Genomic DNA, 108,894 nt, shown 5'->3' with positions numbered 1-108,894 from the left:
AGGGTGAAGGGATCGGCGACCGGACGGGAGGCGAGCACCTCCTCTTCCGTCACCGGCGCCTGCATCTGCGCGACCGGGTTGAGCGCGCCGTTGGCGCGATTCTTGACGGCCACGCGGGCGAGCTGCTCGCGCGTGAGCCCGTATTCGTGCATGTAGCGCGCCGCCCTCATCGCGTAGAGCGCGGGCATCGCCATGCCCATGCGCACCTCCCAGTCCTCCTGCTCGAGGGGCAGGACGCCGCCGCCGAACTTCGTGAGCTTCTCGACGCCGATGACGAGCACGGCGTCGTACTTGCCCGCGCGCACCGCGAGGACCGCCTGGTGCAGCGCCGTCGACGACGAGGAGCAGGCGTTCTCGATGTTGGTGACGGGAATGCCGCCCATTCCGATCCGGCCGAGGACCCGCTGCCCCGCCATCATGCCGCCGAGCGAGGAGCCGCAATAGCAGGCCTGGATGCGCCGTGCGTCGATGCCGGCATCCGCGATCGCCGCCTTCACCGCCGGCCAGCCGATGTCCGCGAGCGTGGTGTCGGGATACTTGCCGAAGCGGCCCATGCCGACCCCGACGATGAGCGCCTCGCTCATGAGCGCGCCTCCTGCGGAACGAACACGAAATTGTGGACAGGCGTCCCGTCGGCGTCCTGGCCGACCCGGCCCCAGGACAGCCGCACGGGCCGGCCGATGGCGTGACCCTCGCCGTGCAGCGCGGCGAGCACGCGCACGCCGTTCGCGAGGTCGACATAGCCGAGCGTGAACGGCCTGCCCCACTTGCGCGGGCCGACATGCAGCGTCGTGAGGCTGTAGACGACGCCCTCGGACGGCTGGATCTCGCGCGCGACCGCCTCGCTCCCGCAGCCGGGGCAAACGGCCGCCGGCGGGACCGTCCTCAGCCCGCACGCGCGACATACGGAGCCGACCAGGCGCAGGCCGCCGTCCGCCGCCGTCTCGACCGCTGCCGCGCCGACGAGGTCGGGAATGCCCGTCCGTCCCGCGTCACGGAGCGCCTCGTCCATCGGGTCTTGATTCGTCATGATTCCGCTCAGTGGAATTTGATTTTGTGCAAAGGAATGTGGCAAGTCGCCCGCGTCTTGTCCAGAGGGTTTCGCGCCGCGCCACGACGAGGTGCGTCGTCAGCGGATCGAGGCGGGAGCGTCGAGATGGCCGATGCTCACGGTTTCGAGGCGCATGCCTGGCGCATCCACGACGCCCACGGCTTCATCGGCCACGTCGGCCCGATCCGGGAGGAGGCGGCGGACGGCGGCCCGCTCCCGGCCTTCCAGGCCGCGTCGCATCACGAGAACCCGCGTGGCGCCGTCCAGGGCGGCATGCCGACGACGATGGCGGAGAGGCTGCTCGGCGCCGCCGGCAGCTGCCCCGATTCCGGGCGGCACGGCCGGCCGCGGCGGCGTCGATCCCGTGGCGCAGACGAGACCTCGTGATGCGGTGCTCGTCCTCGTGGACCGCGACGACGCCTTGCCGCGAGGCCGTCGCGCATCTCGAGCCTGAACAGCGCGGGTCCGGGGCGGCGCGTGACGCCGCCGCCGCGGCACGAAGCTTGCCTGCTTCAATCGCTTCTGCTTCGGGGAGCACGATGATGCTGAGCGATCCTGCCGAGCCGATCAAGAAGAACCTCGACCTGAGGCTGCTGCATCAATACGTCGTGATCTGCAGGCAGCCGACCCTCGCCGCGGCAGCGGTGGCGCTCGGCGTGAGCAAGCCGGCGGTGTCGCAGATCGTCGCTCGACTGGAGAGCGAGCTCGCCGTCGCCCTCTTCGAGCGCAGCCGCACCGGCATGCGCCTCCTGCCCGCCGGACGCCGTCTGCTGGACCTCGCACAGACCATCCTCGCGGACGAGCGCGCGACGCTGTCCGAGATGCGCAGCTTCCGCGACCACGTCATTCCCAGGTTGCGCGTCTACGTCATGGAGAGCCTCTCGCCGCTGATCGTCACGGCGCTCTACAACGCGCTCGCCGATCAGGTCGGGGTGATCTCGCTGGAATCCGGCCGCGGTGAGACCTGCGTGCCCGAGTTCCTCCGCGGGGAGATCGATCTGCTCGTCTCGACGGAGCTGTTCGAGGACATGCCGGGCACGATCGACGTACACCCCTTGTGCAGCCAGGAGCTGTGCCTCATCGCGCCGCAATCCGCCGGTCCCACATCGCTCCCCGAGCTGGCGGCATCCCTCCCGCTCGTCCGTGCGCCGAACAATACGAGAATGCACTCGGCCATCGCGCACTACCTCGGCGGCCTCGGCGTCACCCCCATCCGTGAGCTCAGCTGTCGCTCCCTCACGGCGACGCTCGAGATCGTCTCCGCCGGCCGCGGATGGGCCCTGCTGCCGCCGCTCGGCGCCGCCGGCCTTCGCGATCGGCTCGATGCGGTCTCGATCAGCGCGGCACCGGGCCGCCCTCCCGTGCAGAAGGTGGCGCTCGCGGTCGACCGTGATCGCTTCCTCGAGATTCCGTCCGCGGCGGCTGCCGCGTGCCGCGGGGCCCTGCGCGAGCACATGCACCGCTTGCGCGCCGGTCACACGCACGCGGCGCTCGCGTCCGTGCAGGTCTATTGATCGCCGATCCGCGCTCGGAAGGTCGAGAGCGCGCCGTCGAAGCGGGTGGCGGGGCGCGGAACGGCTGCTCCCGCGTCCGCGCTGCGCCGCAGGCCGCGGGCGTAGGCGGCGCCGTCGACGGCCCCGAGCGGAAGGTCGTGCAGCTGCGCGAAGCCTGTCGCGAGCGCCGCCTGCTCCGGGGTGGTCGCCTCCGTCTCGAGGACGATCGGCGGGTAGGACGCGGGATCGCTTCCCGCAGATATCGTCGGCCGGCGATACGGGCGGGCGACGGCCTGCTCGTAGGCGTGCGCGATCCGCAGGACACGCGCCTCGGCGAAATAGGGTCCGACGATCTGCGCGCTCGTCGGCAGCCCCGCCGCGTCGAACCCCGTCGGCAGCGCGTGCGCCGGGTGCCCGGAGAGGCTGAAGACGGAGGTGGTCGACCCCGACATGAAGGCCCGCACGGCGCGAGGGTCGTGGTAGCTCGGAGCCGTGGCGAACGTCGAGGGGAGGACCAGCGCATCGCACTGCGCGAACAGCGCGTCGATCCCGCGCGCGAGCTCGGCGCGACGGCGCAAGGCGGCGAGGTAGTCGACCGCGCGGATCGTCATGCCGGTGGTGAGCGCCTCGCGCACCTCCCGGCCGACGGCGCCGGGTTCGGCCCTGAAGTCGGCTTCGTGCGTTGCGGCGCGCTCCGAGCCGCTGATCAGCACGGTCGCCTCGCGATAGCGCGGCAGGGCCTCCGGCAGGGCCACGTCGACGAGGGTCGCGCCCCCCGCGGCGAGCGTGGCGACGAGTTCCTCGAGGCCCGCCGCGACGGCGGGCGCGAGGGTCGCGCCGGGAATTTCGCGAACGACGCCGATGCGCAGGCCCGCGACGCCCTCCGAGAGCGACGCGCGGTAGTCCGGCACGGGAACTGACACCGTCGCCGGATCGCGCTCGTCGGCGCCGACGAGCGCCTGCAGCACGAGAGCGCAGTCTTCCGCCGAGCGGGCCAGCGGCCCGATCACGTCGAGCGACCAGCTGTTGGGGAGGACCCCGTAGCGGCTGACGAGGCCGTAGGTGGGCTTCAGGCCGTGCAGGCCGCAGGCCGCGGCGGGAACCCGGATCGAGCCGCCCGTGTCCGAGCCGAGCGCGTAGGCCGCCAACCCCGCCGCGACCGCGGCGGCCGAGCCGGTCGAGGAGCCGCCGGGGAAATGGTCGGGCGCCCACGGGTTGCGGGCGTGCGGTCTGGCGGAATCGTGGAACTGCACGCCGAGACCGGTGCCGTACTCCCACGTGTTCAGCTTGCCCGTGAGCACGCCGCCGGCGGCGCGAAGCCGCGCGACCGCGGCCGAATCGAAGCCGGTGACGTGATCGGCGAGGAGGCGCGCATTCGCCGTCGTGGGGATGCCGCGGGTCGCGTAGTTGTCCTTGACGGCGAAAGGGACGCCGGCGAGGGGAGACGCCGTGGCCTCGACGTTCGCCGCGCGGGCGGCGTCCCTGGCGCCGTCGGCGTCCACGTGCAGGTAGGCGCCGATGAGCGGATCCACCTCGGAGATGCGCGCGAGCGTCGCCTCGACGAGGTCGCCCGGCGTGAGAGTGCCGTCGGCGAAGGCGCGATGAGCCTCGGCGACGCCGAGATAGCAGATGTCGTCTCGTGTCATGGGAATGCCTCCTGCACAGGGGCGGCGACCGGATCGAGCGCGCCGCCGCGCGCACACCGAACGAGATGGTTGGGCGACACCGGTGCGAGCGGCGGCATCGCGGCCGTGCAGGGCTCGATGGCGTGCCGGCAGCGCGGGGCGAAGCTGCACCCCGGCGGGAGCGCCGAGAGATCGGGCGGGCTGCCCTTGATGGGCTCGAGCCGCGTGCCCACGAGCTCGGAGGTGACCACGGAGCGCAGCAGCCCGCTCGCGTAGGGATGGCCGGGGCGGCTCAGCACCTGCTCGGTCTCGCCATGCTCGACGATCCGCCCCGCGTACATGACCGCGACCTCGTCGGCGATCTCGCAGGCGACGCCGACGTCGTGCGTGACGAACAGGGTCGCCATGCCGAGCTCCCGCTGCAGCTCGCGCAGGAGCAGCAGCACCTGGATCTGCACCGTGGCGTCGAGCGCCGTGGTCGGCTCGTCGGCGATCAGGACCTTCGGCCGGCACGACAGGGCCAGCGCGATCATCGCGCGCTGGCGCAGGCCACCGGACAGCTCGTGCGGGTAGGCCTGGAGCCGGCGCGCGGCGGAGGGGACCTGCACCAGCTCGAGCAGGTCGAGCGCGCGCCGGCGGGCGGCCTCCCAGCTCACGCCCTCGTGGGCGCGCACCGTCTCGGCGATCTGGTGGCCGATCGTGAAGGTGGGGTCCAGCGCGGTCGCGGGCTCCTGGAAGATCATCGCCACGAGGGAGCCGCGTATGCGGGCGAGCTCCCGCTCGCGCAGGGCGAGGACGTCCACGCCGTCGATCACCACGCGGCCGGTGATCGTGGCGCTCCGCGGCACGAGGCGCATCAGCGCGCGCATGGTCATGCTCTTGCCGGAGCCGGACTCGCCGAGAACGCAGAGGACCTTGCCGGCGTCGAGGGTGAAGTCGATGCCGTCGAGGATGGTGACGGGCCCGTCCGAGCCGCGCACGACGACGCGCAGGTCCGAGACCTCGACGATGGGAGAGGCGGTCGTCATCGTGCGGCTCCTGCGGATGCGAGGGGGGCAGCCGGGGCCATCGGGTGCCCGGAGCGCGGATCGGCGGCGTGGCAGGCGACCGGGTGCGGACCGTCCCCGAGCCGCGGCTCGACGCGTGCGCAGACCTCGTCGGCCAAGGCGCAGCGTGTGCGGAAGCGGCAGCCGCTCGGCGGGTCGATGGGGCTCGGCGGGTCGCCGGAGAGCGGGGCGTGCTCGCGCCTGCGCCTGGGGTCCATGCTCGGCCGCGAGGCCAGCAGAGCCTGCGTGTAGGGATGGCGCGGCGCCTCGTAGATGTCCCGCACGGGGCCGATCTCGACGACCTTGCCGAGATACATCACCAGGACCCGATCGCTGACGTAGCGGACCACGTTCAGGTCGTGGGAGATGAAGACGTAGGTCAGCGCCAGGCGCTCGCGCAGATCCTGGAGGAGGTTGAGGATCTGCGCCTCGATCGACTTGTCCAGCGCCGAGACGGATTCGTCGAGGATCATCAGGCGCGGCGACATCGCGAGCGCGCGCGCGATGTTGACCCGCTGGCGCTGCCCTCCCGAGAGCTCGTGCGGGTAGCGCCCGGCGAAGCCGAGCGGCGCGAGGCCGACGAGGCCCAGCGTCTCGTGGGCGAGCTCGCGCGCCGTCGCTCGGCTCGCGCCCGCGGCGCGCGGCCCGAAGGCGATCGTCTGCTCGAGCGTCAAGCGGGGATTGAGGGAGGCGTGGCTGTCCTGGAACACCATCTGGGCGGCACGCTGCAGCTCGCGCACGCTCATGCCGCCGCGCGTGCCGACCTCCAGGCCGTCGAAGACGAGCGTACCGGCGTCCTGGCGGGTCAGCTGCATCAGGACGCGCGCCATCGTCGACTTGCCGCAGCCCGACTCGCCGACGACGCCGAGCGTCTCGCCCTTGGCGACCCGGAAGCCGACGCCGTCGACGGCGCGGACCACGCCGCCGGCCCCGCCGGGCCCTCTCTCGAGGGCGAAGTGCTTCACCAGGTTCTCGACGATCAGCAACGGCTGGCGCGGACCGCCGACGTCGGGCATCGGCGCGAGCAGCGCCTCGTCGACGGGCGTGCGGCGTGGCTGCGAGAGCATTCGCTGGAGCACGGCTCACTCCTTCACGTTCAGCGCATGCCGCAACCCATCCGTCATGGTGTTGAAGCACAGCGAGGTGAGAAAGATCATCGCGCCGGGAATGACGGCGTTGAGCGGCGCGACGTAGACGCTCTGGCGCAGGCTCGACAGCATGAGCCCCCATTCCGCGTCGGGCGGGCTGACGCCGAGACCCAGGAAGCTCAGCCCCGACGCGATGACGATGGAGATCGAGATCAGGCTCGACGCGTAGACGAGGATCGGTCCCGCGACGTTCTTCAGGACGTGGCCGACGACGATGCGCGTGGCCGAAGCCCCCGTCGCGGCGGCTGCCTCGACATAGGGCTGCGTGCGCACCTGGAGCGTCACGCTCTCCGCGACGCGCGCGATCGGCGGTATGAAGACGAGGGTGAGCGCGATGAGCCCGTTGATCATGCCTCCGCCGAGCGCCCCGGAGATCGCCACCGCGAGCAGGACCGAGGGAAAGGCGTAGAAGACGTCCATCGCCCGCATGATCGCGGAATTGACCCAGCCGCCGGCGAAGCCCGCGAGGATCCCCAGGAAGCCGCCGACGAGGGTCGCGACGACGACGGGGGCGAACCCCATGAACAGGGTCAGCCGCCCGCCCCAGATCACGCGGCTGAGCAGGTCGCGGCCGAGCTCGTCCGTCCCGAGGAGATGCCCCGGCGTGCCCGGCGGCCGCAACCGGTTGACGATGCTCGTCTGGTTGGGGTCCGCCGGCGCGATCCACGGCGCCAGGATCGCCGAGAGCGCGATGGCGACGAGGACGCCGCCGGCGACGAGCGTGACGGGGTCGCGCCTCAGGCGCCGCGCCATGTCGGAGAGGAAGCCGCCCGAGCGGATCGCGGCCGTCGCCGCGGGAAGCGTGTTCGCATCGTGCATCATGGGTCAGCCGCTCCCGCGCCGGGCGCTGTTCATGCGCGGATCGAGCACCATCTGCAGGAGATCGACCGCCAGGTTGGTGAGGACGAAGAAGAGCGCGAGGACGAGGACGGTCCCCTGCATCAAGGGCAGGTCGCGCAGGAAGATCGCCGAGTTCAGCAGGTAGCCGGAGCCCGGCCAGGCGAAGATCGTCTCGACGAGGATCGAGCCGCCGAGCAGGTTCGCGAACTGGAGGCCGATGATGGCGAGGAGCGCGGGCGCCGCGTTCTTGGCGACGTGGGCGACGACCCAGTGGCTCGGCAGGCCCTTGGCTTCGAGCGCCTGGACGTATTCCTGCTGGAGCACCTCCGACACGGCCGAGCGCACCGAGCGAGCGATCACGCCCGCCGGTACGGTCGCGAGCGTGATCGTCGGCAGGATCATGTGCGTCCATCGGGTGGCGAGGCCCGCGTCGGGATCGCCCATTCCCGTCGCCGGAAGCAGCCCCAGCTCGACGGAGAAGACGATCACGAGGACGATGCCGAGCCAATATTGCGGCACGGACATGCCGGAGATTCCGACGGCGCTGATCGCCCGGTCCGACGCGCGCCCCGCGCGGTAGGCGGCGAGGGTGCCCAGCAGCACGCCCGCGACGCAGGCGAGCACGATCGCGCCGAAGGCGAGCCGCAGCGTGTTCGCGACCGCCGGCAGCACCTCCTCGATCACGGGACGGCGCGTCGAGAGCGAGAGCCCGAGATCGCCGCCGGCGACGTTCCCGAGCCAGCGCAGGTACTGGAGCGGCAGAGGCTGGTCGAAGCCGTAGGCCGCCCGGATCTGCGCGGCGACCTCCGGCGGGGTGTCGTCGGGGATCAGCGCGCTGGCCGGATCTCCCGGTGCGAGATGCACCAGGAGAAAGCAGATCAGCGAGACGCCGACGATGATCGGCAGCGCGTAGGCGAGCCGCTGGAGGACGAAGCGCAGCATCGGCTCAGGCCCCGACCGAGACCGAGGTGAGGTCGATGTACCAGTTCTGAGGCGCCACGAAGCCCTGGACGTTCGCCGCGAGCGCGCGCGGGTTCATGTCGTGGACGACCAAGATCCACACCGACTGGTCGACGAGGTACTCGTGCAGCCGGGCGATCGCGGCGTCGCGCTCGGCCGGGTCGAAGGTCATCTGCGCCGCCTTGCCGAGCTCGTCCGCCTTCGGATCGGAGAAGAGGCCCCAATTGTTTCCGTTGGGCGGCGCCCGCTCGCTCATGAAGGCGCTCATGAAGCCGAAGTCCGGGTCTTGGAAGGACCAGGAATTGTTGAGGCCGAACGTGCCCTCGTTCGCGGCGCCGTCGGCGCGGGCCGCGCGGCGGGCCCGGAGGGCCTCCCAGTCGACGACCTCCACCTCGACGTCGAAGCCGACCGCGTTGAGGTTCTCCTGGCAGATCTCCGACATCGGCATCGGCTGCATCTGGCCGGAGCCCGCCTGCGAGGTCAGGAGCTTGATCGGGCAGCGGTTGTCCGGCCCGTAGCCCGCCTCGGCCATCAGCCGCCTCGCCTCCTCCGGGTCGTAGCGCACGTCGAAGGTCGGGCTGCCGAACCAGGGGCTCGTGTCGGCGACGAGGCCCTTGGCCGGGCGGGCGACGCCGCCGAGGAACTGCGCGATGCCCTCGCGATCGATGGCGAGGTTTGCCGCACGGCGCACGTTGATGTCCCGGAAGGGCGAGCTCTCGTGGAAGCTCAGCCAGTAGGGCCAGACGTGCGGGTAGACGTTCATGACGATCCGGGCGCCGGACTGCTCGATGCGCGGGATCGTGTCCGGCGGCGGCGCCTCGACCCAGTCGACCTGGCCGGACAGGAGCGCGGCGACGCGGGTCGTCGGGTCGGGCATCGCGAACAGCGTGAGCCGGTCGACCTTGGGCACGCGGTTGGGGTCCCAGTAGTCGGCGTTCTTGACGAGCTCGGCGCGCTCGCGCGGGACGAGCTCGACGAGCTTGAAGGGACCCGTGCCGGAGGGCTGCGCGGCGAAGGCGGCCCAGTCGCCGCCGAGCGCCTCCCAATGGCGCGGCGAGGACATGCCGACCCGGTCGACCTTGTAGAAGAACATCGAGTCCGGGGCCGTCGTCGTGATCGAGACCGTGAAGTCGTCGATCTTCTCGTAGGCCGCGACGTTGGCGAGGAAGTTGCCGGCCTGGTTGGCCTGGGCCTGGTCGTATTGCGGCGAGTCCCGGTCGATGAGCTTGTCGAGGTTCCAGATCACGTCGTCGGCGCCGAAGGGCGCGCCGTCGTGGAAGGTGACGCCGCGGCGCAGGTTGAACGTCCACACCGTGCCCGATTCGTCGACCTCGTAGCTCTCGGCCAGCGAGGGCACCATCTCGGCCGTGGTCTCGCCCTGCGAGAGGTCCCACCGCAGGAGCCCGTCGTAGATCGTGTTCGTGATGAAGCGGATGCCCTCGGCGCCCTGGGTGGCCATGCCGGTCGTCTGTGGAATGTCGCTCAGCGTCATCGCGAGCCGCAGGACCGACTCGCCCTGCGCCCGAGCCGGCGCCGGCCGGACGCCGGCGAGGACTCCGGCCGCAACGCCGGTCTTGAGGAAGGTGCGTCTGTCCATGTCCGATCTCCCCGCTGGTGCGCCGCGCCGCCCCGATGGGCGACGCCTCGCACCGCGGCCGCAAGCCGCGTGCCACATGCTGACGCAGAGGGATGTACGGTAATTGGGGAGCGATCGAGGTTCGCATGAAGTCCACGTGCCGCATACGGCGGGCAGCGCGATGCAGAAAGCGCCATCGAGGGGTTAAGCGCCAACTTAACGCCAGGTCGAAGACAATCTCACCTGTCGCGATGTCGATCCCGTCGGATTCGACGATGCATCGCCCCATCGCCGAAGACTTGACGGTCGCAGCTCGAAGACGCCGATGCCGTACGCTGCGCGATGATCGCTGGCATGTGCCTTGCTGCGCCGGGCCACCGCCGTCGGCGCGCTCCGGCGCGGCGCGCGCCCGGACGGCATGGCACAGGGGAGATCCATCAGATGGCTCGCAACGTGAACGGACCGCTCTACTACGAGCGCATGGGGCGATCGGGCCCCGTCATCGCCTTCGTGCACCCGAACCCGATGGACCAGTCCTGCTGGATCTTCCAGACGACGCACCTGTCGACGTGGTTCCGATGCATCGCGATCGACATTCCCGGCTACGGCCGCTCGCCGACGGCCGAGCGCGGCCTGACGATGGACGACATGGCGCAGGCGTGCTGGGAGGCGATCGACGACGCGTTCCCGGGTGAGGAGGACGCGATCCTGGTCGGCTGCTCGGTCGGCTCCTCGATCGTGCCCTACATGCACCACCAGAAGCCGGATCGGACGAAGGCGCTCGTCGTCTGCGGCACGGGCTACAATCCCGGCAAGGAGTTCGCCGCGCGGCGGATCAAGCAGTATTCCAAGTACGGCATCGACTTCCGCTGGGACTACACGTTCCAGGACTTCAGCCCGGCGTTTCGTCAGACGCCCATGGCGCACTATTTCGCCAACCTCTTCGCCGAGCGCAACGCGTTCGCCGACGTGACGACGATCCTGCATCAGTTCGAGGCCCTGGCCCAGCCCGATGCGGACGACCACCACGAGAAGATCGCCTGCCCGATGATCGTCCTCACCGGCAGCGAGGACAACTCGCACCAGCGCGCCTTCGACCTGCAGGACCGGGTGCCGGGATGCGAGCTGCGGGTCCTGCACGGCGCCGGGCACGCCTGCCAGATCGAGCAGCCGTGGCTGTTCAACCGGTTCATGATCGAGTTCCTGATGCGCCACGGCCTCTTCCCCGACGGCCCGCGCCCCCTGTCGCCGGCCTTCTGACGCGGCCGATCACGCCTTCGGCGCCGGCGTCGGCCGCGCGCCGAAGGCGAACAGGGCCGCGGCGGCGGCCATCAGGATGGCGTTGATCCACACCGCTCCCTCGTTGCCGAGCGCGGTCGTGTCGTAGACGAGACCGACGAAGAGCGGGGCGACGACGAAGCCGGCATCCCCGACGACCCGCTGCACGCCCATCGCCGGTCCCTGCAGCCCCCGCGGCATCCGATCCGCGAGCGCTGCGGCGACCGACGGTCCGCTGAAGGCGCCGGCGATCCCCATGAGCACCATCGCCGCCCAGAACAGCGCGACGTGCCCGGCGAAGGCGATCATGACGAGCGAGACCGCGGTGGCGACCGTCGACCAGATCGTCACCACCCGCGATCCGACCCGGTCGATGACCGAGCCCACCATCGGCAGCATCAGGAAATTCGAGACGGCGATGAGCGTGAGCGCGCCCCCGATCACGGCGACGGGCATCGCGAAGGTCTGCGCGGCGATGAGCGGGATGGTCACCCATTGCGAGGCGGTGCGCGTGAAGAAGACGCCGAAATTGATCAGGCTGAGATAGAGGAAGGTCGGCTCGATCAAGAGCCCTCGAAGCGTCGGCGCCGGCAGTTGGGCGGGGGCCCCGGCGGACGCCGCCCCGGAGCCGGGGGGCTCCGCCGCCGGCTCCTCGAAGGCGACGAGGGCGACGAGCAGCGCCGCGAGCGCGACGATCCCGAAGGCCCAGAACGGGGCCGCGAAGCCCATCCAGGCGACCAGCAGCCCGCCGATGCCCGGGCCGATGCCGGCGCCGAACAGGAGCCCGCCCTGGTAGAGCGCCATCATCCGGCCGCGCTCCCCGACCCGCGAGATCTGCACGAGGACGGTGGCGGACACGGTCATGTACACGCCCGAGCCGACGCCCTGGACGAAGCGCCAGAACAGGAGGGGCTCGAACGTCTCGGCCAGCGCCGCGCCGAAGGCGCCGACCGCGATGATCGCGGGTCCCAGGCACATGAAGGGCCGCCGTCCGAAGCGCTCCGAGGCCATGCCGGCGGGGATGTTGGCGACGAGCCGGCCGACGCCGAAGAGCGTGATCATCATGCCCACGAGCGTTCCGCTGACGTTGAACTGCTGGGCGTAGAGCGACATCATCGGCACGACCATGCCGTTGCCGGCCATGACGAGGACGATGAGCACGAGGATCGGCCCGATCTGCTTCAAGGGCAGGGGCGGCCGGGACGACGGCGGGGCGATCTGAAGCACGCGAATCTCGCTTAACGGGGCGGAGGGATGCCCCGTCCCTTGCGCAACGGCCGTGCCAGCTTCGGCGCGGCCTCGGCTCAGCGCCCGATCGTGATCCCCGACAGCGCCGTCGCCGCCCCGGCCGCGATCCCGGCGAGCGTGGGCAGGGCCGCGGAGGAGATCAGCCGGATCGCCACGAAGCGCCAGCCCATGATCGGCAGCTCGAACGCCATCAGGCGGTGGAAGGCGAACACGGACCATGCGGTGAGCAGCGCCACCATCTGCGGCGCGCCCGCGCCCGCGTTCCAGAAGACGAGCGCGAGCGGGAACGTCACGGTCGGCCCGCCGGGCAGGAAGCAGCCGACGAGGGACGCGAGCAGGATGCCGCGCAGGCCGGTCTCCTCCCCGAGGCTGCCGGCCACCAGTTCCTGCGGGACGAGAAGCCCCAGGAAGCCCGCCGCGACGAGCGCGACCGGCAGGCGCAGGGCCAGGGGGCCGCCCTGCCGGACGACGAAGCGGGCGGCGGGCCGCACGCTGGACGGCCGTTTCAATCCGGTCACGAGCGCCACGAGCGCGGCGACGGCGAGGAGGCCGAGCACGCCCGCGATCACGACGGCGACCTCGGCAGGGCGATCGCCGGATGCCGGCCGATGCCGCGCGCGAGGAAGCCCGCGAGGATCGGCAGGGGGAGGCTCGCGAGGAAGCGCAACGCGGCGAGATCCGGCCCGAGGAAAGGCAGCTCGAAGACGAAGACCCGGTGGATCCCGACGAGCGACCAGGCCGTGACGTAGGCGACGAGCGCACCGATGTCGGCGCCGGCCACGTAGAGGGCGTAGACGAGCGGGAAGGAGGTGAACGGCCCGCCGGGCGTGACGAGGCCGAGCCCGCAGGCGAGCGCGAGGCCGCGCATGCCGGACTCGCCGCCGAGCCGCCGTGCGACCTTCTCGCGGGGAACGAGCTCCTGCACGAAACCGCCGATCACGAGCCCCGCGAACACCTGCGGGGCGAGGTAGGCGAGGAGCGCCAGCGAGGCGCCCGTCGTCGCCAGGACCACGTCGGCGCCGTCGCGCAGCCAGACGACCGCGCCGCTGATGCCGGCGATCACGACGAACACGAGGGTGATCCGATCAACCCTCGGCTTGCTTCCGCCGGACCCGCTCCCGGCGCCGTTCTTCTCGGCCACGATATCTCTCTCCGCGTTAAGCCGCGCCACTGCGGCTGCATCCGACGGAGGGCACCGAGCAAGCCGTGGGCCAGCTGGAGACCGCGACGGGTTCTCGAGCCGAGCGACCCGGCGGTCCCGAGATCCACGGCTCGAGCCCCGCCGCGACGACGGCCATCGGGCCGCCGTGGCTGTGCATGATGCCGCCGGGTGTGCTGCCGCGTTCGAGCGCGAGCCGATGCCGGAACGCCAGCGGGCCCGCGTCGCGAACGCGAAGGACGAAGGCGCGTATCGGGGCCTCGCGCCGACGGCACGAGCGAAGGCGGGGGACGTGCGCCGGCTCCACGCCGAGGGGATCGACCCCGCCGAGATCGCCCGCCGCGTGGGAATCGGGCGCGCATCGGTCTACCGCCTCCTCGCGGAGGAGGAGGCCGAGGCGTGAGGGGGAGGACCTGAGGGCAGCCGTAGGGGGGGACGAAGGGGGAGCGGCTCTATACCCTGGGCGCGCCGTTCATCGGGCTGCGCAACCGCGGTCACAGTTCAGCTGGCGGAGAGGGGGGGATTCGAACCCCCGATACGGTTGCCCGTATGCCGCATTTCGAGTGCGGTGCATTCAACCACTCTGCCACCTCTCCGAACCGAGGTGGGACGCGGGCGCGAGGCCCTCGTCCCGTGAGCGGCGGCGGACGCGATAGCATGGGCGCGCTGGGGCGGCAAGAGGCGCCTCGCGGGAAACGTGCGCGGGACCCGCCGCCGGCCGCCGGCGCCGACAGGGGCGCGAGGTGGTCAGCGGGTCAGCACCACGAGGTGGCCGGGCACCGGCCGGCCCGCGTCGCGGCGGGTGACGACGGGCTCGAGCCGCAGGACGCGCAGGCCCGCGCCCGTCGCACGCTCGCGCAGGAAGCGCGCGCCGTGGGCGAAGCGGGCGTCCGCGCCGATGGCCCAGCCCTCCCCCGCGATCGCCTCGTCGAGCGCCTGGGCCGTGAAGGCGAAGAGCCCGCCCGGCGCGAGCGCGCCGCGGGCGGCGGCGAGCACGTGGACCGGGTCGCCCACGTAGACGAGCACGTCCGCGGCGAGGATCAGGTCCGCGCCGCCGGCCGGCGCGGCGTCGAGCCAGGCGGTCAGCTCGGCCACCGCGAGCGCGTCGTAGAGGCCCTTCTCGCGCGCCTTCTCCACCATCGCGGGGGCGAGGTCGCAGCCCTCCAGCCGCGCCACCCGGTCGCGGATCGCCGCGCCCATCAGCCCGGTGCCGCAGCCGAGATCGAGCGCGCAGGCGAAGAGACGCCCCGGCGCCTCCCGGTCGAGCGCGTCGCGCAGGCATTGCGGCCCGCGGTAGTCGAGGTCGCCGGTGAGATGCTCGTCGAAGCGCTCGGCATAGGTGTCGAACAGCGCCCGCACATAGCCCTCGCTCATCGCGTCCGCCGCGGGCAGCGCGCCGAGCCGTGCGAGCGTGACGCCGACGCCCAGCGGGTCGTCGGGCTCCAGCGTCCGCGCCCGCTCCAGCGCCGCGATCGCGCCGGTCGCGTCGCCCTGCGCGGCGAGCGCCTCCCCGAGCAGCGCCCAGGCCGGGGCGAAGCCGGGCGCGCGCTCGAGCGCCTGCGCGGCGAGGTCGGCGGCGGCGCCGGCGTCGCCGTCCTCGAGCCAGCCGGCGGCCCAGGCGTAGCGACGGTCCGCCAGGAGATCGCCCGAGGAGCGGTGGACGACGAGGGGCCGGGCCGCGGAGCGCGGCGCCGTCTGCAGGGGGATGGGCGCGCTCATCTCGGAACTCCCGGGATCATGCGCGGCCGCGCGCGGCCTTGGCCGGCACGACGGCGTGGGCGACGAAGCGCGCGATCTCGGCGGTGCGGCGGGCCGGGTCGAGCACCTCGGCGTCGATGCCGTGGCGCCAGGCGAGATCGCCGCGGCCGGGATCGGCGTGGAGCGTACGCAGGTCCGCCGCATAGGCGCGTGCGCCGGCGACGTCGGCGAAGAAGCCCTCCTGCGTCAGCCGCTCGGCGATGCGCTCGACGATCGCGGCGAGCTCGCAGAGCGAGAACTCGGGGTGATATTGCACGCCCCAGAACAGGCCGCCCACGTGGCGGATCTCGGCCGCCTGGATCGGCGCGAGGCGGTTGCCGGCGAGCACGGTCGTCCCCTCGGGCACCGTCTCGACGATGTCGAGATGCACGGCGGGCGCCTCGAAGGCGGCGGGCCTGTCGGCGAGCATGGGATGCTCCCGGCCCGCCCGGGTCGGCACGATGCGCCGGGCGAAGCCGACCTCGCGGCCCGCCGGGTTGCGCACCACCGTTCCGCCCGCGGCGGCGGCGCCGACCTGGAGGCCCCAGCACGACCCGAAGGCGGGCGTCCCCGAGGCGTAGACCGCGCGCATCAGCTCGAGCTGGCGCGCCACCGCCGGCCCGCCGTCGTAGAGGTTGAGCGCCGAGCCGGTGAGGAAGACGCCGTCATAGCCCGCGAGCCCGCCGGAATCGGGCAGGTGCGCGTCCGCGTCCGCCGGGCAGGCGATCTCGCAGGCGGCATCCGCCACGAGCGCCGTCAAGAGCGCCGCGTAGCCTTCGGCATAGGTGGTTCCGAAATGCCGCCTGTGCGTCTCACGCTCGGTGTGCGTGTTGCCCTCGACGACGAGAAACCTTAGAGCCATGGATCGACGAATGCTCCCGTGAGACGCGGTGACATAGCGCAATGGCGGACGCCCGCAAGCGAAATGAGGTGCCGGGTGCCGGGGCGAAGACGGCCCGTCCGGCCGGCGGCGCCTCCGGCAAGGCCTACCTGCTCCTGGCGATCACCGCCCTCTCCTGGGGCGGCAACGCGGTCGCCGGTCGCCTCGCGGTGGGCGAGATCTCGCCGATGGCGCTCACGGCCCTGCGCTGGCTCCTCGTGGTGGCGATCCTCGCCCCGCTGGCGGGGCGCGATCTCGTCTCCCATTGGCCGACGATCCGGGCGCATTGGCGGCGCATCGCGCTGATGGCGGCGATCGGCTTCACGGCGTTCAATTCCCTCATGTACGTCGCGGCGCACTACACCAGCGCCGTGAACCTCACCATCATCCAGGGCGGCATCCCCGTCGTCGTGCTCGTCGGCGCGCTCGTGGTCTACGGCACGCGCATCACGCCGCTGCAGGGGGCGGGCATGGTGGTGACGCTCGCCGGGGTCGCGGTCGTGGCGGCGCAGGGGAGCCTGGCCGCGCTGATGGCGCTCTCCTTCAACCCGGGCGACGTGCTGATGATGATCGCGGGGCTCGCCTATGCCGGCTACACGCTGGCGCTGCGCTCGCGCCCGGCGATGCCGCAGCTCGCCTTCTTCACGGCGATGGCGGCGATCGCCTTCCTCACCTCGCTGCCGCTGCTCGGCTTCGAGATCGCGACCGGCCGCGTCCTCTGGCCGGGGCCGGAGGGCTGGCTCATCCTCGCCTACGTCTCGCTGTTCCCCTCGCTGATCGCGCAGCTGTGCTTCATGCGCGGCGTCGAGCTGATCGGGCCGGGCCGCGCCGGGCTGTTCGTCAACCTCGTGCCGGTGTTCGGCGCGATGCTGGCGGTGGCGATCCTGTCGGAGCCCTTCCGGCTCTACCACGCGGCGGCGCTCGCCCTGGTGCTCGGCGGCATCGCGCTGGCGGAGCGCGGCAAGGGGGGCTGACGGGGATCCGACGGGGAGCAGGTGGTGCCGGGCTCACGCACGGTCGTGCGGGCGCAGGGCCGCCTCGGGATGCTCCGCGAGGAAGTGCCGCAGCGCCCCCATCAATTGCCGGGCGTGGCCGATATCCTTGCGGCGGATGGCGGCGCGCACGTCGTCGAGGATCATGTCGCGGATGCGCTCGGACCCGTGCGACTCGTGCAGCAGGTAGGCGCCCAGCGTCGCGGCGACCATCTCCGGCACGTGCTCGTGCTCGGCGAGCGCGGCGATCTCCTCCTCGCTGAGGTCCGACAGGCCGATGGCGTCGATCAGGCTGATCATGGGTCGTCTCCTCGATTCATCGTTGGTTTTCGAGGAGAGTACACCCGTCCGCGCCCCGGCGCATTGACGAGACGCAAAGCCGGCGAACGATAGGCCCCGCCCCTCACCCGAGCGGGCGCGCCTCCTCGGGGAGCATGATCGGGATGCCCTCGCGGATCGGGTAGGCGAGCTTGGCCTGGCGGGAGACCAGCTCCTGGGCGGCCTTGTCGTACTCGAGCGGGCCCTTGGTCAGCGGGCAGACCAGGATCTCGAGGAGCTTGGGGTCGATGGCGAGCAGTGCTGCGGCGCTCGCGTCCTCCGGCATCGGAGCGGGGGTCTCGTCGGGGGTCTCGTCGGTCATGGCTGCCTCTCGCATGCGGGCGACGTCATTGCAGGGTCGGCTCGCCGTCGTCATCGCCCGAGCGGGCGATCTCGATCTCCGTGAGCGCGATCAGCGCCTCGGCGCGGCTCTTCAGGTCGGGGGCCTCGAGCAGCGCCTGCTTCTCGCGCACGCCGAAGGGGGTCATCATGCACAAGGCGTTGACCAGGGCCTCGTTGGGCGCCTGCTCGACGCCGCGCCAGTCGACCTCGACCTCCATCGCGTCCACGAACTGGCGCAGCGTGCGCAGCACGCCCTCGCGGTCGACCTCGTCCTCGCCGGCACGGGCGGTGAAGTCCTTCGCGAAGGGGCCGAAGTCCGCCTCCACCTTGCGATAGGGCGTCATCGCGGAGAGCTCGCTCACGACGCGGAAGCGCGCGATGCCGGTGAGCGTGATCAGGTAGCGGCCGTCGCCGGTCTCCGCGAGCTGGGTGATCCGGCCCGCGCAGCCGATGCCGTAGAGCCGCGGCGCGCCGCCCTGCCCGCCCGCCTCGGCGTCGGGTTGGACCATGCCGATGATGCGGTCCGTGCGCATCGCGTCGTCGACCATCGCGAGGTAGCGCTGCTCGAAGATGTTGAGCGGCATCTGCCCGCGCGGCAGCAGCAGGGCGCCGGGCAGCGGGAACACGGGGATCGTGTCCGGGCAGTCCTGCGGCCCCCGATAGGTGGCGTTCATCGCCATGTCCGGTTACCCATGTCCGGTTACCCCGCGCTGTGGTGTCCCGCCGGTCGGCGCCGGTCGGCACCGGCCGCTTCCGCCGCGATCGCGAAAGCCCGCGATCTCGGAGCCTGCGATCTCAGCGGAAGAGGACCGAGGAGAGCTTGCGCCGGCCCGCCACGGTCGCCTCGTCCTTGGGACCCCACGCCTCGAAGAACTCCACGAGCTGCTTTCGGGCCCCGTCCTCGTTCCAACTACGGTCGCGGCGCACGATTTCAACCAGGGCCTCCGCGGCGCGAACACGAGCGTTGCGGGCGTTGAGCGCCAGCGCGAGGTCGAAGCGGGCCTGGTGGTCGTCCGGGTTCTCCGCGACGCGGGCCTCGAGCTCGGCGGCGTCGCCGAGCTCCGCAGCCTGGCGCGCGAGCTCGATCGCCTTGCGGGCGGGGGCCAGCGCCGCGTCCTGCGCCTTCTCCGGCGGGGCGAGCGCGAGCACGCGCTCGGCGCCCTCGATGTCGCCCATGTCGACGTGGAGCTTCGCCATGCCGCCGAGCGCGGCCATGTTGTCGGGCTCGCGCTGCAGCACCGCGGCGAACAGCTCCGCGGCGCCCTGCGCGTCCCCGGACGCCGCGCGGGTCGTGGCCTCCTCCAGCGCCTGCTCGACCGGCGAGGGGCCGGCGGCGCCCGAGAGCTTGTCGATGAAGGCCTTGATCTGGCTCTCGGGCTGGGCGCCCATGAAGCCGTCGACCGGCTGACCCTGGACGAAGGCGATCACGGCGGGGATAGACTGCACGCCGAGCGCCTGGCTGATCTGCTGGAAGTAGGCCGGGTGCTCGTCGATGTTCATCTTGACGAGCTTCACCTTGCCCTTGGCGGCGCGCACCACCTTCTCCAGCACGGGAGTCAGCTGCTTGCAGGGGCCGCACCAGGGCGCCCAGAAATCGACGAGCACGGGCGTGCGCATGGACGCGGCGATCACGTCCTCGCGGAAGCTCGCCGTCGTCGCGTCCTTGATCAGGTCCGCCGGGGCGCTCTCGGGCAGGCCGCCGCCCGGGTTCATCGCGTCTGAGAGCATGTGGCTTCGGCTCCGGTTCGGGTCTGCGGGCGCGCGGCCCGCGGGTCTGGGGCTCAAGATGGGGTGCGATGCTCGGGCCCGCCAGAGGAAATTTCCCTAGGGTGCGCCCGTCTGGACGGGCGCTGCGGCGTCCGGCGGCGCCGGCAGGTCGACGAGCGTCGGGGGATGACCGATCGCGGCTAGGAAGGCGACGAGCGCCGGCGTCGGGATCGCCGTCGTCATCGTGTTGACGAGGGGGTGGACGTTGATCGTGTCCATCTCCGCCAGCGTGCGGTCGAGGAAGAAGCGCACCCGGCCCGCCCGGTCGTTGGCGAGCGCCAGCGGCGTCACCGAGCCGGGCTCGACGCCGAGCGTCTCGCGCAGCAGGTCGGCCGAGCCGAAGGATAGCCGGCTCGCCGCGCCGAGCGGCACGTGCAGGCGCTTGAGGTCGACCGCCGCGTGCGCTTCCGCGGTGACGAGGAAGAGGCTGCCCTTCTTGTCCTTGAGGAAGAGGTTCTTGGTGTGCCCGCCGGGCAGGTCGCGCTCGATCGCCTGCGACTGCGAAACCGTGAACACCGCCTCGTGCTCCACGGTGCGGTGGGGCGTGCCGTGGCGGTCGAGGAGCGCGAAGAGCGCCGGCGGGTCGAGCGGCGTCGGCGACGCGGGATCTGCGGGGGAGGGCTCGGCGGTATCGTCCATGGCGCCGGTTCTACGCGATCCGGGGGGACGGGCTCAAGGGTCCCAGCCGGGTCCCGGCCCGCTTGCGTGTGGACCCGTGCGCGCCGCCGGACGCCCTCCCGCACGGCCCGCATTTTTCCGCTTGCATTCCGTTTTCGGGTGGTTCATATCACCGGCCTCGACGGCGGGCGACGCCCCGCTGTCCGGAGCGAGCGGGTGTAGCTCAGGGGTAGAGCACAACCTTGCCAAGGTTGGGGTCGAGGGTTCGAATCCCTTCGCCCGCTCCAGTTCTCCTTCTTCTCGAAGCGATCGCCGCACGAGCGCGAGCAGCGCAGACGCATTCCGCGGCTTTCGTGCGTCCACCTCACGCCAGCCAGCCGAGATACCCGTCCACCCCGCCGTTGCGGGCACGCGCGCGGTCACCCGGGCGCTCGGCGTGCGCGGCGCCCGCGCGCAGCACGGCGGCGAGCGTGTCGGCGACGATCCGGTCCTGGCCCGGCAGGAGGTTGCAGGGGTCGAGCTGGAAATAGCCGAGCTCGATCTCGTGGTCGCGCACGATCAGCGCCGGGTCCTGCTCGGCCAGCGCGCGGGCGAAGGCCGCGGCCGAGGTGCCGGCCCGCGCCGGGTCGACCTCGACCTGCAGGCGCGAGAGCGGGTTGCCCGTCGGGTCGGGGACGATGCGCGACGTGATGCCGGGAAGGCCGGCGATCGCGGAGGCCCACAGCGCCAGCGTCGCCTCCTCGGCGGCGCGCACGGCGGCGTGGTCGCGCACCATCCACGCCTCCATCGCCGCGATCGCGCCGGCGATGCTCTCCTTGCCGATCTTCATGCCTCGCCCGATGCCGACGTTCTGGAGATAGGCGGCGCGCACGAGGTCGCGCCGCCCGGCGACGATGCCGCCGGTGGGGCCGCCCAGGAACTTGTGGGCCGAGTAGACCACGAGATCGGCGCCGGCCTCCAGGAAGCCGGTGAGGTCGTATTCCGACGCGGCGTCGACGATCACCGGCACGCCCCGCTCGCGGGCGATCGCGACGAAGGTCGTGAACGGGATCTGGCCGTAGTGGACGACGTGGTGCGAGACGACGTAGAGCGCCGCCGCCGTCGCCTCGCCGAGCGCGCCGCGCAGCTGGTGGTCCATGGCCAGCGTGGACTGCCCGACGGGGCGGGTGCGCGCGCCCGCGAGCGCGATCGCGGTCTCCACCGGCGCGCCGTAGCCGCACAGGTGGCCGAGCTGCACGGCGACCTCGCGGCGCGGGCCGGCATCGGCGGGAAGGGCCTCGGCCCGCGCGGGGTCGAGCCCGGTGATGCAGCCGGCGATCGCGAGCGAGATGCCGGCGCTGGCGGACGCCGTGAGGAAGCCGGCCTCGGCGCCGGTGAGCCGGGCGATCGTCGCGCTCGCGCGTGCCTGGAGCTCGTGCATGCGCACGAAGCGGCCCATGGCCGCCGCGGTCGCCTCGCGCACCGCGGGCGACGCCACCGAGGCGCCGAGCCCCGTCATCGTGCCCGAGACGTTGACGATGCGCCGGAACCCGTGCCGGTCGTGCCAGGACCAGAGGTCGTCCCGTGCGGACGCTTCGTGCTGTGCCATGACGTCATCCATGACGCGATCCTTGTATCGAGAGACGGTTTTCCATAGTAAGGGAATATAGCCCGATCATCCCCGGGGGACGTCCCGGCCCCGGAGAGCCCAGAGCGACAGCAAGACCCGCAGCATGACCGACGAACCGCGCAAGCGCACGAGCGGCATCGACCGCTCCCTGCAGATCCTCGACGCGCTGACCGAGCGCAAGCGGGCGATGACGGCCTACGAGCTGGCCAAGGCGGCCGGCGCGCCGGTCTCGACGATCTACCGGCTGATCGACGAGCTGGTCGAGCGCGAGATGCTCTCGCGCACGGAGACCGGCGCGATCTGGCTCGGGCCGCGGCTGATGCGCTACGGGCTCGTCTACCGCGCACACATGGATCTCTACGCCGAGGCGCGGCGCGAGATGACCCGGCTCTCGCAGCGCACCGGCGAGACCGTGCAGGTCTGCGGCCGCGACGGCGACATGATGGTGGTGCTCGCGATGGCGGACGGCGGCGGGCACTTCCGCGTGACGTCCGACGTCGGCACCCGCGTGCCGCTGAACTGGACGGCGTCCGGGCGCCTGCTGCTCGGGCACCTGCCGGAGGACGAGCGGCTCGCCGCGTTCGCCGCCGCCGCGCGACCCTCCGAGACCGGCATGGCCGAGACCGACCCGGCGCGGCTCTCCGGGCAGTCGCGGCGGGATTTCGAGGACAATCTCGCCATCCAGATCAGCAATTCCGAGTACTCGGTCGCCTGCATCGCCGCGCCGATCCGCGACGTCTCGGGGGCCTGCGTGCTGACGATGTCGCTCGTGCTCTCCGAGCAGCGCGCGCGCGACCGCCGCGACGTGCTCGTCGCGGAGGTCCGCGCGGCCGCCCGCGCCGTCGAGCGCGCCATGGGGCGCAAGGCGGCCTGAAGCCGTCATCGGGCCTGCGGCGCCAGCTCGAGCACGGCGTCGATCTCCACCGTGATCTGGTTCGGCAGCGAGCCGACACCGTAGGACGTGCGCGCGTGCGTGCCGTGCCGGCCGAAGACCTCGGCGATCAGGGTGGAGGCCGCGTCGATCACGGTGGGGTGGTCGGCGAAGTCCGGCGTGGCGTTGACGAGGCCGGTGAGCTTCACCACCCCGGAGATCCGGTCGAGGCTGCCGAGCTGCGTGCGCACCGCAGCCAGGATGTTGAGCGCGACGAGGCGCGCGTCGGCGCAGGCCGCCTGGAGCGTGACGTCGGCGCCGACCTTGCCGGTGCGCAGCCTCCCGCTCGCCTCGACGGGACCCTGGCCCGAGACCCAGGCGAGCCCGCCCGAGACGCGCACGTTGCAGAACGCCCCTATCGGCGCCGGCGGCCGTTCCGGCAGGCGCAGGCCGAGCCGCTCGAGCCGCTGCTCGGGCGTGCTCGTCTCGGGCGTCGTCGTGCTGGCGTCATACGAGATCATGCGCGGCCTCGATCTTCTTGCAGTAGGCGATGTGGTCGGGGCCGGCGCGGACGGCGGCCGGCGGGTCCTGCGCGCAGACGTCCGCGGCGATCGGGCAGCGGGTGCGGAAGACGCAGCCGGACGGGGGCGACAGCGGGCTCGGGATGTCGCCGCGCAGGATCGTGCGCACACCCCCCGCGCCCGGCTCGGGCACGGGAATGGCGGAGACGAGCGCGCGCGTGTAGGGGTGCGCCGGCGCGGCGTAGAGATCCGCCGAGGGGCCGGCCTCGACGACGCGGCCGAGATACATCACCACGGTCTGGTCGCACAGGTATTCCACGACCGAGAGGTCGTGGGCGATGAACAGCATGGTGAGGTCGCGCCGCGCGCGCAGGTCGAGGAGCAGGTTGAGCACCTGCGCCTGGATCGAGACGTCGAGCGCCGAGACGCTCTCGTCGGCGACGATGAAGTCCGGCTCGAGCGCCAGCGCCCGGGCGATGCCGATGCGCTGGCGCTGGCCGCCGGAGAACTCGTGCGGGAAGCGGCTCATGTGGTCGGGCGAGAGCCCCACCTCCTCGAGCAGCGCCGCCACCCGGTCGCGCCGCTCGCGGGCGGTGCCGATGCCGTGCGCGACGAGGCCCTCGGCGACGATCGCCCCGACGCTCAGGCGCGGGTTGAGCGAGGACACCGGGTCCTGGAAGATGATCTGCATGCGCCGGCGCATGCGGCGCATGCCGGCCGCGTCGAGCGCGTTCAGGTCCGTGCCGTCGAAGATCGTGCGGCCGGAGGTGGGCTCGACGAGGCGCAGCAGCGTGCGCCCGAGCGTGGTCTTGCCCGATCCGCTCTCGCCCACGAGCCCGGTGATCGAGCCGCGCGGGATGTCGAAGCTGACGCGATCGACCGCGCGCACGGTCCCGCGCGGCGTGACGAAGGTCTTGGTGAGGTCGCGGACCTGGAGGAGCGGCTCAGCCATGGGCGCCCACCGTCCCGCGCGCGTGCGCGCCCGCCTCTGTCCCCGCCCCTGTCCCCACCCTGTGGCAGGCGACGCGGTGGTCGCCCTCGAGCGGCGCGAGGGCCACCGGCTCCCGGCAGGCCTCGATCGCGATCGGGCAGCGCGGGGCGAAGGCGCAGCCCGGCGGCATGGCGGCGAGCGAGGGCACGCTGCCGGGGATCGGCACGAGCCGCTCGCCGCGCGGGCGGCCCGGCCTCGGGATCGTGGCGAGGAGCCCGCGCGTGTAGGGGTGGCTCGGGCGCGCGAACAGCGTCGCCACCGGCGCGGCCTCCACGACGGCGCCCGCGTACATCACCGCCACGTCGTCCGCCATCTCGGCGACGACGCCCATGTCGTGGGTGATGAACAGGATCGCCATGCCGAGCTCGCGCTGGAGCCGGCGCATCAGGTCGAGGATCTGCGCCTGGATCGTCACGTCGAGCGCGGTCGTCGGCTCGTCGGCGATCAGCAGCGCGGGATCGCAGACGAGCGCGAGCGCGATCATCACCCGCTGGCGCATGCCGCCGGAGAGCTCGTGCGGATAGGCGTTCATGCGCGCGGCGGCGGCGGGGATCTCGACGAGCTCGAGCATCTCGATCACCCGGCGGCGCCGGGCGCGGGCGTCGAGATCGGTGTGCAGGAGCAGCATCTCGCCGATCTGGTCCCCCACGGTGAAGAGGGGGTTGAGCGAGGACATCGGCTCCTGGAAGATCATCGCGATCTCGCGCCCGCGGATCGCCCGGAAGTCCCGCTCGCCGAGCCGGGCGAGGTCGACCCGCCTCCCGTCGCGGCGCCGGTAGAGGATGCGGCCGGCCTCGACCTCGGCGTTGCTCGCCAGGAGCCCCATCACCGAGAGCGACGTCACGGACTTGCCCGAGCCCGATTCGCCCACGAGCGCGAGGGTGCGGCCCGCGCCGAGCCCCACGCTCACGTCGCGCAGCGCGGTGACCGCGCCGCGCCGGGCGCGGAACGCCACCCGCAGGCCCTCGATCTCGAGGATCGTCCCGCTCATGACGGCGCCGCCGCGTGTCGGCGCGCCGCCGGCGCGAGCGAGGCGCCGATCACGGTCGAGGAGGGGGTGAGCACACGCTCGAGCGCGAGGGTGGCGCCCATGCTGTCCACCGCGACCTCGCCGCTCTCCTCGAGCCCGAAGACGGTGAAGTCGGCGCGCGCGCCCGGCGCCGCCGCGTCGGCCTGCGCGATCTTCAGGATGCCCCGCGGGCGGGTGGTGATCGCGGCGATGCACGCCTCGAAGCCCATGCCGACCGCGAGCAGCTTCGAGGCGGTGAGCGCGAGGTCGTGCACGGGCCCGGCGATGTTGCGCAGGTGCAGGTCGGTCGAGATCGTGTCGGGCAGGAAGCCGCGCTCGATCGCGCGACGCGCGGTGGCGAAGTCGAAGGAGGCGACGCCGTGGCCGACGTCCATGACGACGCCCTCGCCGGCGAGCCGCACCGCCTGGTCGAACAACGCCTGCGTGTCGGAGATCGAGCCCGCCTTCTTGCCGTTGAAGCAATGGGTGACGATGTCGCCGGGCGAGAGGATGTCGAAGACCTCGTCGATGAGGGGAGGCGGCTCGCCGACGTGGACCATCAGCGGCAGCCCGGCGATCTCGGCGACGCGCTTGGCGATCTTGGCCGGCGTGATGCCCCAGGCGCCGACGATGACGCCCGACGCCCGCACCTTGATGCCGCAGATCACGTCGCGGTTGGCCTCGACGACCGCGAGCGTGCGGTCGACGTCGATCGAGCGCATGTCGATGAGCTCGGGCACGCGGTTGCAGGCCACGAGCCCGATCGAGCCGATGTTCAGGAAGGCGCGCACGGTCTCGGCGGCGGGGTCGATCACGTACTCGCGCAGGCCGTGGAAGCTCGCCTCGCCCGCCGATCCGGCGTCCGCCATCGCGGTGACGCCCGTCGCCCGCCCGGCCTCGGCGGCGCGCACCGAGATGTCCGTGCCGCCGTGCCAGACGTGGACGTGCAGGTCGCACCAGCCCGGCGAGAGGAAGCGCCCGCCGCAATCGACGACGCGCGCGCCCGCCGGCGGCTCGGCGACCACGCGCCCGTCGTCGCCGACGTGGATCGTGGCGGGCGCGCTCCCGAGTGCGACGGGGGTGAAGTTGGTCAGCGTCAGAGCCACGTCAGAGGTCCTTTGCGAGGCGTGGGTCCATGGCGTCGCGCAGCCCGTCGCCGATGATCTGCAGCGACAGGACCGAGACCGAGATCGCGATGCCGGGAAACAGGATGAGGAACGCGGCCTGGTCTATGTACTGGCGCCCCTCGGCGATCATCGTCCCCCAGGTCGGCGTCGAGGGGTCGACGCCGACGCCGAGGAAGGACAGCCCCGCCTCCGCCAGCATGGCGTAGGCGAAGATGAAGGTGCTCTGCACCACGATCGGCGAGACGATGTTGCGCAGGACGTGCGTGGTCATGATCGTGCGCGTGGAGGAGCCCAGCGCGCGGGCGGCCTCGACGTAGGGCAGCTCGCGCACGACGAGGGTCGAGGCGCGCACGATGCGCGCGATCCGCGGCGCGTAGACGATCGACAGCGCGACGACCACGTTGACGATCGAGCCGCCCAGGATCGAGACGAGCGCGATGGCGAGCAGGATGTCGGGGAAGGCCATCATCGCGTCGATCAGGCGCGAGAGGGCGCCGTCGAGCCGCCTATAGAAGCCGGCGAGCAGGCCGATCGCGATGCCGATCGCGGAGGAGACCAGCGCCACGCCGAGCCCGATCGTCAGCGACACGCGCCCGGCATGGAGCAGGCGCGAGAGCACGTCGCGCCCGAAGGCGTCGGCGCCGAGCCGGTAGGCCTCGCCCGGCGGCGTGAGCCGGGCGCGCACCGACATCCGCGCCGGATCGGCGGGGGCGACCACGTCGGCGAGGACGCAGGCGACGAGGACCACGACGAACACGACGAGCGCGACGGCGACGGAGCGCCGGGCGAACAGGAGCTCGAGGAAGCGCGGCTCGCGCGCGCGGGCGCCGGCGGCCATGGCGTCAGTACCTCACGCGCTTGTCGACCACGAGATACAGGAGGTCGGTCAGGAGATTGATGAGGACGTAGAGGCTCGCCACCACGATCAGCGTGCCCTGGATCACGGGATAGTCCCGCCGCAGCACGGCCGAGACGACGAGGTTGCCGAGCCCGGGGATGTTGAACACCCGCTCGGTCACGACGGCGCCCGAGACCAGCAGCGCGAAGGTGAGGCCGACGATGGTGATGATCGGGATCGCCGCGTTCTTGAGCGCGTGGCGCAGCACGACGCGGCGCTCCCGCATGCCCTTCGAGCGGGCGGTGCGGATGTAGTCCTCGCCCAGGATGTCGAGCATCGAGGCGCGGGTGAAGCGCAGGATCAGCGCCGAGTTGACGATCCCGAGCACGATCGAGGGCAGGATCAGGTGGCGCATGCGCTCGAGGAAGTCGGCGTCCGGCCCGCCGTAGCCGGCGGCCGGGAACCAGCCGAGCTCGGTGGCGAGCCAGCGCTGGAGCATCAGCCCCGTCCAGAAGCTCGGCACCGAGGCGGCGAGCATCGCCGTGGAGATCGCGCCCTGGTCGAGCCAGGAGCCGCGGCGGTAGGCGGCGAGGATACCGATCGGGGTGGCGATGACGAGGGCGATGGCGAGCGACATCAGGGCGAGGAAGATCGTCGGCTCGGCCCGGCCCGCCAGCACCTCGGTCACGGGGCGGTTGAAGAAGATCGAGGTGCCGAGATCGCCGCGCAGCGCGTTGCCGGCGAAGGTGAGGTACTGCACGAGGATCGGCCGGTCGAGGCCGAGCCGTGCGCGAAGCGCCTCGGCGTCCTGCGGTGTGGCCTCCGGCCCGAGCATGAGCGCCGCCGGGTCGCCCGGCGCGAGCCGCACGATGACGAAGGCGATCGTCAGCACCAGGAGGATGACGACGACCATGCCGACGAGCCGCCGGGCGAGATAGGAGGTCATTTTCGAGCCGCTCGGGTGGGTGGGGCGGCGACGGCCGGCGCGAGGGCCGGCCGTCGCGCGAGACGTTCAGTCGAGCGTCACGTTCCAGAAGAACGGCCACGGCGTGGCGGTGACGCCCTCGAGCCCGGCGGCGTGCCCCATCAGGGCGTTGAAGCCGCCGATCTTGATGAAGCCGACGTCCTCGTAGAGCTTCTCCTGGAGCTGGCCGAAGAGCTCGCGACGGGTCTCCTCGTCGGTCTCGGTGGTGAAGCGCGCGAGGATCGCGTCCTTCTCGGGCTCCGACCAGCCGAGCCGCGAGGTCGGCGCGTAGAGGTCGGTGAGCGCGGGCTCCGGCAGGAAGGGCGAGTGGGTGATGTAGATGTCCCACAGCGCGGGGTCGTTGCGCTGCTGTCCGAGCGTCGCCCAGTCGACCACGTTCATCTCGACGGTGAAGCCCGCCGCCTCGAGCGCCATCTTGGCGACCTCGGCCATCTTGAAGTGGAACTCGTACTGGCGCGAGGTGAGGATGCGCAGCGGCGTGCCGTCGTAGCCCGCCTCGGCGAGGAGGTCCGCCGCCTTGGCCTGGTCGTTCTGGTTGTAGAGCTCGGTACCCGCCTCGCTGCGCCAGGCCCAGCCCTCGGGGTACATCGGGCCGTCCACGACGAAGAAGTTGTCGTCGCCGAAGGCGGCGTAGAGCATGTCGTCCATCGGCAGCGCCGCCTGGAGCGCCTTGCGGATCGTCAGGTCGGTGAGGAGCCCGTCCTTGTGGTTGATGGCGAAGACCGGCCAGCCGAAGGGGCGCAGCAGCATCGGCTCGACGCCCTCGGTCTCGGCGATGCGCGCGTAGGATTCCGCCGGCAGGCCGTCGGCGAAGTGGTACTGGCCCGACAGGAGGCCCTCGACGCGGGTGTTGGCGTCCGGCACGGGCAGGAAGCGGATCTCGTCGGGCGCCTGCGTGCGCGCGCCGGCGCCACCGTCCGACGGCTCGGAGCGCGAGGCGTAGTCCTCGAAGCGGGCGAGCTGGAGGTACTGGTCCGGCACGTGCTCGACGATGCGGTAGGGGCCGGTGCCGACGATGTCGGTCATGGTCTCGGCGATCGTCTCCTGCGGGTAGATCACCGCGGCGGAGTTGGAGAAGGCGAGCAGCGACAGGAGCGGCGCGTAGGCCTCCGTCATGCGGATCTCGACCGTGAGCGGGTCCGTCGCCTCGACCGCCTCGACCTTGTCGGCCACGCCCTTGCCGCGGGAGGCGACGGCGAGCCAGCGCTCGAGCGAGGCGACGACGTCGGCGGAGTCCATCGCCGAGCCGTCGTGGAAGGTCACCCCGTCGCGAAGGCGGATCGTGTAGGTCAGGCCGTCCTCGGAGATCTCCGGCATGTCGGCGGCGAGCAGCGGCGCCACCGCCCAGGAGCCGTCGAACGTGTAGAGCGTCTCGAGGAAGTGCTGCGTGACGATGCTGACCACGTCCTTGGTGGACATCATCGGGTCGAACGTGTCCGCCTCGCCGACGATGGCGACGTTGACCGTGTCGGCGAAGGCGGGGCCGGCGAGCGCGGTCCCCGCCACCAGGGCGGCGAGCAGGCGCGGGGCGGCGAGGCGCAGATGTCCCTTGGATCCGAATCTCATGGCGTTCCTCCCTTATAGTGGAATAGATTTCCTTACAAGGAAGATTGGCCGAGTCCTTCCCTAGTGTCAAGCATTCCGTCGGCGGCGGGCGAGGCCCCACGGCGCGGCGCGGAGCGCCCGACGGCGCTTGTCGCCCCGCGACGTGGTCCCTACGTTGCCCGTGGCTCGGCTCACCACCTCCGCCGAGATGCCGCCGCCTTTCCCGGACCCGGAGACCGCCCGTGCCCTCCTTCACCGATCGCCTGCGTTTCCTCGTCTCGCCGCGCTTCCGCGCCGAGCATCCGCTCGTGCCGGTGGTGCGGCTCGCCGGCGCCATCGGGGTCGGGGTGGGGCTGCGGCAGGGGCTGAGCTTCCAGGGGGTCGCGGCGGCGCTGGAGAAGGCCTTCGGCATGCCGGGCGCGAAGGGAGTGGCGCTCCTCGTCAACTCGCCGGGCGGCTCGCCCACGCAGTCGCACCTGATCCACCGCCGCATCCGGCTGCTCGCGACCGAGAAGAAGCTGCCGGTCTGGGCCTTCTGCGAGGACGCGGCGGCGTCGGGCGGCTACATGATCGCCTGCGCCGCGGACGAGATCTTCGCCGACCCGAACTCGATCGTCGGCTCGATCGGAGTCGTCTCCGGCGGCTTCGGCTTCCACGAGCTGATCGGGCGCTGGGGCATCGAGCGGCGGCTCTACACGACGGGCGAGAACAAGGCGATCCTCGACCCGTTCCGGCCGGAGGACCCGAACGACGTGGCGCGCCTGCGCACGATCCAGGAGCGCATCTTCTCGGGCTTCAAGGATCTCGTGCGCGAGCGCCGCGGCGCGCGGCTCGACGGGACGCAGGAGGCCGAGCTGTTCTCCGGCGCGTTCTGGGCGGGGGAGGACGCGAAGGCGCTCGGGCTCGTGGACGGCATCGGCGAGATCCGCACGACGCTGCGCGAGAAGCTCGGCGACAAGGTGCGCCTGCGCCTCGTCCAGCCGCCGCGCCCGGGCGTGCTCGCGCAGATCCTGCGGCGCGGGCCGCAGCAGGAGGCGCCGCTCGGGGGGATCGAGGGCGCGCTCGGCGGGGCGCTCGGGAGCGCCCTCGTCGATCCCCGCGCGGCGATCGCGGCGCTGGAGGAGCGTGCGCTCTGGGCGAGGCTCGGGCTATGACGGCGGCCGGCGACACCTCGCGCGAGACCGTGAACGGCCACGTCCGGCACTGGTGGAAGGAGGCGGTGTTCTACCAGGTCTGGCCGCGCTCCTTCCAGGACTCGAACGGCGACGGCATCGGCGACATCCCGGGCGTGATCGCGCGCCTCGACCACATCGCCGATCTCGGCGTCGACGCGATCTGGCTCTCGCCGCACTACGACAGCCCGAACGTCGACAACGGCTACGACGTGCGCGACTACCGCGCGGTCGGCGCCGAGTTCGGCACGATGGCGGATTTCGATGCGCTGCTCGCCGCCGTGAAGGCGCGCGGCATGCGGCTCATCGTCGACATGGTGGTCAACCACTCGAGCGACGAGCACGCCTGGTTCGTCGAGAGCCGCGCCTCGAAGGAGAGCGGGAGGCGCGACTGGTACGTCTGGCATCCCGGCCGTGACGGCGGCGCCGCGCCGCCCAACGACTGGCGCTCCTTCTTCGGCGGCTCCGCCTGGGCGCGCGACGACGCGACCGGCGAGTGGTACATGCATCTCTTCCACGAGAAGCAGCCCGACCTGAACTGGGAGAGCGAGCCCGCGCGCGCGGCGATCTTTGATGCGATGCGCTTCTGGCTCGACAAGGGCGTCGACGGCTTCCGACTCGACGTCATCGCCTTCGTCTCCAAGGACCCGGCCTTCCCGGACTACCCGCCTCGGCATCGCGACGCTCCGGAGTACTACCACGCCGACGGCCCGCGCCTGTTCGAGCACCTGTGCGACATGCGCCGGGAGGTCTATCGCGGTGCCGACAAGGTGGCGCTCGGCGAGGCGTTCGGCGTGCCGCTGCCACGCGCGGCACGGCTCGTCGCCGAAGGGTCGGGGCCGCTCGACATGCTCATCCACTTCGACGCGGTGCGCATCGACCGCGCCGGCATGTGGCGCTGGAAGCCCGTGCCGCTGCCCGTGTTCAAGCGCGTCTTCACGGACATGGAGCGGCTCCTCGGCCGCACCGCCTGGCGGGCGGTGTCGCTGTCGAACCACGACAACCCGCGCCTCGTCTCGCATTTCGGCGACGACGGGCCGCGCTGGCGGGTGCGCTCCGCCTGCCTCCTGGCGACGCTGACGCTGACGCTGAAGGGCACGCCCATCGTCTACCAGGGCGACGAGATCGGCATGACGAACTACCCCTTCGCGACGATCGAGGACTACGACGACGTCGAGGGCAAGGGCGCCTGGTCGGACTGGGTCGAGACCGGGAAGGTCGGCGCGCAGGAGTTCCTGGAGAACCTCTGGCGCACCTCGCGCGACCACGCGCGCACGGCGATGCAATGGGACGACGGCCCCAACGCCGGCTTCACCACGGGCACGCCGTGGTTCCACGTCCATCCCGACCACGGCACGGTCAACGCCGCCGCCGCGCGGGCGGACGACGCGTCCGTCTACCACGCCTACCGGCGGCTGATCGCGCTGCGCAAGGCGCGGCCCGAGCTCGTCTACGGCGACTTCCGCGACCACCTGCCGGACGACCCGCGCCTGTTCGTCTACGAGCGGCGGATCGGCGCCGACGCCTGCCTCGTGGCGCTGAACATGTCGGGCGAGGCGGCGTCCTTCGCGACGCCGGAGGGGTTCGCCGGCGCCGCGCTCGTTCTCGTGGACGGCGTCTCGCCGCAGAAGACCGAGCCGCTCGCCGGGAGCGTGGATCTCGAGCCCTGGGACTCGCGGATCTGGCGCCTCCCGGGATCGTGAGGGGCGCGCGCATTCGTCCCGCTTTGCGCGGGACCGATGCCGGCCTAAGCTCCTTGCCGCGGGGGTGACGCGCGCCCGAGCGGCGCGCGCGGGAACGAGGTGCGCATGAGCGACGAGCGCGAGCCGGTCCGGCTCAGCAAGAGGCCCGTCTCGGAGCACGCGGCCGAAGCGCCTCCCCGGCGCGCGCGCGGGTCCGGCGAGGCGCGGCCCAGCGGGGTCCTCGCCGGCCTCCTCTCCCGCGCCAGCGCCGACCGCGATCCCGCCGATCCCCGCGCGCGGCTCGACCGTCTCGTGCGCCGCGCCAGCCTCGCGCTCCTGTGGGAGCGGGCCTGGCCGGCGCTGTGGGCGCCGCTCGCGGTCGCCATCGCCTTCCTCTCCGTGTCCTGGCTCGGCCTGTGGGTCGGCGTGCCGCCGACCTGGCGGATGGCCGGCGCCGGCCTGTTCGCGCTGGCCTTCCTGGTCTCGCTCGTGCCGCTGGCACGGCTCCTCCTGCCCGGCGGGCGGATCGGGCGCGCCGCGGCGCTGGCGCGCCTCGATCGCGAATCGGGCCTTCCCCACCGTCCCGCCTCGACCTTCGAGGACCAGATCGCCGTCGGCGCCGGCGACGCGGGCTCGCGGGCGCTGTGGACGCTGCACCGCGCCCGCGCCGAGCGCGCGCTCGGCGCGCTCAAGGCCGGCGCGCCGCGGCCGGGGATGGCGCGGCGCGACCGCTACGCCCTGCGCGGGGCGGGCGTGCTCGTGCTGGCCGCGAGCGCCTTCGTCGCGGGCCCCGAGATCGGCGCGCGGGTCGGCGCGGCCTTCGACTGGCGCGCGCCCGTGCCCGCGGCGCCGGACTACCGGATCGACGGCTGGATCGACCCGCCGCTCTATACGCGCCGTCCGCCGCTGATGATCGACCTCGCCTCAGGTGGCGCCCATATGCGCGTGCCGGTGGGCTCGCGGGTCGTGGTGCGTGTCGCCGGGCGCGCGGACGCGCAGATCGAGGCGGTGGGCGGACTCGCCTCGATCGAGGACGACACGCCGGCCCGCACGCCCGTGGCCGCCCGCGAGGCGGCCGCCGGCGCCGCGATCGCCGCACCCGCGATCGTCGAGAGCCGCTTCCGGCTCGACGGGGACGGCGAGCTGTCGGTGCGCACGGGCCTCGTGCCCGACGGAATCCTCTCGCTCGAGGCGATCCCCGACACGCCTCCGACGATCCGCCTCGCCGGACCGCCGGAGCCGGGGCAGCGGGGCGTGATGACGCTGCGCTACGAAGGCGCCGACGACTACGGCATCGCCCGCGTCGTCGGCGACGTGCGGCGCGGCGACGGCGTCTCTGGCGGGCGCACGCTGGTGCCGCCGCCGACCCTCGACCTCCCCGTGCCCGCGACGGACGCGGACGACCCGGTGGCCGAGGAGATCGACCTCTCGGAGCACTACTGGGCCGGCGCGCGCATCGACCTCGCCCTCGTCGCCACCGACGACGCCGGCCAGGAGGGGCGCAGCGAGACGCTGTCCGTGACCCTGCCGCAGCGCCCGTTCTTCGACCCGCTGGCGCGGGCCCTCGTCGAGCAGCGCCGCAACCTCGTCTTCGCCCCGGACGATCGCCGCCGGGTCCGGGTCGCGCTCGACGCGCTCCTGATCGAGCCCGCGCGCTTCACGCCGGAATGGGGCGTCTTCCTCGGCCTGCGCGCGGCGGCGAGCCGCCTGCGGGAGGCCGAGGACGACGCCGACCTCGTCGCCCTCGCGGACTGGCTGTGGGAGATGGCGGTCCAGATCGAGGACGGCGACCTGAGCCAGGCCCAGCGCGACGCGCTCGCCGCCGCCGAGCGGCTCGAGGAGGCGATGGAGCGCGGCGCGCCGCAGGACGAGATCGACCAGCTGATGGCGGAGCTGCGCGAGGCGATGGATCGCATGCTGCGCGAGCTCGCCGAGCAGATGATGCGCGAGGAGCAGAACCGCGAGCAGGCGGACCTGCCGCCCGACGCCGACACGCAGACGCTCTCGCGCCAGGACCTCGACCGGATGATGGAGGCGCTCGAGGAAGCCATGCGCGAGGGCGACATGGCGCGCGCGGAGCAGCTGATGAACCAGCTGCGGGACATCATGCGCAACCTCCAGACCGCCCGCCCCGACAGCCGCATGTCGGACCCGATGGCGCGCGAGATGGACCGCCAGATGAACGAGCTCGACGAGCTCATGCGCGGCCAGAGCGAGCTGCGGGACGAGACGTTCCAGGAGGGCCAGGAGGGTCAGCAAGGGCAGCAGGGCCAGCAGGGTCAGCAAGGCCAGCAGGGGCAGCAAGGGCAGCAGGGGCAGCAGGGCGGCTCGCTGTCCGAGCGCCAGCAGGCGCTGCGCGAGCGGCTGCAGGATCTCCAGCGGTCGATGCGCGAGCTCGGCATGGAGGGCGAGCAGGGTCTCTCGGACGCGGAGCAGGCGATGCGCGACGCCGAGGGCGCGCTCGGCGAGGGCGACCAGGGCCAGGCGGTCGAGGACCAGGGCCGGGCGCTCGAGGGGCTCCAGCGCGGCATGCAGGGCATGGCCCAGCAGATGCAGGAGATGATGGGCGAGGGCCAGGGCGAGCAGGCCGGCCAGCCGGGCCGCCCCGGCCAGCGCGGCCGCGCCGACGCCAGGGCGGACGACCCGCTCGGCCGCCCCACCCGCGGTCGCGACTTCTCCGACGGCGACGTGCGCGTCCCCGAGGCCGGCGAGAGCGCCGCCCAGCGTGCCCGGCGCATCATGGAGGAGCTGCGCGACAAGCTCGGCGACCCGACCCGCCCGCGCGAGGAGCTCGACTATTTCGAGCGGCTGCTGCGCTCGAATTGATGTCGGGGCTCGGCGGTGCCGTCGCGGGCTACGCGCACCGCTCCGCCAGCTCCGCGCAGCGGGCGGCGAACCGCGCCTGCGCCTCGCTCGCCGGCCAGGGCTCGAGCCATCCGGCGACGTCCTTCGGCGCGCCCTCGGGCGTGCCGAAGAAGGCGCGGGCCTCCGCGTCGGAGAAGCCGGCGAGCCGCGTCGCCTCGAGGTAGGCGGCGGTGCGGTCGGCGCGCTTGGTGAGCTTGACGAGCGCCTGCGACGGGATCGCCCTCAGGCCGAAGCGCAGGCGGATCGCCGCCAGGAGCCTGGCCTCGACCTCCTTGTAGACGTCGCCGATCACCGCCTTGAAGGGCGAGATCATGTCGCCGATGACGTATTCCGGCGCGTCGTGCAGGAGCACGCCGAGGCGCTCGTCGTCGCGCGCGTCCGGCGCGAGGCGCCGCGCCACGTCCTCGACGAGGAGCGAGTGCTGCGCCACCGAGAAGATGCGGCCGCCGCGGGTCTGCCCGTTCCACCGCGCCACGCGGGCGAGGCCGTGGGCGATGTCGTCGAGCTCGATGTCCAGCGGCGAGGGGTCGAGCAGGTCGAGGCGCCGGCCCGACAGCATGCGCTGCCAGGCGCGCGGGGCGGCCTCCTTGCGTGCCATCGTCTCGGCGCCTCAGCGCGCCTGCGCGAGCGCCGCGCAGGCCGCGTGGCGGCAGCAGCCGACGAGGTGGTCGTTGGTCATGCCGGTCGCCTGCATGAAGGCGTAGACGATGGTGGGGCCGCAGAAGCCGAAGCCTTCGGCCTTGAGCGCCTTCGACATCCGCTCCGCCGCGGGCGTCTGCGTGGGGGCTCCCGAGCGCGTGCGCAGGTTGGGCTGCACGGGGCGCCCGTCGACGAAGTCCCACAGGAAGGTGGAGAAGGAGCCGCGCTCCTGGATCGCGAGCCAGGCCCGGGCGCCGCGGATCGTCGCCTCGATCTTGGCGCGGTTGCGCACGATGCCGGTGTCCGCCATCAAGGCGGCGACCTTGGCTTCGTCCCATCGCGCGATCGCCGCGGGCGCGAAGCCGTCGAAGGCCTCGCGGAAGCGCGGGCGCTTCCTCAGGATGGTGATCCACGACAGGCCCGCCTGGAAGCCGTCGAGGATCAGCTTCTCGAACAGCGCCCGGTCGTCGTATTCCGGCACGCCCCATTCGCCGTCGTGGTAGGCGACGTAGAGCGGGTCGGTGCCCGGCCACCAGCAGCGGTCGTGCCCGTCCGCGTGCCGGACGAGCGAGCCGTCGGCGTTCACGAGCGCGGCCCGAAGGGCGACACGTCGAAGGAGTAGGACAGGCCGATGCCGGCCCCGAACTGGTCGCGCGAGCCGCGGAAGCGCACCAGCGGCGCGTCCGCGACGTCGCCCATCAGGCGATCGTAGCGGGCGTAGCCCATCGCCGTCCAGGACTGGGTGAGCGCCACCTGGGCCGAGCCGAGGAGCCCGATCGAGCGAAGGCCCGCGTCGGGGTCGTAGACCGGCAGGCCGGAGCGGGCGGACTGGACCGGCGTCACGCCGAAATAGGTGTCCATGTAGTCGTCGCTCGCGAGCCGCACGCGCGGGCCGACCGAGAGTGTCCAGGCGGGCTCAGGGCGCGCCACCCAGTCGACGCCGAGATCGGCGAGCACGCCGTCGTGGCCGTTGAAGCCGCGGCGCACGTCGACCGACAGGCGCAGCACGTCCGAGGCCCAGATCTCGGCGAAGACGCCGATCTCGCCCGCCCACTCGACGTCGCCGAGCCCGCGCAGGTCGTTCGACTGGTCCTCGTCGCGCGCGCCGCGGAAGCCGCCGGAGACGCCGATGCGCAGGCGGTCGTGCTGGAGGAGGCCGAGCCGCAGCCCGTCGTCTGGGGCCTTCCAGGTGGAGCGCGTGCCGGCGCGGCGCACGGAGAAGATCGGCAACGGCCGAAATCGCATCTCGTCCGAGCCCTCGAACACCGGCACGGCGGCCCCGCGCGCGCCGATCGTCACCGTCCAGTCCCCGCGCAGGAACTCCAGCGCGGAGGCGGGCGTGGCGGCGAGGCCGACGACGGCCGCCGAGAGGGCGGTCGCGGCGAGGAGCGCGAGCGGGCGTGCGGGCATGGGTGCGGGTCTCCGGAAACGCGACGCGGGGAGAGATCAAGAGGATTGGCGTAGATCCGTCAAGGATTCGTTAAGTGGCCGGCTCGCCACCGGCCGCCACGACTCCCGGCGTCTCGAAGGAGACGAAGCCCGGCCGCTCCAGCGTGAGCCCATGCCCGCCCGCGGTCAGCGGCGTGCCGGCGGCGACGGCGTCGGCGGCGCGGTCGAGGCGCACCATCACGAGCCCGCGACCAGCGGCCGTGCTTCCCGTCGTGCCGATCGTGCGCTCCCCGGCGAGAATCTCCGTTCCCGACGCGGGGGCGACGCCGTCCGCATAGCGCGCCGGCAGGATGCGGGTGCGCGCCGTGCCGCGGTGCTGCATGCGCGACACGACCTCCTGGCCGACGTAGCAGCCCTTGGCGAAGTCGACGCCGGCGAGCTGGTCCATCAGCGCCTCGTGCGGGAAGGTCTCGCCGAAGGCGAAGTCGCGCCCGCCCTCCGGCACGCCGAGCGCGATGCGCCGGGCGTGGAAGGCGTCCTCGGTCGCATCCTCCAGCGCCGCCGCGTCCGCGGCGGGGACGATCGCGCGCCAGCCGAGCGCGGGCAGGCGCGGGTCGGGGCCGGCGGCGACGCCCTCGCCCGCAGGCGGCGGCGTGTCCCAGCCGGCGAGCACCGCGCGCTCCGCCGAGCGGTCGGCGATCGCGACCTTGGCGCGCAGCTTGTAGAAGCCGAGCCGCTTGGCCAGATCCGCCGCCTGCGCTGCCGGCGCGTCGAGGAGCAGCGTCGGCCCCTCTGCGCCGGCGACGCGGTGGATGACGAAGTCGAACAGGATCTTGCCCTGGGGCGTCAGCAGCGCCCCGAAGAGCGGCGGCCCGTCCGCCCGCTCGTCGATGTCGCAGGTCACGAGCCCGTCGAGGAAGGGCGCGGCCTGCGGCCCCGAGACCTCGATGACGGCGCGGTCGGCGAGATGGACGACGGGCATGGGCGGGGCTCCAGGGCGTGCTGCGGCGACGCTTCGGCACCTCGATCTAGGCGGTCGCGGCCGCGGTCTCAAGACGGGCGAGCCCCGATGGTGCCGCCCGCGACCGCCTCACCCGCGATCGCCTCAGCTGCGATCGCCTCACCCGCGACCGCCTCACCCGCGACCGCCTCACCCGCGATCGCCTCACCCGCGATCGCCCATGCCGCGCAGCCACTCGACGATGGCAGAGAAGTCGCGCCCGCCGTTCCCCTGGCCGGCGAACAGCGCGTAGAGCTGTGCCGCCTCGGCGCCGAGCGGCGTCGCGGCGCCGGCCGCGTTCGCGGCGGCCTGGGCGAGGCGCAGGTCCTTGAGCATCAGGTCTGCGGCGAAACCCGGCGCATAGCCCTTGTTCGCCGGCGAGGTCGGGACCGGCCCCGGTACCGGGCAGTAGGTCGTCAGCGACCAGCATTGCCCCGAGGAGGTCGAGGCGACGTCGAACAGCGCCTGGTGCGAGAGCCCGAGCTTCTCGCCGAGCGCGAAGGCCTCGGCGACGCCGATCATCGAGATGCCGAGGATCATGTTGTTGCAGATCTTCGCCGCCTGGCCCGCGCCCGGCCCGCCGCAATGGACGACCTTCTTCCCCATCGCCTCCAGCACCGGCTTCGCCCGCGCGAACGCGTCGTCCGAGCCGCCGGCCATGAAGGTGAGCGTCCCCGCGCTCGCCCCGCCGACGCCGCCCGAGACCGGCGCGTCGAGCGAGAGGCAGCCCTGCGCCTGCGCCAGCGCGTGCGCGGCGCGCGCGCTGTCGACGTCGATCGTCGAGCAGTCGACGAGGAGCGCTCCTTCCGCGCAGGCCGGGAGGATCGCCTCCCAGACCACCTTCACGTGACGCCCCGCGGGCAGCATCGTCACCACGACCTCGGCCTGCGCCACCGCCTCCTCGGCGCTCGCCGCGACCGCGGCGCCGGCGGCACGCGCCGCCTCCTGCGCCGCCGGCGAAAGATCGAACCCGACGACGGCGTGCCCGGCCCTCACGAGGTTTCCGGCCATCGGCGCGCCCATGTTGCCGAGCCCGATGAAGGCGATCGTGGTCATGACGTCTCTCCCCGTCCGTTTCTCGTCTCGATGGCGAGCGCGCCGATCAGCGCGAAGCCCGCCACCCACAGCATCCACGAGCCGAAGACCTTGTCGAGGGCCGGATCGAGGGCGGGGAAGAAGACCGCGAAGTGCGACGTCACCGCCGCCATGACGAGCAGGAGAGGCGTGAGGATCAAGGCCGCCGCGCGCACGGCCCGCGTGCGCGGACGCCCGGAGATCCATGGGGTCGCGAGGCCGATCCCGAGCCCGAGCACGCCGCCGGCGACGAAGTTCGCCTGGAAGGCCTCGGTCCCGTCGAGGAAGAACAGCGGGCCGGCGTAGGCGAAGAGGGCGAAGAGGGCGACGGTGAGGAGGAGGCCGAGAAGGAGGGGGCGCATGGGGGCGATACAAATCAAAGGCTGCTCTTCTTTGGAATCCGAAGGCTACGTCGCATAAGTTCTATGGATTCGCGTTCGTCCATTCGAAAAATCGGCATCACGACACCTCTGTTTTGAGCCCGCTGGTAATGTCGAGAGCTGATAATTTTCGGGTTCTGATTTTCCAGGAGAGCAATGACCTCCAGATCGTTGCGTTCGAGCCGCATCAATTCCAGGCGTAGAAGAAGCGCCTCATTCAACTTTTCGTTGGAACTGACGAGGTACACTGCTCCGACGCTCGATTGAGCAAGCGAGGCGTTCGGCCTGATCACGATATCTGCAGGAAAATCATGAAGTTCATCGTTAACTGACACGTTTTGATCGATGTTGGCTGCATGTCCCATCAGTTCCTTAACAGCGATGAGTGCATCCTCGCGGAATGTCGATCGAACGAAATTTCTGGTCAGAAGCTCCAGATCGCGCACCCTAATGAGGCCGGACAGAAAACCCACGCATCTCTCACCCACCTGATCTGCCGGAAATGGAAGCGTCCGAATTTCATAGGTTTCTCTATCCCAGTAGGCACCGCAGCCGTCGAGGATCGAATCAAGCAGTTGACCTCTCGTCCCTTGGTCGATGGCGATGTCGCTGGCGACGAGGTGCGAAAGATAAGAACCGTCGTCCTCCAAGGAGGCAAGATCTTCATCGAAGGACAGAAAGAAGCCGATACGATCGCCAGAATCGTCAGCAAACGTCGAGCCCACAGCAAAGCCGGATGCGGTCGGCGTAACTGTGAAGCCCGTGCAAAAGGTTTTGCAGAGCATCTCTTGAAGTTCTTCAGGGTGCATCGAGGTCCAAGCTCCCCTGCTGTCCGTCGTGCATTCTGAAAAAAGCTCGCGCTGCCCGCCAGAAGGACGTGAGAGTCCATGCGCTCGTTCGTCTGTGCCTATGGCCGCCCGGGGGAAAACGTTCCAATCCACCAAAGCTCGTCGGCCCGGTCTCGACGCCGCTTCGCAGACAATCGGCGTGCGCGTGAACGCCAGGATGGTCACTGTGGTACTCGAAACGGCACACCACCGATGCGCCTTGTCCATCGATCAGGATAAGTGAAGCCTTGAAGTTGCCCCGGCGAGGATTGCACTCCGACAAGAGCACGAAGTCTCGATCTACGGATCGCGCTCGAACCGATCTCCACTGCCAACCCGCTCGCATCGGCTTCGTTCGTGCGTAGACTGCCGAGTGCTTCGGGGGCAGGTCTGTCGCGCTCCAACCCGTGTCCGACACCGGTTCTTTTCGCTCGCGGATCAATGTCCTGACACGCATCCCCCGCCCCTGGTCAGCAGGCTACCCACGCGCCATCTTCAATTGGTCCCGCCATATTGACAAGCGCCGATCGACCCGGATCCTCTGATCACCCCCGCACCCGCTCCACCTGCGCCCCGCAGCGCGTCAGCTTCGCCTCCAGCGCCTCGAAGCCGCGGTCGAGGTGGTAGACGCGGTTGATCGTGGTCTCGCCCTCGGCGGCGAGGCCGGCGATGACGAGGGAGACGGAGGCGCGCAGGTCGGTCGCCATCACCGGCGCGCCGCGCAGGCGCTCGACGCCCTCGATCGTCGCGAGGTCGCCGTCGAGCCGGATCTTCGCGCCGAGCCGGGCGAGCTCCTGGACGTGCATGAAGCGGTTCTCGAAGATGGTCTCGCGGATGCGCGAGGTGCCCTTGGCGCGGCTCATCAGCGCCATCAGCTGCGCCTGAAGGTCCGTCGGGAAGCCGGGGAAGGGCTCCGTCGTCACGTCGACGGGGGAGAGCCCGGCGCCGTTGCGGGTGACGCGGATGCCCGCGTTCGTCGGCTCGATCGTCACGCCGGCCCGGACGAGCGTGTCGAGCGCGCTCTGGAGCAGCGGCGCGCGGGCGTTCTCGAGCAGCACGTCGCCGCCCGCCATCGCCACCGCCATGGCGTAGGTACCGGTCTCGATGCGGTCCGGCAGCACCTCGTGGCGCGCGCCGCCCAGCCGCGGCACGCCCTCGATCACGATCGTCGGCGTGCCGGCTCCGGAGACCTTGGCGCCCATCTTGTTCAGGCAATCGGCGACGTCGACGATCTCGGGCTCGCGCGCGGCGTTCTCGATCACCGTCGTCCCGTTGGCGAGGACGGCCGCCATCATGGCGACGTGGGTGCCCGACACCGTCACCTTAGGGAAGGCGATCTCGGCGCCCTTGAGGCCCTTCGGCGTGCGTGCCACGACGTAGCCCGCCTCGATCTCGATATGGGCGCCCAGCCGCTCGAGCGCGAGGATCAGGAGGTCCACCGGCCGCGTGCCGATGGCGCAGCCGCCGGGCAGCGACACCCGCGCCTCGCCGAAGCGCGCGACGAGCGGCGCGATGACCCAGAACGAGGCGCGCATGCGCGAGACGAGCTCGTAGGGCGCCGTCGTATCGATGATCGTGGAGGCGCACAGCCGCAGCGTCTGCCCGGTCTCGGCGGACTCGCCGGGGCGGCGGCCCACCACCGTGTGGTCGACGCCATGATGGCCCAGGATGCGCAGGAGGAGCTGAACGTCGGCGAGCCGCGGGACGTTGGCGAGCTCGAGCGTGTCACCCGTCAGCAGGCTCGCGATCATCAGGGGCAGCGCGGCGTTCTTCGCGCCGGAGATCGGCAGGACGCCGGTGAGCGGGGCGCCGCCCGTGATCACGATACGATCCATCGATTGTCTCTTCCCACGTGCGGGTGCGCGGTCGCGCACCGATGATTCTGGGGCTCATGGTTGAAGGAAAGGTAACACGACCGTGTCAATTTTCGGACCGCGGGTCCGGGTCGGGCTCCCGCTCCGCCGGAGCCGGCGCGACGGCGTCGTCCCGCACGGTCTCGCCGGCGGCGCGGGCGCGGCTCTGCGCCTTGCGGCGCTTGAGGTTCTCGCGCAGCGCCGCCCTGAGGCGCGCGGCGCGCTCGTCGTCGGCCATGCTCGTCCTCCGTCGGCGGGCGGCGCGGTCGGCTCGGGCCGCGGAAGACCGTCGCAACCCCTGCCACGGCGCCGCACCCGCCCTGGATCCCCGTGTCCTGCGGCTATATTAGCCCTGGACGGTTTGATCAACGTCAAGGCAGATAGCCGAGAAACGAGGCTCAATCGTGCCGGCTCGCATCCCCCGCGTCCGTTCGTCCCCCGGTGAGATCATGGACTACACGCACTATTTCGAGAGCGCCGTCGCCTCCCTGAAGACCGAGCGGCGCTACCGCGTCTTCGCGGACCTCGAGCGCATCGCCGGCCGCTTCCCGCGCGCGACCTGGCACGGCGCGCCCGGCGGCCCGCGCGAGATCACCGTGTGGTGCTCCAACGACTATCTCGGCATGGGCCAGCACCCGGACGTTATCGCCGCGATGGCGGACACCGCGCGCCGCTGCGGCACGGGCGCCGGCGGCACCCGCAACATCTCCGGCACGAGCCACCCGATCGTCGGGCTCGAGCGCGAGCTCGCCGACCTGCACGGCAAGGAGGCGGCCCTCGTCTTCACCTCGGGCTACGTCTCGAACCAGACCGGCATCGCCACGATCGCCAAGCTGATCCCCAATTGCCTGATCCTGTCGGACGCGCTCAACCACAACTCGATGATCGAGGGCGTGCGCGGCTCCGGCTGCGAGAAGAAGATCTGGCGCCACAACGACCTCGCCCATCTCGAGGCGCTGCTGCGCGAGGCCGGCGACCGCCCGAAGCTGATCGTCTTCGAGAGCGTCTACTCGATGGACGGCGACGTCGCCCCGATCGGCCGCGTCTGCGACCTGGCGGAGCGGTACGGCGCCATGACCTATCTCGACGAGGTGCACGCGGTGGGCATGTACGGCCCCCGCGGCGCCGGCATCGCCGAGCGCGACGGGGTGATGAACCGCGTCGACGTGATCGAGGGCACGCTCGGCAAGGCCTACGGCGTGCTCGGCGGCTACATCGCCGGGCGCGGCGCCGTGATCGACGCGGTGCGCTCCTATGCGCAGGGCTTCATCTTCACCACCGCGCTGCCCCCGGCGATCTGCGCCGCGGCCGCGGCCTCCGTGCGCCACCTCAAGCAGTCGCGGACGGAGCGCGAGGGCCAGCAGCGCCAGGCGGCGCGCACCAAGGCGGTGCTCGTCGAGGCCGGCCTGCCGGTGATGCCGACGCCCACCCACATCGTGCCGGTGATGGTGCGCGACGCGGAGGCCTGCAAGGCGGCCTCCGACCGGCTGCTCGAGCGCCACGGCATCTACATCCAGCCGATCAACTACCCCACCGTGCCGCGTGGCACCGAGCGGCTGCGGATCACGCCGACCCCGCTCCACGCCGAGGCCGACATCCGGCACCTGCGCGACGCGCTCGTCGAGGTCTGGACGGCGCTGGGCCTGCCCTTCGAGATGCGGGCGCAGGCGGCGGAATGAACGCGGCGCGCAGCCGTTCCGCGGGATGGCTGCGCGCCCCTTCCTCGCCGCCTTTCATCGCCCTTCTTCGCCCCTTGCGTCCCCGCCCCCGATCCTCTATGCACCCCTCGACGCCGCCACGCCCCTTTCGGGGCGCGTGCCCCGCGTTCGCTGCCGTAGCTCAGTGGTAGAGCACTCCCTTGGTAAGGGAGAGGTCGAGAGTTCAATCCTCTCCGGCAGCACCAGGTTTCCTCCTTCGTGTCGATGACCCGACCGCGTGCTGGACGCGGTGGGCATCTCGTGCTTCGGAACGATGCACGGGCATGGCGTCCCGCTCCGAGGAAGAGCGGTGGGCTCGATGAGCGGCCAGCGTGGCAGGGGACGATCCGCCCGCCGACGCGGCCCCCGGTTGACATTTCGCAACCCGACACGAGCGCTTCTCCGGCACGCTGGCGCGCCGCCCTCTCCCGCCTCGGATCGTCCGCGCTCATGCCTCTCGCCTCGCTCCCACGCTCGGCGCCTACGGTGGCCGCCGACGACCCGCCGCTCTCCGCGAAGGCGCGCTTCCTCTCGCGCCCGGGAGCGTATGCGCACCGGCCGTCGCGCGTGGACGTGATCGAGACGACGCTCTCCTTCGTCTTCCTGGCCGGGCCGCGGGTCTTCAAGCTGAAGAAGCCGCTCATCTCCTCGGTCTTCGATTTCTCGTCCGTCGCGAAGCGCGAGACCAATTGCCGCGCAGAGGCGGCGCTCAACGCGCGCCTCGCAGAGGGTGTCTATTTCGGCGTCGTCCCGCTGACGCGCGGGCCCGGCGGGCTCGCGATCGGGGGCGAAGGCGAGGCGGTCGACTGGCTCGTGGTCATGCGCCGCCTGCCTGCGAGCCGCATGCTCGACCGGACGATCCCTGCCGGACGCGTGACGAGCGGCGAGGTCGCGGCGCTCGGCGAGCGGCTCGCGGCCTTCTACGCCACGGCGGAGCGCCCGCCGGCCTCGCCGTCGCTGTACCTGGAGCGGTATGCGAGGCATATCGCCGAGGCGCGGGCGCTGCTGCGCGAGCCGGTCGTCGCGGACGAGCGCGCGCCTTTCGCCCTTGCGCTCGCGCGCCTGGAGGCGCGCCTCGCCGCGGACCGGCCGCTGCTCGAGACCCGCGCGCGCGGGGGCGTCCTCGTCGACGGCCACGGCGACCTGCGCCCGGAGCACGTCTGCCTCACCGACCCGATCGTCGTCTTCGACTGCCTCGAGTTCTCGGACGACCTGCGCATCGTCGATCCGTTCGACGAGATCGCCTACCTCGGGCTCGAATGCCGACGCCTGGGCGCGCCCGCGATCGGGCCGATGATCGAAGCGGCGGTGACGACACGGCTCGGAGACAGAGTATCCCCACGGCTCGTCCGGCTCTACATGGCGGCGCGGGCGCTGCTGCGCGCGCGGCAATGCCTCGCGCATCTCTCGTCCCGGCGACGGCGCCGCGCTCGCGCGTGGCGGCCTCTGACGCGAACCTATCTCGCCATCGCCATGGAGGCGCTGGCCGACACCTGAGCCTGCAGCGGCTCGCGCCGCCGTCGATGTGCGCCGCGACCCACGCCGCCTCGGGGATTCCCCTGCGCTCCCGAGGACGTCTGCGCAGCGGGTACTCGAAAAAACCCGCCGTCGCCGTTGACACTTCTCAATCGCTCGCGCCGCGATCGACCTGAACATGCGCGTCGAGCCGCATGGTGGCTCGCATCGGAGTTCCGATCATGAGCCACGTCGATCTTCATGCCGCCGTTGACCGTGCCGAGCGTCTGGCCGACGATGCCCGCGAGGTCGCCGAACGGGTTGCTCGCGAAGCGGCCGAGGCGGCCCGCGACGCATACGAGCGCGGCGCCGCCGCCATCCGCGGCGAGCCGCCGCCGTACCGCATCGAGCGCGCGATCCGCGATCTCGAACGCCGCGCGCATGCTCCGATGGAGCAGCACCCGGTCGTCTCGCTGCTCATCGCCGGTGCGGTCGGCTTCGGTCTCGCGAGCCTGGTCCATGCCGCACGCGACTGGTCGAGGCGCGAGCCTCCCCCGACTCGGCGATGGTTCGCCGAATGACGCCCAGAAGGGATGACGCCCCATGTCGGACATCGCGCTCCCCGCCGGTGCTCTCGTCCTCGTCGCGGACGCGAGCAAGGGCCTCATCCTGCGCAACGACGGCGTTCATCTCGCGCCGCGCCTGTCGATCCTTCGTGCCATCGAAGCCCCGGCGAACCCGCCGGCGCGGGCGCTCGGAACCGACGCGCCGGGGCGCACGCGCTTCGGAACGCGCAGGGCCGCGATGCAGGAGGTCGATCGTCACGATCGAGCCGAGAACGCGTTCGCCCGCGCGCTCGCTCTCGCGATCGACGAGGCACGGCGCGATCTCGGTGCGAAAGCAGTCGTCGTCGTCGCCCCGCCGCGCTTCCTGGCCGCGCTTCGGGACAGACTTCCGGAGGAAACCCGCCGCTGTCTCGTCGGCGAGGACGACCGCGATCTCGTCGGGCACCCGATCGCGGCGATCGAGCGGATCTTCGCACCGTCGTCATGAGCGCGGCCGCGCTCGCGACGATCGCCGTGCAGCAGGCGCCGCCGCCCCTCGTTGACGGATGTCAATCGGCGGCAGGTGCGGCCCGCTATACTGACACGCGCCGCGGCGGTCGATCCGAGCGTGGCTCGGATGCCGCGGGAGGAGGGTCCTATGCGCAGCATCACCAATGCCACCGAGGACACGACGCTCAATGTCGTGACCGGGCTTCTCGGGCTCGCCCTGTTCGTCTCCCCGTGGGTGCTCGGCTACGCCGACATGTCGCCCGCCTTCGCCAACGCGCTGGTGTGCGGGGCCGCCATCACGATCCTCGCCTTCATGGCGGTCCAACGGGCGGCGGATTGGGAGGAATGGATCAATCTCGCCGTCGGGCTCTGGGTGGCGGCGAGCCCGTTCGTCCTCGCGTTTTCGGCAGGAAGCACGGCCCTGTGGACGCATGTCGTCGTGGGGCTCACGGTCGCCGTCCTCGCCGGGATCGAGCTCGCACGCATCTATCGGGCGCCGGTCTCCGGTGCCCGATGAGAGGACACCGCCACGCTGCCTCGAACGGACATCGGGAGGCTCTCATGAACATCGAACGTGTGATGCACGAAGGCGCCGACACGATCACGCCGGAGACGCCTGTCGCGGCGATCGCGGCACTCATGAAGACATCGGACATCGGCGCCTTGCCGGTCCGCGAGAAGGATCGCGTGGTCGGGATCGTAACGGATCGCGATCTCGCGATCCGCGCCTTGGCCGACGGCCGCGACGTCTCTCGGCTGACGGCTCGGGACGTCATGACGGCGGACATCGTCTCCTGCCGCGCCGACCAATCCATCGAGGATGCGATCCACGTCATGGAGGAGAAGAAGATCAGGCGCATGCCGGTGGTCGACAGGGACGCACGCCTCGTCGGCATGCTCGCGCTCGGCGACATCGCCCATCACGTCTCGCGCGAGCTCGGCGGCGAGCTGCTCCACGCGGTCGCGGCTCCGCACCGGTGAGGGCAGGCTCGAGCGGAGGAGAGCGGAATGAGCGCGACGGAATTGGACGTGATCGACCGCACGGTCCACGCGACGCACGTCTGGCTCGACGAGATCACCGCCGAGCTCGGTCCCGATCGGCGGGTCGCGTGGCACGTCCTGGGGGCGGTGCTGCACGCCGTGCGGGATCGCCTGCCGATCGAGCTCGCGGTCCACTTCGCCGCCCAGATGCCGCTCCTCGTGCGCGGGCTCTACTACGACCGTTGGCACGTCCGGCGCGATCCCGAGCCCGTGCGGAACGCCGCCGCCTTCCTGGAGCACGTGGGCGCCGGCCTCTCGACGATCCGCCCGGTGGATCGCGTCGAGGCGTGCCGTGCCGTCTTCGGCGTCGTGAACCGGCGCGTCACGCTGGGGCAGATCGAGAATGTGCGCGATGCTCTGCCCAGTGAGGTGCGTGCGCTCTGGCCGGGTCTCGACGGGCGGGACGCGGCGAGATGACGGACATCCGTCGGAGGGATCGCACGATGAGCTACGCGTCCATACTCGTTCATGCCGAAGCGACGACGAGCGCGGACGAGCGGGTCGCGCTCGCCGCCGACCTCGCTCGCCGCTTCGACGCGCTGCTCGTCGGGCTCGCCGCGGCAGCACCACGCCCCCCGCCGACCGACGCTTTCGGGGGTGTCGCGCTCGCCGGCGAGTTCGTCGACGCTGCGCTCCGAGCGATCAGGGACGATCTCGCCGGTGCCGAGGAGGCGTTTCGGATGCGCGACGACCTCGAAGGGGTGACCATCGCGTTCCGGCGCTTCGTCGAGCGCCCGATCGCAGCGCTCGCACGCGAATGTCGCGCGGCCGACCTCGTCGTGGTCGGGCGCGATCCGTCGCCAAATCGCGCTGAACGATGGTCGGCGCTGGATCCCGGCGACGCGGTCCTGGCGGCGGGACGTCCGGTCCTGGTGGTGCCGACCGGCGTCCGCGTCTGCGCGGCGCGCACCATCGTGCTGGGCTGGAAAGATACGCGCGAGGCCCGGCGCGCGCTTCTCGATGCCGTGCCGTTCCTTCGATCGGCAGAGGCGGTTCACGTCGTCGGCATCGCCGAGGGCGTCGACCTGCCGACCACCCGGGTCGCCGTGGACGACGTCGTCCGCCACTGCGGGCGCCACGGCATCCGCGCGCACGGAAAGGCGCGACCGCTGATCGGGGACGCCGTCGCCGACGATCTCGTGCTCGAGGCCGTCGAAGCCGGTGCCGATCTCATCGTCGTCGGTGCCTGGGGTCGTATGCGCTTGCGAGAGTGGGCTTTCGGCGGCGCCACGCACGATCTTCTCGCGCGTGCGCCGATGCCCGTGCTCCTGTCACATTGAGGCGGCGCCCGGCGCTTCCGACCCGCGCGCGGCCGGCGCGACACCAGGGACCGCCGGAGCCCCTCGAAGCGGATGGTGCCGTCGGCGCGGCTCGAGCGAGGGGCGAGAGATCGCTCGTCGAAAGGGATGCGCCTTCCCACGACTGCCGCGTTCGCTCTGCTCCTCGATTTCTCGCGTCCTCGCGGAAACGCCCCGCGGAGGAGTGCTCACCGGTCACGGACGGGGTCTTTCGGCCGGCGAGTGTCTTTCCCGCCGGCCTTCGTCCGAGTGGCGTGCTCTTCCCTGACAATTGTCAACGGACGCCATCGGGACTGCCGCATGCTCCCCCCTCCATCTGGCGGAGGAGGAGCAGTCATGCGCAACAGAAACTCGGTTCTCACGGCCGTGCTGGCCCTCGGCCTCGGCTTCTCCGTCCCGGCGAGCGCCGAGGAGGAGATCGTCGGCAGTGCCGAATTCATGACGAGCTGTGCGTCGTGCCATGGCGTCGGCGGGCACGGTGACGGTGCTCTCGCCGCCCATCTCGATCCGAAGCCCACGGACCTCACGCGCCTCGCCGAACGGAATGGAGGCGAGTTCCCGACGCTGAGGGCGTTCCAGGTCGTCGACGGGCGCGCGGTGGTGAAGGGCCACGGTGATCGCGCCATGCCGGTCTGGGGTGCACGGTATCGCGACGAGATCGCGCCTTCCGGGTCGCTCGACGAGCGCCGGGGTGCGGAGCCCTTCGTGCGTGCGCGGGTAATGGAGTTGGTCCATTACCTCACTGCGATCCAGGAGCCGCGTGGGGAAACGCTGCTCCCCACGGACGAGTGAGCCGGAGCAGGTGCAAAGCGCCGGCTCGCCGATGCGTGAGCGAGCCCGGCGCGGTACGCCCGTCAGCGTTCCGCGCCTGCGCTCTCGCCGGGGCTCTCACGGCAGAGCGCTCGAAGGAGCTGCGGCCGGCGAATGACGATCCGGCTGGGGTCGGGTACGGCGACGACACCCTGCGCCCTCATGCGCGAGAGGCTGCGACAGACCGTCTCGACGGTCAGCCCGAGATGATCCGCGATATCCGCACGCGACATCGGAAGATGGACCACCGGCTCGGCGGGTATCGGGCGGAAGGCGCGCTCCGCCAGGCTCAGCAGGAAATGTGCGAGGCGTTGCTCCGCCCGCTCGTGGAGGAGGACGAGGAGCTCCTCGTTGAGCGCGCAGCTCTCGGCGGCGAGGCGGTCGATGAGGTCCGCGCGGGCTTCGGGCGTCCGGGCGGCAGCGAAGAACGCGCGCCGCGTCGTGCGCTGCACGAGCACGCGGGTGAGCGCTACCGCCGTGAAGCGATAGACGTCCGGGGCGCATAGACCGATCGTGTCGCCGGCCCCCGGGAAGCTCGCGACGAGCCGACGGCCGTCCGGGAGGTAGCGCTCCAGACGGACGAAACCGGACACGATCCGAAACACGGTCTCGGCGGGCTCGCCGGCCCACAGCAGGACCCGTCCGGGTGCGAACATTTCCGGCGGCCGCCCTTCGAAGGCCGCAGAGCGATCGATCGGAACGGCAGGCGACGGCGCGCGCTCTGCCCGGATCTTCTGTTCCCCACCCATGAGCCGTCTCCGACGAGAGCACTGCGTTCGGAGCGGAAGGGTCGGCAGCAGCATGCCGTTCCCCAGGGGTCGAGCAGATACGTAGGACGTCGGCACATTCCGAGCCGCTACCCGCAGCACGAGACGAGCGGAACGACCGAGAGGTCGCACAGGCGGCCCGCGACGAGGATGCACGGCCCCCGCTGCCTCGTGGGATGAGCGGTCGCAGACGGCGCTCCGCCCGGTCCCCGGGCGGAGCGCCTCCCGTTCCCGGCGGGCGATCTCAGCCGGCGCGGATCTCGACCGTCTTCGGCGCGACCTTCGCCTCGGCGGGCCTGGGCACGCGCACGGTGAGGACGCCCTCCTTGAACGACGCCTCGATCGCGCCCGGGTCCGGCTCGAAGGAGAGCGGTACGCGGCGCACGAATACGCCGTAGCTGCGCTCGAGCAGCCAGCGCGTCTCGTCCTCGTCCTCGCGCTCGTCCTTCTTCTCGCCACGGATGACGATCCCGCCGTCCGCGGCCTCCACCGTGACCGCCTCGCGCGGCACGCCGGGGAGCTCCGCGGTTATCGTCACCACGTCGTCCTTCTCGGCGACGTCGAGCGCGGGGAATCCGCTCTCTCCGAAGAACGCCGGCAGGCTGCGGCCGACGCGGCCGATCAGCCGCTCCATGTCGCGCTGAAGCGCCGTCAGTGGTGCGTCGTCACGGCGGTTCGTGGGTAGGGGACGTCTCATCGCCGAAGCCTCCTTCTCGCCGCACGCCCGCTCCGCAACGGCCGGAGACGGCGCGCCGAGCCCGAGCGTGCCGCAGCGACGCCCTGCTGCGGTTGATCTCCCTCAACCGAGGCTGCGTCGTTGGACGACCCGTCGCGGACGGCGTCGCCGGGCGGCTCGCTCGTGCCGGTCTGCTGCGTAGACCCTCGCCACGATGGAGGACGTCACGGCGCCCCCGCGCCGAATCAGTCGATGAAGCCGGCGAGGCGCGGCAGCCCGAGGCTCAGCGTCGGGAACGCGGTCAGCGCCGCGAGCGCGAGCGTGAGTGCGAGCCAGGGCATGAAGGCGCGCCGGGCCACGGCGACGAAGGGGCGCCCGGCCACCATGGCGGTGACGAAGAGCGTCGCCCCGAAGGGCGGCGTGATCAGGCCGATGGCGCAGTTGAAGACGATGATCACCGCCATCTGGTGCGGGTCGATGCCGAAGGCGCCGCCGAGCGTCGTCAGCACGGACCCGAGGAGCAGGATGAGCGCGATGCCCTCCACGAACATGCCGAGCAGCATCAGCACGACGTTGATCGCCACGAGGAACGCGAGCTTCGTCGTGAGCACGCTCCCCATCCAGGCGGCGAGCCTGTCGATGTCGCCGCTCGTCGCCGCGAGCCAGTTGAGGATGTTCGCGGTGGCGACGAGGAGCAGGAGGCCGGCGGAGAACGTCGCGGCGCGCACGAAGATCGCCGGCAGCATCCGCGGCTTCAGCTCGCGATGGACGAGCATGCCCACGGCCATGGCGTAGACGACGGCGGTGCCGGCCGCCTCCGTGGGCGTCATGATCCCGCCGATGATGCCGCCGAGGATGAGCACCGCCATGCCGATCGCCGGGATCGCGGCGACGAAGGTCGTCCCGACGCGGGCGGCGGAGAACGGCTCCACGACCGCCGCCAGCTCCGGCTTGCCGCGCGCGTGCCGCCACGCCACGACCAGCAGGAGGACGCAGGCGAGGAGCCCCGGCACGACGCCGGCGAGGAAGAGGGCTCCGACCGAGAGGTTGTTCTGCACCGCGATGATCACGAGCATCAGGCTCGGCGGGATGATCTGCGCCAGCGTCGCGGAGCCGGCGATGAGCGCCGCGGCGAAGTCGATGTCGTAGTTGCGCTTGCGCAGCTCCGCCTGCAGCACCGTCGTGACCGCGGCGGCGTCGGCGCTGCCCGAGCCGGACATCGCCGCGAGCGCCGTCGAGGCGACCACCGCGACCATGAGCAGCCCGCCACGGACCCAGCCGACGAGCGCGCTGGCGAGGTCGACGATCCGCCGCGACAGGCCGCCGGCCTCCATCAGCAGCCCCGAGAGGACGAAGAACGGGATCGCGAGGAGCGTGAAATTGTTGATGCCCGTGTAGAAACGGTGCGCGACGACCACGATCGGCACGTCGACGAAGACGAGGACGTACAGCGCCGCGACCGAGCCGATGGCCAGCACGATGGGCACGCCGAGCGCCATCAGGACGAGGAAGGCGAGGGCGACGACGATCATCGCGGATGCTCCCCGTCGACGTGATCACGGCGATCGAGACCCGGCGCGAGGCAGCGCACGGCCAGCTCGATCCAGAAGTAGGCGACGCCGATCGGGATCGAGACGTAGATCCACCACATGGCGATCTGCAGCGTCGGCGCGCGCTGGCGGGCGCCGAGCTCGAGGAGCGCGAGGCTCCCCCACATCAGCATGCCGAGGAAGACCGATCCGGCGAGGAGGACGAGGAGCCGGCGTGCGCGCTCGAGCGCCGGCGAGAGCCGCGAGCCGACGAGGTCCACCGTGAACAGGGCGTCCGCGCGGCAGGCGAGGCCCGCGCCGAGGAGCACGAGCCAAACCTGCGCGAAGGTGGAGATCTCCACCGCATCCGCGATGGGGAAGGGCAGGAGGTAGCGCCCGACGACCTGCACCGTGATCGCGAGAACCATGATCGCGAGGCAGGCGACGGTCGCCGCCTGCAGCACGCGACGGAGCACCCCGAGGGCGCGCAGGGCGACCGATCCGACGCTCACGATCGTGCCGGATCAGCGCGCCGCACGGATCTCGTCGAGCCACGTCCGCTCGAAGTCGCTCTTCAGGAACTCGGCGTAGACGCCGTCGACGGCCTCCTGGAAGGGCTCGCGCGGCGGCGTCGTGACGGTCACGCCCTGCGCCTTCAGCTCGTCGAGGAGGCGCGCGTCGCTCTCCTTCCAGCCGTCGATCTGGGCGCGGCCGACCTCGCGGCCGACCCGCTCGAAGATCGCCTTGTCCTCGTCCGACAGGGCCTGGAAGGCGGCCTCCGACATGACGATCGGGTTCGAGTAGAACAGCCAGCTCACCTGGGCCCAGTAGGGCGCCACCTCGTAGAAACGGGCCGTGTAGTAGTTGGTGTTGGCCGCGTCGCCACCGTCGACGACGCCGGTCTGGAGCGCGCCGTAGACCTCCGGGTAGGCGATCGCCGTGGCGTTCGCGCCGAAGGCGGTGAAGGTCGCGACGTGGACGGGGTTCTGCACGGTGCGGATCTTGGCGCCCGCGAGGTCGGCCATGCTCTCCACCGGGAACTTCGTCATGATGTGCCGCGGCCCCGACGTCATCACGCCGAGCACACGCACGCCGCTCTGCGCGGCCACGTCGACGAGCGCCTCGAAGAAGGGGCCGTCCAGCACCTCTTCGTAGTGGTCGAAGTCGCTGAAGAGGAACGGCATGTTCAGGAGGTTCATCTCGGGTACGAGATTGGCGAGCACGGCCGCGGAGGGCGGCGCCACGTCGATCGTGCCGAGCTGGATACCCTCGACGACCTCGAGCTCTCCGCCGAGCTGCGAGTTCTCGAAGATCTCCACCGCGTAACGCCCACCGGTCTCCTCGGCGATACGATCGGCGAACATCTGTGCGGCGACATGGTTCGGGTCGTCGATGGCGGAGAAGTGGGCGAAGCGGAGCGTCTCCTGCGCGGAAGCAGGCCCGGACATCGCGGCGAACGCCATGCAGGCGATACTGAGAGCGCAGCGCACAGGGGTCAGTTTCATGGGTCGGCCTCCCGTCCTCATTCGTGTGCCACGGTTCGCGGCGCACCGATGAGGCACGGAAAGCGAGCAGTCGGCAAGAGCGGTTTTGCGAATTTTTGTGCGCACGAACCCGCGTGATTCATGGCAGATATCTGCCCGGGCGCCGTCGGCCGTCACCGGCGGGGCGAACGCAACGAAGGAGCTCCTCCAGGTGAAGCCCTGCATCATCTGCGTCGCGATCACCGGCTCGCTGCCGAGGAAGCGAGACAACCCGGCGGTCCCGATCACGGTCTCCGAGCAGGTGGAATCGACCCACGAGGCGTTCGAGGCCGGCGCGTCGATCGTCCACGCTCACGTGCGCAACGACGACGAGACGCCATCGTCCGATCCCGAGAGGTTCGCGCGCCTCAAGGAGGGCGTCGAGCGGCATTGCCCGGGGATGATCGTGCAGTTCTCCACCGGCGGGCGCTCGGGCGCGGGCGAGGCGCGCGGCGGCATGCTGGGCCTGCGCCCCGACATGGCCTCGCTCTCGGTCGGCTCGAACAATTTTCCGACCCGGGTCTACGAGAACCCGCCGGACCTCGTCGACTGGCTCGCCGCCGAGATGCGGACCCACGAGATCAAGCCGGAGGTCGAGGCCTTCGACCTCTCGCACATCCACCAGGCGGTCGCGATGAGCCGCGACGGCCGCATCCCGGGCAGCCTCTACGTCCAGTTCGTGATGGGCGTGAAGAACGCCATGCCCGCCGACAAGGACGTGTTCGACTACTACGTCCGCACCGTCGAGCGGCTCGCGCCGGACGCCGAGTGGTGCGCGGCGGGGATCGGTCCGCACCAGATCACGCTCAACGCATGGGCCGTCGCCGCGGGCGGGCACGCCCGCACCGGCCTCGAGGACAACGTGCGCCTCGACCGCGAGACCCTCGCCCCCTCGAACGCGGCGCTGGTGCGGCGGGTCGTCGAGCTCTGCGAGCGCCACGAGCGGCCCGTCGCGACGCCCGCGCGGGCCCGGGCGATGCTGGGGCTGCGCCCCGGGCCCGCGGGGGCCGGATCATGAGCGCGGACGAGACGGGGTTCTGGCTCTGGGACCTGCGCGTCGAGACCGTGCTCGGGGACCGCCCGCCGGTCTGCCGTCACGTCGTGGGCGAGAGCTTCCGCGTCGTCGGCGAGACGCTCGTCTTCGAGCCGGGGCAGGCGGTGTCGATGTACGCGCTCGCGGCGCTGATCCCGCTCCTGCCGGCCAAGCAGCGTGCGACCGACGCGCACGACTGGATGACGACCGACGCCGAGATCGCCTGCCCCGACCCGCATTGCGGCGGGCGGTTCCGCATTCACCGCGAGGGCCGGCGCTGGTTCTCGCACGCCGGGACGACGGGCCTGCCCGCGGCGCGGGGCGTCGCCTGGTGGCGCGAGGAGGACGAGGAACGATGACGACACCCAATGTCGAGACCGCGCCGCTGGCGGGGGCGCACGCGATGTCCCGCGTGATCAGGGGCGGCTGGCAGCTCGCCGGCGATCACGGCCCGGTCGACCCCGCCGAGGCCGTCGCGCAGATGGAGGCCTTCCTCGACGCCGGGATCACGACGTTCGACTGCGCCGACATCTATCGCGGCGTGGAGGAGATGATCGGCGCCTTCATCGCCGACCTGCGCCGCCGACGCGGACGGGAGGCGGCTGACCGGGTGGTCGTCCACACCAAGCTCGTGCCCGACCTCGGCCGGCTCGCCGACATCCGCCCCCACGAGATCGAGGCGATCGTCGACCGGTCGCTGGCGCGCTTGCGCATCGAGCGGCTGCATCTCGTCCAGTTCTTCTGGTGGGACCTCGGCGTCGGCGATCCGCAGGCGGCGCTCGCGGTGCTGGACGCCTGCCGCCGCAAGGGGAAGGTCGGGGCGATCGGCGTCACCAACTGGGACAGCGGACCGATCGCGCGCTTCCGCGCGGCGGGCGTCGACGTCGTCTCGGCGCAGGTGCAGTACTCGCTGCTCGACCGCCGCCCGGCGGGCGGGCTGGCGGACTGGGCGCGGGCGCACGACGTGGCGCTCCTGTGCTACGGCACGCTCGCCGGCGGCTTCATGACGGACGCCTGGCTCGGCCGTCCGGACCCCGGCTTCGCGCACGAGAACCGCTCGCTCGTCAAGTATCGCCTGATCATCGACGAGTTCGGTCCCTGGGACATGTTCCAGGAGCTGCTCGCCACGCTGCGCGCGATCGCCGATCGCCACGGGGTGTCGATCGCGTCGGTGGCGACCCGCTGGGTGCTCGACCAGCCGGGCGTCGCCGCCGCGATCGTCGGCGCACGCTACGCCCGCCATCTGCCCCGCACGCTGGAGGTCTTCGGCTTTTCCCTCGACGAAGGCGATCTCCGGGCGATCGACGCGGTGCTCGCGCGGGCGCGAGGCCCCGCCGGTCCCGTCTACGGGCTGGAGAGCGACCGCGACGGCCGCCACGGGCGCATCATGAAGTACAACCTCAACACCAATGCGAACGACGCGGTACACGGTGCCCTCTAGCGTCTCGCGTCCTCGCGTCGGGTCGCCCCAGAGCGGCCTGCGCTCGGCGCGGACGATGCCCGAGCCCGAGAAACGAACGGCGCCGCGCGGGGGGAGCGGGGCGCCGCTTCTCGTGTACTCGTGGATCGGTCGGTCTCAGTTCACGGCGAAGTACTTGATCCGTGCCTGGTTGTCCGGGTCGACGTCGATCTCGTAGTTGTCCTTGATCGCCCAGTTGAGCACCTGGTGATGAATCGGGATGTACACGGCATCCTCCTTCACCATCTGCCACATGTCGGCGATCATGGCGTCGCGCTTCTCGATGTCGATCTCCCGGGCGATCCCCTGGATCATCGCGTCGAGCTCGGGATTGGAGTAGCGCGTGTTGTTCCAGCTGCCGTACGCTTCCGTACGGGTGTGGTAGAGGAAATTGAAGATGTACTCGGAGTCGTAGCTCGGCACGCCCCAGCCCAGCATGTAGAAGTCGCTCTCGAGGCCGTTGACCATCGGGAAGAACTGCGACTTCGGCATGGCCTGCAGCCGCGCGTCGACGCCGATCTGCGCCAGCATGCCGACGACGCCCTGGCAGATCGCCTCGTCGTTGATGTAGCGGTCGTTGGGGCAGTCGAGCTGGACCTCGAAGCCGTCCGGCCAGCCGGCCTCGGCGAGGAGCGCCTTCGCGGCCTCCCGGTCGGGCGCGGGATAGGCGTTGAGCTCCTCGCTCCAGCCGGAGACGAAGGACGGCATGATCACGCCGGCGGGCAGCGACTGGCCGCGCATGACGACGCGCTGGATCGCCTCGCGGTCGATCGCCATGCTCATGGCCCGGCGCACGCGCACGTCCGCCATCGGGTTCTCTGCGCCGCCGCGCTCCAGCGTCTCGGCCACGTTGAGCCCGAAGAAGACCGACCGGTTCTCGGCGCCGGTGGCGACCGAGAGGCCCGGGACCTGGCGCACGCGCTCGATGTCCTGAACCGGCACGTCCTGCACGAAGTCGAGCTCGCCCGAGATCAGCGCCGCGACGCGCGTCGCGGGATTGGAGATCGGGGTGAAGACGATCTCCTCGACGTCGACGGGGAAGGTCTCGAGACCCCAGTAGGCGTCGTTGCGGCGCATCACGGTGCGGGTGTCGAGCTCGCGCGAGACGAGCTGGTATGCACCCGTGCCGTTGACGTTGACGGCGGCGAAGGTGACCTCGCCGGAGGCGACGTCCTGTGGCGTCGTGGCGCCGTTCGCCTCGACCCAGCCCTTGTCCATCATCAGGATGCTGACGAGCGCGGTCGGCAGGATGGGGTTCGGCCCCTTGGTGACGATCTCGACCTGATGAGGCCCCGTGGCGCGGACCTCCTCGACGGAGGCGATCAGCCCGCGCATCTGGCTCTTCGGCGACATCGCACGCTCGAAGGAGAACACGACGTCCTCCGAATCGAAGGTCGCGCCGTCGTGGAAGGTGACACCCTCGCGCAGGTCGAACACCCACACGTTCGGCTCGCCCTCCTTCATGCGCCAGGCGGTGGCGAGCGTCGGCTCCAGCTCGCCCGTGGGCGCCCGCGAGACGAGGGGCTCCATCATCTGCGACTGCAGCATGATGGTGACGCCCTCGTTCTGGGCGTGCGGATCGAGGGTCATGGCGTCGCCGGCGAGACCCCAGCGCAGGGTCTCGGCGCTCGCCGCGGTGGAGAGCAGCGCGAGCGCTGTTCCCACGAGGAGTGTGCGCCTCAGGAATGCATGCTTCAAGATCGTTCCCCTTCTCGGCTCGCCGGCTCTCCCGGCCCCATGGGCCGCGCGGCCGGCTTCGTGCCGCGGATCTCATGCGATCTGCGAACACTTGTGCGCGCCAGCTAAGCAGCCGGGCGCGCGCTTGCCAACCGGGATTTCGCGCACGTCGGGCCGCGAAGGCGCGCCCCGGCCTCAGCCGATCCGGCGCGCGGTGCGTGGCAGCGCCGAGAGAACCCGCGGGCCGTCCTCCTCCAGCACGACGATGTCCTCGAGACGGATGCCGAACCTGCCCGGCAGGTAGATCCCCGGCTCGATCGAGAACACCATGCCGGCCTCCAGGATCGTCTCGGACGTGGCCGTGAGATAGGGCGGCTCGTGCACCTCGAGCCCGAGCCCGTGCCCCGTGCGGTGGACGAAGAACTCTCCGTAGCCCGCCTTCTCGATGACCCCGCGGGCGGCGGCGTCGACCGCCTTCGCCGGCACGCCGGGCCGTGCCGCGGCCATGGCCGCGACGACCGCCTCCTCGACGATCGCGTGCACGTCCGCATAGCCCTGCGGGCCGTCGCCGAGGATCGCCATGCGGGTCATGTCGCTGGCGACGTGGGCGAGCGGGCCGCCGAGATCGATCACGACGGCGTCGCCCTCGCGCAGCGCGCGGTCGCCGGTCGAATGGTGCGGGAAGGCCCCGTTCGGCCCGCTCGCCACGAGCGTGAACGACCCGGAGACGCCGTTGCGGGCGAATGCGTCGCGGACGACGGCCGCGACCTCCCGCTCGGTCATGCCCGGACGCATGGCGTCGAGCCCCGCCTGCAGGGCGGCGTCGGCGACCGCCGCGGAGCGGCGCAAGGCCGCGATCTCTTCGGCGTCCTTGATCGCGCGCAGCGCGCCGACGGTCTCGCTGGCGAAGGCGCAATCGAGGGAGCCCAGCGCCCGCAGGAGCGCGAGGGCGGCGTCGGCCCGCGCCGTCTCGTCGAGCGAGAGGCGCGCGCCGGCACCCGCGCCGCAGGCCTCGAGCGCCGCGGCGAGGGCGCGGCCGGGGCCGTCCTCGTCCTTCCACGTGACGCACGGCAGGTCCGTGTGGGCGCGCATGTCCTCGGCGTTGACGGACGGGACCACGACCGCCGCCGCCTCGCGGCCGACGAGGACGAAGGTCAGGCGCTCGTCGGGATGGGGGTGCCAGCCGAGCAGCCAATGCATGTGCGCGCCGGGAGCGAGCGCGACGAGGTCCACGTCGCGCGCCGCCATCGTCTCGCGCAGGCGGGCGATTCGCGCGTTGGCCGAGGGGGTGCCTTGGGGCATGGGTCGGTCTCGCTCTTCGGTGGCATCAGGATGATCCGTGCGCCATGCGTACACGGGTGCGCGGCAGGTGGGAATCCGTAGGGGCGCCGTGCCCGCCTTGCGATCAACGCACGCTGTGCAGGAGCGCCTGCGCGACGCGGTCTGCCCAGCTCTCGACGCCCGCGGGGTCGCCGACGAGGTCGTTGCGGATCTCGAGCAGGACCGCGTCGAGCCCGCGGGCGTCGCCGTGGACGGGGATCGTGTAGTCGGCGCCGTCGATGCGGTAGGGCTCGTTGGCCGCGATCGTCTCGCTCGGGCCGCCGAGCGCCGCCAGCAGCCGCTCGCCGAAGGCGACGGCGCGCCCGTAGAGGACGCCGGCGAACCACGGCCTCACGAAGCCGTCGAAGACCGGCGTGAACGTGTGCACGCCCACGACCGTGCTGCGGACGCCGCGGGCGGCGCGGGCGTCGAGGAGGGCGGCGGCCGCATCCTGGAAGGGCGTGAAGATCCCGGCGATCCGGCGCGCCCTCTCCGCGTCGGAGAGATCCTGGTTGCCGGGGATGCGCGTCGTCTCCGAGACGGTCGGCATCAGCGTCGGCGAGGAGAGCGGGCGGTTGCAGTCGACGAGGAGGCGCGAGTAGCCGCCGAGCACGAGCGGCGCGTCGAGCCGGCGCGCGAGGCCGCGCGCGAGCTCGGCGGCGCCGATGTCCCAGGCGATGTGGCGCGAGAGATCGGGCTCGTCGAGGCCGAGCCCCGCATAGGCGGGAGGGATGAAGCGGGAGGCGTGCTCGCACAGGAGCACGATCGGCGAGGAACCGCCTTCGTTCTCCACCGTGACCGGCGGCGGATCGCGGAAGAGGCCGTCGTCCATGCCGTTGCGCGCTCCCTTTCGGCCGTCGCTCTAGTAGATCGCGGCGTAGCGTGCGCAGAGCGCGTCGTCCAGAGCGTCGCCCGCGAGCGCGATCTCGGCGCGCTTCATGCCGACATAGGTCTCGAGCGCCGCGGGCGGCAGGAAGGCGGAGGCGACGGGATCGGCCTCGAGCGCGGCGAGGGCATCCCTCAGGGAGCCGGGCAGCCGCGCGAGGCCGAGGCGCGCGCGCTCGGTCTCGTCGAGCGTCACCGGGTCGGTGTCGACGATCGGCGGCGTCGGCAGCCCGGCCCGCAGGCCCTCGACGCCGGCGCGGACCAGCATGGCCAGCGCGAGATGCGGGCAGGCGCAGGCATCGGCGGCGCGGTACTCGACGTTGAATTGCCGCGCGGGATCGCGCCCGCCCATCGTCGTGGTGGGGCAGATGCGCAGGGTGGCCTCGCGGTCGGCGTCCCCGAGCCAGGTCCAGGCCGCGCTCCAGTGGTGCGGCGCGAGGCGCAGGTAGGAGATCGGCGAGGGGGCGGTGAGCGCGACGAGCGCCGGCGCATGGCGGAGGATGCCGGCCAGGAACGATGCCATCGGCGCGGATAGGCGGCCCTCCCGGGCGGGATCGAAGCCTGCGGGCCGCCCGTCCGGATGGACGAGGCTCATGTGCACGTGCACGCCGTTGCCGACGCCCTCGACCGCGGTCTTCGGCGCGAAGCTCGCCCGGTACCCCGAGCGCAGCGCCACCTCGCGCACGATCTCGCGGGTCGCCACCGCACGATCGGCGGCGACGAGGGCGTCGGCCGGCGCGCTCGTGAGCTCGTACTGGTCCCGGCCGTACTCGGCGATGATCGTCTCCGGCGCGATGCCGGCCTCGTCGAGGCAGGCGGCGAGCACGGGTCCGAGCGGGTCGGCGCGGCGCAGGGCGAGGAGCCCGAAGGCGGGTGCGGGCGCGAAGCCCGCGTCGAGGATCTGGAACTCGTGCTCGAAGGCGCACACGAGCCGAAGCCCGCTCACGGCCTCGAGATCGGCGAGCGCCGCCTTCAGGAGGCCGCGCGCGCAGGGCGGCCAGGGGGCGCCGTCGAGCGCCACGATGTCCGCCATGACGCAGTCGAAGGGGGTCGTCGCGCCGGGGATCGCCGTGCGGTAGCGCGCCTGCGGATCGGCCTTCAGGCGCAGGTCGCCCCGCGAGCCCCAGGGGTTCGGGTCAGCGATCACGTCGAAGGGCGTGAGCGAGAGGTTCGCCGGCACCCAGCCGGTCGAGGCGCGATCCGGATCGGCCTCGTAGGTCGCGGTCGGGATGGCGCGGCCGCGGGTGATGCCGGCGTAGTCGGTCGTCACGAGCGCGGTCAGGGGCATCGGTTCAGGCATCGCGCATGGCCTCCAGTCGGGCGAGGGCGGTGCGCGTGTCCGCGATCCAGCAATAGCCGCCGAAGGCCGCCAGCGCGGCCTCGTGGCGGGCGTCCGTATAGGTGGCGCAGGCGTCGCTCACGCAGGTGACGAGATAGCCGCGGTCGGCGGCGTCGCGCACCGCCATGTCGACGCACTGGTCGGTGACGATGCCGGCGACGATCAGCGAGCGTATGCCGAGGTTGCGCAGGACGTAGTCGATGTTCGTCGAGTTGAAGACGCCCGACGAGGTTTTCGGCAGCACGATCTCGTTCGTGACGGGTGCGAGCGCGTCGATGATGGCGCCCTCCGGCGCCGAGCGCGGCACGACGATGCCGGAGAGCTTGTGGTCGAGCGAGCAGTCGCGCCCGTCCTCGGTCAGCGCCTGGATGATCGTGTGGAGCACCTGCACGCCCGCCGCCCGTGCCGCCCCGAGGAGCGAGACCTGGTTGGGGATCACCCGCTCGGCCAGCGCGCGGTAGAACGGGTGGTCGGCGCCCCGCTCGGGATGCGCGGGGTCGAGGCCGGGCTCGGCGAAGATCCGCTGCATGTCGACGAGGAGGAGGGCGGTGGAGGCGCGCTCCCAGGGTGCGTCGCGGGTCGGTGCGGTCATGAGGAGGCTCGTGCGGCGTGGGGGTATGCGGCGCGGCGCGGGCGTGCGGTCCGCCAGAGCCCGCGCGCGAGGAGGAACGCCGCGACGGCCAGCGCGCTCGCGCCGACCGAGAGGACGGCGATCGCCGGCACCTGCGGGGAGTAGTTCGTCGCCATGCGCGAGTAGAGCCATTCCGGCAGCGTCGTGTCCGCCCCGGTCGTGTACATCGACAGCGGCAGGTTCGACCACGACAGCAGGAAGGCGAAGAGCGCGCCCGAGACGATGCCCGGCGCGATCGCCGGCAGGGTCACCTCGCGGAACGCCTGGAGCCGCGTCGCGCCGAGATCGTAGGCCGCCTCCTCCTGCGCCGGGTCGAAGCCGTAGAGGCGGATCGAGATCACCAGCGTCGCGATCGGCACGACCCAGACGAGATGGGCGAAGACGGCGGTGCGCCAGTCCGGCGCGATGCCGGCGGCCGAGAGCGCGACGAGGAGCGCGAGCCCCAGCACGGGCTGGGGAAAGAAGATCGGCAGGAGCAGCGCGCGCTGGTAGAGGCGCCGTCCGCGCCAGCGGAAGCGGGCGAAGGCGAGCGCGCCCGGCACGGCGAGCGCGACGGCAAGGATGGCGACGACGAGGGCGATCTTGAGCGAGGTGGCGTGCAGGTCCGCCGTCGTGTACTGCCCGATCGCCTCGCGATAGGCGTCGATCGTCCAGACGCGATGCGGGAAGATCATGTAGCGGGTGTTCGCGAGCGAGGCGAGCACCACGCTGACGATCGGCAGGTAGAGCAGCACCACGACGAGCGCAGTGAAGGCCCGTCGCAGCGTGTCGCCCCGCGCCGTCGGATCGCTCGCGCTCATCGCCGCAGGAGCCTGTCGAGGTCGATGCGCGCGAGCACCGGGAACACCACGGCCGCCGTGATGGCGGCGACCAGGATCGTGAGCGCCGAGCCGAGCGGCCAGTCCTGCGCATAGCTGAAGCGCTGGTCGATCGACTTCGTGATCACCGCCACCGACTGGCCGCCGAGGATGTTCGCCTCGGTGTTGGCGCCGAAGGCGAGGACGAAGACGAGGAGACCGCCGATGAGCAGGCCCGGCATGGCGTTCGGCAGCTCGACCTCGCGCAGCACCTGCCAGCCGGAGGCGCCGAGATCGCGCGCCGCCTCGACCTGGTCGCGCGGGACCTGTGCGAGGCCGAGGATCATCGGGAAGAGCGCGAAGGGCAGGTAGACGTAGACGAGGCCGACGAGCGTCGCGGTCTTGGTGTAGAGGATCGAGCCGATCTGGACGCCGAAGAGCGCGTTCACGCTTCCCGCGAGAATGCCGCCGCGCGGCATCAGCAGGAGCGCCGTGCCGAACAGGCGCACGCTCTCCGAGATGAAGATCGGCAGCGCCACGAGCACGGTGACCGCGAGCGCGAACCCGCTGCCGCGGCGGGAGAGCACCTTCGCCATCGGCCAGGACACGAGGAGGCAGATCGCGGTCGTCGCCGCCGCGAAGGCGAGGGACCAGCCCAGCGGCACGACGTAGCCGTCGCGCACGGCGGTCACGTAGTTCGCGCCGGTGAGCCCGGCGTCGAGCCCGAACGTCCGCTCGGGCATCAGGCTCAGCCAAGCGACGAGGACGAGGGGGACGAGAAAGCCGACCACGAGCAGCGCGGCGACGGGTGCCATCGCGATCGGGCCTGCGCGCGAGCGAGGGTTGGCGTGATCCTGCGATCCCATCGCCTCACTCCGTCATGAAGCGGCAATCGGCGAAGGCGAGGGCGAGCCGCACCCGTGCGCCGGGTCCCGGCGCCGCCGCATCGGCCGGGATCTCGCCGAACACGGTCGGGCGCGAGGCGTCGCCGTCGGGCCGCAGGTGGATCTGCTTGCGCGAGCCGAGCACGAACTCGTCGACGATCTCGCCGGCGATGGTCGCCTGCGCCGCCTCGCCCTCGCGCAGCAGCGCGAGCTTCTCGGGCCGCGCGACGAGGAAGCCCTCGGGCGCGGGGATCGTCTCTCCGGGAAAGACGAGGCCGAGCTCGGGGAGCGTGACGGCGCCCGCCTCGCGCACCGCGCGCCAGACGTTGACCTCGCCCATGAACTCGGCGACGAAGCGGCTCGTCGGCCGGTCGTAGATCTCGAGCGGCGGGGCGACCTGCACGATCCGCCCCGCGCGCATGAGCGCGACACGGTCGCTCATCACCATAGCCTCCTCGAGCGCGTGGGTGATGTAGACGAAGGTCTTCCCCGTGCGCCGGTGCAGCTCCTTGATCTCCACCTGGAGCAGCTTGCGCAGGCGGTTGTCGATGGCCGAGAGCGGCTCGTCGAAGAACAGGATCTCCGGGTCGGAGGCGAGCGCGCGGGCGAGCGCCACGCGCTGGCGCTCGCCGCCGGAGCATTGCGTCACCGGCTTGTCGAGGTAGGCCGCCGGCAGGTGCACGACGTCGAGCAGCGCGCGCGCCCGCTCCATGCGCTCGGGCCGCGCGACGCCGCGCATCTTGAGCGCGAAGGCGATGTTGTCGCCCACGCTCATGTGGTCGAACAGCGCCAGCGACTGGAACACCATGGCGGTGGGCCGCGCGTTGGCCGGCACGTCGTTGACGCGCCGCCCGCGCAGGAGGATGTCGCCCGCGCTCGGCCGGTCGAGGCCCGCGAGCATGCGCAGGAGCGTCGACTTTCCCGATCCCGAGGGACCGACGATGGTGAAGAACTCGCCCTCGCGGATCTCGAGGTCGACCGCGTCGACCGCGCGGCTTCCCCCGAAGGCGCGGGTGACGCCGACGAGCGCGAGCGCCGGCGCGCCGCCGCCGGCGGCAGGCGCCGCCGCCGGCGCGAAGCCCGGACCGGATCGATCGGACATCCGAGGTCCTCTCCCGCGCGCCGTCACGAGCGGGCGCGCATCGCCCTGGTGTAGAGGTCGTAGAGCGCATCGTACTGGGGCACGATGTCGAACTCCACGGCGTTGGCGATGCGCTCGTCGAACTCGTCCCACTGCAGGGCCGCGAGCTCCTCGGACGTGTAGCGCGAGAACAGCTCCGGCTGGGACATCTGCGAGACCGGCTGCAGGTTGCCGTTGCCGTGCGAGACGATCCAGGCCGCGTCCGGCGTGGTGATCCACTCGAGATAGTCGAGGATCCGCGGATGCGGATCGGGATTGTTCACCGCCGAGTTCAGCTCGATCCAGTTGATGCCGCCCTTGCCGTCCGCGGGTCCGCGGGCGGGCGTGATGGCGTAGAGGTTCGACAGGCCCTCGAGCCGCGCCGAGGAGGTCGTGTAGGTGCCGCCGGTGAAGTAGAGGTCGATGTCGCCGTTGAGGATGGCGAGGTTGAGCTGCACGAAGTCGGTCGTCACGAGCTTGGCGTTGGTGCACCAGCGCATGGCGGTCTCGCCGAACTTCTCGAGGTCGGCCGCGGTCTTCTCCTTGAACGGATGGATGCCCGCGCCCATGCAGATGTCCATGACGTTCCAGTCCTCGTAGGCGAGGATGCCGTAGCGCCCGGCGAAATCGGGATTGTTGAAGAGGTCCCAGCCCTCGTCCTTGGCGAGCTGTGGCGAGATCACGTCCGAGTTCACCACGAAGTCGAAGGTCTCGTAGCGCTGCACGACGCCGAGCAGGTGCTCGCCGTCCTTGCTCATGGCCCACTTGTAGGGCGGCGCGAACTTCTCCTTCATCTGCCCGTAGAGCGGCTCGAACCGATCCTTCGGCAGGTCGCGAATGAGCTGGTCGGGCCACATCTGCTCGCGCGCCCAGGGGTTGTTGAGGTTGACGAAGTCCCACACCCGGGTCTCGCCCGCACGCAGGCGGTTGACCGAGGTCGGATCGGAGATGTGGATCTCGGCACGGACGTCGCCGCCGGTCTCCTGCTTCCACAGGTCGACGAGGCGCGGATCGGTGTAGGGATCCCAGGTGAGCAGGCTCAGCGGCCGCTCCTGGGCGAAGGCGCGCGATCCGCCGGTCGCCGCCAGCGCGCCCGCGGCGGCGATCGAGCCGATGAGCGCGCGGCGCGTCATGCCCGCGCTGCGAAGCCCCATGTCGCGCAGGGGGTTGGAGGCGGCCTGACGGCGCAGCCGGTCCTCGAAGCTCGTCGAACCCATCGTCGTCTCCTCTGCGATGCCATCCGCGAACGACGCCACCCACGGCGGAGCGGCGACGATGCGCGAGAGTTCTCGCGAACCATGCTGCGCAAACACGGGCACTTTTCAAGCGGTTTTTCGCACGAATGTGCGAGCTGGTCATGCGCCAGGCTGTTCGGTGCGCGCAACCACCCTTCGGCAGGAGCCGGGTTCGGGACCGGGGTGCGTGACGCGGCGCACCGGGCGCGCTCGCTCGGAGAACGTTCCGCGAGACGGCTGGATAAATGCGCACGCTTGTGCGATATACGAACATCATCAACGAGGAGAGTACCCCCGATGGACATGGCCGCCGATCTCGTCACGCGCTCCGACCTCGTCAGGACGGCGCTCCACATCGACGGCGCCTGGCGGCCCGCGTCCGACGCCGCGACCTTCCCCGTGACCAATCCGTCGACCGGTGCGGTGGTGGCCGAGGTCGCGAGCGCCACGGTCGCGGACACCCGCGCCGCGATCGCCGCGGCGGAGGCGGCGCTCCCGGGCTGGCGCGCGACGACGGCGAAGGCCCGCGCCGCGATCCTCCGGCGCTGGTACGACCTCGTCGTCGCGCGTGCCGACGAGCTCGCCGCCATCCTCACCGCCGAGCAGGGCAAGCCGCTGGCGGAGGCGAAGGGGGAGATCCTCTACGGCGCGGCGTTCATCGAGTGGTTCGCCGAGGAGGGCAAGCGCGTCTACGGCGACACGATCCCCACCAACGACCCCGACCGGCGGCTGTTCGCGCTCAAGCAGCCGGTGGGCGTGTGCGCCGCCATCACGCCGTGGAACTTCCCCATGGCGATGATCCCGCGCAAGGCCGGCCCGGCGCTGGCGGCGGGCTGCACGATGGTGCTCAAGCCCGCGAGCGCGACGCCGCTCTCGGCGCTGGCGCTCGCCGCGCTCGCCGTCGAGGCCGGGCTGCCCGACGGCGTCTTCAACGTCGTGCCGGGCAAGGCGCGGGTCGTCGGAGACGAGCTCGCGACGAACCCCGCCGTGCGCAAGCTCACCTTCACGGGCTCCACCGAGGTGGGCAAGGACCTGATGCGCACCTGCGCCGGCACGATGAAGAAGCTCTCGCTCGAGCTCGGCGGCAACGCGCCGCTGATCGTCTTCGACGACGCCGATCTCGAGCGTGCGGTCGCGGGCGCGATCGCCTCGAAGTTCCGCAACACCGGCCAGACCTGCGTATGCGCCAACCGCATCCTCGTGCAGGACGGCGTCTACGACGCCTTCGTCGCGCGATTCGCCGAGGCGGTCGCCGCGATGAAGGTGGGCGACGGGTTCGAGGCGGGCGTCGAGCTGGGGCCGCTGATCGACGAGGCGGCGGTCGACAAGGTGGAGGCCCACGTCGCCGACGCGCTGGCCGGAGGGGCGCGGGTCGTCACCGGCGGCCGCAGGCACGCGCGCGGCGGGACGTTCTACGAGCCGACCGTTATGGCGGACGTGACGCCCGCGATGCGTGTGGCGCGCGAGGAGACCTTCGGGCCGCTCGCACCCGTGTTCCGCTTCACGACGGAGGACGAGGCGATCGCCCTCGCCAACGCGACCGAGTTCGGCCTCGCCGCCTACTACTTCACGCGCGACCTCGGCCGCGCTTGGCGTGTCGGCGAGGCGCTCGACTTCGGCGTGATCGGCCTCAATACGGGGCTCTTCTCGTACGAGGGTGCGCCCTTCGGTGGCCTCAAGGAGTCCGGCACGGGGCGGGAAGGCTCCAAATACGGCATTGAAGATTTCCTCGAGGTGAAATACCTGTGCGCCGCGGGCATCGGCGCCTGATGCATCTCGCCGTTGCCCGTCGAGGCAGCGGCCCGAACCGAGGACCACCCATGGCCAACGACGATCTGCGGGACGAGGACCGCACCGACGTGATCCCCGACGCCGTCGTCGAGGCGGGCAACGAGGATCGCGACTACGTGACCTCGCTCGCCCGCGGGCTCGAGGTCATCCGGGCCTTCAACCGCGCGAAGTCGCGCATGACGCTGAGCGAGGTGGCGGAGCGCACGGCGATGACGCGCGCCGCCGTGCGCCGCTTCCTGCTGACGCTGGTGCGCGAGGGCTACGCGGAGACGGACGGCAAGTACTTCCGCCTGCGCCCGAAGGTCCTCGAGCTCGGCTTCTCGCTCCTGTCCTCCATGGACATCACCGAGATCATGCAGCCCGTCGTCGACGAGCTGGCGCAGCGGCTGCAGGAATCGGTCTTCGTCGCCGTGCTCGACGACGACGCGGTGCGCTACGTCGCCCGCGCGACCTCCCAGCGCGTCGTCAGCATCGGCATCAACCTCGGCAGCCGCGCGCCGGCGCACGCGGTCTCCACCGGCCGCGTGCTGCTCGCGGGGCTCCCCGAGGACAAGCTGAACGAGTATCTCGACAACGCCGTCCTCGAGAAGATCACGCCCAACACCGTGACCTCGAAGGTCCAGCTCGCCAGCCTGATCGACGAGGCGCGCCGGCAGGGCTGGGCGATCGTCGACCAGGAGCTGGAGGTCGGCCTGCGCTCGATCTCCGCGCCGATCAAGAACCGCGCCGGCGAGGTCGTCGCGGCGCTCAACGTCTGCTGCCCGAGCGTGCGGCTGACGACGAAGGAGATGCAGGCGCAGGTCCTGCCGGAGCTGCTCGACGCGGCCTCGCGCATCTCGCTGATGATGCTGCGCTGAGCCGACGTCAGGCGTCCTGCGTCGCGCGATCCGGCTCGGGTTCGGGCTCTCCCGCGAGTTCGGCGATCGAGACCGGCTTGAAGGGCACGCGTGGCGCGAAGAACGACAGCTCGCCGAGCGGTTCGTTCGTCGCGCGCGCGACGCGCTCCGCGACGAGCGGCGCGCAGTAGCGGCCCTGGCAGCGGCCCATGCCGGCGCGGGTACGCCGCTTGACGTCGCCGATGGACGCGCTTCCGGCGGCGATCGCCGCATCGACCTCCCCCGCGCTCACCTCCTCGCAGCGGCACAGATGCGTGTCGGCCTCGGGCAGCCCGCCGGACGGGAGCGGCGCGCGGTAGAGATCCCACAGGGCGCCCTGGAAGGCGCGGTGTCGTGCGAGGCGCCGGCGGGCGGCGGCGCCGGCGTCGTCGGGCGTCGCGTAGCCGAGCTCCCGCGCCGCCGCGAGGCCGGCGAGGGTGCCCTCCTCGCGGGCGGCGGGCGCGCCGCCCAATCCGCAGCAATCACCGACCGCGAAGAGATCCGGGACCGTCGTGCGGCAATCGCCGTCGCGCTCGGTGACGAGCATGTGCCGCGCGCCGTCCCAGGCATGGCTGGCGCCGAGCGTGCGCGCGATCTCGTTCGAGGGCAGGAAGCCGTGGTTGACGCACACGACGTCCACAGGCGCGTGCACGCTCCGCTCGCCGGTCTCGACGGCGTCGAGGGGCGCGGAGGTGGCGACGAGCCCGTCCGGGCCGCGCGCGATCGCGGTGAGGACCCGCCCGTTCAGGATCGGCACGCCGAGCCGGCGCGCGGCGGCGACGTAGGAGAGCCCGTCGCGCACGAGGCGCGGGTCCGCCATGGCCATCCGCGCGAGCGCCGGCAGCCGCGAGAGGCCGGGCGCGGGCGCCGCCTCGATCACGCCGACGACTCGCGCGCCGGCGCGGGCGAGCTCGATCGCGACCTGCAGGTTCAAGGGTCCGTTGCCGGCGACGAGGACGCGCGCGCCGGCCACGACCTCGTAGCTGCGCAGCAGCGTCTGCGCCGCGCCCGTCGTCATCACGCCCGGCAGCGTCCAGCCCGGAACGGGGAAGGCGCGCTCGTAGGCGCCGGCGGCGACGATCAGCTTGCGCGGGCGCACCAGGAGCGGGCCGTCGGGCGTGGTGCAGGCGAGCTCGAGGGGCTCGAAGGCGCCCCAGACGAGGGCCTCGGAGAGGATCGTCACGCCGGCGTCGAGCGCGCGACGGATCAGCGCGCGACCACCCTCGGCCTGGGCGTCCGGCGCCGGCTCGTCGAGGCCCGCGATGGCGTCGGCGCGCTGCTTGTAGTACTGCCCGCCGGCCTTCGGGCGCTCGTCGAGGACGAGCACGTCCGCGCCCGCCTCCGCGGCGGCGATCGCCGCGCAGAGCCCGCCGGCGCCGGCGCCGACGATGCAGACCTCCGGCGTGCGCTCGACGAGGCGAGCGGGCGCCGAGGCGGCGGGGGCCCGGGTCGTGTCGGCGAGCGCCGATTGCCGGCGGACGTCGTGCGGGCCCGTCACCTTCGTCATGCAGGCGCGCTGGTTGGCGCGGCCGTCGACGGTGACGAGGCAGTCCTGGCACACGCCCATGCCGCAATGGATGCCGCGCTCGGCGCCCTTCCTGGTTTCGCGCAAGGCGACGACGCCCGCACGGGCGAGGGCGGCGGCGATCGTCTCGCCGCGTCGCGCGGGCACGGCAACACCCTCGAAGGTGAGGGCGCCGTCTTCGAGGGGGGCTCGGGTCATCGCTCGCTCGCTCGCGCGGATGCGGGGTTGGGGAGAAATCGCGGCGCGGTTCCTTCCGGAGACGCGATTTGTACGCTATGCGTACGAACGTACGGATAGATGAGGAGCCCCGCGATGGTCAAGATGCTCGAGGGCCGCACCGCCCTCGTCACCGGCGCCGGGGCCGGGCTCGGCCTCGCCATCGCGCGGCGCTTCGCGGCCGAGGGCGCGCGCGGCGTCGGCCTCGACCGCGCGGCGCCGAGCGACCCGATGCCGGAAGGCTGGCTCGCCGCGGCGGCCGACGTCACCGACGAGGACGCGCTCGCCGCCGCCTTCGCGGAGGCCGGACGGCTCCTCGGCGGGCTCGACGTCGTCGTCGCCAATGCCGGGCTCGTGCCGCCCTGGCGGGAGACGGAGCACCTCGACCTCGACGAATGGGACCGGGTCTTCGCCGTCAACGTGCGCGGCGTGGCCGCGACGCTCAAGCACGCCGTGCCGCTGATGAAGGCGCGCGGCGGCTCGATCGTGGTGATGGGCTCGCTCAACTCGCGGCGCGCGCATCCCCGCCAGGCGCTCTACACGGCGACGAAGCACGCGGTGCTCGGCCTCGTGCGCGCCGCCGCCGCGGATCTCGGGCGCTATGGGATCAGGGTCAACGCCATCGGCCCGGGGCCGGTGGCGACGGACGCCCTGCGCACCCGCATCGCCGCGCGCGCGGCGGCGTCCGGCGCCGATCCCGGCGACGAGCTCGACGCGCTGGCCGGCGCGACGCATCTGCGCCGCATCGCGACGGCGGACGACGTTGCCGACACCGCGCTCGTGCTCGCGAGCGACCTCTCCCGCGCCGTCACCGGCCAGATCGTCCCCGTCGACGGCGGGCTGGCGTGACATCGGCCACAGAACGACCACCAGAGACGCGAACCATGCTCGACCTGACGAACAAGACCATCCTCCTCACCGGGGCCGCGAAGGGCATCGGCGCCGCCACCGCGAAGGCGCTCGGCGCGGCCGGCGCGCACGTGATCGCGCATTACGGCGGCGATCGCGCCGGCGCCGAGGCGGCGACGGCGGACATCCCGGCCGGGCGCAAGCTGCTGCTGCAGGCCGACTTCTCCGACCCGGCGAGCGCCGACGCGCTCTTCCGTGAGGCGCTGGCGTGGCGCGGGCGGATCGACGTGCTGGTCAACAACGCCGCGGTCATGCTCTCGGGCGGGGGCATCGATGCCGACATGGACGCCTGGGACGAGACCTGGGCGCGCACGCTCGCGATCAACGTGCTCGCGCCCGCGCGGCTCCTCAAGCACGCGGTGGCGCATTGGCGCGAGACCGGCGGCGGCATCGTCGTGACGATCTCGAGCTGGGCGGCGCAGCGCGGCTCCACCAATGCCGACCACATCGCCTACGCGGCCTCGAAGGCGGCGATCAAGGCGGCCTCGCACACGCTGGCGCGGGCCTGCGCCAAGGAGAACATCCTGGTCTACGTGGTGGCACCCGGCGTCGTGCGCACCAAGATGTCGGAGGATTTCGCCGCCTCGATGGGGGGCGAGGCGCCGGTGACGGCGGGACTCGCCATGGGCGAGTGGGTGCCGCCGGAGGATATCGCGAACCTCGTCGCTTTCCTCGCGACGGGCGCGTCGCGCCACCTCACGGGCGCGACGCTCGACGTCAACGGCGCATCCTACGTTCGCTGAGAGGACGTGCGCGGATAGGAGACCTCCCCGCGCCGGCGCAGGTAGAAGGCGTAGGGCGCGGGGAGAACCGTGTAGGGGTCCTCGAGGCCCAGCGCCTTGGCGGCGCGGAGCGGCCAGTTCGGATCCGCCATCAGCTCGCGGGCGATGGCGATCAGGTCGGCGTCCCCCGCCTGGAGGATCGCCTCCGCCTGGTGCGGATCGACGATGAGGCCCACCGCCATCGTCGCCATGTCCGCCCCCCGGCGCACCCCGGCGGCGAGGTGGACCTGATGGCCGGGTGCGGGCGCCGCCGCCGGCTGCGCGTTCGCGACTCCGGTGACGATGCCTCCCGAGGAGCAGTCCATCACGTCGACGCCGCGTGCCTTCAGCTCACGGGCCAGCGCGATCGTGTCGTCGAGGGTGATGCCGCCCTCCGCGTCGTCGGTCGCGGTCGCGCGGTAGAAGACGGGCTTCTCCTTCGGCCAGACCGAGCGGACGATCTCCGCCACCTCGAGAAGCAGGCGCATGCGCCCGGCGAGGTCGCCGCCGTAGGCGTCCGTGCGCGTGTTGGCGAGCGCGGAGAAGAAGGTGTGCAGCAGGTAGCCGTGCGCGCCGTGGATCTCGACGAAGTCGAAGCCGGCGGCGAGCGCGCGGTGCGTCGCGGAGCGGAAGCCTTCGCGCACGTGCTCGAAATCCGCCGCCTCCATCGCGCGGGGCGTGTGCCAGCCGGGGCGCGCGGGGAGGGCGCTCGGCGCGATCGTCTCCCAGGCCGGCTCGGACCCGCCGGGCTCGAGCGGGCCCGCGCCCTCCCAGGGCCGCGCGGTCGAGGCCTTGCGGCCGGCGTGCCCGATCTGGACGCCGGCGAGCGCGCCCTGCGCATGGTAGATCTCGACGATCTCGCGCATGCCCGGCACGTGGGAGTCGTCGTAGAGCCCGGTGCAGCCCCAGGTGATGCGCCCCTCGCGCGTGACGCCCGTCGCCTCGACGATCGCGGCGCCGACGCCGCCGAGCCCGAAGCGCGCATGATGGCCGCGGTGCCAGTCCTGGATGCGTCCGTCCACGGCCAGGTACTGGCACATGGGCGAGACGACGATGCGGTTCGGAAAGCGCGCGCCCCGGATCTCGAGGGGCGTGAAGAGGAGAGGCGTCGTCATCACTCGGCCGCCATCCGTCCGTCCAGCTCCAGCATCAGCGCGTCGAGGCGCGCGATCACCGCGAGGATGCGCTCGAGCCGCTCGCGTCCCTCCGCGCCGAGCTGGGCGAAGGTTGTGAGCGGCGCGCGCACGTCGCCCACGGGGTAGCCCCGCGCGGCGGCGAGCGCCTTCGAATAGCACTGATGGCCGTAGGTGGGATGCCCCTCCGCGATGATGTGATCGAACTCCGTGATCAGCCGCTGGATGCGCTTGGCGTCGTCGAGCCGACCCTCGACGAGGAAGTCCCAGATGCGATGGGAGGGACGGGGGATGTAGTTGCCGTAGGGGTTCACGTAGCCGACGGCGCCCAGGCTGTAGCTCTCGAAGATGCGCTCCCCGGCGAAGACGTTCATGACGCCGTTCGTCTCCTCGACGATGTCGTAGACGCGCGCCACGTCCATGCTCGCCTCCTTGATGTAGCGAATCTGCTCGAAGGCGCGGGTGAGGCGCCCGACGAGCTTCGCCGACATGTCGACGTTGGAGGTGACGGGGTTGTTGTAGAGCATGATCGGCAGGGACACCGCCTCGCAGATCGCCTTGTAGTAGCCGAAGATCTCGTCCTCGGTAGGGGTGTAGTAGTAGGGCGGGATGATCATCAGGCCGTCGGCGCCGAGCTCCTCGGCCTCGCGCGAGTAGCGCACGGCGTTGGGCGTGTGCGCGTTGGCCGTTCCGACCAGCACGTCCATGCGCCCCGCGACGTGATCAACGGTGGTGGCGACGAGGGCGCGGCGCTCCTCGTCGGTCACGGTGAGGAACTCGCCCGTGGTGCCGAGCACGATCACGCCGGGCACGCCTTCCGCGATCTGCCAATCCAGGAAGCGCTTCTGCGCCTCGAGGTCGACGGCGCTCCCGTCCGGTGTGAAGGGGGTGACGGAGACGGTGTAGCTGCCGCGAAAGACCTTGGGCATGTCCTCATCCTCGCTTCGCCGGCCTGCCGTGGGGGATCGGGGTGGGGTGCCGCTCTCGTCGAGGCGCTTGCCGGCAGGGGCGAAGTGCGCGATGAGCGAGACGCCCGAGGGGGTCGGAGCCGGTTCGTTCTGCGAACACTTGTTACCATGGCGCACAGAATGGTGTAAAGCATGCGCGCCAATTCGGAGGGTCTCGCGTGATCGATGTCGTCGTCGTGGGAGGCGGGCTCGCAGGGGCGGCCAGCGCCTACTTCCTGGCGAAGGAGGGCGTCGAGGTTCTCCTGCTCGAGCGCGAGGACCTCAACACCAAGGCGTCGGGCTCGAACGCCGGCTCCATCCACGCCCAGATCCCGCACGCCCCGTTCGTCGAGAACGGCGAGACCTGGGCCCGCGGCTTCGCGCCGACGATCCCCATCATGATGGAGGGCATCGCGCTCTGGCGGGAGATGGAGGCGGAGCTCGGGGTCTCGCTCGACGTGTCGACGCCCGGCGGTCTCCTCGTGGCGCGGACGGACGACGAGATGCGTGCGGTCGTGCGCAAGGCGGAGATCGAGCGCGCGCACGGCCTTCCCGTCGAGATCCTGGGGCGCGACGACCTGCGCCGGCTCGCCCCCTACGTCTCGGACGCGATGATCGGCGGCGCCTTCTGCCCGATCGAGGGCAAGGCGAACCCGCTGCTCGCGACCCCCGCCTTCGCGCAGGCCGCGGAGCGGCTCGGCGCGCGAATCCAGCGCTTCGTCGCCGTCGCGGGCATCAAGCGCGAGCGCGTCGGGTTCACGCTGGCCACGACCGCCGGCCTCGTGCGGGCGCGGCGGATCGTCAACGCGGCGGGTGCCGAGGCGACGGTCGTGGCCTCGATGGCCGGCGTCCCGCTCGCCCTCGAGGCGCATCCGATCCAGGTCACGGTGACCGAGCCCGTCGCGCCGCTGGTGCGGCACCTTCTCTACAGCGCCGGCGACAGGCTCAGCCTCAAGCAGGCACCGGTCGGCTCGCTCCTGATCGGCGGCGGCTGGCCGGCGCGATGCGACGCCCGAGGCCGCCTCTCCGTCTCGCCGCGCTCGCTGGCGGCGAACCTCGCGGTCGCCGAGAAGGTCGTGCCCGGCGTCGCGCAGGCGCGGGTCGTGCGGACCTGGCCCGCGCTGGTCAACGGCACGGCGGACTGGCGCCCGATCCTGGGCGAGCCGCCCGGCGTGCCGGGCTTCTACATGGCGATCTTCCCCTGGATGGGGTTCACCGCGGGGCCGATCGCCGCGCGGCTCGTCACCGACATGATTCTCGGTCGCGAGAGCGGCATCGACGTCTCCGCCTTCGCGCCGGGTGCCGAGGCGGCGTGAGCCCGCCGCCTCGGTTCGTGCCGCGGCTTACTGCCGGGCCGCCTGAATCGTCTCGAGCAGCGCGCGCGCCTCGGGCGCATCGGCGAGGATCACGTCCCAGGACGGGCGCGCGGCCTCGGCGAAGGGCGCGAGATCGGGCTCGGTGACGGTGATGCCCATCTCGCGCACCGTCTCCAGGCCGGCGCGGTTGAGCTCGCGATGGGCCTCGACGCCGTGGGCGATGGCCTCGAGCGCCGCCTCCTGGACGGTGGTCTTCAGGTCGTCCGGCAGGTCGCTCCAGAAGGCGTCGGAGAGGACGAAGACCGTCGTCGACTGATGCGCCTTCGTGAGCGTGTAGTGGCTCACGACCTCGACGAACTTGTCGGCGACGATGGAATCGGGCGAGATCTCGAGGGCGTCGACCACCCCGTTCTGCAGCGCCATGAACAACTCGCCGTAGGCCATCGGCGTCGGCTGGGTGCCCATCGCCTTGTAGGCCTCGACGAAGCCCGGCGTCGGGAGGACGCGGATCTTGAGGCCCTGCAGGTCCTCGACGCTCGTCACCGGCGTGCGCGAGCCCACCGAGCGCTCGAAGATCGCGCCCCAGCCGAGACCGTACATGCCGTAGTCGCCGAGCAGGTCGAGCATCTCGCGCCCGGTCTCGCCGTTGAGGATCTCGTAGGCCTCGTCGGAGCCGGAGAAGACGTAGGGCAGCGAGAGCACGCGGTAGGCGGGCACGACGTTCTCGAGCGAGGAGCCGCCGACGAAGCCGCCGGTCAGCACGCCGGTGCGGATCGCCTGGATGGCACGGGTCTCGTTGCCCGCCTGCGCGCAGCAGAGCACCTCGACCGCGATGCGGCCGTCGGTGCGCTCCTCGACCAGCTCGCCGAAGCGCGTGAGGATGACCTGGTAGGCGCTCTGGTCGGAGAGCACGTGGGCGAGCGTCATCTGGTAGTCCTGGGCGGCGGCGGGCGCCGCGGCGAGCGTCGCCGCGAGGAGACCGGCCGCGAAAGTCGTCGAAGTCTTCATCTGGTCCTCCGGAGGGTTCTTGTCGGTATTATCGCAGCAGCCCGAGCGACAGGCCCGGGACGTAGGTGATGACCATCAGGTTCAGGAACAGGACGGCCAGGAACACCGCCAGCGGCCGCATCAGCTCTTCCATGCTGATGCGTGCGATGCCGCAGGCGATGAACAGGTTCACGCCGACCGGTGGGGTCACCATGCCGATGGCGAGATTGACGATCATGATCAGCCCGAAATGCACCGGGTCGATGCCGTAGGAGAGGGCGATCGGCGCGAGGATCGGGGCCAGGATGATGATCGCCGCGAAGGTCTCCATGAACATGCCCACGACGAGGAGGAACAGGTTCACCAGGAGCAGGAAGACGAGAGGGTTCTCGGACACGTTCGAGAGCGCAGCGCCGATGATCTGGGGCGCGCGGATGACGTTGAGCGAGAAGGCGAACATCGCGGCGAAGGCGACGATGATCATCACCACCGCCGACGTCACCGCCGAGTCGGCGAAGATCCGCGGCAGGTCGCGCAGCGTGATCCTGCGGTAGACCACGACGCCGAGGAAGAGGGCGTAGGCGACGGCCACCACCGCGGCTTCCGTCGCGGTGAACACGCCCCCGAAGATGCCGCCGAGGATGATCACCGGCATCATCAGCGAGAGCGCCGCGCGCCGCAGCGCCCGCCAGACGTCCGGCGCCCACACGCCCACCGAGAAGGGGATGCGCGTGCCGTAGCCCTTCGCCCAGGCGGTGACCGAGACGACGAGGATGAGCGAGAGGCCGATCGTCAGGCCCGGCAGGATGCCCGCGATGAAGAGATCGCCGATCGAGATCCCGGCGATGACGCCGTAGATCACCATCGGCACGGAGGGCGGGAGGATGACGCCGAGCTCGCCCGAGGACGCGGTCGTCGCCGCCGAGAAGGGGCGCGGGTAGCGCTGGCGCTCCATCTCGGGGATGAGCATCGAGCCGATGGCCGCGGCGGTGGCGGCGGACGAGCCCGAGATCGTGGCGAACATCATCGAGGTGAGCACCACGGCGGCGCCGAGCCCGCCGGGCATCCAGCTCACCAGCGCGACCGCGAGGTGGACGAGACGCTCGGCGATGCCGCCGAACTGCATCAGGCGTCCCGCCAGCACGTAGAGCGGCAGCGCCATCAGCGCGAAGGAATCGAGGCTCTCGAAGATCACCTGCGGGATGGCGATCAGCGGGATGTTGCGATCGAGGAGCGTCGGCAGCGGCGCGATGCCGAGCGCGAGCGCGATCGGCACGCCGGCCGTGAAGAGGAGGAGCAGGAGGAGGAGGAGCGCGCCCATGTCCGTTCAGTCCGCCGCCGGCCCGTCCGCCGCGAAGCGGATGTCGCGGCCCTCGAGGGCGCAATCGACGACGAGCGCGAGCGAGTTGAGGATCATCAGCGCCGCGCCCACGGGCAGCGCCCAGTACACGACGCTCTTCTCGAGGTTCATGACCGGGCTCGTCTCCGTGCGGCCCAACTCGACGAAGGGCAGGCCGATCCAGAAGAGGAGCCCGAAGAAGGCGATCGAGAGCGCGATCGTGGCGTAGCGGATCGGCACGCCGATCCGCGCGGGCATGCGGCGCACGAGGAACTCGAGCGCGATCATCTGCGCCCGCCGGCAGCCGACGCCGGCGCCGAGGAAGACCATCCAGATCAGCGTGTAGCGGGCGAGCTCCTCGGTCCACGGGGCGGAGACGTTGATCCCCGCCGCGGTGAGCACGAAGCGCACGATCACCTGGTAGAGGACGGCTCCCGCCGTGACGGCGAGGAGCCCGCCGACGACGAGCGTCAGCACGATGTTGAGCCGATCGATGGCTGCGAGGACCGTCCTCATCGCGCCGTCTCCCTTTCGAGCCGCCGCTGCGCGATCAGCGCCGCGGCGGGGCCTCCCAGCCGCTGGTGGCGAGGATCGCGTGGCTCGCGGCGAGGTCGCCGTCGGGGTCCACGCCCGGCTGCGTCGCGTCCGTGATGATCTCGAGCACGGTCATGCCGTCGTAGCCGATCTCCTTCAGGGCGGCGGCGGCTGGGGCGGGCTCGACGATGCCGGTGCCGAGCCGATCGTGCTTGAAGTCGGCGAAGGTCGTGTCCGAGATGTGGACGTTCTTGATGCGGCTCCCCAGCATCCGGATCGCGCCTTGGACGTCCTCCTTGATGTAGGCGGAGTTGCAGACGTCGAAGTTGATGCCGATCGAGGGGTCGATCTCGTCGGCGACCTCGAGCATGTCCTTCGCCGTGGGCAGGAAGGTGAAGGGCACGTTCTCGAGCAGGAGGTCGACGCCCGAGCCCTTCGCGAAGGCGACGAGCTCCTTCATGCCCTCGACGAACCAGTCACGCATCCAGGGCGTGGGCGGGTTGATGAGCGAGTTCACCGGGCCCGGGATCGCGACGACATAGGGGCAGCCGAGCTCGGCCGAGAAGGCGATCGCCTCCTTGTAGCGGTCGAGCGTGTAGCGCCGCATGATCGGGCAGACGGAGTTCGGGTTGTTGTCGAGGAGCGGGTAGCAGAAGCTCGTCACCCGATGCCCGTTGTCGGACAGCCAGTCGCGCATGGCGCGCCGCTCCGCGAGCGTCATCGTCGCCGGCCAGCAATGGGGCGGGAAGATCATCAGCTCGAAGGACGAGTAGCCCTGCGAGGCGAGGTGCTTCAGGGCATCGAGCCCGGAATGCGAATAGAGGAAGGGGAAGGTCGAGGCGGCGACGCGCAGGTCGGACATGACGATGCTCCCGGTCTAGAGGGTCGATTCGAGGCGCGTGTTGAGGACGAGCTCGGAGACGGTGGCGGCGGCGGGCAGGCGCAGGAGGAGCGCGACCGTCTCGGCCACGGTCCGCGGGTCGAGGCGATTGCCCGCCGGCGTCGCGCCGGGGACGGAGGCGATCAGCTCCGTCTCGATGGCGCCGGGGCAGAGCGCCGTGACGCGCACGCCGTCCTCCCACGAGGCGTGCTTCGTCGCGTGCGAGAGCGCGACGAGCGCGTGCTTCGACATGACGTAGCCGAGCGACGCGGTGTGGTCGCGCACGCGCTTGCCGTCGGTCGAGGCGATGTTGACGACGCGCCCGTCGCCGCTCGCCCGCAGCGCCGGCAGCGCCGCGCGGGTGACCCGCCAGGGGCCCTTGACGTTGACCTCCCACATCGCGTCGAGGTCACCCTCGTCGCTGGTCTCGACGGAACCGGCGCGGAAGATGCCGGCGTTGTTGACCAGGGCGTCGAGGCGGCCGTGGCGGGCGAGCGTCGCCTCGATCCAGGCGCCCGCGCTCGCGCGATCGGTGGCGTCGTAGCGGTGCGCGCTCACCCGCGCCGCGTCGAGGCCGAGCCGCGCGACGAGCCCGTCCGGCTCGCGCACACCCAGCGAGAGCGCCCAGCCGTCCGCGTGCAGGCGCTCGGCGATGGCGCGGCCGAGCCCGCGGGAGGCGCCCGAGATCGCGGCGACGCGGCCCGCGGCGGGAAGGAGCGACGCCCCCGCCATCAGAACAGCCCCTGGTAGACGCCGCCGTCGTTGACGATGTTCTGGCCGGTGATGAACCCCGCCTTCGCGCCGCACAGGAAGGAGACGAGATCGCCGCATTCCGACGGATCGGCGAAGCGCCCGGCGGGGCAGGTCTTCTTGCGGTCCTCGACGATGGCCTCGTAGGTCGTGTTGCCGCGCTTGGCGTGGCCGTGGAGGTTCGTGTGCAGGGCGTCGGTGTCGAAGAGGCCGGGCGCGACCGAGTTGATCACCACGTTGTGGGGGATCAGCTCGCGCACCATCGAGGCGATGGCGCCCGACAGCGCGAGGCGTGCGGCGTGGCTGTGGGCGAAGCCCACCTGCGGGAACTTGATGAAGCTCACCGTGATCGAGACGACGCGGCCGAACCTGCGCTCGGCCATGCCGGGTGTCGTGCGGGTGATCAGGTCGATCATCGAGTGGAAGTGGCCGTCCCACCACCACAGCCAGTCCTCGCGCGACCAGGTGCGGAAGTCGCCCGGGACCTGCCTTATGCCCGGGTTGCACACCAGGATGTCGGGCGCCGGGCAGGCGGCCAGCAGCCGGTCGCGCGCCTCCGCCTCGTTCAGGTCGCCCGCGACGATGTCCACCTCGACACCGAAGGCGGCGCGGATCTCCTCCGCCGTCTGCGCCAGCGGCCCCTCCCGCCGGGCGTTCAGCACGAGGTTCACCCCCTCGCGCGCCAGCGACTCCGCGCACGCCCGCCCGAGCCCCTGGCTCGCCGCGCACACGATGGCGCGCCTCCCCGCGATCCCCAGATCCATCGTTTTCTTCCTTCTCTCGTTGTCGTCACAGGAGCCCGAGGTCGGCGAGGCCGCGGCGCAGGCCGTCGAGCGGCGCGCCCTCGAGCGCGCGCAGCGGCTGGCGCGGACGCCCGCCGCCCGGGCGGCCGAGCATGTCCATCGCGGCCTTGGTCGCGGGGTAGAGCGTGCGGCCCTCCGACACGAACAGGTCGGTGAGGCGACGGCCGGTCGCCTGGAGCGCCTCGGCGGTCTCGGTGCGGCGCTCGAGCGCGGCGTGGAAGATGTCGAGGCAGCCGTCCCAGACGTTGGGGAAGCAGTCGATCGTCCCGTCCGCGCCGAGCATCACCGCGGGCGCGCCGTAGACCGAGGACGGCCCGCAGAAGACGCGGATCTCGTCCTTCACGGCGAGCATCGTGGCGTAGAAGTTGTTCCAGTCGCCCGAGCTCTCCTTGATGGCGACCACCGTCTCGAGCTTGGCGAGACGCGCGGCGAGCGCGGGCGAGACCGCGTTCACGGCGTTGCCGGGGATGTTGTAGACCATGATCGGCAGGTCGACCGCCGCCGAGACCTCGGCGAAATGCGCGTAGATCTCCTCGTCCGAGAGCTTGACGAAGTAGGGCGGCAGCACGAGCACGCCGTCGGCGCCCGCCGCCTTCGCGGCCCGGGCGAGGTCGATCGTCTCGTGGGCGGTCACCGCGCCCGTGCCGACGATGCAGGTGCCGCGCCCGGCGACCGCCTTCACGGCGTCCGCGTAGAGCGCCTTGCGCTCGGCGTGCGAGAGCGCCCAGAACTCGCCGGTGCAGCCGCACGCGACGACGCCGGTGGCGCCGGCGGCGAGCAGGTGGTCGATGTTCGCGCGAAGGGCGGCCGAGTCGATCGCGCCGGTGTCGTCGAAGGGTGTGGTCAGAGCCGGCATCGGGCCGGACCACGTCACGCTGTCCCTGTTCATCGGGGTTCTCGTCGCTGGAGAGGAGAGGTCTCGTTCGGGTGTCAGGAGGCGCGCGCCAGCGCGCCCTCGGCGGAGAGCTCGTCGACCACCTCGTCGAGGGCCTCGCGGGCGCGGCCCACGATCTCGGCGATCTCGGCGGAGGTGACGACGAAGGGCGGCGAGAAGGCGAGCGTGTCGGAGGACGGCAGCGCGCGCGAGATGAGCCCGCGCTTCAACGCCGCCTTGATCACCCGCGGCGCGACCTTGAGTGCCGGGTCGAACCGCGTCGCCGGCTCGCGCCTCGCCACCAGCTCGACGGCGGCGACGAGGCCCTCGCCGCGGACCTCGCCCACGAGCGGGTGATCGCCGAAGGCGTCGGCGAGCGCCGCGCGCATCTCGGCGCCCCGCTCGCGGGCGGCGCCGATCAGGTTCTCGTTCTCGATGATGTCGAGGTTGGCGAGCGCCGCCGCGGCGGCGAGCGGGTGGGCGGTATAGGTGTAGCCGTGGCCGAAGGGCCCGTGCGTGCGCCCGGCGCCCGCGATGACCTCGTAGACCTTCTGCGAGACGACGCAGCCCGAGAGCGGCACGTAGGCGGAGGTGACGCCCTTGGCGATCGTCATCAGGTCGGGCTCGATGCCGTAGACCTCGGACCCGAACATGGTGCCGAGCCGCCCGAAGCCGCAGATCACCTCGTCGACGATGAGGAGCACGTCGTGGCGGCGCAGCACCTCCTGGATCGCCGGGAAGTAGCCCGCCGGCGGCACGATGACGCCGCCGGCACCCTGGATCGGCTCGGCGATGAAGGCGCCGACCGTGTCGGGCCCTTCCGCGAGGATCATGTCCTCGAGCTCGCGCGCCAGCCGCGCGACGAAGTCCGCGTCGCTCGCGCCCGGCTCGGCCTCCCACAGGCGGTAGGGTGCGCGCACGTGGCGGGCGAAGTCGAGCGGGATGCCGAAGCCCTTGTGCAGGCCCTCGAGCCCGGTGAGGCTCGCCGCCGCCAGCGTCACGCCGTGATAGCCGCGGTTCCTCGCGATGATCTTGCGCTTGCCCGGCTTCCCGCGCGCTGCGTTGTAGTACCAGACGAGCTTGACCTGGGTGTCGTTGGCGTCCGATCCCGAGGAGCCGAAGAACACCCGCGCCATGCCCTCGGGGGCCGCCTCCACGATGCGCGCGGCGAGGATCGCCGGCGTGTCCGTGCTCATCGACGAGAAGCCGTGGTAGTAGGGCAGCGTCACCGCCTGATCGCGGATGGCGTCGGCGATCTCGGCGCGGCCGTAGCCGACGTTGACGCACCACAGCCCCGCCATGGCGTCGAGATAGCTCCTGCCCTCCGTGTCGGTGAGGGTGATGCCCTTGCCCTTCACCATCATCGGTCCGCCCGCGCGGGCGTGGTCCTCGAGATTGGTGAAGGGATGGAGGACGTAGGCCCGGTCCAGGGCGGCGGCGTCGATGTTGAGGGGGCGTGCCATCGTGGGCTCCGTTGGTGATCAGGCGGCCGCGGGGGCGCCCGCGCGCCCGAAGGTCGCGGGAAGGCGTGCCTCGCTCGCGGCGCAGAACAGGTGCAGGCGCTCGGCCTCGAGATCGAAGGGGACGCGCTCGCCGATCGCGAGCGCGACGTCGGCGCCGGCGCGGGTGACGAGCGAGCCCGCCGGGCTCTCGACGACGACGATGGTCTCGTGGCCCGTGGGCTCGACGAGGCGCACGGTGCCGACGAAAGGCCCCTCGCCCAGCGTCACGTCCTCGGGGCGCACGCCGAGCGCCACCTTGCGCTCGGGAAGGGCGCCGTCCTCCAGCGAAACCGGCAGGTCCGTGCCGGCGCAGCGGAAGGCGGCGCGGCCGGGCTCGCCCGTCATCTCGCCGGAGAGGAAGTTCATCGGCGGCGTGCCGATGAAGCCCGCGACGAACATGTTCGCCGGGCGGTCGTAGACCTCCTTGGGCGGCGCGTATTGCTGCAGTACGCCGTCGCGCATGACCGCGATCTTGTCGGACATGGTCATCGCCTCGAGCTGGTCGTGCGTGACGTAGACGAAGGTGCGCCCGACCCGGCGATGCAGCTCGATCAGCTCGGCGCGCATGTGCGCGCGCAGCTTCGCGTCGAGATTCGAGAGCGGCTCGTCCAGCAGGAAGACCTGCGGATCGCGCACGAGCGCGCGTCCGAGCGCGACGCGCTGCTGCTGCCCGCCCGAGAGCTGGCGGGGCTTGCGCGCGAGCAGGTGCTCGAGCTGGAGCGTGCGCGCCACCTGGGCGACCTTCTCCTCGCGCTCGGGCTTCGCCACGCCGTGCTTCTTGAGCGGATAGGCGATGTTCTCGCCCACCGTCATGTGCGGGTAGAGGGCGTAGGACTGGAACACCATGGCGATGTCGCGCTTGCCCGGCGCCACGTCGTTGACGACGCGGTCGCCGATGGCGATCGTCCCGCTCGTGGGGAACTCGAGGCCCGCGAGCATGCGCAGCGTCGTCGTCTTGCCGCAGCCCGACGGGCCGAGCAGGCTGACGAAGGCGCCGTCCTCGATCACGAGGTCGAGCCCCTCCACCGCGACCGCGGCACCGAACGCCTTGCGGACCTTGTCGAAGCGCACCTGCGCCATGAAGCCTTTCCTCTTTCTTCTCGTCTTACGGTTGCGCCGCCTCAGCCCTTCACCCCACCCGCGCCGAAACCGCGGGTGAGATAGCGCTGGAGGAAGGCGAAGATGACGATCAGGGGGATGCTCATCATGACCGAGGCGGCCATGAGCAGCGACCATTCGATGTTGAAGGAGGACACGAGCATGTTCATCACGCCCGTCGTCAGCGGGCGCGCCGCGTCCGTGTTCACGAGGACGAGCGCGAACAGGTACTCGTTCCAGGCCAGGATGAAGGTGAACAGCGAGGTCGAGATGATGCCCGGCAGCGCCTGCGGCAGGATCACGTCGACGAAGGCGCCCATGCGCGTCGCGCCGTCCACCAGCGCGGCGGATTCGAGGTCGTCCGGGATGCCCTGCATGAAGGAGCGCAGCAGCCAGATCGCGTAGGGCAGCGAGAAGGTCGTGTAGGCGATGACCAGGCTGAAGAGCGTGTTCGCCACGCCGATCCAGACCAGCATCAGGTAGAGCGGCAGGATCAGGACGACCGAGGGCAGGAGATAGGTGAACAGCACCAGCTGCGCCAGCCGCTCGCGTCCGGGATAGCGGAAGCGCACCAGCGAATGCGCGGCGAGCGTCGCGGCGGTGACGACGAGCACCGTCGTCACCGTGGCGATGACGAGCGAGTTGCGCATGTAGGTGAGGAACGGCGTGCGCTCGAGGAGCGTCCAGTAGTGCTCGAAGGTCACCTCGCCCGGCCAGAAGGTCGGCGGGATGCGGAAGAGCTCGAACTGGGGCTTGACCGAGGTGATCATCATCCACACGAGGGGGAAGGCGACCACGAGGACGATGCCCCAGGCGAAGGCGTTCCAGGCGAGGCGGCGCAGGATGCGTGTCATCGTCCCGCCTCCTTCTCCTCGCGCCCGGTGACGCGCAGGTACCCGATCATGAAGACGAGCATGACGATCATCATCGTCACGGCGACCGCGGAGGCCCGGCCCATGTCGTTGAGCCCGAACGCGTCCTTGTAGACCATGAGCGGCAGCGTCTGGGTCGAGATCAGCGGGCCGCCGCCGGTGAGCAGGAAGATCAGGTCGAACTCCTTGAAGTCCCAGATCGCGCGGAGCAGGACGATGACGACGAGGACGTCGCGCAATTGCGGGAGCGTCACGTCGAAGAAGCGCGCGATCGGGCCGGCGCCGTCGATCTTGGCCGCCTCGTAGAGCGGCTCGGGAATGGTCTGGAGGCGCGCCAGCACCGCGATGACCACGAAGGGGAAGTACTTCCACGCGCCCACGACGACGACGCTGATCATGGCGTTGGGCATCGAGCCGAGATAGTCGAGCGGCATGTCGATGATGCCCACCCACATCATCATGTGGTTGAGGATGCCGTAGAGGTCGTTGAACAGCCACCGCCAGACCAGCACCGCGACGACGGTGGAGACGAAGTAGGGAAACAGGATCAGGCTGCGCGCCAGCGCGCGGAAGACCATGTTCTGGTGCAGCACGAGCGCGACCGCGATGCCGAAGAAGACCTGCAGCGTCAGCGTGCACACGGTCCAGATCACGGTGTTGAGCAAAGACCGCCAGAATTCGCCCGACGCCATCAGCGTGGCGTAGTTGTCCAGCGCCACGAAGTCGCCCTGCAGCGTCGGCGTGTAGATGGAGAACAGGCTCAGGTAGATCGCCGAGACGAGCGGATAGACGATCACCATGCAGAAGATCACCACCGACGGTGCGATCAGCAGGAGGCCGAGGAGTGCGTAGCGGCGGTCGAGAGCCGAGCCGAGGGACGAGCCGGTCCCGGCCGTGCCGGTGAGGGCGGTAGCGGTCATGACGGATCCGGAAAAGGGGGCGACGCCGGGCTGATGGAGGGTGCGGCCGGCCCGGCGTCGCGCGTGACGAAGGGAGACGAGAGGCGAGCGCCGCCCGATCAGCCCTTCATCAGTTCCTCGAGGCGCATGGCCGTGTCGGAGACGACGGCGTCCATGGCATCCCCGTTCATGACGTAGCGCTGCACCGCGTCGGCCAGCACGTGCGAGGCGACGATCTGGCCGGCCTTGGTATTGGGCTTGTGCGCGGTCGATTCCCAGCCGAGGTTGTGGCCCGCGGCGGCCGCGGCGGCCATGCGGTCGACGTCGTCCGAATACTTCTGGATGATCTCGTTCTCCTGGTAGGCGGGCATCGACGAGATCGTCTTCAGTACCGGCAGCACGTGGCCCGGCGCGGCGTGGAGCTGGCGGATGTAGCCGTCCGGCTCGAAGAGGTGCGCGGCGAGCTTCTTCGTCAGCTCCATGTTCGGCGCGTCCTTGGGGATCATCACCGAGGGGAAGTCGTTGAAGGTCCAGTGCGGCACGTCCTCGGACACGGTCGGGTACTCGTGCGCCGCGACGAAGTCCGCGATGCCGGGGTTCTGCGCGTTGACGTTGGCGAGGACGCGGCCGGTGTAGAGACCCGTCGCGGTCGCGCCGGAGACGAAGGCCGTGAGGCTCTCGCCCCAGGAATAGGCGGTCGCGCCCGGCGGGCAGAGCTCGCGCATCGACTTGTAGAACTCGAGCGCGTTGCGGAACTCGGCGGAATCGACCGCGACCTCGAGGTCGGGGGAGAAGATCATGCCGCCCGCGCCGTGCACGAAGCAGATGAACACGAGGCTCGTCATCGAGTTGCGCGCGTAGGGAAGCGGCGCGCCGTAGATCCCGCCGCCCTGCATCTTCTGGGCCGCGTCGCGCAGCTGGTCCCAGGTGCGCGGCACGGCGTCGATCCCGGCCTTCTCCATCAGGTCGGTGCGCACCCACATCATGTTGGCCGCGGAATTGCCGATGCCCGTGCCGGCGTGCTGGCCGGGGGTGATCTCGTAGACCTTGTTGGCGCCCTCGTAGTACTTCTCGGGGCCGATCATCGCGATGACGTCGTCGAAGGGCTCGAGAAGGCCGTTCTGCCAGTAGTTGGACACCGCGAACGAGGGCAGGTGGGTGACGACGTTCGGCGCCTGGCCGGACGCGAAGGCGGCGGCCATCTGGGCCGGGTAGCCCTCGTCGGAGGTGCTCTCGAACAGCACCTTCACGCCGGGATTGGCCGCCTCGAAGGTCGCGATCTGGTAGGCGTAGGCTTCGGCCTGCGCCGGCGCCGTCTGCGGCGACCACCAGCGCAGGGTCGTCTCCTGCGCCTGCGCCCGGCGGATGCCCGGCATGGCGGCGGTGAAGCCGGCCGCGCCGATGCCGGCGAGCACGGTCCGCCGCGAGACCCCCCCGCGCGTCGTCGTGATGAGGTGCGAAGTCTTGTTCGTCATGGTGCGCTCCGATCCAGAGGGCGACGGGTTGCGACGAGGGTCGCTCCCGTTTCTCGTACATTCGTGCGCATAGCGAACAAAAGTCCGGGAGCCGCGCAAGGGCGAAATCGCCAAGAGGGCCTTCGAAACGGCGATTTCCGGGAATTCTACCGCGCGTCTGCGATGCCCGACCGTTCCAGCGCGGCCAGCTCAACGCCTGCGCGCGACGGCGTATCCGCCCGGTTGTTCGAGAACGCAGCGTATCCGCGGTACGCTCAGGCCGGTACGGCTTGCGCAGCCGCGCCTGCGACGAAGCGGCCCGGGTCGTAGGGCCCGAGATCGAGCTCGGGCCGCTCGCCGCGGATCGCCTGCGCCGCGAGGCGGGCGACGAGCGGCCCGAGCGTGTAGCCGGCGTCGCCGGGCACGGCGACGAACAGCCCGCGCGGCCCGGCGGGGCCGATGATCGAGGCGCCGTCGCAGGTCGTGTTCACGCCGGCCCAGGTGCGGATCACCCGCGCCTGCGCGATGCCCGGCGCGAGCCGCGCGGCGAGCGCGAGATTGCCGAGGATGCTCGCGCGCTCGACCCGGGGCGGGCCCTCCCCCGCGAGCCGCGCCGGCCAGCCTCCGCCGACGACGACGTGGCCGCTGGCGAGCTGCTTCAAGGTGATCATCCGCTCCGCGTGCTGGACGAGATGGCGCACCACGGGGGCGATCGGCTCCGTCACGTTCATGTGGAGCGGCTCGGCACTGGTGGGGATCGTTACGCCGAGCTGGGCCGCGAGCGCGCCGGTCCCGGCTCCGGCGGCGAGGACGACGCGTGCGGCGCGCACCACGCCGCGCGACGTCTCCACGCGAAAGCCGTGGCCCTCCTCGGAGAGGCGCACGACCCGCGTCTCCCCGGCGAGCCGCGCCCCCGCGCCGAGGGCGGCGCGGGCGAGGGCGGCATTGGCGAGGAGCGGGTTCAGCTTGCCTTCGTCGGCGCAGAGCTCGGCGCCGTAGACGGCATCGGGATCGAGATAGGGCGCGAGCTGCAGGAGATCGTCGCGCCCGACCATCGCGACGTCGAGGCCGAGCGCGCGCTCGCGGTCGCACTTGCGCCCCAGGAAGTCGTACTGCGCCTCGTTCTCGGCGATCATCAGGCCGCCGGAGCGCTTGAGCTCGAAATCGGCGCCGAGCTCCCGCTCGAGGCTCGTCCATAGCCGCGCGGCGGCGACGTAGAGCGGCAGCGCGCGCTCCAGCGCGGGGACCTGGTCGGGGTAGAGCCGGATGAAGCGGCTCTGCATCTGGACGTGGAGGCTCCCCGCATTGGCGGTGGTGCCCGCGTGGCGCCCGTCGTCGAGGAGGAGGACCTCCTCGCCCGCCTGCGCCAGGAGGCGCGCCAGCGCCAGCCCGACGACGCCGCCGCCGACGACGGCGAGGTCGACGGCGGGAGGGAGCGTCGTCATCGCGTCCGCCCGTCGGCGTCCGGCGCGGCGCGGCGGGCGGCGAGCGCCCGCATCAGCCCGACGTCGCGGGCGCGCACGCCTTCTTCCCAGCGCTCGAGCGGAAGCGCGGCGCGGCGCTCGGCGTGGACGCGCGCGACGAGGTCCTCCGTCCAGGGATCGTCCTGCCCGCGCTCCGACCCCATCCGCGCATAGGCCGCGCCCATGCGCTGCGCATGCGCCGCGATGCCGCCGCGCACGTTGAGGTCGGCGGTGGCGAAGGGACCGACGACGGACCAGCGCAGGCCGAGCCCGTCGCGCACGATCGTGTCGAGGTCGTTCGCGCCGATCACGCCGTCGCGCACCAGGCAATAGGCCTCGCGCAGCAGCGCCCCCTGCAGGCGGTTGTAGACGAAGCCCTCGACCTCGCGTCCGAGCCGCACCGGGAGCATGCCGCAGGCGGCGAGGAGCCGCTCGGCCGCGTCCATGGTCTCGCCCGCGGTGAAGGGCGCGGGCACCAGCTCGATCACCGGGATGAGCGTCGGTGGATTGCCGGGATGGGCGACGAGGCAGCGCGCGCGGGCCGCCTCGGGCAGGTCGGCGGCGAAGCGCGAGGCGCCGATCGCCGAGGAGGCGCTCGCCAGGACCGCGTCCGCGGGTGCGGCAGCGGCGATCTCGGCGAAGAGCGCACGCTTCACGCCCGCGTCCTCGGGGGCGCATTCCATCACGAGGACGGCGTCGGCGACGCCGTGGGCGAGGTCCGCCGTCGCCTCGATCCGGCCCCGCACCGCGGCGGCGTCGCCGTCGAAGAGGCCGTGGGCCGCGAGATCGTCGAGCCGGAGCGCGATCTCGCCGTCCACCGCCGCGCGGCGTCCCGGATCGGGGTCGACGACCCGCACGCGATGCCCGGCGCGCGCGAAGACGAGGGCGAAGGCGACGCCGATGGAGCCGGCGCCGATCACGGCGAAGCAACGGGTGGTCATCTGCTGTCCTGGGCGGAAGCGGGCGCGTGATCCCGGGCGTGGCGGGCGAGCTCGGCGTGGGTGCAGAACCACACGTCCCCCTTCGCCTTGGCGTGGCGGATCAGCTCCTCGAGGATGAAGATGCGCGAGCGGTAGCCGATGACGAAGGGATGCATCACGAGCTGGAAGACGCCGCCCTCCTCCCAGGCGGCGTCGAATTCGCGCCGGAAGACGTCGAGCACGGCGGCGGGCGGCGTGTGGGGCCGCGTCGGCGGGTTGCGGTTGAAGAGGAGGTAGACCGCGTCGTCCCGCAGCCACTCGACGGGGATCTCGACGACCCCCGTCGCCTCGCCGTCGAGCAGGAGCTCGTAGGGCTCCTCGTCGGCCATCATGGACGAGTCGTAGAGGAGGCCCATCTCGCGCACGATGCGGATCGTGTCGGGGCTCAGGTCCCAGTTGGCCGAGCGCAGACCGACCGGTTCCGTGCCGCTCGCGCTGCGCAGCACGTCGCGGGCACGCTCCATCAGCGCGCGCTCGTCCTCGTAGGCGATGAGCGAGTTGTTCTCGTGGATCCAGCCGTGGATGCCGATCTCGTGGCCCTGCGCCGCGATGCGGCGGGGCTCGTCGGGGTCGATCAGCGCGCAGACGGCCGGCACGAAGAAGCTCGCGGGGACGTCGTGGCGCGCAAGGAGATCGAGGATGCGCGGCACGCCGACGCGCCGCCCGAACTCGCCCCAGGCGATGCGCCCCATGGCGCGCCCGCCGGCGCCCATCTCGAAGGTCTCGTGGTCGCAGTCGAAGGACAGGGCGACGGCGCAGCGCTTGCCGTTCCAGGAAGGCGGGCGCAGGCGCCGCCCGGCCCGCACGCGCCCGACGAGGGCGCGCCAGTCCTCCTCCGGCCATTGCCAGGAGGGAAGGGGTGGCCGCTCGCCCATCAACCTTCCTCACGAAGCCGCATCATCGCGGCGTAGGCGGGGCGCGCCTGCGCCGCCTCCCAGAGCGCCGCGACGGCGGGCGTCGCGTCGAGCGCGCCCGGCGCCGCGCGCAGGTAGAACAGGATCGAGGCGACGTTGAGGTCCGCCACCGTGAAGCGCCCGCCCACGAGATGCCCGCCGCCTGCGACGAGCGCGGCGTCCAGAGCGGCGAGCGGGCGGGCGAGCGCCGCCAGCGCCGCGTCCCGCGCGGACGGGTCACGATCGGGCTCGGGGCGGTTCAGCGTATGGACGAGGACCTCGTGGGCGTTGGGCTCGAGCTCGGTCGCCGCGAACAGCGTCCACATCGTCATCAGCCCGTCCTCGTCCTTGGTCCGAGGGCCGAGCGGCGTCTCGAAGGCCTTGGCGAGGTGGAGGTTGATCGCGAGCGATTCCGTCAGGACGAGCCCGTCCATCTCGAGGACGGGCACGCGCCCCATCGGGCTCAGAGCGCGGAAGGCGGGGGAGCGCGTGCCCCCCTCGCCCGGCGCCGTCTTCACGTGCGTGTAGGGAACGCCCAGTTCCTGCGCCATCCACAGGACGCGGGAGGTGCGGGTGCGTGCGATGCCGTGGATGGTGAAGCTCATGGGGGCGTTCCCGCTCTTTCGATGTGGCCTTCAGCCGGTGGCTCGGCGGGCCTGCGCGCCGTGCTTCTTGAGGTAGGCCCGCCAGGTCGTCGCCCAGCGCGCGGGATCGTCGAGGGCGGAGCCGTCGATGGCGTGGATCGCCGCGTTGTGCGGCGCCGCCTTGACGTGGTCGGGGTTCTCCCGCGCTTCCTTCGCGACCTGGGCGATCACGTCGCACCAGGTATCGATGTCCTCCTTCGACCACATCTCGCCGGCTTCCGGCGTGAAGGGCTCGGGCACGAGCCAGGGCTCGTGGGCGAGCCAGGGCGCGTCGACGCCGAAATCGACCATGCGCGCGGAGAGCTCGGCGACGCCGATGCCGGTCTCCTCCTTGAGCTTCTCCAGCGAGTAGCGCGTCATCTCGAGGCGCCACGCGTCGAGATGCGGGTGGGACTTCGTCACGCCGTCGATGGCGAGGAGCCGCTTCTCCATGTAGTTGTTGGCGAGAACGGAGATGTCGGAGGCCTCCGCTATGCCCTCGGCCCCCATCGCACGGGCCCAGGCATAGGCGCGCATGACGATGTGCAGGTTGCCGAAGAACTCGCGCACCTTGCCGATGCTCATCTCGCGGTCGTAGTCGAGGCCGTAGAGGCCGCTCGCCTCGTCCTTGACGACGACGGGCTTGGGCAGGAACGGCGCCAGCTCCGCCGAGCAGCCATAGGCCCCCGTCGCCGGGCCGCCGCCGCCCTTCGGACCGCCGAAGGTCTTGTGCAGCATGAACATGCAGGCGTCGAAGCCGAGATCCCGGGCGCGGATCTTCGACATCACGCCGTTGAAGTTGGCGTGGTCGTAGAAGGCGAGCGCGCCGGCCTCCTTGGCGAGGCGCACCCACTCCTTTATCTCGGGATTGTAGATGCCCATGTCGTCGGGGTTGTTGAGCATCAGCGCCGCCGTGCGGTTCGACAGCGCGGCCTTCAGCGCGTCGATCGACGGGTAGCCGTTCTCCTCGAGCATCAAGGTGATCACCTCGAACCCGGACGTCGCGGCGGTCGCCGGGTTGCAGGGATGCGCCTGGATCGTCGTGATGATCTGGTTGCGCTGCTCCAGCTCGCCCTTCGCCGCGAAATAGCCGCGCGTCACGGCGGTCTGCGTGTAGGCCGCGTGCGCGCCGCCGGCGGCCTGGAACACGAACTGGTCCATCCCCGAGAGCTGGCGCAGGATCAGGTCGAACTCGTGCACGATCTCCAGGATGCCCTGGAGCGTGCGCGGGTCCTGGTAGGGGTGCATGTCCGCCATCTGCGGCCGCAGCGAGATCTGCTCGGAGAGGCGGGAATTGTACTTCATCGTGCAGGTGCCGAAGAGGCTGATGTTCATCATCCCCAGCACCTCCTGCGACAGATGCAGGTAGTGGCGCAGCACGTCCGGCTCGCTCATCTCGGGCAGCGCCGGCTTCGCGCGCCGCCGCATGCCGGCGGGCACGAGCGCGGACGCCTCGCCGACGGCAGCGGCGACGTCGGCCTCGGCGGCGGGGAAGACCGCGCCGCGGCGGCCCGCGACGCCCATCTCCATGACGACCGGCTCGTTCCAGCGGGCTTGCGTGACCTCGCGGGGATTGCTCATCGCACAGCCTCCTTCAGGGCGTCGACCAGCCGATCGATCTCGGCCTGTCCGTGGATCTCGGTGATGCAGTAGAGCGCGGCCTGGCCCAGCCCGGGGAAGTCGGCGGAGATGTCCTTGCCGCCGAAGATGCCCTTCTCGAGCAGGGCCTCGTTCACCTGCGCGACGGTCTTGGCCGTTCCGTCGAAGCGCACGACGAATTCCTTGAAGAAGCCCGTCGGGAAGACGACCTCGACGCCCGGCACCTCGGCGATGCGCTTGGCGGCGTAGTGCGCGCGCTGGATGATCAGCTCGCCGATCTCGCGGAAGCCCTCGGGCCCCATCAGCGACATGTAGACGGCGCTCGCGATGGCGGTGAGGTAGACGGAGTTGCCCGTCCAGTCCTTGCCCTCCTCGCGCATGCCGTAGGACGACTGGTGGGCGAGGCACAGGCCGAAGCCGACCTCGCCGGGCACCGAGGTGCCGGTGATCGAGACGTTGAGCGTCGGGTATTCGCGGGCGTAGGCCTCCTCGTCGCGCGAGGCGATGAAGCCGCCCGCGCCCCCGCCGCAGTTCATGTGGGCGCCCAGCGTCTGGATCGTGCCCACGACGATGTCCGCGCCGTAGTCCGAGGGCGGGGCGAGGATGCCGAGCGAGATCGGGTCGACGCCGACGATGGTGATGGCGCCGTGCCGCTTCGCCGCCGCGGCGATCTCCGCGCCCCGGCTCTCGATCGTGCCGAGGAAGCCCGGGCTCTCGAAATAGACGCCCGCCACGTCGTCCCCGAGCTTCGCCGCGAGATCGTCGAGGTCGAGGAGGCCGGTCTTCGGGTCGAAGGCGATCGTCTCCACCGCGATGTGGCTCGCCATCTGGACCGGTTCGCAATATTGCCGCACGACCGCGAGCCGCTCCGGGTCCATCGAGGCGGGGACGAGGAGCCTGCGGCGCCCGGTGATGCGCGCGGCCATGCGCGCGGCGTTGCCGGCGGCGCAGCCCCAGGAATAGACGGGCAGGCCGACGAAATCCATGCCGACGAGCTCGCCGAGCTGGGCGCAGAACTCGAACCAGGCCTGGTTGCGGCCGTGGTCGGACATCGGCGTGCCCCACACGGAGGTGAGGAACTCGCTGCGCCCGGCGACCTCGTCGACGATGGCGGGAACGTGGTGCTGGTAGATGCCGGCACCCAGGAAGCTCAGGTTCTCCTCGCAGCTGCGGTTCTTGCCGAGCACCTTGAGGAGGTGCTTCTTCAGCTCGACCTCGGAGGGCAGCGCCGGCGGCAGGTCGAAGGTGCCGCGGAAGCGATGGTCCTCCGGGATCTGCACGAAGAGCTGCTCGATCGCGTTGGCGCCGATCGCCGCGAGCATCGCGTCCTTGGCCGCGGGAACCGAGTTCGGCATCCAGGGATGGGCGCGGGTCTGGTCCTGTCTCACCGTCTCCTCCTTCGCGCGGCCGTCCCGCGCGGGTTGTCTCTCGCGATGCGCCGGGTCGTGCGGCTCATGCCGCGATCCGCATCATGGTCGATTGGCCCGGCGCGGTCTCGACACGAATATAGCCGGCTAAATCATGGTCGAGCGCCGGGTCGCCGGTGTCGACGCGCAGCACCGGCGGATCGAGGCCGACGAGCTTCGCCACGCCGGTGACGACGACGATGTTCTCGCGCCCCACCGCCCGGATGACCTGCGGCCCGATCTGCTGGTTGCCGCGCCCGAAGAGGAAGCCCTGGCCGCCGGTGACGCCGACGACGATGGTCGCCCGCGCCCCCGCGACGAGGCGCGCGAGCCGCTCCTCCGTCACGTCCAGCGCGAGCGCGCGCCCGTCGATGGCGACGTCGACGCCGAGCAGCGTGCCCTCGAAGCCGATGGCGCGCTTGATGCGCCGCAGCGTCGTGCCGCAGCCCAGCACGTAGAGGCGCCCTCGCTCCATGCGCGCGGCGAAGCCGCGGGCGAAGGCGTCGAGCGCGTCCTCGTCGGAGGCCTGCGCGGAGGCCTTGCCGGCCTGCATCAGGGCCCGCTCGACGGGCGCGCGCGCGACGCCGTGGAGGCGGGCGCAGACGCGGTTCTCGGCGAGTCCCGCCTCGTCGAGATCCATCACCTCCGCCTCGCGGAAGCGCACCCGCGCGTCCCCCTCGGCGACGAGGCGGGCGATGTTGCCGGCGGCCTCGGGGCTCGCGGCGAAGACGGCGGAATGCATCTTCACGCCGGTGGGGATGCCGAGCATGGGCACGCGCTCGCCGATGCCGTCGAGGACGTTGCGCGCCGTGCCGTCGCCGCCGGCGAAGAGGAGGAGGTCGACGCGTCGCGCCGCGAGGGCGGTGGCGGCGGCGCGGGTGTCCTCGCCCGTGGTGTCGCCGGCGATGCTCACGGGCAGGATCTCGGGGGCGAGCCCCGCCTCGCGGCACGCGTCCGCACCCATGGCGCCGGGGCAGGCGAGGAGGCGGAACCGGCCGGCGAGGGGCGCGAGCTTCGCGAGCGCCCGCACGGCGCGGGCGTGCGAGGCGGGCGTCGCCCCGAGCGCGCGGGCGCGCGCGAGCGCATCGGCGCCGTCGGTCCCCTTGAGGCCGACGCGCCCGCCCATGCCGGCGATCGGATTGACGATGACGCCGATGCTGCGGCGGTCCACATCCCGCTCCCGAATTTGTTCGCAATGCGAACAGAAGTTTTCATCGAGGCAAACATAGCGGAGCGGCTCGCGGGCGCAAGACGCGATTTGCGCGTCAAAGCCGCCCGATCGGGTGCATGCGTGCCCGATGGAAATGCGTCATCCCCGCGGCCTTGAGCACGAGCCCGGCGATCCGCCAGCCGTCGGACGTGCGCACGAAGCGGTGATGGTACTGCGCCCACAACTCCCCGTCTGGTGCCCCGGAGCGGTAGCGGTGCCAGGCGTAGAGGAGGCAGGTCGAGGTCGCCTCGTCCCCGTCGAGCCGGATGCGGATGTTCGAGACATGGTGGCTGGTCGCGGCGAAGGTCTCGGCGAGCCCCTTCCTCACCGCGGCGCGGACGGCCTCGCGCCCGTGGAGATCCGGCGCGTCCGGCCCGTAGTCGACGCGCGCGTCCTGCGTGAAGAGGTCGGCGACGGCGTCGGGCTCGTTGCGGTCGAAGTGCCAGCAATAGGCGTGGATCGCGTCGGCGATGGCGGCGCGATCCTCGAGAGCGGCGAGGCGGGCGGCGAGGTCGTCGGGCATTCGGGCTCCGATGGGCGCGTGGAACGAGACCGGCCGCGCACGAGCGTGCGCGGCCGGCGAGGGTCACTCGATCACGATGAGGTCCTGGAAGCCGGTCGTCAGCGCCTCGCCGCCGTTCGGGCGCGCCACGATGCAGTCCTCCACGCGGGCGGAGAAGTTCCGGTCCTGGAAGATGCTGGGCTCGATCGTGAAGATCATGCCCTCCTCCACCATCGTCGTGTCGCCCTTGGTGAGGAAGGGCGGCTCGTGCACGTCCCAGCCGATGCCGTGGCCGAGCCGATGGCGGAAGAACGCGCCGTACCCCGCGTCCTCGATGACGGCGCGGGCGACGCGGTCGACCTCCTCGCAGGTGACGGCACCCGCCTTGAGCGCTGCGATGCCGGCGGCCTGCGAGTCCATGATCAGCCGGTGGACCTTGATCTGCTCGTCGCTCGGCGCGCCGAAGGAGACGGTGCGGCCGAAGTCGTAGCACATGCCGTCGTGGACGGCGCCGAAGTCGAAGAGCACGGAGACCGGCGCCGTGAGCACGCGCGGCCAGCTCTGCAGGCGCCGCCCGAACAGCATCGGGTGGTTGGGCCCGGTATTGTAGAGCGAGGTCGTGAAGGAGGGGCCGAGCGACCCGCGCTTCTTCATCTGGTAGTCGACCTCGGCGACGACGTCGAGCTCGGTCATGCCGATCTTGAGGTTGCCGATCACCGCGGTGAAGGCGTCCTCGGTGATCTTGCCGGCCGCGCGCAGCGTCTCGATCTCCTGCGGGCTCTTGATCGTGCGCAGCCGGCGCAGGATGCGCGTCGCCGACACGAAGCGCGCGTCCGGCAGGAGACCCTGGAGCTCGATCAGGCTCTCGGCCTCGGTGTCGTCGCTGACCGCGATGCGCGGGCGCTCGGGCAGGCGCGCCTCTGCGAGGATCCCCTTCACGAGCGTCGCCGGGTCGTCCCAGTCGCCGAGCACCCGCACGTCGTATGCCTCGATGCCGCCGGCGGCGCCGAACTCCACGGTCATCCGCGGCAGCGTCAGGATCGGGGCGCGGCCCGGCACGATCCAGGCGCCTTCGAGCCACATGCCGGGATGGAGGTTGCGGCCGTAGTTGGGGATGTCGCGGTGGATGCCGGTGAGGTAGTCGAGATCCGTGCCGATGGGCACGAAGGCGATGTCGGCTCCGTCGGCGACGAGCGCGGCGAACTTCTCCATGCGCTCCTGATAGGCGCCCATTCCAGGTCTCCTCGGGTTCAAGCGGGTGTGTCGTTGAGGTGGCAGGCGGAGAGCCGGCCCGGCGCGACCTCGCGCAGGGCGGGCGTCTCCTCGCGGCAGCGGGCCGTCGCGAAGGGGCAGCGCGGATGGAAGCGGCAGCCCGGCGGCGGCGCCAGGGGGGAGGGCATGTCGCCCTCGATGGGCGCGTAGACGGTGCGCCGGCGCTCGATGCGCGGCACGCCGGCGAGCAGCGCCTTGGTGTAGGGGTGATTCGGCGCGCGGAACAGCTCGGCCGCGGGGCCGCTCTCGACGATGCGGCCGAGATACATCACGAGCACCCGGTCGCAGACGTGCTCGACCACCCCGAGATCGTGGCTGATGAAGAGGTAGGTGAGCCCCAGCTCCTCGCGCAGGTCCATGAACAGGTTGACGATCTGCGCCTGGATCGAGACGTCGAGCGCCGAGACCGCCTCGTCGCAGACGAGGAGCTCGGGCTTCACCGCGAGCGCGCGGGCGATGCCGATGCGCTGGCGCTGGCCGCCGGAGAACTGGTGCGCGAAGCGGCCCTTGTAGGCGAGGTCGATGCCGCAGCGCTCCATCAGGCTCTCGACGTAGTCGTCGAGCTCGTCCGCCGCCACGATCCCGTGGACCTTGGGCGCCTCGCCGATGAGCGCGCCGACGCGCTTCCTCGGGTTCAAGGAGGAGAACGGGTCCTGGAAGATCATCTGGACCGCGAGGCCCGCCCCCTTGTCGCGCCGGCGCTCGCCGAGCGGCCGGCCGCGATGGAGGATCTCGCCGGCCGTGGGCCGCAGGATGTCCGCGATCATGCGCCCGAGCGTCGACTTCCCGCAGCCGGATTCGCCGACGACGCCCACGACCTCGCCCTCGCGGATGGCGAGGCTCACCTCCTCCACCGCGTGGACCTGCCGGGGCGGGCGCTCCAGCCCGAAGCGGGAGAGGACGCGCCCGACGAGGTCCTGGCCCTCGCCGAAGACCTTCGAGAGGCCGTGTGCCTCGATCAGCGCCGGCGGCTTCATCGCGCGGCCTCCGTCTCGACCAGGGGGAAGTGGCAGCGTGCCGCGCGGGCGGGGCCGACGGGGACGAGGTCGGGGCGCGCGAGGCAGGCCTCGGCGGCGTACGCGCAGCGCGGCGCGAAGGCGCAGCCGGGCGGCAGCTCCAGCAGCGAGGGCATGCGTCCGGGAACCTGCGGCAGCCGCTCGCGCCGGCCCGGCACCGGGACGGACGCGATGAGGCCGCGCGTGTAGGGATGCGCCGGCCGGTCGAGGACGTCGTCGACGGGTCCCTCCTCGACGATGCGCCCGGCATACATGACCGCGATCCGATCCGCGATGCCGGCGACGACCGCGAGGTCGTGGGTGATCCAGACGAGCCCCGTCCCGCGCTCGCGGCACAGGCGCTGGACCAGCGCGAGGATCTGGCCCTGGATCGTCACGTCGAGCGCCGTCGTCGGCTCGTCGGCGATGACGATGTCCGGCTCGTGCAGGAGCGCGATGGCGATGGCGACGCGCTGGCGCATGCCGCCGGAGAGCTCGTGCGGATAGGCGCGCAGCCGCTCGTCGGGCGCGGCGATGCCGACCTCCGCGAGGGCGTCGCGGACCTTGGCCCGCGCGGCGGCGCGGCTGACGGAGGCGTGGGCGAGCAGCGCGTCCGTCATCTGCGTCTCGATGCGCAGGACGGGGTTGAGCGTCATCATCGGGTCCTGGAAGACCATGGCGATGCGCCGCCCGCGAAGCGCCCGCAGCCGGGCGCGATCCGCGCCCACGAGCTCCTCGCCGGCGAGCTTCACCGAGCCGCCGACGATGCGGCCCGGCGGCTCGATCAGCCCGGTGATGGAGAAGCCCGTCATGGTCTTGCCCGAGCCGCTCTCGCCCACGAGGCCGAGGATCTCGCCGCGGCGCAGCGAGAGGCTCACACCGTCGACGACGTCGAGCCGTCCGGCCTCGGTGAAGAAGGCCGTGCGCAGGTCCGCGACCTCGAGCGTCGGCGTGGAGTCGCTGGCGGAGGTCATCGCGCGAGCCTCGGGTTGAGCACGTCGCGCAGGCGGTCGCCGATGACGTTGATGGAGACGATGGTGACGAGGAGGACGACGCCCGGCAGCAGGCTGATCCAGTAGCGCCCGCTCTGCATGTAGTCGAAGCCGTTGGCGATGAGCAGCCCGAGCGAGGGCTGCGTCGGCGGCAGCCCCAGACCGAGGAAGGAGAGCGTCGCCTCGAGCGAGATGGCGGAGGCCACCTGCACGGTCGCGACGACGAGGAGGGTCGGCAGGCAGTTCGGCAGGAGATGGCCGAGGACGATGCGCACGTGCCCGAGCTTCAGCCCGCGCGCGGCCTCGATGTACTCCCGCGAGCTCTCCACCAGCGCGACCGCGCGCACGGTGCGGGCGAAGTAGGCCCATTGCACCACGACGAGGGCGAAGATGATCTTGTCGACGCCGCGCCCGAGGATGACGAGCAGGATGAGCGCGACGAGGATCGTCGGGAAGGAGAGCTGCAGGTCGACGACGCGCATGATGGTCGCGTCGAGCCACGACCCGCGATAGGCCGAGATCAGCCCCACCGCGGCGCCGATCAGCAGCGCGATGACGCCGGACGCGAGGCCGACGAGGAGCGAGATGCGCAGGCCGTAGAGGATGGCGGAGAGGATGTCTCGGCCCTGCCCGTCGGTGCCGAGCCAGTAGACCTGGCCCGAGAAGCTCTCCGAGCCCGGCGGCAGCAGGTTGTCGAGCAGGTCGACCTGGGTGAGGTCGTAGGGGTTCTGCGGCGCGATCCAGGGCGCGAGGAGCGCCGCGGCGACGATGAACGCGAAGACGACGAAGGCGATCGTCGCGATGACGGAGCGCAGGTAGGCCTTCGCGACGGCGGCGACGGCGCTCGCCTTCGCGGGGCGCGGTGCGGCCGCGGGCACGCCCGGCGCCGCACCGTCCGGACGGGTGACGGTGCCGGCACTCATCGACGCCCTCCGCCCAGGCGCACGCACGGATCGAGGATGGAGTAGAGGATGTCGACCAGGAGGTTGATGATCACGAACATGAACACCACGAAGACGAGGTAGCCGACGATCAGCGGTCGATCGAGCACCGCGATGGCGTCGATGAGCATCTTGCCGACGCCGGGCCAGGAGAAGATCGACTCCGTCACGACGGCGAAGGCGATGACGCCGCCGAACTCCATGCCGAGCACGGTGACGATCGGGATGAGGATGTTCTTCATCACGTGGACGGAGAGGATGCGCGCCTCGGACACGCCGTTGGCGCGGGCGAACTTCACGTAGTCGGCGTGCAGCACCTCGCGCATGCCCGCCCGCGTCAGGCGGATCACCATCGCCAGCATGAACAGCGACAGCGTGAAGGCCGGCATCAGGAGATGCGACAGGCCGTCGAGCGTCAGGAAGCTCACCTCGAGCCCGAGGATCGAGACGGTGTCCCCGCGCCCGATGGAGGGCAGCCAGCCGAGCTGGACGGAGAACACCATGATCAGGATGAGGCCGATCCAGAACACGGGCACGGAAAAGCCCAGCGTGGAGAGGCCCATGATCAGCCGGCTCGAGAACGCTTCCGGCCGCAGGCCCGCGAGGATGCCGAGCGGCAGCCCGACCCCGAGCGCGATGACGAGGGCGGCGAAGGCGAGCTCGAGGGTCGCCGGCAGGCGCTCCCAGATCAGGCTCATCGCCGGCACGCCGAAGGTGAAGGAGTTGCCGAGGTCGCCCGAGAGCGCATTGCCCACGAAGACGAAGTACTGCTCCCACACCGGGCGATCCAGGCCGAGATCGGCGATGATGCCGTTGACGCAAGCCTGGTTGCACTCCGACGAGGCGAATATGTAGACCGGGTTGCCGATGACGTTGACGCCGAAGAAGACGATCAGGGTCATCACGAACAGGACGAAGAGGCTCTGCACGAGGCGTCGTGCGATGAAGCCGATCATGGAGCCGCTCCGTCCCGTTCTTTCTTGCGAGGATCAGGGTGGCGACGGGTCAGTCGACCCGCCGCACCTCGATGGCGAGCGTGCGCTCGTTGGTGCGCGCGGCGTGCTCCAGCCCGCGGCGCATGGCCCAATGATTCACCTGGAAGTGCAGCGGGATGAGCGCGTAGTCCTCCATCCCGATGTTGATCGCCTCCTGCAGCAGCCGCAGGCGCTCGTCGCGGTCGATGGTGCGCTTGGCGAGGATCGAGCGCGCGTCGATGCGCGGGTTGGAGTAGCGGCCGAAGTTGCCGTTGCCGCCGCCGGTCGCCGCGTTGTAGGTCTCGAGGATGCCCGAGACCGTGTAGGTGGCTTCGCCCGCCACCGTGCCCCAGCCGGTGAGCGACATGGAGAATTTCGGCACGTCGTGCCCGGGGAAGCTGTCGGCGTGACCGCGGATCAGGTCGGAGAAGAAGATGTTGCGCGGCATCGTGTCGACGGCGGTCTTCACGCCGATGCGCGTCCACATCTGGGCGACCGCCTCGACGATGCGCGCATCGTTGATGTAGCGGTCGTTGGGGCCGTGCAGCGTGAGCTGGAAGCCGTCGCCGTAGCCGGCCTCGGCCATCAGCGCCTGCGCCGCCTCCGGATCGTAGGGATCGGGCTCCAGGCTCTCGTCGTAGCCGAAGAAGCCCGGCGGCACCACGTTGCGCGTCGGCAGGGAGGCGCCGCCCATGATGCGGTCGCGGATCGCCTCGCGGTTGATGGCGAGAGAGAGCGCCTTGCGCACGCGCCAGTCCCGCAGCGGGCTCGGCTGCATGACGTTGCCGTCGTTGTCGAGCACGTAGTCCTCGACGTCGCGATAGGCCGGCATGATGTAGATCAGCCGGTCCGACGGGATCGAGGAGACGGTGAAGTCCGGGTTCTCGCGCAGCGACGGCAGGTCGGCGGTGGGGGGATAGTCGATCATGTCGACGTCGCCGTTGAGGAGCGCCGCGAGGCGGGAGGCGTCCTGGCTGACCGGCCGGAACACGACCTCGTCCCACTGCACCTCGCCGCCCCACCAATCGGGGTTCTTGACGACGGAGATGCGGTCGCCCGAGCGAAACTCGTTGTAGAGGAAGGGCCCGGTGCCGATGGCGGCGTCGCCGGAATTGAAGTCCACGGAAGCCGTGACGCCGCGCGCCACGTGCTCCGCGACGATCGGGACCATGGCGAGGTCCTCGGCGACGGTCGGGTAGGGGCCGTCGGTGCGCACGCGCACCGTCAGGTCGTCGACCTTCTCCCAGGTCTTGCCGCCCTTGTCGAGGGTGAAGGCCGGGCTCGCGGGCGCGCCTTCGATGCCGCCGCGCAGGCGGTCGAAGGAGAAGATCACGTCGTCGGCTGTGAAGGGCTCGCCGTCGTGCCAGGTCACGCCCTCGCGCAGCTTGAATTCCCAGGTCGTGTCGTCGATCGCCTCCCACGAGACCGCGAGGCCGGGGGTCGGCTGCGAGGTCGAATCGAGGTTCACGAGCTTCTCGAAGATGTGCTCCTGCACCTGCAGGTCGGCCGACAGCTGGGTCCAGTGCGGATCGAGCGAGCTCGCCTCCGAGCGCACCCCGATCGTGAGCACCTCCTGCGCCGCCACCGACGCGGATGCGAGCATGGCGGCCATCACCACGGCACTTGCTAGTCTCTTCATGTCCCCTCTCCCACGACGCGCATGCGAGGCGGGCGGGCCGGTCGGGAGCGTGTGCTGCCGATACCGTCGCGCCCATTTTGTTCGCAATGCGAATTTACGTCCGCATGTCGCACAACACTACAAGCCGCGGCGACGCTGTCCAGCCCCTACTCGTGGAAAAATCGCCGCCTGCAGCAAGAGAAGTGTGCCAGGCCGGCAACCAGATGCAGCCAGCGGCCCGGCGGAGGAATTACAGTGCGAACATATGTTCGTATTTTTCGAGGCCGCATCCTCACGCGCGAGGTGGCGCTGGCGCACTCCCCGAGCCTCGCCGCCACTCTCGCGCGCCGTGGAGCACCCGCGGCTTCCTCGAACCCGAACCCGAGGCCGTGCGTTCATGCGCGGGCGAGAACCGCCCGGGTGGCCCGGGAGGACCGATGTCTCGGCGAAGCGACACCATCGATTTCTGGCGTGGGCTCGTGCTGGTCACGATCACCGTCAACCACATCCCGGGCAACGGCCTCGAGCACCTCACCCATCGCAATGTCGGCTTCTCCGATGCGGCGGAGGCCTTCGTCTTCATCTCCGGGCTGGCGCTCGCGATCATCTACGGGCCGCGCATCGCGCGCGACGGCATCGGCCCGGCCGCGCGGCGCAATCTGACGCGCGCCGGCGCGCTCTATCGGACGCATCTCGCGCTGACGGCTTTCGCGCTGGTGTCGTTCGCCGCGCTGTACGTCCTCACCGGGCACGAGGAGCTGCTCTCCGCGCACGGGCGCGCGCCCGCCTTCGAGGCGACGCCGGAGGCGCTCGTCGGGCTCGCCGCGCTGACCTACCAGATCGGCTACTTCAACGTCCTGCCGCTCTACGTGGTCCTCATGCTGGTGGCGCCGGCCTATTTCCTGGTCGCGCGTCGCCTCGGCACCGCGGTGATGCTCGCCGTGGCCCTCGCCGTCTACCTGGCCGGGCGGACCTTGCCAATCGAGCCGCCGTCGTGGCCGGAGGGGGCCGGCGGCTGGTTCTTCGATCCGTCGACCTGGCAATTCCTGTTCGCGCTCGGCATCGCCGCGGGCCTGCATTGGCGTGGCGCCGCGCCGCAGCGCTCGTCGGTCGTCGTCGGCGCCTGCGCCGGAATCGTCGCGCTCGCCTGGATCGTCGTGACGGACGCGTTCGGCGCGCTCCCCGGGCTGCGGGGCGACGTGATGCCGTGGCTCGATCTCGGCAAGAACCAGCTCGGCATCGGCCGCATCGTCCATTTCGCCGCGCTCGCCTATCTGCTCGTCGCCCTGCGCGTCGCCGACGCCGTCGGGCGCGGCCCGATCGGTGCGGAGCTGACGCGGCTCGGCCGCCACGGGCTGCCGGTCTTCGTCGCCGGCTCGATGCTCGCGGCGCTCGGCCAGGCGCTGACCATCATCGCGGCCGAAGGCCGTCTCGATGGCGTGCAGGTGATCGCGATGCTATACACGCTCGCCTCGATCGGCTTCCTCGTCCTGCTGGTACGCGTCCGCGAATGGTCCTCTCCAGTCTCGACCGCCGCGGCGCAGCCCGAGCCGGCACGGCTCCATCTGGCGTCGGCGCCCGTGCCCGTCTCCTCACGCACCGTCTCCTCGCGCGCGGTTTCCTCGCGCTCCTCGCGCCCGCCGCGATCCTGACCGGCGTCGTGGCGTTCGGGCCGATGCCGGCCCACGCCGCGCCCTGCGCCGAGATCACCGCCATCATCCGAGCGGAGACGCTGCCGCGGCTCGACGCGCACGCCGCCGGCCGCGGGTGGCGGGTCCTCGCGATCGGCTCGTCCTCGACCTTCGGGACGGGCGCGAAGTCGCCGCTCCACGCCTACCCGGCGCGGCTCGAAGCGCTTCTGCGCGCGCATGCGCCGCACGGCGATGTCACCGTCGTCAACGCCGGCGTTCCGGGAGAGACCGCGGATGCGACGCTCGACCGGCTCGCCGGCCTCGTCGCCGCGGATCGGTTCGACCTCGTGATCTGGCAGGTGGGGACGAACGATGCGCTGCGCGGCGTGCCGGAGGCGGAGCTCGCCGGGCGGCTCGACCGTGGCGTCGCGACGGCGCGCGATGCCGGCGTGCCGCTCCTCGTCGTCGACCCGCAATACTTCCCGGGCATCCCGGACCGCGCGGCCTACGAGCGCACGGTGGCTCTCGTCTCGGACCTGGCGGGCGCGCGCGGTGTCGCGGTGCTGCGCCGCTACGACGTCATGCGCGCCTGGGCGGAGCGCGTCGACGATCGGCTCGCGGCGATGCTCGCCGGCGATCGCTTCCACATGAGCGACGCCGGCTACGCCTGCCTCGCCGAGCTGATCGCCGACGCCCTCGTCGCGGACGAGGCGCAGCGATCGCCGGCGCCGGAGGTCGATCGCGCCGCGCCGACGCTCGATGCACGCGCCGACTGACGACCCTGCGCGCGAGCATCCTCGTGACGTCGATCTCCGGGGCGCCGCGGGCGACGCCTCACGAGCCCGGAAGCCACAGCGCGAGCGGTGGAAACATCACCAGCAGCGCGACGACCAGGAGGGAGCAGAGGATGAACGGGATCGCCGCGAGATAGATGTCGCGCATCGTGGTCCCGGGCGGCGCGACGCCCTTCATCACGAAGAGCAGCAGCCCGAAAGGCGGTGTCGTGAAGCTGATCTCGAGCGACAGGAGCACGATCAGCGCGAACCAGACGAGGTCGAAACCGAGCTCCTGGGCCAGCGGGAAGAACACCGGCACGGTGAGCAGGATGATCGAGATCTGCTCCATGAACATGCCCAGAACGAGCAGCACGCCGAACATGACGAGCAGCATGACGATCGGCTCGAGCTCGAAACCCGTCGCCCAGCGGATCAGCCCGCTGGAGGCGCCCGAGAAGGCGAGGAGCTGGCTGAAGGTCGCGGAGCCGAAGACGATCAGATAGGCCATCAGCGTCACCTTCAGCGCACCGGTGACGGACTTGATCATCGCCTGGATCGACAGCGTGCGGAAGATCGCGGCGAGGACGAGCACGCCGAGCGCGCCGAACGCCGCGGCCTCGGAGGGCGTGGCGATGCCGCCGAGCATCATCATGATGATGACCGCCATGAGCCCGACCATGGGCACGACGTCGCGGACCAGAAGCGCCAGCTTCTTCGAGAACGGGATCTCCTCGACCGAATAGGCGGGGGCGGCCGTGGGGTCGATGCGGGTCTGCAGCCAGATCGTCGCCAGATAGAACGCCGCCAGGATCAGCCCGGGGATGATTCCCGCGATGAGGAGCGCCGTGATGTCGACCTTGGCGAGCGTCGCCAGCAGAACGGCGAGCGCCGAGGGCGGGATGATGATCGCGAGGCCTCCGGTGCCGAGGATCGGCCCGAGCGACATGTGCTTCTTGTAGCCCCGCTTGTTCATCTCCGGGACCATCAGCGAGCCGAGGAGCGCCGTCGATCCCATCGAGGAGCCCGACAATGTCGCGAAACCCGTCCCGCCGAGCACGGTCACGTAGGACAGCCTCCCCGGCAGGCGGCCCAGCAGGCGATCGATGGCGTTGAACATCCGCGCACCGAGCCCGGTATGGAAGAAGATCTCGCCCATCAGGAGAAACAGCGGGATCGGCACCAGCGCGTAGCTCGTCAGCGCGCCGAGCCCGTTGTTGAGGAGCTGCGTCACGCCGCGCTCGCCGCCCATGAAGACGAAGGCGCCGAGGATGTTCGCCGCCAGGAAGGCGATCGCGACCGGCATGCCGAGCGCCATCAGCACCATGATGGTGCCGAGCAGAAGCGCCAGCGCCTCGTACCACTCGCTCATTCGTGGATCCCCGCCTCGCCCGAGTGCATCAGCTCGCGACCGAAGACGAAGCGCGAGAACTCGATCGCCATCAGCCCGAAGCCGACGGGGAAGGCGATCGTCAGGAGCCAGCGGGGGAAGAAATAGGCGCGCACGTCGAAATCGTTGCGCGCGAGGTTGGTCTGGACGAGCTCGAACCCCTTCAGCGCCAGGTAGGCGCAGATGGCGACGCAGGCGGCGGCGATGCCGCGGCTGACGATCCGGCGCACGCCCTCGGGAAGTGCGGCGGTGAGAAGCTCGATGTGGACGTGGCCGCGCCGGCGCACCAGCCAGGGGGCGCCGAGCATGGTCATGTAGAGGAGCGCGTACTCGGTCGAGGTGAAGAGCCAGGCGAAGGGCTGCATGCCGGCATTGCGCATGCCGACGGAGACGACGATCGCCACCATCAGCCAGACGAGCATGATCGCGGCGACGAGCGCCATAAGGTCGACGACGCCGTCGTAGAGGCGGATGAGGAGGCGCATCGAGGTCCCTCGAGCGGGGATGGGGAGCGGGCGCCCCCGCGCGGATTCACGGCGCGGGGGCACGGCGCATCACTGCGCGGCGGCCTTCTCGAGATCGTAGAACAGGCCGATCAGCGTGTCGTAGTGCTGGAGGCCCATCGGATGGCCTTCCATCTGGGTGCGCATGCGGCCCCAGGTCTCCTCGCGCGCCGCCTTCAGGTACTCGGCCGCGGCCTCGCCTTCGAGCGAGACTTCCGTCATGCCGCGCTCGGCGAGGGTCGCGAACTCCTCGTCGCGGCGCTGGCGCAGCGCCTCGACGGAGGAGCGCTCGTGCTCGATCGCGACGTCCTGGAGGATCTGCTTCGCCTCGTCCGAAAGCGCGTTCCAGGATTCGAGGTTCACGATCACGCCGAGGTCGGTCGAGAAGAACGAGGGCGCGACGCGATACTTCACGAACTCGTCCCACTTCAGGTCGACGAGGCCGATCTGCGTCCAGCCCGAGGCGTTGACGACGCCGCGCTCGAGGGCCGAATAGACTTCCGTCGTCGGCAGGTCGATGACCTGGGCGCCGAGGTAGTTGGTGAAGAAGGCGTTGTAGACTGCATTGCCGCGCAGGCGCACGTCGGTCAGGTCGAGCTTGCCGTCGGCGGTGAACTTCGGCTCGTCGACCATCCAGAGATTATAGCTCACGCCCGAGTCGAACCAGCCGAGATAGTAGACGCCCATCTTCTCCTGGTGGATCTCGTTGATGAGGTCGATGCCGCCGTTCTCGCGCGCTTCGATCGCGGTGATGTTGGAGGCGACGAGCGCGTCCTTCTCCGGCAGCGCGCCGCCGTAGAACGAGCCCGGCGCGTAGGCCATGTCGACGATGCCGTCGCGCACGGCGTCAGCCTGCTGGAACATGCCGATCGCCTCGGGGCCTCCGCGGACGTCGATCTGGATGACGCCTTCGCCGCGCTCGTTCACCTTCTCCACGAATTCGAGGAAGCTCTGGGTGTAGATCAGCGTCGTCGGGAA

The 108,894-nt window shown here is 71.4% G+C and carries 109 protein-coding genes and 3 tRNA genes (2 of these 112 only partly in view); 30 read left to right on the top strand and 82 right to left on the bottom strand.

Annotated features, from left to right (window positions below):
* Positions 1-584 carry the 5' portion of a thiolase family protein gene (locus ACTZWW_RS01120; RefSeq protein ID WP_444779077.1) on the bottom strand. 556 nt of this gene lie to the left of the window's left edge, so the window shows 584 of its 1,140 coding nt (coding positions 1-584); its start codon is at positions 582-584; its stop codon lies beyond the left edge, outside the window.
* The gene (locus tag ACTZWW_RS01115) at positions 581-1,030 is read right to left on the bottom strand and encodes a Zn-ribbon domain-containing OB-fold protein (protein ID WP_444779076.1); all 450 of its coding nucleotides are present in this window, start codon (positions 1,028-1,030) and stop codon (positions 581-583) included. Before ACTZWW_RS01115 ends, ACTZWW_RS01120 begins: the two co-directional genes overlap by 4 nt.
* A gap of 126 nt (positions 1,031-1,156) precedes the next feature.
* Between ACTZWW_RS01115 and ACTZWW_RS01110 the strand changes: the two genes are divergently transcribed.
* Both ACTZWW_RS01110 and ACTZWW_RS01105 read left to right on the top strand, forming a co-directional pair.
* The gene (locus ACTZWW_RS01110) at positions 1,157-1,438 is read left to right on the top strand and encodes a hypothetical protein (RefSeq protein WP_444779075.1); all 282 of its coding nucleotides are present in this window, start codon (positions 1,157-1,159) and stop codon (positions 1,436-1,438) included.
* A gap of 155 nt (positions 1,439-1,593) precedes the next feature.
* Positions 1,594-2,565: a LysR family transcriptional regulator gene (locus ACTZWW_RS01105; protein ID WP_444779074.1), complete on the top strand. Its 972-nt coding sequence runs from the start codon at positions 1,594-1,596 to the stop codon at positions 2,563-2,565.
* On the opposite strand, the gene ACTZWW_RS01100 is transcribed toward ACTZWW_RS01105, so the two are convergent.
* The 6 genes from ACTZWW_RS01100 to ACTZWW_RS01075 are packed head-to-tail and all read right to left on the bottom strand — an operon-like array spanning position 2,559 to position 9,760.
* A complete protein-coding gene (locus ACTZWW_RS01100) occupies positions 2,559-4,190 on the bottom strand; it encodes an amidase (RefSeq protein ID WP_444779073.1) in 1,632 nt (543 codons plus the stop codon). The genes ACTZWW_RS01105 and ACTZWW_RS01100 overlap by 7 nt on opposite strands.
* Positions 4,187-5,197 carry an ABC transporter ATP-binding protein gene (locus tag ACTZWW_RS01095; protein ID WP_444779072.1) on the bottom strand — a complete coding sequence of 337 codons (1,011 nt, stop codon included), beginning with the start codon at positions 5,195-5,197 and terminating at the stop codon, positions 4,187-4,189. Before ACTZWW_RS01095 ends, ACTZWW_RS01100 begins: the two co-directional genes overlap by 4 nt.
* Positions 5,194-6,282 (bottom strand): ABC transporter ATP-binding protein, encoded by a 1,089-nt coding sequence (locus tag ACTZWW_RS01090; protein WP_444779124.1) that lies wholly within the window; start codon positions 6,280-6,282, stop codon positions 5,194-5,196. Before ACTZWW_RS01090 ends, ACTZWW_RS01095 begins: the two co-directional genes overlap by 4 nt.
* Positions 6,283-6,297: 15 nt before the next feature.
* The gene (locus tag ACTZWW_RS01085; protein WP_444779071.1) at positions 6,298-7,185 is read right to left on the bottom strand and encodes an ABC transporter permease; all 888 of its coding nucleotides are present in this window, start codon (positions 7,183-7,185) and stop codon (positions 6,298-6,300) included.
* A 3-nt stretch (positions 7,186-7,188) separates the two neighbouring features.
* Complete coding sequence (locus tag ACTZWW_RS01080; protein ID WP_444779070.1) at positions 7,189-8,145, bottom strand: ABC transporter permease; 957 nt, start codon at positions 8,143-8,145, stop codon at positions 7,189-7,191.
* A gap of 4 nt (positions 8,146-8,149) precedes the next feature.
* Positions 8,150-9,760: an ABC transporter substrate-binding protein gene (locus ACTZWW_RS01075; RefSeq protein WP_444779069.1), complete on the bottom strand. Its 1,611-nt coding sequence runs from the start codon at positions 9,758-9,760 to the stop codon at positions 8,150-8,152.
* Between the two features lie 420 nt (positions 9,761-10,180).
* Between ACTZWW_RS01075 and ACTZWW_RS01070 the strand changes: the two genes are divergently transcribed.
* Entirely contained in the window at positions 10,181-10,999 is an 819-nt protein-coding gene (locus ACTZWW_RS01070) for an alpha/beta fold hydrolase (RefSeq protein ID WP_444779068.1), read from the top strand.
* A gap of 9 nt (positions 11,000-11,008) precedes the next feature.
* Here the strand turns inward: ACTZWW_RS01070 and ACTZWW_RS01065 are convergent, their stop codons facing one another.
* The 3 genes from ACTZWW_RS01065 to ACTZWW_RS01055 form a co-directional block, all read right to left on the bottom strand.
* A complete protein-coding gene (locus ACTZWW_RS01065; protein ID WP_444779067.1) occupies positions 11,009-12,244 on the bottom strand; it encodes an MFS transporter in 1,236 nt (411 codons plus the stop codon).
* A gap of 77 nt (positions 12,245-12,321) precedes the next feature.
* Positions 12,322-12,834 (bottom strand): hypothetical protein, encoded by a 513-nt coding sequence (locus tag ACTZWW_RS01060; protein ID WP_444779066.1) that lies wholly within the window; start codon positions 12,832-12,834, stop codon positions 12,322-12,324.
* Positions 12,831-13,406, bottom strand: coding sequence for a permease (locus tag ACTZWW_RS01055; RefSeq protein ID WP_444779065.1), 576 nt, complete (start codon positions 13,404-13,406; stop codon positions 12,831-12,833). The genes ACTZWW_RS01060 and ACTZWW_RS01055 overlap by 4 nt, the downstream gene beginning before the upstream one ends.
* Positions 13,407-13,623: 217 nt before the next feature.
* On the opposite strand from ACTZWW_RS01055, the gene ACTZWW_RS01050 reads away from it, so the two are divergent.
* Positions 13,624-13,827 carry a helix-turn-helix domain-containing protein gene (locus ACTZWW_RS01050; RefSeq protein WP_444779064.1) on the top strand — a complete coding sequence of 68 codons (204 nt, stop codon included), beginning with the start codon at positions 13,624-13,626 and terminating at the stop codon, positions 13,825-13,827.
* Positions 13,828-13,930: 103 nt separating this feature from the next.
* Here ACTZWW_RS01050 and ACTZWW_RS01045 read toward each other — a convergent pair.
* The 3 genes from ACTZWW_RS01045 to ACTZWW_RS01035 all read right to left on the bottom strand — a co-directional run bounded on the left by ACTZWW_RS01045 (position 13,931) and on the right by ACTZWW_RS01035 (position 16,023).
* Positions 13,931-14,020 (bottom strand) — tRNA-Ser (locus ACTZWW_RS01045).
* A gap of 151 nt (positions 14,021-14,171) precedes the next feature.
* Positions 14,172-15,143, bottom strand: coding sequence for a methyltransferase domain-containing protein (locus ACTZWW_RS01040; RefSeq protein WP_444779063.1), 972 nt, complete (start codon positions 15,141-15,143; stop codon positions 14,172-14,174).
* 16 nt (positions 15,144-15,159) lie between these two features.
* Positions 15,160-16,023: a type 1 glutamine amidotransferase gene (locus ACTZWW_RS01035; protein WP_444779062.1), complete on the bottom strand. Its 864-nt coding sequence runs from the start codon at positions 16,021-16,023 to the stop codon at positions 15,160-15,162.
* 41 nt (positions 16,024-16,064) lie between these two features.
* Between ACTZWW_RS01035 and ACTZWW_RS01030 the strand changes: the two genes are divergently transcribed.
* Entirely contained in the window at positions 16,065-17,015 is a 951-nt protein-coding gene (locus ACTZWW_RS01030) for a DMT family transporter (protein ID WP_444779061.1), read from the top strand.
* A gap of 33 nt (positions 17,016-17,048) precedes the next feature.
* Here the strand turns inward: ACTZWW_RS01030 and ACTZWW_RS01025 are convergent, their stop codons facing one another.
* From ACTZWW_RS01025 to ACTZWW_RS01005, 5 genes are all read right to left on the bottom strand, one after another.
* Positions 17,049-17,333, bottom strand: coding sequence for a hypothetical protein (locus ACTZWW_RS01025; protein ID WP_444779060.1), 285 nt, complete (start codon positions 17,331-17,333; stop codon positions 17,049-17,051).
* A gap of 103 nt (positions 17,334-17,436) precedes the next feature.
* A complete protein-coding gene (locus tag ACTZWW_RS01020) occupies positions 17,437-17,637 on the bottom strand; it encodes a Trm112 family protein (protein ID WP_444779123.1) in 201 nt (66 codons plus the stop codon).
* A 61-nt stretch (positions 17,638-17,698) separates the two neighbouring features.
* Positions 17,699-18,373 carry an LON peptidase substrate-binding domain-containing protein gene (locus ACTZWW_RS01015; RefSeq protein WP_444779059.1) on the bottom strand — a complete coding sequence of 225 codons (675 nt, stop codon included), beginning with the start codon at positions 18,371-18,373 and terminating at the stop codon, positions 17,699-17,701.
* Between the two features lie 115 nt (positions 18,374-18,488).
* The gene (trxA, locus tag ACTZWW_RS01010) at positions 18,489-19,421 is read right to left on the bottom strand and encodes a thioredoxin (RefSeq protein ID WP_444779058.1); all 933 of its coding nucleotides are present in this window, start codon (positions 19,419-19,421) and stop codon (positions 18,489-18,491) included.
* A gap of 96 nt (positions 19,422-19,517) precedes the next feature.
* Complete coding sequence (locus tag ACTZWW_RS01005) at positions 19,518-20,099, bottom strand: prolyl-tRNA synthetase associated domain-containing protein (protein ID WP_444779057.1); 582 nt, start codon at positions 20,097-20,099, stop codon at positions 19,518-19,520.
* A 191-nt stretch (positions 20,100-20,290) separates the two neighbouring features.
* On the opposite strand from ACTZWW_RS01005, the gene ACTZWW_RS01000 reads away from it, so the two are divergent.
* Positions 20,291-20,365, top strand: a tRNA-Gly gene (locus tag ACTZWW_RS01000).
* Between the two features lie 77 nt (positions 20,366-20,442).
* Here ACTZWW_RS01000 and ACTZWW_RS00995 read toward each other — a convergent pair.
* Positions 20,443-21,666 (bottom strand): aminotransferase class V-fold PLP-dependent enzyme, encoded by a 1,224-nt coding sequence (locus ACTZWW_RS00995; RefSeq protein WP_444779122.1) that lies wholly within the window; start codon positions 21,664-21,666, stop codon positions 20,443-20,445.
* A 124-nt stretch (positions 21,667-21,790) separates the two neighbouring features.
* Between ACTZWW_RS00995 and ACTZWW_RS00990 the strand changes: the two genes are divergently transcribed.
* Complete coding sequence (locus ACTZWW_RS00990; RefSeq protein WP_444779056.1) at positions 21,791-22,561, top strand: IclR family transcriptional regulator; 771 nt, start codon at positions 21,791-21,793, stop codon at positions 22,559-22,561.
* Between the two features lie 5 nt (positions 22,562-22,566).
* On the opposite strand, the gene ACTZWW_RS00985 is transcribed toward ACTZWW_RS00990, so the two are convergent.
* From ACTZWW_RS00985 to ACTZWW_RS00955, 7 genes are all read right to left on the bottom strand, one after another.
* Positions 22,567-23,079: a RidA family protein gene (locus ACTZWW_RS00985; RefSeq protein WP_444779055.1), complete on the bottom strand. Its 513-nt coding sequence runs from the start codon at positions 23,077-23,079 to the stop codon at positions 22,567-22,569.
* A complete protein-coding gene (locus ACTZWW_RS00980) occupies positions 23,066-24,031 on the bottom strand; it encodes an ABC transporter ATP-binding protein (protein WP_444779054.1) in 966 nt (321 codons plus the stop codon). The genes ACTZWW_RS00985 and ACTZWW_RS00980 overlap by 14 nt, the downstream gene beginning before the upstream one ends.
* On the bottom strand, positions 24,024-25,061 hold the full coding sequence (locus ACTZWW_RS00975; RefSeq protein ID WP_444779053.1) for an ABC transporter ATP-binding protein: 1,038 nt from the start codon (positions 25,059-25,061) through the stop codon (positions 24,024-24,026). The genes ACTZWW_RS00980 and ACTZWW_RS00975 overlap by 8 nt, the downstream gene beginning before the upstream one ends.
* Positions 25,058-26,185 (bottom strand): amidohydrolase family protein, encoded by a 1,128-nt coding sequence (locus tag ACTZWW_RS00970; protein WP_444779052.1) that lies wholly within the window; start codon positions 26,183-26,185, stop codon positions 25,058-25,060. The genes ACTZWW_RS00975 and ACTZWW_RS00970 overlap by 4 nt, the downstream gene beginning before the upstream one ends.
* Position 26,186: 1 nt before the next feature.
* Positions 26,187-27,044: an ABC transporter permease gene (locus ACTZWW_RS00965; protein ID WP_444779051.1), complete on the bottom strand. Its 858-nt coding sequence runs from the start codon at positions 27,042-27,044 to the stop codon at positions 26,187-26,189.
* A 4-nt stretch (positions 27,045-27,048) separates the two neighbouring features.
* Positions 27,049-27,990, bottom strand: coding sequence for an ABC transporter permease (locus tag ACTZWW_RS00960; protein WP_444779050.1), 942 nt, complete (start codon positions 27,988-27,990; stop codon positions 27,049-27,051).
* Between the two features lie 66 nt (positions 27,991-28,056).
* Positions 28,057-29,595 (bottom strand): ABC transporter substrate-binding protein, encoded by a 1,539-nt coding sequence (locus ACTZWW_RS00955; RefSeq protein ID WP_444779049.1) that lies wholly within the window; start codon positions 29,593-29,595, stop codon positions 28,057-28,059.
* A gap of 221 nt (positions 29,596-29,816) precedes the next feature.
* On the opposite strand from ACTZWW_RS00955, the gene ACTZWW_RS00950 reads away from it, so the two are divergent.
* The 3 genes from ACTZWW_RS00950 (at position 29,817) to ACTZWW_RS00940 (ending at position 35,254) form a co-directional block, all read left to right on the top strand.
* A complete protein-coding gene (locus ACTZWW_RS00950; protein ID WP_444779048.1) occupies positions 29,817-30,728 on the top strand; it encodes a S49 family peptidase in 912 nt (303 codons plus the stop codon).
* Positions 30,725-32,449: a glycoside hydrolase family 13 protein gene (locus tag ACTZWW_RS00945; RefSeq protein ID WP_444779047.1), complete on the top strand. Its 1,725-nt coding sequence runs from the start codon at positions 30,725-30,727 to the stop codon at positions 32,447-32,449. The genes ACTZWW_RS00950 and ACTZWW_RS00945 overlap by 4 nt, the downstream gene beginning before the upstream one ends.
* A 105-nt stretch (positions 32,450-32,554) precedes the next feature.
* The gene (locus tag ACTZWW_RS00940) at positions 32,555-35,254 is read left to right on the top strand and encodes a TIGR02302 family protein (RefSeq protein ID WP_444779046.1); all 2,700 of its coding nucleotides are present in this window, start codon (positions 32,555-32,557) and stop codon (positions 35,252-35,254) included.
* 28 nt (positions 35,255-35,282) lie between these two features.
* Here ACTZWW_RS00940 and ACTZWW_RS00935 read toward each other — a convergent pair whose 3' ends face one another.
* The 9 genes from ACTZWW_RS00935 to ACTZWW_RS00895 form a co-directional block, all read right to left on the bottom strand.
* Positions 35,283-35,891 (bottom strand): HD domain-containing protein, encoded by a 609-nt coding sequence (locus ACTZWW_RS00935; RefSeq protein ID WP_444779045.1) that lies wholly within the window; start codon positions 35,889-35,891, stop codon positions 35,283-35,285.
* Between the two features lie 12 nt (positions 35,892-35,903).
* Positions 35,904-36,518, bottom strand: coding sequence for a DNA-3-methyladenine glycosylase I (locus ACTZWW_RS00930; protein WP_444779044.1), 615 nt, complete (start codon positions 36,516-36,518; stop codon positions 35,904-35,906).
* Entirely contained in the window at positions 36,515-37,342 is an 828-nt protein-coding gene (locus ACTZWW_RS00925) for a MipA/OmpV family protein (RefSeq protein ID WP_444779043.1), read from the bottom strand. Before ACTZWW_RS00925 ends, ACTZWW_RS00930 begins: the two co-directional genes overlap by 4 nt.
* 70 nt (positions 37,343-37,412) lie before the next feature.
* Positions 37,413-38,303, bottom strand: coding sequence for a CAF17-like 4Fe-4S cluster assembly/insertion protein YgfZ (gene ygfZ / locus ACTZWW_RS00920; protein ID WP_444779042.1), 891 nt, complete (start codon positions 38,301-38,303; stop codon positions 37,413-37,415).
* A gap of 183 nt (positions 38,304-38,486) precedes the next feature.
* Positions 38,487-39,377, bottom strand: a complete 891-nt coding sequence (gene mmsB / locus ACTZWW_RS00915; RefSeq protein ID WP_444779041.1) for a 3-hydroxyisobutyrate dehydrogenase — start codon at positions 39,375-39,377, stop codon at positions 38,487-38,489.
* The gene (locus ACTZWW_RS00910) at positions 39,374-39,757 is read right to left on the bottom strand and encodes a DUF5367 family protein (protein WP_444779040.1); all 384 of its coding nucleotides are present in this window, start codon (positions 39,755-39,757) and stop codon (positions 39,374-39,376) included. Before ACTZWW_RS00910 ends, mmsB begins: the two co-directional genes overlap by 4 nt.
* A gap of 14 nt (positions 39,758-39,771) precedes the next feature.
* Positions 39,772-40,788 (bottom strand): DUF1828 domain-containing protein, encoded by a 1,017-nt coding sequence (locus ACTZWW_RS00905; protein ID WP_444779039.1) that lies wholly within the window; start codon positions 40,786-40,788, stop codon positions 39,772-39,774.
* A 359-nt stretch (positions 40,789-41,147) separates the two neighbouring features.
* Complete coding sequence (murA, locus tag ACTZWW_RS00900) at positions 41,148-42,437, bottom strand: UDP-N-acetylglucosamine 1-carboxyvinyltransferase (RefSeq protein WP_444779038.1); 1,290 nt, start codon at positions 42,435-42,437, stop codon at positions 41,148-41,150.
* A gap of 85 nt (positions 42,438-42,522) precedes the next feature.
* Positions 42,523-42,693 carry a hypothetical protein gene (locus ACTZWW_RS00895; protein WP_444779037.1) on the bottom strand — a complete coding sequence of 57 codons (171 nt, stop codon included), beginning with the start codon at positions 42,691-42,693 and terminating at the stop codon, positions 42,523-42,525.
* 211 nt (positions 42,694-42,904) lie between these two features.
* Here ACTZWW_RS00895 and hemA point away from each other — a divergent pair, with 211 nt between their 5' ends.
* From hemA to ACTZWW_RS00845, 10 genes are all read left to right on the top strand, one after another.
* Entirely contained in the window at positions 42,905-44,134 is a 1,230-nt protein-coding gene (gene hemA / locus ACTZWW_RS00890; protein WP_444779036.1) for a 5-aminolevulinate synthase, read from the top strand.
* A 149-nt stretch (positions 44,135-44,283) separates the two neighbouring features.
* A tRNA-Thr gene (locus ACTZWW_RS00885) sits at positions 44,284-44,358 on the top strand.
* A gap of 280 nt (positions 44,359-44,638) precedes the next feature.
* A complete protein-coding gene (locus ACTZWW_RS00880; protein WP_444779035.1) occupies positions 44,639-45,649 on the top strand; it encodes a hypothetical protein in 1,011 nt (336 codons plus the stop codon).
* 200 nt (positions 45,650-45,849) lie between these two features.
* The gene (locus ACTZWW_RS00875) at positions 45,850-46,188 is read left to right on the top strand and encodes a hypothetical protein (protein ID WP_444779034.1); all 339 of its coding nucleotides are present in this window, start codon (positions 45,850-45,852) and stop codon (positions 46,186-46,188) included.
* A 22-nt stretch (positions 46,189-46,210) separates the two neighbouring features.
* Positions 46,211-46,660: a host attachment protein gene (locus tag ACTZWW_RS00870; RefSeq protein WP_444779033.1), complete on the top strand. Its 450-nt coding sequence runs from the start codon at positions 46,211-46,213 to the stop codon at positions 46,658-46,660.
* Between the two features lie 150 nt (positions 46,661-46,810).
* On the top strand, positions 46,811-47,179 hold the full coding sequence (locus ACTZWW_RS00865) for an SPW repeat protein (RefSeq protein ID WP_444779032.1): 369 nt from the start codon (positions 46,811-46,813) through the stop codon (positions 47,177-47,179).
* Positions 47,180-47,223: 44 nt separating this feature from the next.
* Positions 47,224-47,643, top strand: a complete 420-nt coding sequence (locus tag ACTZWW_RS00860; RefSeq protein ID WP_444779031.1) for a CBS domain-containing protein — start codon at positions 47,224-47,226, stop codon at positions 47,641-47,643.
* A gap of 27 nt (positions 47,644-47,670) precedes the next feature.
* A complete protein-coding gene (locus tag ACTZWW_RS00855; RefSeq protein WP_444779030.1) occupies positions 47,671-48,120 on the top strand; it encodes a DUF2267 domain-containing protein in 450 nt (149 codons plus the stop codon).
* A 263-nt stretch (positions 48,121-48,383) separates the two neighbouring features.
* On the top strand, positions 48,384-48,983 hold the full coding sequence (locus ACTZWW_RS00850; RefSeq protein WP_444779029.1) for a universal stress protein: 600 nt from the start codon (positions 48,384-48,386) through the stop codon (positions 48,981-48,983).
* 354 nt (positions 48,984-49,337) lie between these two features.
* Positions 49,338-49,793 carry a c-type cytochrome gene (locus tag ACTZWW_RS00845; protein WP_444779028.1) on the top strand — a complete coding sequence of 152 codons (456 nt, stop codon included), beginning with the start codon at positions 49,338-49,340 and terminating at the stop codon, positions 49,791-49,793.
* A gap of 62 nt (positions 49,794-49,855) precedes the next feature.
* Here ACTZWW_RS00845 and ACTZWW_RS00840 read toward each other — a convergent pair whose 3' ends face one another.
* The 5 genes from ACTZWW_RS00840 to ACTZWW_RS00820 form a co-directional block, all read right to left on the bottom strand.
* A complete protein-coding gene (locus tag ACTZWW_RS00840; RefSeq protein ID WP_444779027.1) occupies positions 49,856-50,467 on the bottom strand; it encodes a helix-turn-helix domain-containing protein in 612 nt (203 codons plus the stop codon).
* 355 nt (positions 50,468-50,822) lie between these two features.
* Complete coding sequence (locus ACTZWW_RS00835; RefSeq protein WP_444779026.1) at positions 50,823-51,275, bottom strand: Hsp20/alpha crystallin family protein; 453 nt, start codon at positions 51,273-51,275, stop codon at positions 50,823-50,825.
* A 224-nt stretch (positions 51,276-51,499) separates the two neighbouring features.
* Positions 51,500-52,786 carry a TRAP transporter large permease gene (locus ACTZWW_RS00830; protein WP_444779025.1) on the bottom strand — a complete coding sequence of 429 codons (1,287 nt, stop codon included), beginning with the start codon at positions 52,784-52,786 and terminating at the stop codon, positions 51,500-51,502.
* The gene (locus ACTZWW_RS00825) at positions 52,783-53,295 is read right to left on the bottom strand and encodes a TRAP transporter small permease (protein WP_444779024.1); all 513 of its coding nucleotides are present in this window, start codon (positions 53,293-53,295) and stop codon (positions 52,783-52,785) included. Before ACTZWW_RS00825 ends, ACTZWW_RS00830 begins: the two co-directional genes overlap by 4 nt.
* Before the next feature lie 12 nt (positions 53,296-53,307).
* On the bottom strand, positions 53,308-54,288 hold the full coding sequence (locus tag ACTZWW_RS00820) for a TRAP transporter substrate-binding protein (protein ID WP_444779023.1): 981 nt from the start codon (positions 54,286-54,288) through the stop codon (positions 53,308-53,310).
* A gap of 190 nt (positions 54,289-54,478) precedes the next feature.
* On the opposite strand from ACTZWW_RS00820, the gene ACTZWW_RS00815 reads away from it, so the two are divergent.
* Genes ACTZWW_RS00815 through ACTZWW_RS00805 form a run of 3 tightly spaced genes read left to right on the top strand, consistent with a single transcriptional unit; the run spans position 54,479 to position 56,780 of the window.
* Positions 54,479-55,324: a 3-keto-5-aminohexanoate cleavage protein gene (locus tag ACTZWW_RS00815; protein WP_444779022.1), complete on the top strand. Its 846-nt coding sequence runs from the start codon at positions 54,479-54,481 to the stop codon at positions 55,322-55,324.
* A complete protein-coding gene (locus tag ACTZWW_RS00810) occupies positions 55,321-55,698 on the top strand; it encodes a TIGR04076 family protein (RefSeq protein ID WP_444779021.1) in 378 nt (125 codons plus the stop codon). The genes ACTZWW_RS00815 and ACTZWW_RS00810 overlap by 4 nt, the downstream gene beginning before the upstream one ends.
* Positions 55,695-56,780: an aldo/keto reductase gene (locus ACTZWW_RS00805; protein ID WP_444779020.1), complete on the top strand. Its 1,086-nt coding sequence runs from the start codon at positions 55,695-55,697 to the stop codon at positions 56,778-56,780. Before ACTZWW_RS00810 ends, ACTZWW_RS00805 begins: the two co-directional genes overlap by 4 nt.
* A 135-nt stretch (positions 56,781-56,915) precedes the next feature.
* Here the strand turns inward: ACTZWW_RS00805 and ACTZWW_RS00800 are convergent, their stop codons facing one another.
* From ACTZWW_RS00800 to ACTZWW_RS00760, 9 genes are all read right to left on the bottom strand, one after another.
* Positions 56,916-58,496: an ABC transporter substrate-binding protein gene (locus tag ACTZWW_RS00800; RefSeq protein WP_444779019.1), complete on the bottom strand. Its 1,581-nt coding sequence runs from the start codon at positions 58,494-58,496 to the stop codon at positions 56,916-56,918.
* A 174-nt stretch (positions 58,497-58,670) separates the two neighbouring features.
* On the bottom strand, positions 58,671-59,777 hold the full coding sequence (locus tag ACTZWW_RS00795) for a M24 family metallopeptidase (protein ID WP_444779018.1): 1,107 nt from the start codon (positions 59,775-59,777) through the stop codon (positions 58,671-58,673).
* 103 nt (positions 59,778-59,880) lie between these two features.
* On the bottom strand, positions 59,881-60,627 hold the full coding sequence (locus tag ACTZWW_RS00790; protein ID WP_444779017.1) for an N-formylglutamate amidohydrolase: 747 nt from the start codon (positions 60,625-60,627) through the stop codon (positions 59,881-59,883).
* A 30-nt stretch (positions 60,628-60,657) separates the two neighbouring features.
* Positions 60,658-61,980 (bottom strand): glutamine synthetase, encoded by a 1,323-nt coding sequence (locus ACTZWW_RS00785; RefSeq protein WP_444779016.1) that lies wholly within the window; start codon positions 61,978-61,980, stop codon positions 60,658-60,660.
* Complete coding sequence (locus ACTZWW_RS00780; RefSeq protein WP_444779015.1) at positions 61,973-62,611, bottom strand: cysteine hydrolase family protein; 639 nt, start codon at positions 62,609-62,611, stop codon at positions 61,973-61,975. The genes ACTZWW_RS00785 and ACTZWW_RS00780 overlap by 8 nt, the downstream gene beginning before the upstream one ends.
* The gene (locus ACTZWW_RS00775; RefSeq protein ID WP_444779014.1) at positions 62,608-63,450 is read right to left on the bottom strand and encodes an ABC transporter permease; all 843 of its coding nucleotides are present in this window, start codon (positions 63,448-63,450) and stop codon (positions 62,608-62,610) included. The genes ACTZWW_RS00780 and ACTZWW_RS00775 overlap by 4 nt, the downstream gene beginning before the upstream one ends.
* Positions 63,447-64,262: an ABC transporter permease gene (locus tag ACTZWW_RS00770; protein WP_444779013.1), complete on the bottom strand. Its 816-nt coding sequence runs from the start codon at positions 64,260-64,262 to the stop codon at positions 63,447-63,449. The genes ACTZWW_RS00775 and ACTZWW_RS00770 overlap by 4 nt, the downstream gene beginning before the upstream one ends.
* Positions 64,263-64,317: 55 nt before the next feature.
* Positions 64,318-65,433, bottom strand: a complete 1,116-nt coding sequence (locus ACTZWW_RS00765; RefSeq protein WP_444779012.1) for an ABC transporter ATP-binding protein — start codon at positions 65,431-65,433, stop codon at positions 64,318-64,320.
* 23 nt (positions 65,434-65,456) lie between these two features.
* On the bottom strand, positions 65,457-66,668 hold the full coding sequence (locus ACTZWW_RS00760) for an ABC transporter substrate-binding protein (RefSeq protein ID WP_444779011.1): 1,212 nt from the start codon (positions 66,666-66,668) through the stop codon (positions 65,457-65,459).
* 321 nt (positions 66,669-66,989) lie between these two features.
* Between ACTZWW_RS00760 and ACTZWW_RS00755 the strand changes: the two genes are divergently transcribed.
* Positions 66,990-68,456 (top strand): NAD-dependent succinate-semialdehyde dehydrogenase, encoded by a 1,467-nt coding sequence (locus ACTZWW_RS00755; protein ID WP_444779121.1) that lies wholly within the window; start codon positions 66,990-66,992, stop codon positions 68,454-68,456.
* A 50-nt stretch (positions 68,457-68,506) separates the two neighbouring features.
* Positions 68,507-69,334, top strand: coding sequence for an IclR family transcriptional regulator domain-containing protein (locus ACTZWW_RS00750; protein WP_444779010.1), 828 nt, complete (start codon positions 68,507-68,509; stop codon positions 69,332-69,334).
* A gap of 7 nt (positions 69,335-69,341) precedes the next feature.
* On the opposite strand, the gene ACTZWW_RS00745 is transcribed toward ACTZWW_RS00750, so the two are convergent.
* On the bottom strand, positions 69,342-71,075 hold the full coding sequence (locus tag ACTZWW_RS00745) for an FAD-dependent oxidoreductase (RefSeq protein WP_444779009.1): 1,734 nt from the start codon (positions 71,073-71,075) through the stop codon (positions 69,342-69,344).
* A 114-nt stretch (positions 71,076-71,189) separates the two neighbouring features.
* Between ACTZWW_RS00745 and ACTZWW_RS00740 the strand changes: the two genes are divergently transcribed.
* Both ACTZWW_RS00740 and ACTZWW_RS00735 read left to right on the top strand, forming a co-directional pair.
* Entirely contained in the window at positions 71,190-71,942 is a 753-nt protein-coding gene (locus ACTZWW_RS00740) for an SDR family NAD(P)-dependent oxidoreductase (RefSeq protein WP_444779008.1), read from the top strand.
* Positions 71,943-71,977: 35 nt separating this feature from the next.
* The gene (locus ACTZWW_RS00735; RefSeq protein WP_444779007.1) at positions 71,978-72,745 is read left to right on the top strand and encodes an SDR family NAD(P)-dependent oxidoreductase; all 768 of its coding nucleotides are present in this window, start codon (positions 71,978-71,980) and stop codon (positions 72,743-72,745) included.
* Here the strand turns inward: ACTZWW_RS00735 and ACTZWW_RS00730 are convergent.
* Together ACTZWW_RS00730 and ACTZWW_RS00725 are read right to left on the bottom strand one after the other, a co-directional pair.
* Entirely contained in the window at positions 72,733-73,878 is a 1,146-nt protein-coding gene (locus tag ACTZWW_RS00730) for an NADH:flavin oxidoreductase/NADH oxidase (RefSeq protein WP_444779006.1), read from the bottom strand. The two genes, ACTZWW_RS00735 and ACTZWW_RS00730, sit on opposite strands and share 13 nt — an antisense overlap.
* Positions 73,878-74,825 carry a dihydrodipicolinate synthase family protein gene (locus tag ACTZWW_RS00725; RefSeq protein ID WP_444779005.1) on the bottom strand — a complete coding sequence of 316 codons (948 nt, stop codon included), beginning with the start codon at positions 74,823-74,825 and terminating at the stop codon, positions 73,878-73,880. Before ACTZWW_RS00725 ends, ACTZWW_RS00730 begins: the two co-directional genes overlap by 1 nt.
* 197 nt (positions 74,826-75,022) lie before the next feature.
* Between ACTZWW_RS00725 and ACTZWW_RS00720 the strand changes: the two genes are divergently transcribed.
* Entirely contained in the window at positions 75,023-76,159 is a 1,137-nt protein-coding gene (locus tag ACTZWW_RS00720) for an NAD(P)/FAD-dependent oxidoreductase (protein ID WP_444779004.1), read from the top strand.
* Between the two features lie 27 nt (positions 76,160-76,186).
* Here the strand turns inward: ACTZWW_RS00720 and ACTZWW_RS00715 are convergent, their stop codons facing one another.
* From ACTZWW_RS00715 to ACTZWW_RS00590, 26 genes are all read right to left on the bottom strand, one after another.
* Positions 76,187-77,167, bottom strand: a complete 981-nt coding sequence (locus ACTZWW_RS00715) for a TRAP transporter substrate-binding protein (protein WP_444779003.1) — start codon at positions 77,165-77,167, stop codon at positions 76,187-76,189.
* A gap of 28 nt (positions 77,168-77,195) precedes the next feature.
* Positions 77,196-78,467, bottom strand: a complete 1,272-nt coding sequence (locus tag ACTZWW_RS00710; protein ID WP_444779002.1) for a TRAP transporter large permease — start codon at positions 78,465-78,467, stop codon at positions 77,196-77,198.
* Positions 78,468-78,473: 6 nt separating this feature from the next.
* A complete protein-coding gene (locus ACTZWW_RS00705; protein WP_444779001.1) occupies positions 78,474-79,001 on the bottom strand; it encodes a TRAP transporter small permease in 528 nt (175 codons plus the stop codon).
* 34 nt (positions 79,002-79,035) lie between these two features.
* Entirely contained in the window at positions 79,036-79,881 is an 846-nt protein-coding gene (locus ACTZWW_RS00700) for a sugar phosphate isomerase/epimerase family protein (protein ID WP_444779000.1), read from the bottom strand.
* 15 nt (positions 79,882-79,896) lie between these two features.
* Positions 79,897-80,631, bottom strand: coding sequence for an SDR family oxidoreductase (locus tag ACTZWW_RS00695; RefSeq protein ID WP_444778999.1), 735 nt, complete (start codon positions 80,629-80,631; stop codon positions 79,897-79,899).
* Entirely contained in the window at positions 80,631-81,413 is a 783-nt protein-coding gene (locus ACTZWW_RS00690) for an SDR family oxidoreductase (protein WP_444778998.1), read from the bottom strand. The genes ACTZWW_RS00695 and ACTZWW_RS00690 overlap by 1 nt, the downstream gene beginning before the upstream one ends.
* 25 nt (positions 81,414-81,438) lie before the next feature.
* Positions 81,439-82,341: a dihydrodipicolinate synthase family protein gene (locus tag ACTZWW_RS00685; RefSeq protein WP_444778997.1), complete on the bottom strand. Its 903-nt coding sequence runs from the start codon at positions 82,339-82,341 to the stop codon at positions 81,439-81,441.
* 41 nt (positions 82,342-82,382) lie between these two features.
* Complete coding sequence (locus tag ACTZWW_RS00680) at positions 82,383-83,789, bottom strand: aminotransferase (RefSeq protein WP_444778996.1); 1,407 nt, start codon at positions 83,787-83,789, stop codon at positions 82,383-82,385.
* 18 nt (positions 83,790-83,807) lie between these two features.
* Entirely contained in the window at positions 83,808-84,908 is a 1,101-nt protein-coding gene (locus ACTZWW_RS00675; protein WP_444778995.1) for an ABC transporter ATP-binding protein, read from the bottom strand.
* 41 nt (positions 84,909-84,949) lie between these two features.
* Entirely contained in the window at positions 84,950-85,780 is an 831-nt protein-coding gene (locus tag ACTZWW_RS00670; protein WP_444778994.1) for a carbohydrate ABC transporter permease, read from the bottom strand.
* Entirely contained in the window at positions 85,777-86,718 is a 942-nt protein-coding gene (locus tag ACTZWW_RS00665) for a carbohydrate ABC transporter permease (protein ID WP_444778993.1), read from the bottom strand. The genes ACTZWW_RS00670 and ACTZWW_RS00665 overlap by 4 nt, the downstream gene beginning before the upstream one ends.
* A gap of 98 nt (positions 86,719-86,816) precedes the next feature.
* A complete protein-coding gene (locus ACTZWW_RS00660) occupies positions 86,817-88,172 on the bottom strand; it encodes an ABC transporter substrate-binding protein (protein ID WP_444778992.1) in 1,356 nt (451 codons plus the stop codon).
* 254 nt (positions 88,173-88,426) lie between these two features.
* Positions 88,427-89,596, bottom strand: coding sequence for an NAD(P)/FAD-dependent oxidoreductase (locus ACTZWW_RS00655; protein WP_444778991.1), 1,170 nt, complete (start codon positions 89,594-89,596; stop codon positions 88,427-88,429).
* A complete protein-coding gene (locus ACTZWW_RS00650; protein WP_444778990.1) occupies positions 89,593-90,555 on the bottom strand; it encodes a 3-hydroxyacyl-CoA dehydrogenase in 963 nt (320 codons plus the stop codon). The genes ACTZWW_RS00655 and ACTZWW_RS00650 overlap by 4 nt, the downstream gene beginning before the upstream one ends.
* Positions 90,552-91,469, bottom strand: coding sequence for a polysaccharide deacetylase family protein (locus tag ACTZWW_RS00645; protein WP_444778989.1), 918 nt, complete (start codon positions 91,467-91,469; stop codon positions 90,552-90,554). The genes ACTZWW_RS00650 and ACTZWW_RS00645 overlap by 4 nt, the downstream gene beginning before the upstream one ends.
* Positions 91,469-92,092 (bottom strand): glutathione S-transferase family protein, encoded by a 624-nt coding sequence (locus ACTZWW_RS00640; RefSeq protein ID WP_444778988.1) that lies wholly within the window; start codon positions 92,090-92,092, stop codon positions 91,469-91,471. Before ACTZWW_RS00640 ends, ACTZWW_RS00645 begins: the two co-directional genes overlap by 1 nt.
* A gap of 30 nt (positions 92,093-92,122) precedes the next feature.
* On the bottom strand, positions 92,123-93,691 hold the full coding sequence (gcvPB, locus tag ACTZWW_RS00635; RefSeq protein WP_444778987.1) for an aminomethyl-transferring glycine dehydrogenase subunit GcvPB: 1,569 nt from the start codon (positions 93,689-93,691) through the stop codon (positions 92,123-92,125).
* Complete coding sequence (gcvPA, locus tag ACTZWW_RS00630) at positions 93,688-95,097, bottom strand: aminomethyl-transferring glycine dehydrogenase subunit GcvPA (protein ID WP_444778986.1); 1,410 nt, start codon at positions 95,095-95,097, stop codon at positions 93,688-93,690. The genes gcvPB and gcvPA overlap by 4 nt, the downstream gene beginning before the upstream one ends.
* 64 nt (positions 95,098-95,161) lie before the next feature.
* Positions 95,162-96,286, bottom strand: coding sequence for an ATP-NAD kinase family protein (locus ACTZWW_RS00625; protein ID WP_444778985.1), 1,125 nt, complete (start codon positions 96,284-96,286; stop codon positions 95,162-95,164).
* Positions 96,287-96,380: 94 nt separating this feature from the next.
* Positions 96,381-96,848, bottom strand: coding sequence for a nuclear transport factor 2 family protein (locus tag ACTZWW_RS00620; protein WP_444778984.1), 468 nt, complete (start codon positions 96,846-96,848; stop codon positions 96,381-96,383).
* Positions 96,849-96,911: 63 nt separating this feature from the next.
* Positions 96,912-98,060, bottom strand: a complete 1,149-nt coding sequence (locus ACTZWW_RS00615; protein ID WP_444778983.1) for a M24 family metallopeptidase — start codon at positions 98,058-98,060, stop codon at positions 96,912-96,914.
* 17 nt (positions 98,061-98,077) lie between these two features.
* On the bottom strand, positions 98,078-99,076 hold the full coding sequence (locus ACTZWW_RS00610; protein WP_444778982.1) for an ABC transporter ATP-binding protein: 999 nt from the start codon (positions 99,074-99,076) through the stop codon (positions 98,078-98,080).
* Positions 99,073-100,068, bottom strand: a complete 996-nt coding sequence (locus ACTZWW_RS00605) for an ABC transporter ATP-binding protein (protein ID WP_444778981.1) — start codon at positions 100,066-100,068, stop codon at positions 99,073-99,075. The genes ACTZWW_RS00610 and ACTZWW_RS00605 overlap by 4 nt, the downstream gene beginning before the upstream one ends.
* Positions 100,065-101,009, bottom strand: a complete 945-nt coding sequence (locus ACTZWW_RS00600; protein ID WP_444778980.1) for an ABC transporter permease — start codon at positions 101,007-101,009, stop codon at positions 100,065-100,067. The genes ACTZWW_RS00605 and ACTZWW_RS00600 overlap by 4 nt, the downstream gene beginning before the upstream one ends.
* Entirely contained in the window at positions 101,006-101,983 is a 978-nt protein-coding gene (locus ACTZWW_RS00595; protein WP_444778979.1) for an ABC transporter permease, read from the bottom strand. The genes ACTZWW_RS00600 and ACTZWW_RS00595 overlap by 4 nt, the downstream gene beginning before the upstream one ends.
* A 49-nt stretch (positions 101,984-102,032) precedes the next feature.
* Positions 102,033-103,640: an ABC transporter substrate-binding protein gene (locus tag ACTZWW_RS00590; RefSeq protein WP_444778978.1), complete on the bottom strand. Its 1,608-nt coding sequence runs from the start codon at positions 103,638-103,640 to the stop codon at positions 102,033-102,035.
* Positions 103,641-104,056: 416 nt separating this feature from the next.
* On the opposite strand from ACTZWW_RS00590, the gene ACTZWW_RS00585 reads away from it, so the two are divergent.
* The gene (locus ACTZWW_RS00585; RefSeq protein WP_444778977.1) at positions 104,057-105,271 is read left to right on the top strand and encodes an OpgC family protein; all 1,215 of its coding nucleotides are present in this window, start codon (positions 104,057-104,059) and stop codon (positions 105,269-105,271) included.
* 23 nt (positions 105,272-105,294) lie between these two features.
* The gene (locus ACTZWW_RS00580) at positions 105,295-106,026 is read left to right on the top strand and encodes an SGNH/GDSL hydrolase family protein (RefSeq protein ID WP_444778976.1); all 732 of its coding nucleotides are present in this window, start codon (positions 105,295-105,297) and stop codon (positions 106,024-106,026) included.
* 58 nt (positions 106,027-106,084) lie between these two features.
* On the opposite strand, the gene ACTZWW_RS00575 is transcribed toward ACTZWW_RS00580, so the two are convergent.
* The 3 genes from ACTZWW_RS00575 to dctP form a co-directional block, all read right to left on the bottom strand.
* Positions 106,085-107,395 carry a TRAP transporter large permease gene (locus ACTZWW_RS00575; protein ID WP_444778975.1) on the bottom strand — a complete coding sequence of 437 codons (1,311 nt, stop codon included), beginning with the start codon at positions 107,393-107,395 and terminating at the stop codon, positions 106,085-106,087.
* A complete protein-coding gene (locus tag ACTZWW_RS00570) occupies positions 107,392-107,898 on the bottom strand; it encodes a TRAP transporter small permease (protein WP_444778974.1) in 507 nt (168 codons plus the stop codon). Before ACTZWW_RS00570 ends, ACTZWW_RS00575 begins: the two co-directional genes overlap by 4 nt.
* A 69-nt stretch (positions 107,899-107,967) precedes the next feature.
* Positions 107,968-108,894, bottom strand: the 3' portion of a protein-coding gene (gene dctP / locus ACTZWW_RS00565; RefSeq protein ID WP_444778973.1) for a TRAP transporter substrate-binding protein DctP. Its footprint extends 93 nt past the window's final position; only the last 927 of its 1,020 coding nucleotides appear in the window; its start codon lies off the right edge, out of view; the stop codon is at positions 107,968-107,970.

It is taken from the genome of Salinarimonas sp. NSM (assembly GCF_052380005.1).
Classification (GTDB): domain Bacteria; phylum Pseudomonadota; class Alphaproteobacteria; order Rhizobiales; family Beijerinckiaceae; genus Salinarimonas.
This window is presented reverse-complemented; position numbering and strand designations above follow the sequence as displayed.

Bases quoted from the DNA above. Each gene is read 5' to 3' on its own strand.
- gcvPB (WP_444778987.1), bottom strand. From the start codon at position 93,691: ATGAGCAATCCCCGCGAGGTCACGCAAGCCCGCTGGAACGAGCCGGTC.
- ACTZWW_RS00700 (WP_444779000.1), bottom strand. From the start codon at position 79,881: ATGTCCGACCTGCGCGTCGCCGCCTCGACCTTCCCCTTCCTCTATTCG.
- ACTZWW_RS00590 (WP_444778978.1), bottom strand. From the start codon at position 103,640: ATGAAGAGACTAGCAAGTGCCGTGGTGATGGCCGCCATGCTCGCATCC.
- ACTZWW_RS00585 (WP_444778977.1), top strand. From the start codon at position 104,057: ATGTCTCGGCGAAGCGACACCATCGATTTCTGGCGTGGGCTCGTGCTG.
- ACTZWW_RS00715 (WP_444779003.1), bottom strand. From the start codon at position 77,167: ATGAAGACTTCGACGACTTTCGCGGCCGGTCTCCTCGCGGCGACGCTC.
- ACTZWW_RS01030 (WP_444779061.1), top strand. From the start codon at position 16,065: ATGGCGGACGCCCGCAAGCGAAATGAGGTGCCGGGTGCCGGGGCGAAG.
- ACTZWW_RS00735 (WP_444779007.1), top strand. From the start codon at position 71,978: ATGCTCGACCTGACGAACAAGACCATCCTCCTCACCGGGGCCGCGAAG.
- ACTZWW_RS00960 (WP_444779050.1), bottom strand. From the start codon at position 27,990: ATGACCTCCTATCTCGCCCGGCGGCTCGTCGGCATGGTCGTCGTCATC.
- ACTZWW_RS00580 (WP_444778976.1), top strand. From the start codon at position 105,295: ATGCCGGCCCACGCCGCGCCCTGCGCCGAGATCACCGCCATCATCCGA.
- ACTZWW_RS01070 (WP_444779068.1), top strand. From the start codon at position 10,181: ATGGCTCGCAACGTGAACGGACCGCTCTACTACGAGCGCATGGGGCGA.
- ACTZWW_RS01090 (WP_444779124.1), bottom strand. From the start codon at position 6,282: ATGCTCTCGCAGCCACGCCGCACGCCCGTCGACGAGGCGCTGCTCGCG.
- ACTZWW_RS01035 (WP_444779062.1), bottom strand. From the start codon at position 16,023: ATGGCTCTAAGGTTTCTCGTCGTCGAGGGCAACACGCACACCGAGCGT.
- ACTZWW_RS00615 (WP_444778983.1), bottom strand. From the start codon at position 98,060: ATGGGCGCCTATCAGGAGCGCATGGAGAAGTTCGCCGCGCTCGTCGCC.
- ACTZWW_RS00770 (WP_444779013.1), bottom strand. From the start codon at position 64,262: ATGGCACCCGTCGCCGCGCTGCTCGTGGTCGGCTTTCTCGTCCCCCTC.
- ACTZWW_RS00785 (WP_444779016.1), bottom strand. From the start codon at position 61,980: ATGCCTGAACCGATGCCCCTGACCGCGCTCGTGACGACCGACTACGCC.
- ACTZWW_RS00860 (WP_444779031.1), top strand. From the start codon at position 47,224: ATGAACATCGAACGTGTGATGCACGAAGGCGCCGACACGATCACGCCG.
- ACTZWW_RS00665 (WP_444778993.1), bottom strand. From the start codon at position 86,718: ATGACCGCTACCGCCCTCACCGGCACGGCCGGGACCGGCTCGTCCCTC.
- mmsB (WP_444779041.1), bottom strand. From the start codon at position 39,377: ATGACCACGATCGCCTTCATCGGGCTCGGCAACATGGGCGCGCCGATG.
- ACTZWW_RS00675 (WP_444778995.1), bottom strand. From the start codon at position 84,908: ATGGCGCAGGTGCGCTTCGACAAGGTCCGCAAGGCGTTCGGTGCCGCG.
- ACTZWW_RS00670 (WP_444778994.1), bottom strand. From the start codon at position 85,780: ATGACACGCATCCTGCGCCGCCTCGCCTGGAACGCCTTCGCCTGGGGC.
- ACTZWW_RS00765 (WP_444779012.1), bottom strand. From the start codon at position 65,433: ATGTCCGATCGATCCGGTCCGGGCTTCGCGCCGGCGGCGGCGCCTGCC.
- ACTZWW_RS00725 (WP_444779005.1), bottom strand. From the start codon at position 74,825: ATGCCCAAGGTCTTTCGCGGCAGCTACACCGTCTCCGTCACCCCCTTC.
- ACTZWW_RS01110 (WP_444779075.1), top strand. From the start codon at position 1,157: ATGGCCGATGCTCACGGTTTCGAGGCGCATGCCTGGCGCATCCACGAC.
- ACTZWW_RS01080 (WP_444779070.1), bottom strand. From the start codon at position 8,145: ATGCTGCGCTTCGTCCTCCAGCGGCTCGCCTACGCGCTGCCGATCATC.
- ACTZWW_RS01115 (WP_444779076.1), bottom strand. From the start codon at position 1,030: ATGACGAATCAAGACCCGATGGACGAGGCGCTCCGTGACGCGGGACGG.
- ACTZWW_RS00660 (WP_444778992.1), bottom strand. From the start codon at position 88,172: ATGACGAACAAGACTTCGCACCTCATCACGACGACGCGCGGGGGGGTC.
- ACTZWW_RS00810 (WP_444779021.1), top strand. From the start codon at position 55,321: ATGAGCGCGGACGAGACGGGGTTCTGGCTCTGGGACCTGCGCGTCGAG.
- ACTZWW_RS00845 (WP_444779028.1), top strand. From the start codon at position 49,338: ATGCGCAACAGAAACTCGGTTCTCACGGCCGTGCTGGCCCTCGGCCTC.
- ACTZWW_RS00690 (WP_444778998.1), bottom strand. From the start codon at position 81,413: ATGGATCTGGGGATCGCGGGGAGGCGCGCCATCGTGTGCGCGGCGAGC.
- ACTZWW_RS00680 (WP_444778996.1), bottom strand. From the start codon at position 83,789: ATGGCACGCCCCCTCAACATCGACGCCGCCGCCCTGGACCGGGCCTAC.
- ACTZWW_RS00850 (WP_444779029.1), top strand. From the start codon at position 48,384: ATGCGCGACGACCTCGAAGGGGTGACCATCGCGTTCCGGCGCTTCGTC.
- ygfZ (WP_444779042.1), bottom strand. From the start codon at position 38,303: ATGCCCGTCGTCCATCTCGCCGACCGCGCCGTCATCGAGGTCTCGGGG.
- ACTZWW_RS00895 (WP_444779037.1), bottom strand. From the start codon at position 42,693: ATGGCCGACGACGAGCGCGCCGCGCGCCTCAGGGCGGCGCTGCGCGAG.
- ACTZWW_RS00760 (WP_444779011.1), bottom strand. From the start codon at position 66,668: ATGGGTTCGACGAGCTTCGAGGACCGGCTGCGCCGTCAGGCCGCCTCC.
- ACTZWW_RS00875 (WP_444779034.1), top strand. From the start codon at position 45,850: ATGAGCCACGTCGATCTTCATGCCGCCGTTGACCGTGCCGAGCGTCTG.
- ACTZWW_RS00710 (WP_444779002.1), bottom strand. From the start codon at position 78,467: ATGGGCGCGCTCCTCCTCCTCCTGCTCCTCCTCTTCACGGCCGGCGTG.
- ACTZWW_RS00925 (WP_444779043.1), bottom strand. From the start codon at position 37,342: ATGCCCGCACGCCCGCTCGCGCTCCTCGCCGCGACCGCCCTCTCGGCG.
- ACTZWW_RS00600 (WP_444778980.1), bottom strand. From the start codon at position 101,009: ATGAGTGCCGGCACCGTCACCCGTCCGGACGGTGCGGCGCCGGGCGTG.
- trxA (WP_444779058.1), bottom strand. From the start codon at position 19,421: ATGCTCTCAGACGCGATGAACCCGGGCGGCGGCCTGCCCGAGAGCGCC.
- ACTZWW_RS00750 (WP_444779010.1), top strand. From the start codon at position 68,507: ATGGCCAACGACGATCTGCGGGACGAGGACCGCACCGACGTGATCCCC.
- ACTZWW_RS00570 (WP_444778974.1), bottom strand. From the start codon at position 107,898: ATGCGCCTCCTCATCCGCCTCTACGACGGCGTCGTCGACCTTATGGCG.
- ACTZWW_RS00695 (WP_444778999.1), bottom strand. From the start codon at position 80,631: ATGGCGGGGGCGTCGCTCCTTCCCGCCGCGGGCCGCGTCGCCGCGATC.
- ACTZWW_RS00610 (WP_444778982.1), bottom strand. From the start codon at position 99,076: ATGAAGCCGCCGGCGCTGATCGAGGCACACGGCCTCTCGAAGGTCTTC.
- ACTZWW_RS00650 (WP_444778990.1), bottom strand. From the start codon at position 90,555: ATGACCACCCGTTGCTTCGCCGTGATCGGCGCCGGCTCCATCGGCGTC.
- ACTZWW_RS00730 (WP_444779006.1), bottom strand. From the start codon at position 73,878: ATGACGACGCCTCTCCTCTTCACGCCCCTCGAGATCCGGGGCGCGCGC.
- ACTZWW_RS00955 (WP_444779049.1), bottom strand. From the start codon at position 29,595: ATGAGATTCGGATCCAAGGGACATCTGCGCCTCGCCGCCCCGCGCCTG.
- ACTZWW_RS00855 (WP_444779030.1), top strand. From the start codon at position 47,671: ATGAGCGCGACGGAATTGGACGTGATCGACCGCACGGTCCACGCGACG.
- ACTZWW_RS01015 (WP_444779059.1), bottom strand. From the start codon at position 18,373: ATGGCGATGAACGCCACCTATCGGGGGCCGCAGGACTGCCCGGACACG.
- ACTZWW_RS00995 (WP_444779122.1), bottom strand. From the start codon at position 21,666: ATGGCACAGCACGAAGCGTCCGCACGGGACGACCTCTGGTCCTGGCAC.
- ACTZWW_RS01100 (WP_444779073.1), bottom strand. From the start codon at position 4,190: ATGACACGAGACGACATCTGCTATCTCGGCGTCGCCGAGGCTCATCGC.
- ACTZWW_RS00605 (WP_444778981.1), bottom strand. From the start codon at position 100,068: ATGACCTCCGCCAGCGACTCCACGCCGACGCTCGAGGTCGCGGACCTG.
- ACTZWW_RS00740 (WP_444779008.1), top strand. From the start codon at position 71,190: ATGGTCAAGATGCTCGAGGGCCGCACCGCCCTCGTCACCGGCGCCGGG.
- ACTZWW_RS01005 (WP_444779057.1), bottom strand. From the start codon at position 20,099: ATGGACGATACCGCCGAGCCCTCCCCCGCAGATCCCGCGTCGCCGACG.
- ACTZWW_RS00945 (WP_444779047.1), top strand. From the start codon at position 30,725: ATGACGGCGGCCGGCGACACCTCGCGCGAGACCGTGAACGGCCACGTC.
- ACTZWW_RS00795 (WP_444779018.1), bottom strand. From the start codon at position 59,777: ATGCCCCAAGGCACCCCCTCGGCCAACGCGCGAATCGCCCGCCTGCGC.
- ACTZWW_RS00980 (WP_444779054.1), bottom strand. From the start codon at position 24,031: ATGGCTGAGCCGCTCCTCCAGGTCCGCGACCTCACCAAGACCTTCGTC.
- ACTZWW_RS01040 (WP_444779063.1), bottom strand. From the start codon at position 15,143: ATGAGCGCGCCCATCCCCCTGCAGACGGCGCCGCGCTCCGCGGCCCGG.
- ACTZWW_RS00965 (WP_444779051.1), bottom strand. From the start codon at position 27,044: ATGGCCGCCGGCGCCCGCGCGCGCGAGCCGCGCTTCCTCGAGCTCCTG.
- ACTZWW_RS00640 (WP_444778988.1), bottom strand. From the start codon at position 92,092: ATGAGCTTCACCATCCACGGCATCGCACGCACCCGCACCTCCCGCGTC.
- ACTZWW_RS00840 (WP_444779027.1), bottom strand. From the start codon at position 50,467: ATGTTCGCACCCGGACGGGTCCTGCTGTGGGCCGGCGAGCCCGCCGAG.
- ACTZWW_RS01025 (WP_444779060.1), bottom strand. From the start codon at position 17,333: ATGATCAGCCTGATCGACGCCATCGGCCTGTCGGACCTCAGCGAGGAG.
- ACTZWW_RS00985 (WP_444779055.1), bottom strand. From the start codon at position 23,079: ATGATCTCGTATGACGCCAGCACGACGACGCCCGAGACGAGCACGCCC.
- ACTZWW_RS00620 (WP_444778984.1), bottom strand. From the start codon at position 96,848: ATGCCCGACGACCTCGCCGCCCGCCTCGCCGCTCTCGAGGATCGCGCC.
- ACTZWW_RS00805 (WP_444779020.1), top strand. From the start codon at position 55,695: ATGACGACACCCAATGTCGAGACCGCGCCGCTGGCGGGGGCGCACGCG.
- ACTZWW_RS00705 (WP_444779001.1), bottom strand. From the start codon at position 79,001: ATGAGGACGGTCCTCGCAGCCATCGATCGGCTCAACATCGTGCTGACG.
- ACTZWW_RS00835 (WP_444779026.1), bottom strand. From the start codon at position 51,275: ATGAGACGTCCCCTACCCACGAACCGCCGTGACGACGCACCACTGACG.
- ACTZWW_RS00830 (WP_444779025.1), bottom strand. From the start codon at position 52,786: ATGATCGTCGTCGCCCTCGCCTTCCTCGTCCTGATGGCGCTCGGCGTG.
- ACTZWW_RS01020 (WP_444779123.1), bottom strand. From the start codon at position 17,637: ATGCCGGAGGACGCGAGCGCCGCAGCACTGCTCGCCATCGACCCCAAG.
- ACTZWW_RS00820 (WP_444779023.1), bottom strand. From the start codon at position 54,288: ATGAAACTGACCCCTGTGCGCTGCGCTCTCAGTATCGCCTGCATGGCG.
- ACTZWW_RS00865 (WP_444779032.1), top strand. From the start codon at position 46,811: ATGCGCAGCATCACCAATGCCACCGAGGACACGACGCTCAATGTCGTG.
- murA (WP_444779038.1), bottom strand. From the start codon at position 42,437: ATGGATCGTATCGTGATCACGGGCGGCGCCCCGCTCACCGGCGTCCTG.
- ACTZWW_RS00755 (WP_444779121.1), top strand. From the start codon at position 66,990: ATGGCCGCCGATCTCGTCACGCGCTCCGACCTCGTCAGGACGGCGCTC.
- ACTZWW_RS00645 (WP_444778989.1), bottom strand. From the start codon at position 91,469: ATGGGCGAGCGGCCACCCCTTCCCTCCTGGCAATGGCCGGAGGAGGAC.
- ACTZWW_RS00745 (WP_444779009.1), bottom strand. From the start codon at position 71,075: ATGACCCGAGCCCCCCTCGAAGACGGCGCCCTCACCTTCGAGGGTGTT.
- hemA (WP_444779036.1), top strand. From the start codon at position 42,905: ATGGACTACACGCACTATTTCGAGAGCGCCGTCGCCTCCCTGAAGACC.
- ACTZWW_RS00870 (WP_444779033.1), top strand. From the start codon at position 46,211: ATGTCGGACATCGCGCTCCCCGCCGGTGCTCTCGTCCTCGTCGCGGAC.
- ACTZWW_RS00910 (WP_444779040.1), bottom strand. From the start codon at position 39,757: ATGCGCCCCCTCCTTCTCGGCCTCCTCCTCACCGTCGCCCTCTTCGCC.
- ACTZWW_RS00975 (WP_444779053.1), bottom strand. From the start codon at position 25,061: ATGAGCGGGACGATCCTCGAGATCGAGGGCCTGCGGGTGGCGTTCCGC.
- ACTZWW_RS01105 (WP_444779074.1), top strand. From the start codon at position 1,594: ATGCTGAGCGATCCTGCCGAGCCGATCAAGAAGAACCTCGACCTGAGG.
- ACTZWW_RS01095 (WP_444779072.1), bottom strand. From the start codon at position 5,197: ATGACGACCGCCTCTCCCATCGTCGAGGTCTCGGACCTGCGCGTCGTC.
- ACTZWW_RS00775 (WP_444779014.1), bottom strand. From the start codon at position 63,450: ATGAGCGCGAGCGATCCGACGGCGCGGGGCGACACGCTGCGACGGGCC.
- ACTZWW_RS00780 (WP_444779015.1), bottom strand. From the start codon at position 62,611: ATGACCGCACCGACCCGCGACGCACCCTGGGAGCGCGCCTCCACCGCC.
- ACTZWW_RS01075 (WP_444779069.1), bottom strand. From the start codon at position 9,760: ATGGACAGACGCACCTTCCTCAAGACCGGCGTTGCGGCCGGAGTCCTC.
- ACTZWW_RS00685 (WP_444778997.1), bottom strand. From the start codon at position 82,341: ATGAACAGGGACAGCGTGACGTGGTCCGGCCCGATGCCGGCTCTGACC.
- ACTZWW_RS00595 (WP_444778979.1), bottom strand. From the start codon at position 101,983: ATGATCGGCTTCATCGCACGACGCCTCGTGCAGAGCCTCTTCGTCCTG.
- ACTZWW_RS01085 (WP_444779071.1), bottom strand. From the start codon at position 7,185: ATGATGCACGATGCGAACACGCTTCCCGCGGCGACGGCCGCGATCCGC.
- ACTZWW_RS00940 (WP_444779046.1), top strand. From the start codon at position 32,555: ATGAGCGACGAGCGCGAGCCGGTCCGGCTCAGCAAGAGGCCCGTCTCG.
- ACTZWW_RS01050 (WP_444779064.1), top strand. From the start codon at position 13,624: ATGCCGGAACGCCAGCGGGCCCGCGTCGCGAACGCGAAGGACGAAGGC.
- ACTZWW_RS00990 (WP_444779056.1), top strand. From the start codon at position 21,791: ATGACCGACGAACCGCGCAAGCGCACGAGCGGCATCGACCGCTCCCTG.
- ACTZWW_RS00575 (WP_444778975.1), bottom strand. From the start codon at position 107,395: ATGAGCGAGTGGTACGAGGCGCTGGCGCTTCTGCTCGGCACCATCATG.
- ACTZWW_RS00655 (WP_444778991.1), bottom strand. From the start codon at position 89,596: ATGACGACGCTCCCTCCCGCCGTCGACCTCGCCGTCGTCGGCGGCGGC.
- ACTZWW_RS00935 (WP_444779045.1), bottom strand. From the start codon at position 35,891: ATGGCACGCAAGGAGGCCGCCCCGCGCGCCTGGCAGCGCATGCTGTCG.
- ACTZWW_RS00790 (WP_444779017.1), bottom strand. From the start codon at position 60,627: ATGGACGACGGCCTCTTCCGCGATCCGCCGCCGGTCACGGTGGAGAAC.